The sequence below is a fragment of the Sphingobium aquiterrae genome (assembly GCF_037154135.1).
GTDB classification, from domain to species: Bacteria; Pseudomonadota; Alphaproteobacteria; order Sphingomonadales; family Sphingomonadaceae; genus Sphingobium; species Sphingobium aquiterrae.
Window position 1 is genome coordinate 1 of record NZ_JBANFL010000012.1, and the last position, 114,457, is coordinate 114,457.

General features: G+C 66.0%; 100 protein-coding genes and 4 tRNA genes (1 of these 104 cut by a window edge). 45 read left to right on the top strand and 59 right to left on the bottom strand.

Going from position 1 to position 114,457, the window contains the following annotated elements; genetic code table 11:
• Positions 1-317 precede the first annotated feature (317 nt).
• Entirely contained in the window at positions 318-1,148 is an 831-nt protein-coding gene (locus tag WFP78_RS13660) for a site-specific integrase (RefSeq protein WP_336963227.1), read from the top strand.
• Between the two features lie 11 nt (positions 1,149-1,159).
• Here the strand turns inward: WFP78_RS13660 and WFP78_RS13665 are convergent.
• From WFP78_RS13665 to WFP78_RS13690, 6 genes are all read right to left on the bottom strand, one after another.
• Positions 1,160-1,235, bottom strand: a tRNA-Lys gene (locus tag WFP78_RS13665).
• A gap of 176 nt (positions 1,236-1,411) precedes the next feature.
• Entirely contained in the window at positions 1,412-2,518 is a 1,107-nt protein-coding gene (gene rodA / locus WFP78_RS13670; protein WP_336963230.1) for a rod shape-determining protein RodA, read from the bottom strand.
• On the bottom strand, positions 2,515-4,608 hold the full coding sequence (gene mrdA / locus WFP78_RS13675; RefSeq protein ID WP_336963233.1) for a penicillin-binding protein 2: 2,094 nt from the start codon (positions 4,606-4,608) through the stop codon (positions 2,515-2,517). Before mrdA ends, rodA begins: the two co-directional genes overlap by 4 nt.
• Entirely contained in the window at positions 4,605-5,105 is a 501-nt protein-coding gene (gene mreD, locus WFP78_RS13680; protein WP_336963235.1) for a rod shape-determining protein MreD, read from the bottom strand. Before mreD ends, mrdA begins: the two co-directional genes overlap by 4 nt.
• The gene (mreC, locus tag WFP78_RS13685) at positions 5,105-6,031 is read right to left on the bottom strand and encodes a rod shape-determining protein MreC (protein WP_336963237.1); all 927 of its coding nucleotides are present in this window, start codon (positions 6,029-6,031) and stop codon (positions 5,105-5,107) included. The genes mreD and mreC overlap by 1 nt, the downstream gene beginning before the upstream one ends.
• A gap of 23 nt (positions 6,032-6,054) precedes the next feature.
• Positions 6,055-7,101, bottom strand: a complete 1,047-nt coding sequence (locus WFP78_RS13690; RefSeq protein WP_336963240.1) for a rod shape-determining protein — start codon at positions 7,099-7,101, stop codon at positions 6,055-6,057.
• A 145-nt stretch (positions 7,102-7,246) separates the two neighbouring features.
• Here WFP78_RS13690 and mutL point away from each other — a divergent pair, with 145 nt between their 5' ends.
• The 3 genes from mutL to WFP78_RS13705 all read left to right on the top strand — a co-directional run bounded on the left by mutL (position 7,247) and on the right by WFP78_RS13705 (position 10,030).
• Complete coding sequence (gene mutL, locus WFP78_RS13695) at positions 7,247-9,076, top strand: DNA mismatch repair endonuclease MutL (protein ID WP_336963243.1); 1,830 nt, start codon at positions 7,247-7,249, stop codon at positions 9,074-9,076.
• Between the two features lie 61 nt (positions 9,077-9,137).
• The gene (locus tag WFP78_RS13700; protein WP_336963245.1) at positions 9,138-9,431 is read left to right on the top strand and encodes a hypothetical protein; all 294 of its coding nucleotides are present in this window, start codon (positions 9,138-9,140) and stop codon (positions 9,429-9,431) included.
• Between the two features lie 44 nt (positions 9,432-9,475).
• Positions 9,476-10,030, top strand: coding sequence for a hypothetical protein (locus WFP78_RS13705; RefSeq protein ID WP_336963247.1), 555 nt, complete (start codon positions 9,476-9,478; stop codon positions 10,028-10,030).
• 30 nt (positions 10,031-10,060) lie between these two features.
• Here the strand turns inward: WFP78_RS13705 and WFP78_RS13710 are convergent, their stop codons facing one another.
• From WFP78_RS13710 to WFP78_RS13745, 8 genes are all read right to left on the bottom strand, one after another.
• Positions 10,061-10,546, bottom strand: a complete 486-nt coding sequence (locus tag WFP78_RS13710; protein WP_336963249.1) for a MaoC family dehydratase — start codon at positions 10,544-10,546, stop codon at positions 10,061-10,063.
• Positions 10,547-10,583: 37 nt separating this feature from the next.
• Positions 10,584-11,831 carry an alkaline phosphatase family protein gene (locus tag WFP78_RS13715; protein WP_336963252.1) on the bottom strand — a complete coding sequence of 416 codons (1,248 nt, stop codon included), beginning with the start codon at positions 11,829-11,831 and terminating at the stop codon, positions 10,584-10,586.
• A 61-nt stretch (positions 11,832-11,892) separates the two neighbouring features.
• The gene (locus WFP78_RS13720) at positions 11,893-12,384 is read right to left on the bottom strand and encodes a DNA-deoxyinosine glycosylase (protein ID WP_336963255.1); all 492 of its coding nucleotides are present in this window, start codon (positions 12,382-12,384) and stop codon (positions 11,893-11,895) included.
• Positions 12,381-13,481, bottom strand: a complete 1,101-nt coding sequence (gene ychF / locus WFP78_RS13725; RefSeq protein WP_336963257.1) for a redox-regulated ATPase YchF — start codon at positions 13,479-13,481, stop codon at positions 12,381-12,383. Before ychF ends, WFP78_RS13720 begins: the two co-directional genes overlap by 4 nt.
• 206 nt (positions 13,482-13,687) lie before the next feature.
• The gene (pth, locus tag WFP78_RS13730) at positions 13,688-14,257 is read right to left on the bottom strand and encodes an aminoacyl-tRNA hydrolase (protein ID WP_336963260.1); all 570 of its coding nucleotides are present in this window, start codon (positions 14,255-14,257) and stop codon (positions 13,688-13,690) included.
• Positions 14,258-14,343: 86 nt separating this feature from the next.
• Positions 14,344-14,958, bottom strand: coding sequence for a 50S ribosomal protein L25/general stress protein Ctc (locus WFP78_RS13735; protein ID WP_336963263.1), 615 nt, complete (start codon positions 14,956-14,958; stop codon positions 14,344-14,346).
• Positions 14,959-15,083: 125 nt separating this feature from the next.
• Positions 15,084-15,971 (bottom strand): TraB/GumN family protein, encoded by an 888-nt coding sequence (locus WFP78_RS13740; RefSeq protein ID WP_336963266.1) that lies wholly within the window; start codon positions 15,969-15,971, stop codon positions 15,084-15,086.
• A gap of 16 nt (positions 15,972-15,987) precedes the next feature.
• Positions 15,988-16,911, bottom strand: a complete 924-nt coding sequence (locus WFP78_RS13745) for a TraB/GumN family protein (RefSeq protein ID WP_336963269.1) — start codon at positions 16,909-16,911, stop codon at positions 15,988-15,990.
• A 183-nt stretch (positions 16,912-17,094) separates the two neighbouring features.
• Here WFP78_RS13745 and WFP78_RS13750 point away from each other — a divergent pair, with 183 nt between their 5' ends.
• From WFP78_RS13750 to WFP78_RS13765, 4 genes are all read left to right on the top strand, one after another.
• Positions 17,095-17,970 carry a glycine--tRNA ligase subunit alpha gene (locus WFP78_RS13750; RefSeq protein ID WP_336963272.1) on the top strand — a complete coding sequence of 292 codons (876 nt, stop codon included), beginning with the start codon at positions 17,095-17,097 and terminating at the stop codon, positions 17,968-17,970.
• Between the two features lie 79 nt (positions 17,971-18,049).
• Complete coding sequence (gene glyS / locus WFP78_RS13755; RefSeq protein WP_336963275.1) at positions 18,050-20,359, top strand: glycine--tRNA ligase subunit beta; 2,310 nt, start codon at positions 18,050-18,052, stop codon at positions 20,357-20,359.
• A 486-nt stretch (positions 20,360-20,845) separates the two neighbouring features.
• Positions 20,846-23,551, top strand: coding sequence for a pyruvate, phosphate dikinase (gene ppdK, locus WFP78_RS13760; protein WP_336963278.1), 2,706 nt, complete (start codon positions 20,846-20,848; stop codon positions 23,549-23,551).
• A 108-nt stretch (positions 23,552-23,659) separates the two neighbouring features.
• A tRNA-Arg gene (locus WFP78_RS13765) sits at positions 23,660-23,736 on the top strand.
• Between the two features lie 449 nt (positions 23,737-24,185).
• Here the strand turns inward: WFP78_RS13765 and WFP78_RS13770 are convergent.
• Positions 24,186-24,761 (bottom strand): hypothetical protein, encoded by a 576-nt coding sequence (locus WFP78_RS13770; RefSeq protein ID WP_336963281.1) that lies wholly within the window; start codon positions 24,759-24,761, stop codon positions 24,186-24,188.
• A gap of 311 nt (positions 24,762-25,072) precedes the next feature.
• On the opposite strand from WFP78_RS13770, the gene WFP78_RS13775 reads away from it, so the two are divergent.
• The gene (locus WFP78_RS13775; protein ID WP_336963283.1) at positions 25,073-26,278 is read left to right on the top strand and encodes a GGDEF domain-containing protein; all 1,206 of its coding nucleotides are present in this window, start codon (positions 25,073-25,075) and stop codon (positions 26,276-26,278) included.
• Between the two features lie 217 nt (positions 26,279-26,495).
• Complete coding sequence (locus WFP78_RS13780; protein ID WP_336963286.1) at positions 26,496-27,206, top strand: glutathione binding-like protein; 711 nt, start codon at positions 26,496-26,498, stop codon at positions 27,204-27,206.
• 106 nt (positions 27,207-27,312) lie between these two features.
• Here the strand turns inward: WFP78_RS13780 and WFP78_RS13785 are convergent, their stop codons facing one another.
• From WFP78_RS13785 to WFP78_RS13810, 6 genes are all read right to left on the bottom strand, one after another.
• Positions 27,313-27,534 carry a hypothetical protein gene (locus WFP78_RS13785; protein ID WP_336963289.1) on the bottom strand — a complete coding sequence of 74 codons (222 nt, stop codon included), beginning with the start codon at positions 27,532-27,534 and terminating at the stop codon, positions 27,313-27,315.
• Between the two features lie 100 nt (positions 27,535-27,634).
• Positions 27,635-28,894: an N-succinylarginine dihydrolase gene (locus tag WFP78_RS13790; RefSeq protein WP_336963293.1), complete on the bottom strand. Its 1,260-nt coding sequence runs from the start codon at positions 28,892-28,894 to the stop codon at positions 27,635-27,637.
• On the bottom strand, positions 28,891-29,907 hold the full coding sequence (locus WFP78_RS13795) for an arginine N-succinyltransferase (RefSeq protein ID WP_336963296.1): 1,017 nt from the start codon (positions 29,905-29,907) through the stop codon (positions 28,891-28,893). The genes WFP78_RS13790 and WFP78_RS13795 overlap by 4 nt, the downstream gene beginning before the upstream one ends.
• The gene (locus tag WFP78_RS13800) at positions 29,904-31,130 is read right to left on the bottom strand and encodes a hydrolase (RefSeq protein ID WP_336963298.1); all 1,227 of its coding nucleotides are present in this window, start codon (positions 31,128-31,130) and stop codon (positions 29,904-29,906) included. Before WFP78_RS13800 ends, WFP78_RS13795 begins: the two co-directional genes overlap by 4 nt.
• A gap of 43 nt (positions 31,131-31,173) precedes the next feature.
• The gene (locus tag WFP78_RS13805; RefSeq protein WP_336963300.1) at positions 31,174-32,145 is read right to left on the bottom strand and encodes a DUF481 domain-containing protein; all 972 of its coding nucleotides are present in this window, start codon (positions 32,143-32,145) and stop codon (positions 31,174-31,176) included.
• A gap of 55 nt (positions 32,146-32,200) precedes the next feature.
• Positions 32,201-32,677 (bottom strand): RNA pyrophosphohydrolase, encoded by a 477-nt coding sequence (locus tag WFP78_RS13810; RefSeq protein ID WP_336963305.1) that lies wholly within the window; start codon positions 32,675-32,677, stop codon positions 32,201-32,203.
• A 95-nt stretch (positions 32,678-32,772) separates the two neighbouring features.
• On the opposite strand from WFP78_RS13810, the gene WFP78_RS13815 reads away from it, so the two are divergent.
• Together WFP78_RS13815 and WFP78_RS13820 are read left to right on the top strand one after the other, a co-directional pair.
• Complete coding sequence (locus tag WFP78_RS13815; RefSeq protein WP_336963307.1) at positions 32,773-33,681, top strand: histone deacetylase family protein; 909 nt, start codon at positions 32,773-32,775, stop codon at positions 33,679-33,681.
• A 161-nt stretch (positions 33,682-33,842) separates the two neighbouring features.
• Positions 33,843-35,117 carry a cyclopropane-fatty-acyl-phospholipid synthase family protein gene (locus WFP78_RS13820; protein WP_336963310.1) on the top strand — a complete coding sequence of 425 codons (1,275 nt, stop codon included), beginning with the start codon at positions 33,843-33,845 and terminating at the stop codon, positions 35,115-35,117.
• Positions 35,118-35,194: 77 nt separating this feature from the next.
• Here WFP78_RS13820 and WFP78_RS13825 read toward each other — a convergent pair whose 3' ends face one another.
• Both WFP78_RS13825 and purF read right to left on the bottom strand, forming a co-directional pair.
• Positions 35,195-35,911: an SDR family NAD(P)-dependent oxidoreductase gene (locus tag WFP78_RS13825; RefSeq protein WP_336963313.1), complete on the bottom strand. Its 717-nt coding sequence runs from the start codon at positions 35,909-35,911 to the stop codon at positions 35,195-35,197.
• 100 nt (positions 35,912-36,011) lie between these two features.
• Positions 36,012-37,484: an amidophosphoribosyltransferase gene (purF, locus tag WFP78_RS13830; RefSeq protein WP_336963316.1), complete on the bottom strand. Its 1,473-nt coding sequence runs from the start codon at positions 37,482-37,484 to the stop codon at positions 36,012-36,014.
• A gap of 290 nt (positions 37,485-37,774) precedes the next feature.
• Between purF and ccmC the strand changes: the two genes are divergently transcribed.
• The 9 genes from ccmC (at position 37,775) to WFP78_RS13875 (ending at position 46,387) form a co-directional block, all read left to right on the top strand.
• A complete protein-coding gene (gene ccmC, locus WFP78_RS13835) occupies positions 37,775-38,512 on the top strand; it encodes a heme ABC transporter permease CcmC (RefSeq protein WP_336963319.1) in 738 nt (245 codons plus the stop codon).
• A 13-nt stretch (positions 38,513-38,525) separates the two neighbouring features.
• Positions 38,526-38,657 carry a hypothetical protein gene (locus WFP78_RS13840; RefSeq protein WP_336963322.1) on the top strand — a complete coding sequence of 44 codons (132 nt, stop codon included), beginning with the start codon at positions 38,526-38,528 and terminating at the stop codon, positions 38,655-38,657.
• Between the two features lie 10 nt (positions 38,658-38,667).
• Complete coding sequence (gene ccmE / locus WFP78_RS13845) at positions 38,668-39,114, top strand: cytochrome c maturation protein CcmE (protein WP_336963324.1); 447 nt, start codon at positions 38,668-38,670, stop codon at positions 39,112-39,114.
• Between the two features lie 127 nt (positions 39,115-39,241).
• Positions 39,242-41,185 carry a heme lyase CcmF/NrfE family subunit gene (locus WFP78_RS13850; protein WP_336963327.1) on the top strand — a complete coding sequence of 648 codons (1,944 nt, stop codon included), beginning with the start codon at positions 39,242-39,244 and terminating at the stop codon, positions 41,183-41,185.
• Positions 41,182-41,709: a DsbE family thiol:disulfide interchange protein gene (locus tag WFP78_RS13855; protein WP_336963329.1), complete on the top strand. Its 528-nt coding sequence runs from the start codon at positions 41,182-41,184 to the stop codon at positions 41,707-41,709. The genes WFP78_RS13850 and WFP78_RS13855 overlap by 4 nt, the downstream gene beginning before the upstream one ends.
• Positions 41,706-42,131 carry a cytochrome c-type biogenesis protein gene (locus WFP78_RS13860; protein WP_336963331.1) on the top strand — a complete coding sequence of 142 codons (426 nt, stop codon included), beginning with the start codon at positions 41,706-41,708 and terminating at the stop codon, positions 42,129-42,131. The genes WFP78_RS13855 and WFP78_RS13860 overlap by 4 nt, the downstream gene beginning before the upstream one ends.
• Positions 42,128-42,769, top strand: coding sequence for a tetratricopeptide repeat protein (locus WFP78_RS13865; RefSeq protein WP_336963578.1), 642 nt, complete (start codon positions 42,128-42,130; stop codon positions 42,767-42,769). Before WFP78_RS13860 ends, WFP78_RS13865 begins: the two co-directional genes overlap by 4 nt.
• 145 nt (positions 42,770-42,914) lie before the next feature.
• Positions 42,915-44,858, top strand: a complete 1,944-nt coding sequence (locus tag WFP78_RS13870) for a potassium transporter Kup (protein ID WP_336963334.1) — start codon at positions 42,915-42,917, stop codon at positions 44,856-44,858.
• 77 nt (positions 44,859-44,935) lie between these two features.
• The gene (locus WFP78_RS13875; RefSeq protein ID WP_336963337.1) at positions 44,936-46,387 is read left to right on the top strand and encodes a S41 family peptidase; all 1,452 of its coding nucleotides are present in this window, start codon (positions 44,936-44,938) and stop codon (positions 46,385-46,387) included.
• A 248-nt stretch (positions 46,388-46,635) separates the two neighbouring features.
• Here the strand turns inward: WFP78_RS13875 and WFP78_RS13880 are convergent, their stop codons facing one another.
• The 9 genes from WFP78_RS13880 to miaA all read right to left on the bottom strand — a co-directional run bounded on the left by WFP78_RS13880 (position 46,636) and on the right by miaA (position 55,684).
• Complete coding sequence (locus WFP78_RS13880) at positions 46,636-47,598, bottom strand: NAD(P)H-dependent flavin oxidoreductase (RefSeq protein WP_336963340.1); 963 nt, start codon at positions 47,596-47,598, stop codon at positions 46,636-46,638.
• A gap of 253 nt (positions 47,599-47,851) precedes the next feature.
• A complete protein-coding gene (gene leuA / locus WFP78_RS13885; RefSeq protein ID WP_336963344.1) occupies positions 47,852-49,528 on the bottom strand; it encodes a 2-isopropylmalate synthase in 1,677 nt (558 codons plus the stop codon).
• A 387-nt stretch (positions 49,529-49,915) separates the two neighbouring features.
• The gene (locus WFP78_RS13890; RefSeq protein WP_336963347.1) at positions 49,916-50,527 is read right to left on the bottom strand and encodes a YceI family protein; all 612 of its coding nucleotides are present in this window, start codon (positions 50,525-50,527) and stop codon (positions 49,916-49,918) included.
• 158 nt (positions 50,528-50,685) lie between these two features.
• Complete coding sequence (locus WFP78_RS13895) at positions 50,686-50,814, bottom strand: hypothetical protein (RefSeq protein WP_336963350.1); 129 nt, start codon at positions 50,812-50,814, stop codon at positions 50,686-50,688.
• 33 nt (positions 50,815-50,847) lie between these two features.
• The gene (ilvC, locus tag WFP78_RS13900) at positions 50,848-51,867 is read right to left on the bottom strand and encodes a ketol-acid reductoisomerase (protein ID WP_336963353.1); all 1,020 of its coding nucleotides are present in this window, start codon (positions 51,865-51,867) and stop codon (positions 50,848-50,850) included.
• A gap of 100 nt (positions 51,868-51,967) precedes the next feature.
• Positions 51,968-52,483 carry an acetolactate synthase small subunit gene (gene ilvN / locus WFP78_RS13905; RefSeq protein WP_336963356.1) on the bottom strand — a complete coding sequence of 172 codons (516 nt, stop codon included), beginning with the start codon at positions 52,481-52,483 and terminating at the stop codon, positions 51,968-51,970.
• Complete coding sequence (locus WFP78_RS13910; protein WP_336963358.1) at positions 52,483-52,833, bottom strand: hypothetical protein; 351 nt, start codon at positions 52,831-52,833, stop codon at positions 52,483-52,485. Before WFP78_RS13910 ends, ilvN begins: the two co-directional genes overlap by 1 nt.
• Before the next feature lie 54 nt (positions 52,834-52,887).
• Complete coding sequence (locus WFP78_RS13915; RefSeq protein WP_336963360.1) at positions 52,888-54,633, bottom strand: acetolactate synthase 3 large subunit; 1,746 nt, start codon at positions 54,631-54,633, stop codon at positions 52,888-52,890.
• 106 nt (positions 54,634-54,739) lie between these two features.
• Positions 54,740-55,684: a tRNA (adenosine(37)-N6)-dimethylallyltransferase MiaA gene (miaA, locus tag WFP78_RS13920; RefSeq protein ID WP_336963362.1), complete on the bottom strand. Its 945-nt coding sequence runs from the start codon at positions 55,682-55,684 to the stop codon at positions 54,740-54,742.
• On the opposite strand from miaA, the gene serB reads away from it, so the two are divergent.
• Positions 55,683-56,564 carry a phosphoserine phosphatase SerB gene (serB, locus tag WFP78_RS13925; RefSeq protein WP_336963365.1) on the top strand — a complete coding sequence of 294 codons (882 nt, stop codon included), beginning with the start codon at positions 55,683-55,685 and terminating at the stop codon, positions 56,562-56,564. The two genes, miaA and serB, sit on opposite strands and share 2 nt — an antisense overlap.
• Positions 56,565-56,840: 276 nt before the next feature.
• Here serB and WFP78_RS13930 read toward each other — a convergent pair whose 3' ends face one another.
• Positions 56,841-57,905 carry an SPOR domain-containing protein gene (locus tag WFP78_RS13930; RefSeq protein WP_336963368.1) on the bottom strand — a complete coding sequence of 355 codons (1,065 nt, stop codon included), beginning with the start codon at positions 57,903-57,905 and terminating at the stop codon, positions 56,841-56,843.
• Between the two features lie 205 nt (positions 57,906-58,110).
• Between WFP78_RS13930 and WFP78_RS13935 the strand changes: the two genes are divergently transcribed.
• The 3 genes from WFP78_RS13935 to WFP78_RS13945 are packed head-to-tail and all read left to right on the top strand — an operon-like array spanning position 58,111 to position 60,880.
• Positions 58,111-58,830, top strand: coding sequence for a ParA family protein (locus tag WFP78_RS13935; RefSeq protein ID WP_336963580.1), 720 nt, complete (start codon positions 58,111-58,113; stop codon positions 58,828-58,830).
• A 14-nt stretch (positions 58,831-58,844) separates the two neighbouring features.
• Positions 58,845-59,477 carry a hypothetical protein gene (locus WFP78_RS13940; protein ID WP_336963371.1) on the top strand — a complete coding sequence of 211 codons (633 nt, stop codon included), beginning with the start codon at positions 58,845-58,847 and terminating at the stop codon, positions 59,475-59,477.
• The gene (locus tag WFP78_RS13945) at positions 59,474-60,880 is read left to right on the top strand and encodes an SPOR domain-containing protein (RefSeq protein ID WP_336963374.1); all 1,407 of its coding nucleotides are present in this window, start codon (positions 59,474-59,476) and stop codon (positions 60,878-60,880) included. Before WFP78_RS13940 ends, WFP78_RS13945 begins: the two co-directional genes overlap by 4 nt.
• 44 nt (positions 60,881-60,924) lie before the next feature.
• Here WFP78_RS13945 and WFP78_RS13950 read toward each other — a convergent pair whose 3' ends face one another.
• From WFP78_RS13950 to WFP78_RS13960, 3 genes are all read right to left on the bottom strand, one after another.
• Positions 60,925-62,148, bottom strand: a complete 1,224-nt coding sequence (locus WFP78_RS13950; RefSeq protein ID WP_336963377.1) for a dihydroorotase — start codon at positions 62,146-62,148, stop codon at positions 60,925-60,927.
• A 160-nt stretch (positions 62,149-62,308) separates the two neighbouring features.
• A complete protein-coding gene (locus WFP78_RS13955; protein WP_336963380.1) occupies positions 62,309-63,316 on the bottom strand; it encodes an aspartate carbamoyltransferase catalytic subunit in 1,008 nt (335 codons plus the stop codon).
• 133 nt (positions 63,317-63,449) lie between these two features.
• A complete protein-coding gene (locus WFP78_RS13960; RefSeq protein WP_336963383.1) occupies positions 63,450-64,109 on the bottom strand; it encodes a nucleotidyltransferase family protein in 660 nt (219 codons plus the stop codon).
• A 79-nt stretch (positions 64,110-64,188) separates the two neighbouring features.
• Here WFP78_RS13960 and WFP78_RS13965 point away from each other — a divergent pair, with 79 nt between their 5' ends.
• The 3 genes from WFP78_RS13965 to WFP78_RS13975 are packed head-to-tail and all read left to right on the top strand — an operon-like array spanning position 64,189 to position 70,194.
• Positions 64,189-65,178, top strand: coding sequence for an ImuA family protein (locus WFP78_RS13965; protein ID WP_336963386.1), 990 nt, complete (start codon positions 64,189-64,191; stop codon positions 65,176-65,178).
• A gap of 43 nt (positions 65,179-65,221) precedes the next feature.
• The gene (locus WFP78_RS13970; RefSeq protein WP_336963582.1) at positions 65,222-66,673 is read left to right on the top strand and encodes a Y-family DNA polymerase; all 1,452 of its coding nucleotides are present in this window, start codon (positions 65,222-65,224) and stop codon (positions 66,671-66,673) included.
• Between the two features lie 20 nt (positions 66,674-66,693).
• The gene (locus WFP78_RS13975; protein WP_336963585.1) at positions 66,694-70,194 is read left to right on the top strand and encodes an error-prone DNA polymerase; all 3,501 of its coding nucleotides are present in this window, start codon (positions 66,694-66,696) and stop codon (positions 70,192-70,194) included.
• 871 nt (positions 70,195-71,065) lie between these two features.
• Here the strand turns inward: WFP78_RS13975 and WFP78_RS13980 are convergent.
• From WFP78_RS13980 to WFP78_RS13990, 3 genes are all read right to left on the bottom strand, one after another.
• Positions 71,066-71,944, bottom strand: a complete 879-nt coding sequence (locus tag WFP78_RS13980; protein ID WP_336963389.1) for an alpha/beta hydrolase — start codon at positions 71,942-71,944, stop codon at positions 71,066-71,068.
• A gap of 40 nt (positions 71,945-71,984) precedes the next feature.
• Positions 71,985-73,193 (bottom strand): NHL repeat-containing protein, encoded by a 1,209-nt coding sequence (locus WFP78_RS13985; protein WP_419722973.1) that lies wholly within the window; start codon positions 73,191-73,193, stop codon positions 71,985-71,987.
• 164 nt (positions 73,194-73,357) lie between these two features.
• Positions 73,358-75,424 (bottom strand): transglycosylase domain-containing protein, encoded by a 2,067-nt coding sequence (locus WFP78_RS13990; protein ID WP_419722967.1) that lies wholly within the window; start codon positions 75,422-75,424, stop codon positions 73,358-73,360.
• A 211-nt stretch (positions 75,425-75,635) separates the two neighbouring features.
• Here WFP78_RS13990 and WFP78_RS13995 point away from each other — a divergent pair.
• Positions 75,636-75,709, top strand: a tRNA-Gly gene (locus WFP78_RS13995).
• Positions 75,710-75,789: 80 nt separating this feature from the next.
• On the opposite strand, the gene WFP78_RS14000 is transcribed toward WFP78_RS13995, so the two are convergent.
• Entirely contained in the window at positions 75,790-77,430 is a 1,641-nt protein-coding gene (locus tag WFP78_RS14000; RefSeq protein ID WP_336963590.1) for an amidohydrolase, read from the bottom strand.
• A 23-nt stretch (positions 77,431-77,453) separates the two neighbouring features.
• Positions 77,454-78,323: an NAD(P)-dependent oxidoreductase gene (locus WFP78_RS14005; protein ID WP_336963395.1), complete on the bottom strand. Its 870-nt coding sequence runs from the start codon at positions 78,321-78,323 to the stop codon at positions 77,454-77,456.
• Positions 78,324-78,381: 58 nt separating this feature from the next.
• On the opposite strand from WFP78_RS14005, the gene WFP78_RS14010 reads away from it, so the two are divergent.
• Together WFP78_RS14010 and WFP78_RS14015 are read left to right on the top strand one after the other, a co-directional pair.
• Positions 78,382-79,629 (top strand): threonine ammonia-lyase, encoded by a 1,248-nt coding sequence (locus WFP78_RS14010; protein ID WP_336963398.1) that lies wholly within the window; start codon positions 78,382-78,384, stop codon positions 79,627-79,629.
• Between the two features lie 208 nt (positions 79,630-79,837).
• Positions 79,838-80,206, top strand: a complete 369-nt coding sequence (locus tag WFP78_RS14015) for a lysozyme inhibitor LprI family protein (protein WP_336963401.1) — start codon at positions 79,838-79,840, stop codon at positions 80,204-80,206.
• Positions 80,207-80,284: 78 nt separating this feature from the next.
• Here WFP78_RS14015 and WFP78_RS14020 read toward each other — a convergent pair whose 3' ends face one another.
• Positions 80,285-81,673 carry an exopolysaccharide biosynthesis polyprenyl glycosylphosphotransferase gene (locus WFP78_RS14020; protein WP_336963404.1) on the bottom strand — a complete coding sequence of 463 codons (1,389 nt, stop codon included), beginning with the start codon at positions 81,671-81,673 and terminating at the stop codon, positions 80,285-80,287.
• A 675-nt stretch (positions 81,674-82,348) separates the two neighbouring features.
• On the bottom strand, positions 82,349-82,828 hold the full coding sequence (locus WFP78_RS14025; RefSeq protein WP_336963407.1) for a hypothetical protein: 480 nt from the start codon (positions 82,826-82,828) through the stop codon (positions 82,349-82,351).
• Between the two features lie 110 nt (positions 82,829-82,938).
• Here WFP78_RS14025 and WFP78_RS14030 point away from each other — a divergent pair, with 110 nt between their 5' ends.
• On the top strand, positions 82,939-83,757 hold the full coding sequence (locus WFP78_RS14030) for an arginyltransferase (RefSeq protein ID WP_336963410.1): 819 nt from the start codon (positions 82,939-82,941) through the stop codon (positions 83,755-83,757).
• A gap of 103 nt (positions 83,758-83,860) precedes the next feature.
• Here WFP78_RS14030 and WFP78_RS14035 read toward each other — a convergent pair whose 3' ends face one another.
• Together WFP78_RS14035 and WFP78_RS14040 are read right to left on the bottom strand one after the other, a co-directional pair.
• On the bottom strand, positions 83,861-84,886 hold the full coding sequence (locus WFP78_RS14035) for an RcnB family protein (protein WP_336963413.1): 1,026 nt from the start codon (positions 84,884-84,886) through the stop codon (positions 83,861-83,863).
• Positions 84,887-85,045: 159 nt separating this feature from the next.
• On the bottom strand, positions 85,046-85,537 hold the full coding sequence (locus WFP78_RS14040) for a GAF domain-containing protein (protein ID WP_336963593.1): 492 nt from the start codon (positions 85,535-85,537) through the stop codon (positions 85,046-85,048).
• An 87-nt stretch (positions 85,538-85,624) separates the two neighbouring features.
• Between WFP78_RS14040 and WFP78_RS14045 the strand changes: the two genes are divergently transcribed.
• Positions 85,625-87,301 carry an ArnT family glycosyltransferase gene (locus WFP78_RS14045; protein WP_336963415.1) on the top strand — a complete coding sequence of 559 codons (1,677 nt, stop codon included), beginning with the start codon at positions 85,625-85,627 and terminating at the stop codon, positions 87,299-87,301.
• Between the two features lie 7 nt (positions 87,302-87,308).
• Here WFP78_RS14045 and astD read toward each other — a convergent pair whose 3' ends face one another.
• Positions 87,309-88,742, bottom strand: coding sequence for a succinylglutamate-semialdehyde dehydrogenase (gene astD, locus WFP78_RS14050; protein WP_336963418.1), 1,434 nt, complete (start codon positions 88,740-88,742; stop codon positions 87,309-87,311).
• A 65-nt stretch (positions 88,743-88,807) separates the two neighbouring features.
• Positions 88,808-90,208, bottom strand: a complete 1,401-nt coding sequence (locus WFP78_RS14055) for a protein adenylyltransferase SelO family protein (protein ID WP_336963421.1) — start codon at positions 90,206-90,208, stop codon at positions 88,808-88,810.
• Positions 90,209-90,245: 37 nt separating this feature from the next.
• On the opposite strand from WFP78_RS14055, the gene WFP78_RS14060 reads away from it, so the two are divergent.
• The 4 genes from WFP78_RS14060 (at position 90,246) to WFP78_RS14075 (ending at position 93,988) form a co-directional block, all read left to right on the top strand.
• Positions 90,246-91,118, top strand: coding sequence for an alpha/beta fold hydrolase (locus WFP78_RS14060; protein ID WP_336963596.1), 873 nt, complete (start codon positions 90,246-90,248; stop codon positions 91,116-91,118).
• 1 nt (position 91,119) lies between these two features.
• On the top strand, positions 91,120-92,274 hold the full coding sequence (locus tag WFP78_RS14065; protein ID WP_336963424.1) for a glycosyltransferase family 4 protein: 1,155 nt from the start codon (positions 91,120-91,122) through the stop codon (positions 92,272-92,274).
• 95 nt (positions 92,275-92,369) lie between these two features.
• Complete coding sequence (locus tag WFP78_RS14070; RefSeq protein ID WP_336963427.1) at positions 92,370-93,773, top strand: NAD(P)H-dependent flavin oxidoreductase; 1,404 nt, start codon at positions 92,370-92,372, stop codon at positions 93,771-93,773.
• Positions 93,773-93,988, top strand: coding sequence for a DUF2093 domain-containing protein (locus tag WFP78_RS14075; RefSeq protein WP_336963430.1), 216 nt, complete (start codon positions 93,773-93,775; stop codon positions 93,986-93,988). The genes WFP78_RS14070 and WFP78_RS14075 overlap by 1 nt, the downstream gene beginning before the upstream one ends.
• Here WFP78_RS14075 and WFP78_RS14080 read toward each other — a convergent pair.
• Entirely contained in the window at positions 93,974-94,819 is an 846-nt protein-coding gene (locus tag WFP78_RS14080) for a glycosyltransferase family 2 protein (RefSeq protein WP_336963432.1), read from the bottom strand. The two genes, WFP78_RS14075 and WFP78_RS14080, sit on opposite strands and share 15 nt — an antisense overlap.
• 229 nt (positions 94,820-95,048) lie before the next feature.
• Here WFP78_RS14080 and WFP78_RS14085 point away from each other — a divergent pair, with 229 nt between their 5' ends.
• Positions 95,049-95,528: an SH3 domain-containing protein gene (locus tag WFP78_RS14085; RefSeq protein WP_419722968.1), complete on the top strand. Its 480-nt coding sequence runs from the start codon at positions 95,049-95,051 to the stop codon at positions 95,526-95,528.
• Between the two features lie 213 nt (positions 95,529-95,741).
• Here the strand turns inward: WFP78_RS14085 and eda are convergent, their stop codons facing one another.
• Genes eda through zwf form a run of 4 tightly spaced genes read right to left on the bottom strand, consistent with a single transcriptional unit; the run spans position 95,742 to position 100,611 of the window.
• Positions 95,742-96,359 carry a bifunctional 4-hydroxy-2-oxoglutarate aldolase/2-dehydro-3-deoxy-phosphogluconate aldolase gene (gene eda, locus WFP78_RS14090; protein WP_336963434.1) on the bottom strand — a complete coding sequence of 206 codons (618 nt, stop codon included), beginning with the start codon at positions 96,357-96,359 and terminating at the stop codon, positions 95,742-95,744.
• Positions 96,356-97,321: a glucokinase gene (glk, locus tag WFP78_RS14095; RefSeq protein ID WP_336963602.1), complete on the bottom strand. Its 966-nt coding sequence runs from the start codon at positions 97,319-97,321 to the stop codon at positions 96,356-96,358. The genes eda and glk overlap by 4 nt, the downstream gene beginning before the upstream one ends.
• Positions 97,322-97,328: 7 nt before the next feature.
• Positions 97,329-99,158: a phosphogluconate dehydratase gene (edd, locus tag WFP78_RS14100; RefSeq protein ID WP_336963437.1), complete on the bottom strand. Its 1,830-nt coding sequence runs from the start codon at positions 99,156-99,158 to the stop codon at positions 97,329-97,331.
• Positions 99,151-100,611, bottom strand: a complete 1,461-nt coding sequence (gene zwf, locus WFP78_RS14105; protein WP_336963439.1) for a glucose-6-phosphate dehydrogenase — start codon at positions 100,609-100,611, stop codon at positions 99,151-99,153. Before zwf ends, edd begins: the two co-directional genes overlap by 8 nt.
• 143 nt (positions 100,612-100,754) lie before the next feature.
• On the opposite strand from zwf, the gene WFP78_RS14110 reads away from it, so the two are divergent.
• Positions 100,755-100,839: transfer RNA gene (locus WFP78_RS14110), tRNA-Leu, on the top strand.
• Positions 100,840-100,948: 109 nt separating this feature from the next.
• On the opposite strand, the gene WFP78_RS14115 is transcribed toward WFP78_RS14110, so the two are convergent.
• The 3 genes from WFP78_RS14115 to WFP78_RS14125 all read right to left on the bottom strand — a co-directional run bounded on the left by WFP78_RS14115 (position 100,949) and on the right by WFP78_RS14125 (position 105,467).
• Positions 100,949-101,899: a glutaminase gene (locus WFP78_RS14115; RefSeq protein ID WP_336963441.1), complete on the bottom strand. Its 951-nt coding sequence runs from the start codon at positions 101,897-101,899 to the stop codon at positions 100,949-100,951.
• 121 nt (positions 101,900-102,020) lie between these two features.
• The gene (locus tag WFP78_RS14120) at positions 102,021-104,198 is read right to left on the bottom strand and encodes a 3-hydroxyacyl-CoA dehydrogenase NAD-binding domain-containing protein (RefSeq protein WP_336963444.1); all 2,178 of its coding nucleotides are present in this window, start codon (positions 104,196-104,198) and stop codon (positions 102,021-102,023) included.
• A gap of 60 nt (positions 104,199-104,258) precedes the next feature.
• Complete coding sequence (locus tag WFP78_RS14125; protein WP_336963447.1) at positions 104,259-105,467, bottom strand: acetyl-CoA C-acetyltransferase; 1,209 nt, start codon at positions 105,465-105,467, stop codon at positions 104,259-104,261.
• A gap of 263 nt (positions 105,468-105,730) precedes the next feature.
• Here WFP78_RS14125 and WFP78_RS14130 point away from each other — a divergent pair, with 263 nt between their 5' ends.
• A complete protein-coding gene (locus WFP78_RS14130; protein WP_336963450.1) occupies positions 105,731-106,999 on the top strand; it encodes a cytochrome b/b6 domain-containing protein in 1,269 nt (422 codons plus the stop codon).
• On the opposite strand, the gene WFP78_RS14135 is transcribed toward WFP78_RS14130, so the two are convergent.
• Positions 106,952-107,587, bottom strand: coding sequence for a nucleotidyltransferase family protein (locus WFP78_RS14135; RefSeq protein WP_336963454.1), 636 nt, complete (start codon positions 107,585-107,587; stop codon positions 106,952-106,954). The two genes, WFP78_RS14130 and WFP78_RS14135, sit on opposite strands and share 48 nt — an antisense overlap.
• Before the next feature lie 210 nt (positions 107,588-107,797).
• Between WFP78_RS14135 and folE the strand changes: the two genes are divergently transcribed.
• From folE to WFP78_RS14155, 4 genes are all read left to right on the top strand, one after another.
• On the top strand, positions 107,798-108,430 hold the full coding sequence (folE, locus tag WFP78_RS14140; protein WP_336963456.1) for a GTP cyclohydrolase I FolE: 633 nt from the start codon (positions 107,798-107,800) through the stop codon (positions 108,428-108,430).
• A gap of 10 nt (positions 108,431-108,440) precedes the next feature.
• A complete protein-coding gene (locus tag WFP78_RS14145; protein ID WP_419722969.1) occupies positions 108,441-109,301 on the top strand; it encodes an SDR family oxidoreductase in 861 nt (286 codons plus the stop codon).
• A gap of 57 nt (positions 109,302-109,358) precedes the next feature.
• Complete coding sequence (locus WFP78_RS14150) at positions 109,359-110,435, top strand: acyltransferase family protein (RefSeq protein ID WP_336963458.1); 1,077 nt, start codon at positions 109,359-109,361, stop codon at positions 110,433-110,435.
• A gap of 175 nt (positions 110,436-110,610) precedes the next feature.
• The gene (locus WFP78_RS14155; protein ID WP_336963459.1) at positions 110,611-111,714 is read left to right on the top strand and encodes an NADH:flavin oxidoreductase/NADH oxidase; all 1,104 of its coding nucleotides are present in this window, start codon (positions 110,611-110,613) and stop codon (positions 111,712-111,714) included.
• Positions 111,715-111,881: 167 nt separating this feature from the next.
• Here WFP78_RS14155 and rplI read toward each other — a convergent pair whose 3' ends face one another.
• The 3 genes from rplI to rpsF are packed head-to-tail and all read right to left on the bottom strand — an operon-like array spanning position 111,882 to position 113,142.
• Positions 111,882-112,478, bottom strand: coding sequence for a 50S ribosomal protein L9 (rplI, locus tag WFP78_RS14160; RefSeq protein WP_336963462.1), 597 nt, complete (start codon positions 112,476-112,478; stop codon positions 111,882-111,884).
• Between the two features lie 13 nt (positions 112,479-112,491).
• A complete protein-coding gene (gene rpsR, locus WFP78_RS14165) occupies positions 112,492-112,716 on the bottom strand; it encodes a 30S ribosomal protein S18 (RefSeq protein ID WP_004212076.1) in 225 nt (74 codons plus the stop codon).
• A gap of 12 nt (positions 112,717-112,728) precedes the next feature.
• Positions 112,729-113,142: a 30S ribosomal protein S6 gene (gene rpsF / locus WFP78_RS14170; RefSeq protein WP_336963465.1), complete on the bottom strand. Its 414-nt coding sequence runs from the start codon at positions 113,140-113,142 to the stop codon at positions 112,729-112,731.
• A gap of 484 nt (positions 113,143-113,626) precedes the next feature.
• On the opposite strand from rpsF, the gene WFP78_RS14175 reads away from it, so the two are divergent.
• Positions 113,627-114,457, top strand: the 5' portion of a protein-coding gene (locus tag WFP78_RS14175; protein ID WP_336963609.1) for an alpha/beta hydrolase family protein. 21 nt of this gene lie beyond the right edge of the window; 831 of the gene's 852 nt are visible here — the first part of the coding sequence; its start codon is at positions 113,627-113,629; its stop codon lies beyond the right edge, outside the window.

Consider the following 114,457-nt stretch of genomic DNA (forward strand, 5'->3'; position numbering starts at 1 on the left):
CATCAACGTTCCGCCATCCTGACAGGGGGTCCCTTTTGCGCGCCGATAAGGGGTCCCGTTTGCACGCCGATTGACAGCTCACAGCACCTGACGGAACGTGCGTTAGACGATCTACTGGCACGACCGACAGGCTGAAGGCCCTAGAATATCACGACAAGCTCAAGGCCGAGCTGTGGGATCTTGCCAGGCTGAAGCGGAAGCCCCGGCATAGCTGGGACGAAGCGGCGCTTCGGTGGCTGAAGGAAAAGGCGCACAAGAAGTCCTATCGGGACGATGTGAGCCGGATCCGGTGGTTCACCAGGTACCTCAGAGGCAAGATGCTGGACCAGGTGAGCAGGGACATGATCGACGGGATTATCTCGCGCCAACTCGCCACTCGCAGCGATCGCACGAAGGATCTCTACGTGGCGCTCATCCGCGCCATCTTCCGGAAGGCGATGCGCGAATGGGAATGGCTCGAGCATATCCCGGCGTTCAAGACCTACTCGGGCGGCGGCAAGGTCAGGGTGCGCTATCTCACCCGTGAACAGGCCAAGACGCTTCTCGGATGTCTCCCGGCTCATCAGGCGGAGGTCGTACGCTTCGCACTCGCGACGGGGCTGCGCCAGGGTAACATTCTTGGTCTCACCTGGGACAGGGTCGACACGACCCGCCGCATGGCGACGATCGAGCATGGCGACACGAAGAACGGGGAGGCGCTCGGCGTGCCCTTGAACGACGTGGCTCTGGCGGTGCTATCCCGGCAACAGGGCAGGCATGCGACGCATGTGTTCACGTTCCGGGGCAAGCCGCTCAGGAATGCGAACAACCGGGCCTGGCGTGCGGCGTTGAAAGCCTGCGGGATCGAAGATTTCCGCTGGCACGATCTGCGGCACACCTGGGCAAGCTGGATGCGGCAGAATGACGTGCCCACCTGGGTGCTTCAGGAGCTGGGGGGCTGGAAGTCGGAAACGATGGTGCGGCGTTACGCCCACATGTCGGTGAAGCATCTGGCGCCTTATGCGGACCAGCTGATTATTCCGGACACAGGGCCTGAACCGCCCGACTGCCCGGAAATGCTGGAAAGCCCGGAACACAAAAATGGTCACAGGGAGAGCCGGCCTCGGCTCAAACTGATCGCCGGGACCGACTTAAGTAGTTTAATATAAAGAAGAAAATATGGTGGACGCACTTGGGCTCGAACCAAGGACCCGCTGATTAAGAGTCAGCTGCTCTACCAACTGAGCTATGCGTCCACATTGCCTGGAGAGGTCCGCATCGGGCGGGTCTCCGTTGGTCAGGGCGCGGCTATTAGCATCCCTGACGGGCCTTGCAACCATGAAATGCATCATTGGCGCGATTTTTTATGTGGCGCCTTTCCGGGTGGGGCGTGGACGTGCCGAAATGCTGGGGTTTCTGCCGATCGGAGCGCTCAGCCCCAGTTGCGCACGCCGATCTGGCCCGACCGGTCGATGGACATGATGATGCCGATGCACAGCATCACCGTCAGCATCGAGGAGCCGCCATAGGACATGAAGGGTAGGGGGATGCCGACCACGGGCGCCAGGCCCATCACCATCAGCGTGTTGATGGCGACATAGAAGAAGATGGTGGTGGTGAGCCCCGCCGCGACCAGGCGGGAGAATTTGTCCGGCGTGCGCAGGGCCACGCGGAAGCCCCAGCGGAAAATCAGGCCGAAGGCGACGATCAGCGCCATGCCGCCCAGCAATCCCCATTCTTCGGCCATGGTCGCGAAGACGAAGTCGGTATGACCCTCGGGCAGATAGTCGAGATGGCTTTGCGTGCCGTTCAGGAACCCCTTGCCGAAGATGCCGCCGGAGCCGATCGCGATCTTCGACTGGCTGATATGATAGCCCGAACCCAGCGGATCGCTTTCCGGATCGAGGAAGATCAGCACGCGCTTCTGCTGATAGTCATGCAGGAAGCTGAAGGCGATCGGCACCGCCGCGGCAAGCGTCAGCCCCGAGCCGATGAAGAGCCACAGCGGCAATCCGGCAAGAAACATGACGGTGATTCCGCCCGCTGCGATCATCGTGGCGGTGCCCAGATCGGGTTGCACCAGCACCAGCGCCCAGGGAATGCCGATCAGCACCAGCGCCGGCCAGATGGCGTTCCATCCGCGCAATTCCCCCACCGGCAGCCGCGCATAAAATTGCGCCACGGCCAGCACGATGACAGGCTTCATGAATTCCGACGGCTGCAGCTGCATGAAGCCCAGGTTGATCCAGCGCTGGCTGCCGCCCGCGACGCCACCGATCAGTTCCACCAGCACGAGCGCGACAAGAATGGCGCCATAGGCAGGGAAGGCGAGGTTCGCGATCAGTTGCAGGGGAACGCGGCGGATGGCCAGCGCCATGCCCATGAACACGACGAAGCGCACGGCCTGGTTGATCGCCCAGGGCGTGATGCTGCCCCCCGCCGCGCTGTAGAGCACGACGAAGCCGAAGCAGGCGATGGCCGTCAGCACGATCATCACGCGCCAGGGGAGGGCGGCAATGCCGGCGGGAACGATGCTCATCGCGGCCCCCCGGCGACCGGCGTGCCACCCGGACGGATATCGTCGGCCTCCGGATCGGGCGCGGTGTCGTTGGATGGCGGTGCCGCTGCGGGCGCTGCGGCTGGCGTGGCGGCATTGGCGGCCTCCGCGGCATTCTCCATCGGCGGCACGGCCTCGCCGCGCTCGACCGCCTTTTGGCGGCGGAACGCGTCTATCTGCACGGCCATGCGCTGGGCAGGCGTGCCGCCCCATGTCTTTTCCAGCGTCTCCAGCTTCTCCATCGCCTTGGCGGGATCGAACAGGTAGGACAGGGTGTCGCTGGCGATCATCGGCGAATCCTCGTTGCGGATCGTGTGGCCGCCATGTTCGAGGATGCACGATATCGCATAGCGCGGATTGTCGAACGGCGCGAAGCCCTGGAACAGGGCATGGTCGCGCAGCTTGAAGGGCAGGCCGGCATTGCCGCGCACGCCGCCGGCCCGTTCCGCCATGGTGATGCGCCGGACCTGTGCCGTGCCCGTCTTGCCCGCCAGCAGCACGCCGGGGATGTTCATGCGCGCCGCGCCGCCGGTGCCGCCGCCGTTCACCACCGTGCTCATCGCATCGCGGATGACGGTCAGATGCTCCTGCGAGGCGCCGATATAGCCCGGCTCGGGCAGATGGGCGCCATGGAGGAAATTGGGCATCAGCAGGCGGCCTGTCGCCAGCCGCGCCGCCATCACCGCCATCTGCAGCGGGTTGATGAGCATATAGCCCTGGCCGATGGTGGCGTTGACCGTGTCGTAGACTTCCCACTTCTTCCCATATTTCTTCATCTTCCATGCCGGATCGGGCACGGTGCCATAGCTCTGGCTGGGGAAGGGCAGGTCGAATTTCTGGCCCATGCCGACCCGGCGGGCCATGCTGGCGATCACGTCCATGCCGACGCGCTGCGCCATCTGGTAGAAATAGATGTCGCAGCTCTGGGCGATGCCGGTGCGCATGTTCACGGAACCATGGCCACGCCGCTTGTGGCAGTGGAACAGCGTGTTGCCGACCCGGATCGCGCCCGAGCAGTTGACCGTCTCCGTGGGGCTGATGCCCGCTTCCAGCAGCGACAGCGCCACCATGGGCTTCACCGTCGATCCGGGCGGATAGAGCCCCTGCAGCGTCTTGTTGCGCAGCGGGACATGGTCGTCCTTCGACAGCATTTCCCATTCCAGATGGCTGATGCCGTCGGAAAAGCTGTTGGGATCGAAACTGGGCATGGAGGCCATGGCGAGGACATTGCCGTTCTGGCAGTCGATCACCACGATGGAGCCGGATTGGGTGGCGAGCCGCCGCCCGGCATATTCCTGCAACCCCGCGTCGATGGTGAGGCGGATGGTGTTGCCCGGTTCATCGGGGCGGGTGGTCAGTTCCCGTACGATCTTGCCCCGCGCCGTCACTTCGACCCGCTTGGCGCCGGGCTTGCCGGTCAACTGCCGGTCGAACGTCTTTTCCAGCCCATCCTTGCCGACCTTGAACCCTGGGGTGATGAGCAGCGGGTCCTTGCGTTCCTCATAATCCTTGGCGGAGGCGATGCCGACATAGCCCAGCAGATGGCCAACGGTGGCGCCGGCGGGATAATGCCGCGAAAATCCCTGCGCCGGGGCGACGCCGGGCAGTTCGGGCAGGCGCACGCTGACGGCGGCGAACTGATCGTAGGTCAGGTTTTCCGCCACCTGCACCGGCTGGAAACCGGCGGCCTTTGCCAGGTCCTCGCGGATGCGGTCCACCTCGTCCGGCGGCAGGGCGAGCAGGCGCGCCAGCGTGGCCAGCGTCTCATCCTCATTGCGCAGGCGATCGGGGATGATGTCGACGCGGAAATCGGTCTTGTTGTTGGCCAGCGGCCGGCCGTTCCTGTCGATGATCCACCCGCGCCGCGGCGGGATGAGGGTCAGGTTGACGCGGTTGCTTTCCGACAGCAGCTTGTATTTCTCGTTCTCCGCCACGCTGATCCACATCATCCGCGCGGCCAGCAACGCGCCGATGCCGCCCTGGATGCCGCCGACCACCATGGCCCGGCGGGTGAAGGAGAATGTCTGGCTGCCCTCGGTCACGACCTGCCGGGGCTTCCGGGAAAATTTCATGACATCAGGCGCCAATGGTCGATCCGCGCGCACTGGCGGGCGACGAAGGGATGGATGAGGATGGAGCCGATCATCTGCGGCACGACAAGAACAAGCCTTCCTCCGCCGCCGGTCAGACGCGCGAACAATAATCCCCCTGCCAGGCAGAAGGTAATGGCGAGCACCGCGATTAGCCAGTCATGCCAGTAATCGCGCCACAACAGGCGGCGATCGATCACGTCGATGCCGATCATCACCATGGTCCACAGGAAGACGGCGCTGCCCAGCGGCTGGCCGCTCATCAGGTCGTCGAACAGACCGAGAGGCAGGGCGATCCACGCCGCCCACAGTTCCGGCCGCAGCAATCGCCAGGACAGCAGCAGCAGCAGGCCGAAGGGCGGCATGATCGGGGATTGCGCGATCACCGGTAGCGCGGTGGACATCGACCCCAGCATCACCGTGATGATGGGCGTACTTTCCAGCCGCCAGCGCGAGGGATAATAGCCAAGGCGCGGCATCAGGGTGTGCCCGATGCGTTTTCGGGCGGTGCGGCGACCGGGGCGCCGGTTTCATCGGTCGCCCCCGACGGCGTGCGCGCGACCATTTCCTGATAGGGGCGCTGCACCATCACGGCGTCCACGCGCGCCGGGCTGGCGAGCGGCACGGCAATCGCCGCCTCCCCGCGCAGCCGCACGACGATCGCGACCGGGACATTCGGCTTGTACAGGCCGCCGGTGCCCGACGTCACCATGATGTCGCCCGGCTTGAACGGATTGCGCCCGGCCGAAAGCGCGCGGATTTCCAGCGTGCCGTCGTCCAGCCCGGTGGAAAGCGCGGCGATATTGTCGCTGGCCCGGCGCACGGGGATGATGTTGCTGCCATCGGTCAACAGCAGCACCTGCGCGCTGTTGGGCCCGGCGGTGTAGATGCGGCCGACCAGTCCTTCGGGCGCGCGCACGCCCATGCCCGGCTGCACACCCTGCAGGCGGCCGGCATTGAGCAGCGCGAAGCGGCGCGTGCTGCTGGACGAGGAACTGATGAGGCGTGCGGTGACGACGCTGTCCCGCTCCGTCTCGACCAGCTTCAGCAGCTTCTTGAGCCGGATATTCTCCTGCTCGATGGCCGCCGCCTCGATCAGGCGGGTGCGGTTGGCGTCCACCTGCCGGCGCAGGCCGATATTCTGGGAGCCCGCCAGGAAATAGGCGGCGACATGCTCGTCCAGGGAGCCGATGCCGCTCACCAGATTGCTCAGCCCCGCCGAAGCGGGCCGGGTGATTTCCTGCGTGCCGGAACGGATCGCCGCAAAGCCGGTGGGGTCGAAGATCGCCACGACGACAAGCAGCAACCCCACACATGCACCGGTCACGGCGATCACATAGCTTGCGAACAAGCCATATTGCGCCTTCCGGTCATATCCGGGGCGCCGGCTGGGTGGCCGCGCCATCGCTCGTCCCCCTCCCTATGCCGTCAGGCTGTCTGCAATACACCCCGGAACATCGGGTCTTCCATCGCGCGGCCCGTGCCGATGGCAACGCAGGTCAGCGGATCTTCCGCGACCGTCACGGGCAGGCCCGTCTCGTCGCGCAGTTCGTCGTCCAGCCCCTTCAGCAGCGCGCCGCCGCCGGTGAGCACGATGCCCTGATCCACGATGTCCGCCGCCAGTTCCGGTGCGGTGTTCTCCAGCGCGATGCGCACGCCCTCCACGATGGTGCCGATAGGCTCGGCCAGCGCGTCGGCGATCTGGCCCTGGTTGATCGTGATTTCCTTGGGCACGCCGTTCACAAGGTCGCGGCCCTTGATGTGGATGATCGCGCCCACGCCGTCGGCGGGCGCCTGGGCCACGCCATATTCCTTCTTGATCCGCTCGGCGGTGGCTTCGCCGATCAGCAGATTGTGGTGGCGGCGGACGAAGGAGACGATCGCCTCGTCCATCTTGTCGCCGCCCACGCGGACCGACGTGGTGTAGGCAAGGCCGCGCAGCGAAAGCACGGCGACTTCGGTCGTGCCGCCGCCGATGTCGACCACCATCGATCCGATGGGCTGGGTGACGGGCATGTCGGCGCCGATCGCGGCGGCCATCGGCTCCTCGATCAGGAACACCTGGCTGGCGCCGGCATTGCTGGCCGCGTCACGAATGGCGCGGCGCTCGACCGAGGTGGAGCCCGAAGGCACGCAGATCACGATCTCGGGGAAGCGCCACGGGCGCGACTTGCCGCCATGCACCTTGGTGATGAAATGCTTGATCATCTGTTCGGCGACGTCGATGTCGGCGATCACGCCGTCGCGCAGCGGGCGGATCGCCTCGATCGTGTGGGGTGTCTTGCCCATCATCATCTTGGCGTCGTCGCCCACGGCCTTGACCCGCTTCACGCCGTTCAGCGTCTCCACCGCAACCACGGAGGGCTCGTTCAACACGATGCCGCGCCCGCGCACATAAACGACGGTGTTCGCCGTGCCGAGGTCGATGGCCATGTCTTGCGAGGAGAATTTGAAGAGGCGCGAGAAAATCGACATGCTTGTCCCTGTCCAGCCGACCAGCGGGGGCTCCGCGGGCCATGCGAAAGTCCATATAACCGCCTGTGCCGCGCCCTTTGGTAAAATGCAAAAAAATGTCGGGCAGCGGTCGCGGAATGCGCTCGCTTGGGCTAGTCACTGCCATATGTCAATACGCCGCCTGCCCGAACATCTGGTCAATCGTATCGCCGCGGGCGAAGTGGTCGAGAGACCGGCCAGCGCGCTCAAGGAACTGGTCGAAAACGCCGTGGATGCTGGGGCGGGGCGGATCGCGATTCGCCTGTCGGCGGGCGGGCTGGACGGCATAGAGGTGGTGGACGATGGCTGCGGCATGAGCGCGGCCGACATGGCGCTGGCGCTGGAGCGCCATGCGACATCGAAGCTGCCGGACGATGCCATCGAGCTGGTTTCGACCCTGGGGTTCCGGGGCGAAGCCCTGCCCTCCATCGCCAGCGTCGCCCGCCTGTCGATCGAGAGCCGCCCGCGCGACGGCGAAGGCTGGCGGCGCGTGGTCGACAATGGCGTGGTGGCGGAGGAGGGGCCGGCGGCGCTGGTGCCGGGCACCCGCATCCGGGTGGAGCAGCTGTTTGCCCGCGTGCCCGCCCGCCGCAAGTTCCTGCGGTCCGCCCGGTCCGAATATGCCGCCTGCCTGGACATCGTCCGGCGGCTGGCGATGGCGCGGCCGGACATCGCCTTCACCCTGGAGCATGATGGCCGCCGCGCGCTGGGCGTGCAGGCGGGGGAGGCGCGGGAGGATCGCGTCGCCGCGCTCACCGACCGGGCGCTGGCGGAAAATCACGTCATCGTCTCGCTGGAGCGCGACGGCGTGGCGCTGAGCGGGGTCGCGGGCCTGCCCACCTATCATCGCGGCGTGGCCGACCATCAGTTCCTGTTCGTCAACGGCCGCCCGGTGCGCGACCGGCTGTTGATCGGCGCATTGCGCGGCGCCTATGCCGACCTGCTGGCGCGGGACAGGCATCCGGTCGTCGCCCTGTTCATCGACCTGTCGCCGGGCGAGGTGGACGTGAATGTGCATCCGGCCAAGACGGAAGTGCGCTTCCGCGATCCGGCGCTGGTGCGCGGCATGATCGTGGGCGGATTGAAGCGCGCGCTGGACGAGGCCGGCTTCCGGTCGGTGCAGCGCGCCGATCCCGCCAGTTTCGCGGCATGGCGGCCCGAGCCCCTGTCGCCCATGCTGTCGCCCACGCCCATCGGCGCGATGCCGATCTTCGATGCTGTCGGGGAAGCGGTGGGCGAGCGGCCTGCGGGCTTTCCCAACAGCGCCGTAACGCCGTCACCCGCCTATCAATTTGCCGACCGGCGTCCTGGCTTCATCACGCCACCGCCCATGGCCCGCGCCGAACCCGCCGCCGAGACCCCGCCCGAGGGCGCGCGCTTCCCGCTGGGCGTGGCGCGGGGGCAGGTGGCCCGCACCTATATCGTCGCGGAGGCGGAGGACGGGCTGGTGCTGGTCGACCAGCATGCCGCGCATGAACGGCTGGTGCTGGAGCGGATGCGCCGGGCGCTGGACGGCGCCGGGGTGCCCTCGCAGGCGTTGCTGCTGCCCGAGGTGGTGGAACTGGACGAGCCCGCCTGCGACCGGCTGGAGGCGCGGATCGCCGAGTTCTCCGAATTCGGGCTGGAGCTGGAGCGCTTCGGCCCCACCGCCATGCTGGTGCGCGCCAGCCCGGCGATGCTGGGCGCGGGCGATGTCCATGGCCTCGTCACCGACCTTGCCGACGATCTGGCCGCCCATGACGAAGCCCTGACCCTGAAGGACCGCCTCAATCACATCGCCGCGACCATGGCCTGCCACGGATCGGTCCGCGCCGGCCGCACGCTCTCCGTCGCCGAGATGAACGCCCTGCTGCGCGAGATGGAAGTGACGCCGCGCAGCGGCCAGTGCAACCATGGCCGCCCGACCTGGGTGAAGCTGGGCCATGGCGATATCGAGAAGCTGTTTGGAAGGAAGTGACTGGATTGGGATAGATGTCAATGCCACAATCCAAGATGTTGTAGGTGGATGAATGAACATAATGAAAATTATTGATCGGCGGGAACCAATTAAGGCGTCGCTTATGTTTTTTCTAGCATTTGTGGCGTTGTGCGAGGGCGTGTTGTTGTTTGGCGGGCGCTGGATTCTTGTTTCTGAGCGGCGTTGGCAAGCGGATAACTCTGCAATCGTGGGGCCAGTTGTCACGCCCAGTACGAAAAGTTGGGAAGTTCTAGATTGTAAATACTGGACTGGCCGCAGCACTCAAGAGATTGAGTATAATAGTGAATTTTTTCCTATACCAAAAGAATGCCCGTTCATTGCTGTCGCGTCGTAGTTTACATGGCATGAGAGGAAAGGCCTTTGGAGGGAAGTAATTTTATGATCGTTCGTGCGCTCTTTCTTGCTCTGACTGTGCTGACGCCATTGGCCGCATGGGCGCAGACGGAAGCGAGCGCTCCGCCGCCTGCCTGTCCCGAAAAGCCGGTGATCGCCGAGCCCTGGACGAGCTGGACGCAGAGCGGCATGGCCGTTGCCGGGCATGATGGGGCGGGCGCGCCGTCGCTGATCCTGGGCAAGCCAGTCAGCGCGACCTTGCATCCGGTCGCGCATGTCCAGTTCGCCGCCGATCCTGCCCGTGCGCCCGATGCCAAAAGTTATGCCGGGCTGTTCCGCCTGTCGCTCAAGGCGCCGGCCAGGGTCGGGATCGCGCTGTCGGCGGGGGCATGGGTGGATGTGGTGACGGGCAAGGCGCTCGCCCCGTCCGTCGAGCATGGCCATGGGGCGACCTGTTCGGGCATCCGCAAGATCGTCTGGTTCGCGCTGCCCGCGGGTACCCATTTGGTGCAGATCGCCAATGCCGGCGCGGAGACGATCCGGGTGATGGCCGCTGACGAGCATGCCAATCAACCGATGGCCGGGCACCCGATGCCCTGATCCGTCAGGGCATGCACATCCCGCGCCGCGTCATTTCGGCCGGGTGCGGACCATGGTCAGGGGCTGCATGGAGAGGACCGGCTCGCCATGCTGGTTATGCACCGTGACGCGGCTCTTGATCACACCCATTTCCGGGCGGCTGCGCGAGGGGGTCTTTTCGATCACCTCGATTTCGCCGCTCAGCGTGTCGCCGGGATAGACGGGGCGCAGCCAGCGCAGTTCATCCACCCCAAGGGCGCCAAGGCTGGCTTTCTGCCGCTCGCCCTGTTCCTGCATGGTCTTGACGAACATGCTCATGAACATCGCCGTGGTATGCCAGCCGCTCGCCGCGACACGGCCGAAATGGGTCTGGGCGGCGGCTTCGTCGTCAAGGTGGAAGGGCTGGGGGTCATAGGCCGAGGCAAAGGCGATCACCTCGTCCCGGTTGACCTCATAGGGGCCGAAGGGCTCCTTCTGGCCGATCGCGATATCCTCGAAATATGCAACGGCATTGCCGTTCGCGCCATCATCCGCCATTTACATTTTGCCTTGCAACCTATCGGGACGGCAATTCCTATTTGCCGGCGATCAGGCCGTCAAGCGTGGCGGGGTTCCCATCCACGGCCGGGGTCGCGATCCCGATCAGCCTGGTGAGCAGCGGATAGACATCGACATTGGCGAAGCCTTCGGGCGGGTGGAAGGCCGTGTCGAAGGCGGGGCCGCTGGCGATGAACAGCGCCCGCATGGAGGGCTCGTCCGGGTCGTAGCCATGCTCGCCCTTCACATAGGCGCGGGGCTTTTCCACAAAGCTCCAGCCGAGATGCGCCATGCAGACGAACGGCGCGACGCGGGGATTGTGGCCATAGCCGTAGCGCGCGGGGATATCCTGCTTCCGCCAGCAGTCGATATTGTCGTGCCTGGCCAGCAGCGCCCTGGCCGTCGCGGTCTCCTGTCCGGGCTTGGGATAGATGTCGAGCCAGGGGCCCTGCGTGATCGATTCCATGATCGCGGGATCGACGATGTCGGTGATCGGGCGGACATGGTCGGCCGGCACCGGCGCCATGCCATGATCGGACACGACGACCAGGTTCACCGGCTGGTCCATGGCCGAAAGGCCGGCGCGCAGGCGGCCGATCTGGGTATCGACCTGCGATATCGCGTCGCGCTCTTCGGGGGAATCATAGCCCTGGGTATGCGACGCCTTGTCCACCACGTCGAAATAGAGGGTGATGAAGGCGGGGCGTTCGGCGGCGGCGGGGCGGCGCGCCCAGTCCAGCACCGTATCGACCCTTTGCGCGCTGGTGATGGCCGCATCATAGGGAAACCAGCTGGAGGGCCGCACGCCGTGGATCGCCGCATCCGATCCCGGCCAGAACATGACGGCGGTGCGGATGCCGGCGCGCTCGGCGCTGACCCAGATCGGTTCGGTCGTGTCCCACCAGAACGGGTCGCGGTTGACCGCCGGGTCGGAGATTTTCCAGGTAATGCCGGGCCGCTGCGGATCGCGCATCGCATTGTCGACAATCCCGTGATGATCGGGCGTCAGGCCCGTCACCAGTGCGATATGATTGGGAAAGGTGATGGATGGAAAGCTCGGCCGCATCGTGCCGGACACGCCGCTGTCGGCCAGCGCATCCAGATTGGGCGTCCTGCCATGGTGCAGCACAGCCGGGCGGAACCCGTCTATCGACACCAGCAGGGTGATCGGCGCGCGCGTTTCCGCGACTGTAGCGGCTGGCGGAGCGGGGCGTTGCCCGGTGGAGGCGCAGGCGGCGAGGGCCGCAAGCAGGGGAAGAAAAAGCGCGCGGAGGGCAGAAGGCATGGCGAATCCCGGCTGGATGTTCCCAAGCCCTACCAGAAGTCCGATGACGGTAAAGTGACGGCTACAGCCAGTCGCGCAAATGCATCCATGCGTCGCGCTTGGCCGCGCGCGGCAGGCCGGCATGGGCGGCGCTGGAGGAAGGCAGGTCGATCAGCGCATAATCATCGACACCGGCCAGCTGCCGCCGCCCGCGCCGCGCGGCCTCGCCGCCGTTGAAGGCGATGGCGCGCAATGCGGGCAGGGCGCGGGCGAAACCGGCCAGATCGCGGTCGGTCGCGTCCCGGATGGCGGTGTCCAGGCTCCCTTGCCGCCGGGCTGTCGCGATCACGTCCCAAAGGCCGATATGGAGCGCGGCGAGGCGCGCGAGCCGATCGGCATAGGGGAGGGCGGGCAGCGGCGCGCCCGTCACCTCGCCCATCAGCCACCAGAACGCATTGGTGGGATGGGCATAATATTCGCCGGCCGCCAGCGATCGCTCGCCGGGCAGGCTGCCGAGGATGAGGAGCCGGGTGTCCGGCGTGATGCTGGGCGGAAAAGCGCTTTTGAGGGTCACACGTTGAAGCGGAACAGCATGATGTCGCCGTCCTGCGTCACATAGTCCTTGCCCTCGGCGCGCCACTTGCCCGCTTCCTTCGCGCCCGCCTCGCCGCCGAACTGGACATAGTCGGCAAAGGCCATGGTTTCGGCGCGGATGAAGCCTTTTTCGAAATCGGTATGGATCGCGCCGGCGGCCTGCGGCGCCTTCGACCCCTTGTGGACGGTCCAGGCGCGGGCTTCCTTGGGGCCGACGGTGAAGAAGGTGATGAGGCCGAGCAGCTCGTAACCCGCGCGGATGATGCGGGCGAGGCCGGCTTCGGTGAGGCCCAGCGCGTCGAGATATTCGCCGCGTTCCTCGACCGGCATGGTGATGAGTTCAGCCTCGATCGCGGCAGAGACGATCACGGCCTTGGCGCCCTCTGCCGCCGCCTTTTCAAACACGCGGGCGGAATGGGCATTGCCGGCGGCGGCGCTTTCTTCCTCGACATTGCAGACGTAGAGTACAGGCTTGGCCGTCAGTAGCTGCGCCTGCAGGAAATGCTTTTCCTCCTCGACATCCCTGGGCCGGGTGAGGCGGGCGGGCTTGCCCTCGCGCAGCAGCTCCAGCGCCTGGCCGAGCACGGCGGCGGCCACCTTGGCTTCCTTGTCGCCGCCCGTGCCCTTCTTGGCGAGGGCCGGCACGCGCTTTTCCAGGCTTTCGAGGTCGGCGAGCATCAGTTCGGTCTCGACCGTCTCGGCGTCGGCAATGGGGTCCACCTTGCCCTCGACATGGGTGATGTCGTCATCCTCGAAACAGCGCAGGACATGGACGATGGCATCCACCTCGCGGATATTGGCCAGGAACTGGTTGCCCAGACCTTCGCCCTTGGACGCGCCCCGCACCAGCCCGGCGATATCGACAAAGGCCAGCTGCGTCTCGATGATCTTGGCGCTGCCGCCGATGCGGGCGATCTCGTCCAGCCGCGGATCGGGCACGGCGACCTGCCCGACATTGGGCTCGATCGTGCAGAAGGGATAGTTCGCCGCCTGCGCCGCCTGCGTCTCCGTCAGCGCATTGAACAGGGTGGATTTCCCGACATTGGGAAGCCCGACGATACCGCAACGAAAACCCATTTGCTCTTCCTGCTGTGCGCCGCGCTTCCGGTTGTCCGGGGCAGCGGCTCCATGATGGCGGGCGCGATAGGCAATTCCGGGCGCAAAAGCCAGCCCTTCCGCTGAGGGATATGGGGCCGTGCTCCTGCGAAAGCAGGAGCCCAGGATGCTTGGTCGTGCGTCTGAACCCTGGGCTCCTGCTTTCGCAGGAGCACGTTGGCATCCAATCAGTCCGCCAGCCGCATCGCCACGTCGTTCATGAAGCGCACGTCGTCGCCCGCCGCCAGCCAGGGCGCTTCGGCGGCGATGGCGCCCAGCATGTCGGACAGCGCTTCGCCCTCGCTCTTGTGGTAATTGCCCAGCACATAGCCGGTCACGCGGTCCTTGTGGCCGGGATGGCCGATGCCGATGCGGACGCGGCGGAAGTCCGGGCCGATATGCTGGTCGGTCGAGCGCAGGCCGTTATGCCCCGCCGTGCCGCCGCCGCGCTTCACCTTCACCTTCATCGGCGCAAGGTCCAGCTCGTCATGGAAGAGCGTGACGTCCTGCGGCGCCAGCTTGTAGAAGCGCATGGCTTCCCCGACCGCGCGGCCGCTTTCGTTCATGAAGGTCTGGGGCTTGATCAGCATCACCTTCTCGTTGCCGATCCGCCCTTCGCTGAACACCCCCTTGAACTGCTTTTTCCAGGGCGAAAAGCGATGCATGTCGGCGATGACGTCCAGCGCCATGAAGCCCACATTGTGGCGGTTCATCGCATATTCGCCGTCCGGATTGCCCAGGCCCACCCACAATTGCATCGCGCCGCTTCCCAAATGAAAATCCCGTCCGCTCGTTGCCAAGCGGACGGGACTGAACCTCGTGACGAGGGTAGAGAGGGAGAGGATTACGCCTCGCCTTCCGCCGCCTCGCTCTCGCCTTCCTGGCTCTTCAGGGCGGAAGGTGCCACGATCGTCGCGATGGTGAAATCGCGGTCTTCGATCGCGGGCTTCGCGCCCTTGGGCAGGGCCACGGCGCTGATGTGGATCGAATCGCCCACTTCAAAGCCCTTCAGGTCCACGACGACATCGTCGGGGATCTCGGCGGCATCGACGATCAGTTCGACTTCATGGCGAACGACGTTGAGCACGCCGCCGCGCTTCAGGCCCGGCGAACCTTCTTCATTCTCGAAGCGGACGGGGACGTTGACATGCACGGAGGCATGTTCGGACACGCGCAGGAAATCGGCATGCAGCGGGCGATCGTTGACGGGATGGAAGGCAACGTCCTTCGGCAGGGTGCGGATGGCCTTGCCGCCAACCTCGACCATGACGACCGAGTTGAAGAAGTGGCCGGTGCCCAGCAGCTTGTTCAGCGCCTTTTCTTCGACGTGGACGATGGTGGGTTCTTCGTTGTTTCCATAGATGACGGCGGGTACGCGGCCCTCACGGCGGAGGGCGCGGGAGGCTCCCTTGCCTGCCCGATCGCGTGCCTCGGCCGACAGCGTAAGCTGATCGCTCATGTGCATGTCTCCAAAAGCTGGTTGAGTATGTTTTCCCGACACGCCTCCAGGGATGACCACGGCGGGAAGCGGCGCCTTTAGCAGCTATGGGCGCAAAAGCAAGGGGTGGGGCCCCATTTTGGGGCTTATTGCGCCCGCGTCACGCGCCAGCCGCGCCTGGCGAGCAGTTCCGCGACATTGCCCGGCCCGGTGAGATGCGCGGCGCCGACGGCGATGAAGGGGCGGCCCCGCATCCCATCGATCCGCGCCGCCCAGGCGGCGTTGCGGTCATGCAGCAGCGGGCCGGCAAGGGCCGGGTCTGTCGCCATGCCGTCCATGCCCATCCTGGCAAGCGCGTCCAGATCGCCGCCCAGCCATGCCTGCATCATGGCGGCATAGCGGGTGCGGGCGTCGTTCGCCTCATGGACCGTGTCGGCCAGAAGGCGGCGCTGGGCATCCTCCGGCAGGCGGTCGAAGGCGGTGAATTGCTGCTGGACGGTTTCAAGGCCGTCAATGGGCTTTCCAGCGGCCTTGAAGTGCGCCATCAGCGTCGCCTCCACGCCGCGATCGCCATGCACCTGTATCCGGCTCTGGATGACGGTGGACAGCATGAGGGCCGCCGCCCAGCTTTCATAAGGCCGCAGCGCCGGTTCGCTGAGGCCGCCTTCGTCCAGCAGCGCGTCCAGCGCCGGGCGGTCCGCGGCGGGCAATCGCTGGGGTATGGGCGGCAGGCCGGGGCTCTGGCCAAGCGACTGGAAGGTCGTCTGGAGCATTTCGCTGTCATCGAGCCCGCGCGCTTCCACCACCAGCCGGTCGGCACCCGCCATCGCGTCCCGCAACGCCGGCGTTTCCCAGGCGACATCGTCCGGCAGCGCATGGACCGTGCCGAACAGATAGCCCCGCGTCTCTCCCTTTTCGATCCGCCACAGCGCCGGTCCCTTGCCGTCCGTGCGCAGGGCGGGCTGGCTGCCGCAGGCGGAGGTCAGCAGCAGGGCGCAAAGCAGGGCGCACAACAGGACGGGCCGGCGGATCATCGGGCCAGGCGCCGGCTCAGCGCTGCGTCTTCACGCGCTTTGCGTGGATACCGAGCGCCTTGAGCTTCTGCTGTACGCTGGGCGCGCCCGCCAGATGCCCCGCGCCCACCGCGACGAAGACCGTGCCGGGCGTTTCCAGCCGCTTGTCGATCCACTGCGCCCAGTTGGCGTTGCGATCCTCGATCAGCACCTTCGCCAGCACGGGCGTCGCTTCCAGCGATTCGTTCATCTCTTTCGCCAGCGCATCGGGGTCGCCCGCGGCCCAGTTCGCCATCAGGCTGGCGAACTGGCTTTCCGCCTCGGGCAGGCCATCGACCGTGGCGTTGAGAAAGGCAATCTGCTGGCCGTCGTCTAGGCCGTTGAAGAATCCCAGCTGCTGCGAGACGGTTTCCAGCGCCCCGATCGTCTTGCCATTGGCCTTGGCGGCGGCGCTCAACACCTTCTCCACGCCCAGCTTGGGGTCATAACCCAGATTCGTCAGCGGCGCGACGGAGAGGACCATGCCCGCCATCCACGGCTTGAACCGCTCGAACGCCTGCCAGGGGAGGCCGGTCTGCTCCATCGCGGCGATATATTTCCTGCGCGCCTCTTCGGTCAGGCGGGTGCTGAGCGCCGGGCTGTCGGCCGGGGCCACGCCGATGGCGCCCATTTCACGGCCCATCGCCGCCTGATCTTCCGGCTCGATCACTTCCAGCACCAGTTCGTCGGACGCGTCGAACGCCTTTTTCACGCCGCCGGTGAACCACTCATATCCCGGCTTGAGCACATGGACGGTGCCGAACAGATAGATGGTCGTGTCCTTGTCCTTCACCACCCACAGCGCCGGATCGGCCTTGACCGTGACGGGCGCGGCTGCGGGCTCGCGCGCGGGCGCCGGGCTGGAAACGAGCAGGGAAAAGGGGAGCAGCAGGGCGGCGAGGAACTGGGAGGGCCGTGTCACGGAGCGACGCCTTTCCGGGCGAAATGGGAATGGGGCTTCTCCATGGGGCGCGGCCGGCGCATCGGCAAGGGCAAAACAGGGTTAGCGGCCGCAGGAAGCCGGGCGTGGGCGTCTTGACCCGTATCGCCCCATGCGCCAAGGCACGGCGCAACACGCAACCGCCCAGCCAGGAACCGGGAAAACATGGCGCAACCTGAAAAAAGCCTGAGCTTTCAGGACCTGATCCTCACCCTCCACGCCTATTGGAGCCGACAGGGCTGCGTCATCCTGCAACCCTATGACATGGAAGTGGGCGCGGGCACCTTCCACCCCGCCACCACGCTGCGCAGCCTTGGCCCCAATCCCTGGAATGCCGCCTATGTGCAGCCCAGCCGCCGGCCCACCGATGGCCGCTATGGCCAGAACCCCAACCGGCTGCAGCATTATTACCAATATCAGGTCGTGCTGAAGCCCAGCCCGCCGAACCTGCAGGAGCTGTATCTGAACAGCCTGAAGGAAATCGGCATCGATCCGCTGGTCCACGACATCCGCTTTGTCGAGGATGACTGGGAAAGCCCGACGCTAGGCGCCTGGGGCCTTGGCTGGGAAGTGTGGTGCGACGGTATGGAAGTCACCCAGTTCACCTATTTCCAGCAGATGGGCGGCTTCGACTGCAAGCCGGTGACGGGCGAGCTGACCTATGGGCTTGAGCGCCTGGCCATGTATATCCAGGGTGTCGACAATGTGTACGACCTGCGCTTCAACGACGCGGGCGTGAGCTATGGCGACGTGTTCCTTGAGAATGAAAAGCAGATGTCGAAATGGAATTTCGAGATCGCCGATACCGACAAGCTGTTCCGCTGGTTCAGGGATGCGGAGGCGGAATGCCAGAGCTGCATCGCCGCCGATATCCCGCTCGCCGCCTATGAACAGGCGATCAAGGCCAGCCATTGCTTCAACCTGCTGCAGGCGCGCGGCGTCATCTCCGTGCAGGAGCGGGCCAGCTATATCGGCCGCGTGCGCGATCTGGCGAAGGGCAGCTGCGAGGCGTGGATGCAGGTGAACGGGTGGGCGGCGTGATGATGATCAGCCCGTCCGAGCCCCTTTTCGTCATTTCCGCCTCCGCAGGGATGGCCATGAAGAGCTGGGAAAATTTTGCATGACCGACTTCCTCCTCGAACTGCGCTGCGAGGAAATCCCGGCGCGCATGCAGCTGAAGGCGTCGGACGACCTGGCGCGCCTCTTCGGTGAAGAGCTGGCGAAGGCCGGCCTCAAGCCCGCGTCGCTCGAACGTTTCGTGACGCCCCGCCGCCTTGCCCTGATCGCGCGCGGCTTGCCCGACCGGACCGAGGCGGTGAGCGAGGAATATAAGGGCCCGCGCACCTCCGCCCCCGTGCAGGCGCTGGAAGGCTTCCTGCGCAAGACCGGCCTGACGCAGGACCAGTTGCAGGACCGCGACGGCATCTGGTTCGCGCTCGTCGAAAAACCCGGCCGCGCGACGGCGGACGTGCTGGCCGAGGCGATCCCCGCTATCGTCCGCGCCTTCCCCTGGCCCAAGTCGATGCGCTGGGGCAAGGCGAGCGTCACCACCGAAAGTCTGCGCTGGGTGCGCCCGCTGCAGGGCATCGTCGCGCTGCTGGGCGGGGAGGTCGTGCCGCTGGAGATCGATGGCATCGCGTCGGGCCGCGAGACCATGGGGCATCGCTTCCATTCGCAAGGCCCGGTGATGATCGCGGGCGCCGACGACTATGTCGGGACGCTGCGCGCGGCCCATGTAATCGCCAGCCATGAGGCGCGGCAGACGATCATCGCGGAGAAGGCCGCCGCCGCGGCTGCCGCCAAGGGCTATGCGCTGATCGAGGACAAGGGGCTGGTGGCGGAAAATGCCGGCCTGACCGAATGGCCGGTGCCGCTGCTGGGCGATTTCGATCCGGCCTTCCTTGAGGTGCCGCCTGAAGTCATCCAGCTGACCCTGCGGATCAACCAGAAATATTTCGTGCTGAAGGATGCTGCCGGGAAACTTGCGCCGGCCTTCATCTGCACGGCGAATATCGAGGCGAAGGATGGCGGCGAGGCCATTGTCGCGGGCAACCGCAAGGTGCTCGCCGCGCGCCTCTCCGACGCCCGCTTCTTCTGGGAGCAGGACAAGAAGACCCGGCTGGAAGACCATGCGAAGAAGCTGGAACGCATCACCTTCCACGAAAAGCTGGGCACGCTCGCCGACAAGGTGGAACGCGTCGCCAGGCTCGCCCGCTGGTTGGTGGAAGAGGACATCGTCGGTCCTCAACTGAACAATGTCACCCCCGCGCAGGCGGGGGGCCATCTCCCGACCGCGCAGTCAGCCGCAACGCCGGAGATGTCTGATCGAGCCACGCGTCTCGATCAGACCCGCCTGCGCGGGAATGACGAAGGGAAAAAGGCGCTGGCGGACATGGCCGAACAGGCCGCCCGCCTCGCAAAGGCCGACCTCGTCACCGAAATGGTCGGCGAGTTCCCCGAATTGCAGGGCGTGATGGGCGGTTACTATGCCCGCGCCGAGGGCCTGCCCGACGCCGTCGCCGACGCGATCCGCGACCACTACAAGCCGGTCGGGCAGGGCGACGATGTGCCGACGGCGCCGGTGACGGTGGCGGTTTCGCTGGCGGAGCGGATAGATACTCTAGCGCGTTTCTTCGCTGAGGACTTGAAGCCAACGGGATCGAAAGACCCCTTTGCCCTTCGTCGTGCGGCGCTTTCCTTGCTTCAGATCATTGCCGCAAACGACATTCGCATGCGAATCTTCGGCGTGTTCACGCGACAGATGGACATTTATCAAAGCCGAGTGCGTGAACTGGTTTCGGACGAGATCGTCGGATTTTTAATCGACCGCCTCAAGGTCCAGCAACGCGAAGCCGGCGTCCGACACGACCTGATCGACGCCGTGTTCGCGCTGGGCGGCGAGGATGATCTCGTCCGCCTGCTCGCCCGCGTGAAGGCGCTGCAATCCTTTATCGGCACCGATGATGGCGCGAACCTGCTCGCCGGGTACAAGCGCGCGGCCAACATCCTGAAGAAGGAGGGCGTCGGCGAGGCCGCGCCGGTGATGGCCGGTCCCGACGATCAGGGCATCCCCCAGACCGGCGAGGAAGACCCGCTCGCCGCGATCCAGGAGCCCGGCAATGCCGATGCCGTCCTGGCGCTGGAGAAGGAAGAGGGCAGGACGCTCTCCTACACGCCCGAGCCCGAGGAAGCCGCGCTGATCGCCGCGCTGGACGCTGCCGAGCCGCGCGCGGCTGCCGCTGTCGAGGCGGAGGATTTCGCCGGCGCCATGGCGGCGCTCGCCACCCTGCGCGCGCCCATCGACGCCTTTTTCGACAAGGTGACGGTGAACGATGCCGATCCCGCCAAGCGCGCGGCCCGGCTGGCGCTGCTGGCGCGGGTGCGTGCGGCGGTGCATGGCGTTGCCGACTTCTCCCGGATCGAAGGCTGAATATTCTCCCGGACCGTCAGGTGGCAATCGCCAGGCGGCCCGGGAAATGCGCCGGATCAACCCGTCCCAGGACCGGCCGGCATCGCGCCCATGCCACCCTTCGGGGCGACAGGTGCAGCACCAACGGGCCTGATCGGGCGTATCATGGGCCGGGCCGTCCGATGGTTTGCCGGACTGGATGTCTATGCTCTCCGCCCGCGAGTCGGAGAGAGGATCGCGAACAATTCGGGTCCTCCATCCGCTATTTTCCTGGTGAAGAAGCGCCGCCAACGCCTTGGTCCGCTGGCAAAACCCTTCACGATATGTCGCAGCGCAATCATATTTCATGGACCGCCGCTAATTTGACGCTATAGGCGCGTCCCATATCGGTTCAAAGGCACGGCTGGTCGCGCGCGGCCGCCCGAAAGAGTTGATTTCAATCCTGTTGCGATGCACAATAAAACCGGACTGTCCTTCCCGGATTGCCTGATTCCGCTGGAGAAACCGATGCCTACAACGCTGGAAGAGGCCACGACCATGCCCATGACTGAGACCCGCTATGTCTATCGTTTCGGCGGAGGCGTTGATGACGGTGGCAAGGGCGACAAGAATCTTCTGGGCGGCAAGGGCGCCAATCTGGACGGCATGGCGTCCATCGGCCTGCCGGTGCCTCCGGGTTTCACGATCACGACCGAGATGTGCACGCGCTATTATCAGGATGGCGGCGTCTATCCCGAATCGCTGACGGGCGAAGTCGCGAGCGGTCTCGCGCATATCGAGGGGATCACCGGCAAGACATTCGGCGATGCGGCCGATCCGCTGCTGGTGTCCGTCCGTTCGGGCGCGCGCATCTCCATGCCGGGCATGATGGACACCGTCCTCAACCTGGGCCTCAATGACGAGACGGTCGAGGGCCTTGCCACCGTATCGGGCGACGAGCGCTTCGCCTGGGACAGCTATCGCCGCTTCATCCAGATGTATTCCGACGTGGTGCTGGAACTGGACCATGGCGCGTTCGAGGAAGCGCTGGAAATCGCGAAGGAAGACCAGGGCTATCTGCTCGACACGCAGATGACGGCGGAGGACTGGAAGGGCCTGGTCGCCGAGTATAAGGCGATCGTCCAGAAGCTGTGGGGCAAATCCTTCCCGCAGGATGTGCATGACCAGTTGTGGGGCGCCATTTCCGCCGTCTTCGGTTCCTGGCAGTCGGAGCGCGCGAAGGTCTATCGCCGCCTCAACTCCATCCCCGGCGAATGGGGCACGGCCGTCAATGTGCAGGCGATGGTGTTCGGCAATATGGGCGATACCTCGGCCACCGGCGTTGCGTTCACGCGCGATCCGGCGACCGGCGAGAATGTCTATTATGGCGAATTCCTGATCAACGCGCAGGGCGAGGACGTGGTGGCGGGCATCCGCACGCCGCAATATCTGACGCTGGCGGCGCGCGAGCGGGCAGGGGCCAGGCCCGCCAGCATGGAAGAGGCGATGCCCGAAACCTATGCGGAACTGGCCCGCGTGTTCGGCATCCTCGAAACCCATTATCGCGACATGCAGGACATCGAGTTCACGGTGCAGCAGGGCAAGCTGTGGATGCTCCAGACCCGTTCGGGCAAGCGCACCGCCAAGGCCGCGCTCAAGATCGCCGTCGACATGGCGAGCGAAGGGCTGATCACGCAGGAAGAGGCCGTTGCCCGCGTCGACCCCGCCGCGCTCGACCAGCTTCTGCACCCCACACTCGACCCCAAGGCGCCGCGCGACGTGCTGACCAAGGGGCTGCCGGCGTCTCCGGGCGCGGCCTCCGGCCTCATCGTGTTCGACGCGGACACTGCCGAGCGCCGCAGCGAGCTGGGCGATGCCGTCATCCTGGTACGCGTGGAAACCTCGCCCGAGGATATCCACGGCATGCACGCGGCCAAGGGCATCCTGACCGCGCGTGGCGGCATGACCAGCCACGCGGCAGTGGTGGCACGCGGCATGGGTCGCCCCTGCGTCTCCGGTGCGGGCAGCATGTCGATCGACGCGAAGGCCAAGACGCTGCATGTCGGTGGCCGCGACCTCACCGAGGGCGATATCGTCACCATCGACGGTTCGACCGGTGAGGTGATGGCCGGCGAAGTGCCGACCGTGCAGCCTGAGCTGGCCGGCGATTTCGGCACGCTGATGGTGTGGGCCGACAAGGTCCGCCGCCTGAAGGTGCGCGCGAACGCCGAAACCCCGCAGGACTGCAAGGTCGCGCGCGAATTCGGCGCCGAGGGCGTGGGCCTGTGCCGCACCGAGCATATGTTCTTCGACGCGACCCGCATCACCGCCGTCCGTCAGATGATCCTGGCCGACACGGAAAAGGGCCGCCGCGAGGCGCTGGAGAAGCTGTTGCCCGAGCAGCGCGACGACTTCGCGCAGATCTTCATGGTGATGGCCGGCCTGCCCGTGACCATCCGCCTGCTCGATCCGCCGCTGCACGAATTCCTGCCGCATGAGGAAAACGAGTTCGCCGAAGTCGCCGAGGCGGCTGGCGTCGGCATCGAAACGCTGAAGCGCCGTGCGTCCGAACTGCATGAATTCAACCCGATGCTGGGCCACCGCGGTTGCCGCCTGGGCGTGACCTATCCCGAAATCTACGAGATGCAGGCCCGCGCGATCTTCGAGGCGGCGCTGATCGTGGAAGAGCGCACGGGCGAGGCGCCGATCCCCGAGGTGATGATCCCGCTGGTCGCCACCGCGAAGGAACTGGAGCTGATGAAGGCGATCGTCGATCGCGTTGCCCAGGAAGTGTTCGCCGAGCGGGGCAGGAGTGTCGAATATCTGGTCGGCACCATGATCGAGCTGCCGCGCGCCGCGCTGAAGGCCGGCGAGATCGCGGAGTTTGGCGAGTTCTTCTCCTTCGGCACCAACGACCTGACGCAGACGACCATCGGCATCAGCCGCGACGATGCCGGCCGGTTCCTGACGCAATATGTCGACAAGGGCATCTTCCCGCGCGACCCGTTCGTCAGCCTCGATATCGAGGGCGTGGGCCAGTTGATCGAGATCGCGGCCGAGCGTGGGCGGGCGACCCGCCCCGGCATCAAGCTGGGCATCTGCGGCGAGCATGGCGGCGATCCGGCTTCCATCGCCTTCTGCGAGAAGACCGGGCTCGATTATGTTTCGGCCTCGCCCTATCGCGTGCCGATCGCCCGTCTGGCCGCCGCGCAGGCCGCGCTTTCGAAGGGTTGAAACCTATAGGGGCGGCGCAAAAAGCCGCCCCTGCAAAAGCTTTTGCAGAAAGTGAAAATAGGGGGTTGCCAGACCCGTCACCCCCGACTATCTGCGCAACTCCCAAGGGCGCCCGTAGCTCAGCTGGATAGAGCATCAGACTACGAATCTGAGGGTCGGACGTTCGAATCGTTCCGGGCGCACCATTTTCCCATTGGGAAAACAAGGGATTAGACGGGCGGCGAAAGCCGCCCGTTTTTGTTTGGGTTTGCCGTCATGCGAGCCTCCCCCCTCCGGCATGATCCCTCGCCACAGCCTGTATGGCTGCGCCCGTGGCATGCTCTCTCCCCCGCGAAACGCAATGGACCTTGCCGGGTGTTGATGGCGGCCCTTTGCCGCCGCTGCTGCCCAGTACGGATCGCCATTAACGCATGTGCGTCTGCAAAGCGTTGAAACGAGGCGGGCGACTCGTTTCAGCTTCTGCGCTTTGCTGCCCATGCATCGAACATGCGCTGCGATCCGATGCGCGGGAACCATGCCTCCCGGCTCCTCCGAGCAGAATGGCGCGCCGCTCCATATCCTTGATCGACCGCGATTTCTTGACCGGCGGTCGATTGGCTTCGCCGAACTGGTTTCCGATCGTCTGGAAATCGCCCTAAGGCCGGCCGGCGAGCAGGTGAAAGTCCAGCACAATGATCTCGGGATCATCCTCCCATCGGTCGCCGGGCGTGCCGTGATTGATGTTCCAATATCGCCGGAAGGCGCGCCGGGCGGTCAGGTCGATGCCGCGGATCGGCCTTGGCCATCGCCAGAACCAGCATCCCAGAACCGGCCGCGCGCCTTCCGCCCGGATGTCGTCGGCGGCGATGGCCTGCAGCCGCTCCGTCCTCACCCCGTCGACGATCAATGTCATGCGCGAGGCCCAGCGCGGCATATGGACGGCGGAGACCCATTGGTGGTCCACGTCGCCGGGCACCCGGCCGGCATGGCCGCTCCCATCCGGATATTGCCGCCAGCCATCGGGGAAGATGACGAACTCGGCCTTGTTCAGGGATGTCGACAGCTCCTGACCGGCATCGATTCGCCCGGCAATGCAGGCCTCGCGTACCTGGATGCGGTCGCCCGGCCGGCATCGGGAGAGGGGGCTCATGGTGCCGAGGCGCATCTGCGTCTTTCGCCCTGACAGGAGGGCATTGGCCATGCCGGGATCAACGATGGTCGAACGGGTCATCACGGCGAACGATCAGCCCCGGCGCGGCGCTTGGCAAGGGGTATCCGTTACGCTGCCGGTGCCATTTTCCCCGCCGGTGCTGAACATCGGGGCGGGGCGCTGCCTTTCGTCAGGGGTTTCATGAACCGCAGCAGGCCGGGCGCGGCGATGACGAACAGATGGTTTCTGCCCCGGCAATGCCGTGCAAGCCTGTAGAAGCGTCGATCCACTATCGGGGTAACAAGCTGTTTTGATTATAATTCTTCTTTAACGGCTGGGGCGTATCGCGATCGTAGCCGCGCAATCTGCGCGGAAGGAGGGCGAGCGCCGGCGTGAGCGAGGTAACGAGCGAAAGATACAGCCTGCCGACATGGCGCCTGACGGCATGGCTTGCCGATTCGGGGCCTGACGTGCCGGTCGACATCCGTCATGCCCTGATCAAGAATCTCTACGGATCGCTGCCGATCTTCCTGGGCGGCGTGTTCAACACCATCGCCGTCGCGGCCATTCTCGCGGTCCGCCAGGACAAGCCGCAATTCTGGGCGTGGCTGGCGATGGAGGTGCTGGTCTGCGGCGCGCGGCTGTGGCTTATCATGGGCGCGCGGCGGCGCGCGGCGGCCGGACGTTCGACACAGACCGACATCCTCATCATCCTCGCGCTCGCCTGGGCGTTTTCCGTCGGCTTCGGCACGATCATCAGCCTGACCAGCGGCGATTGGGTCGCCGCGACGCTCGCCTGCCTTTCGGCCGCGGCCATGGTCGGCGGCATCTGCCTGCGCAACTATAGTGCGCCGCGGCTGGCGGGGGCGATGATCTTCCTGGGGCTCGGCCCCTGTGCGCTTGGCTCCCTGCTGTCCGGTCAGGCGGCACTGCTGATCGTCGGCATGCAGATTCCGGTCTATCTCTATGCGATGTCGATTGCCTCGCACCGGCTCAACCGCATGCTGATTTCGACCATGGTGGCCGAGCGTGAGAATGATCATCGCGCCCGGCATGATGCATTGACGGGCCTGCTCAATCGCAACGGGCTGGCCCGCGAGATGGACAGCCGGGGCGCCTTTGGCCGGGCGCTGTTCTATCTCGACCTCGATGGTTTCAAGGATGTGAACGACCGTTTCGGCCATGCGGCGGGCGACCGGCTGCTGATCGGCGTGGCGGAGCGGCTGCGGGCCGCCACGGCCAAGGGCGATGCGCTCGCGCGGATCGGCGGCGATGAATTCGTGGTGCTCTCGTCCGTGTCGGGGCGTTCGGCGGCGCTACTGACGGCCGAGCGCATGGTGCTGGCCATTGCCGGCGCGGCCTATGACCTTGGCATGGCCTATGACCATGGTGTCGAGCGTGTGCATGTGGGCGTGAGCGTGGGCATCGCGCTGCGGCCGCAACATGGGGTCGATCTGTCCGACCTGATGGATTCGGCCGATTCGGCCCTTTATCGCGCCAAGGCGGAGGGCAAGTGCCGCTATGCCATCGCCGATATCGAGCAGGAGGTGCAGGCGCCCAACTGGACGGGCGAGATCAGGCGCCAGGCGGCGAGCTAGGGCATCGTGCGCAAAAGTGGGAACCGCTTTTCGCTGCGCTGAACCCGGTTTCCGCAAAAAGGGATGCGGCGGCAAAAGGCTGGAGCGAACGCTGCGGGCTCCATGCATTGACGCTGCTCATGATTGTCGCTGAAATATTGTCGATCGCCCGATTGAACAGGCCCGCACGCGACATCATCTGCACAGGCTCCGCCCCTTGCGCATGGAGCCCCGCGACATGATCGATCTGTATTACTGGACGACCCCCAATGGCCACAAGGTCACGATGTTCCTGGAGGAAGCCGCGCTTCCCTACCGCATCCATGGCGTGAACATCGGCAAGGGCGAACAGTTCGCACCCGAATTCCTGGCCATTGCCCCCAATAACCGTATTCCCGCGATCGTAGATCAGGCCCCGGCGGATGGCGGCGCGCCCGTATCGCTGTTCGAATCCGGCGCCATCCTGCTGTATCTGGCGGAAAAGACGGGGCAGTTCATTCCATCGGACCTGCGTGGCCGGGCAGAGGTGCTGCAATGGCTGTTCTGGCAGATGGGCGGCCTTGGCCCGATGGCGGGGCAGAACCATCATTTCAGCGGCTATGCGCCCGAAAAAATCCCCTATGCCATCAATCGCTATGTGAACGAGACCGCGCGGCTCTATGGCGTGCTGGACAGGCGGCTGGCCGATCGCCGCTTTGTCGCGGACGAAGATTATACGATTGCGGACATGGCGATCTATCCCTGGATCGTGCCGCATGAACGGCAGGGGCAGGACCTGGTCGATTTCCCCCATCTGGCCCGCTGGTTCGGCGATGTCGCCGCGCGGCCGGCGACGGTGCGGGCCTATGCGCAGGCGGAACGGATCAATCCCCCGGACGCGCCGGTCGTGAGCGACGAGGAATCGTGGCGCATTCTTTTCGGTCAGGATGCCGCGACCGTGAAGGGGTGAAGGCCCAGCCTGTCGGATGGCCCATCGCTTGATGGCGCTTGCCGGATGCAGCCAACCCGTTCGGAGCCTGTCGCGACCTCATCCGGCGGCGGGCGCCAGCGGGCGGTCAGTAGCCCATCTGCCGGTTCATCTCCACCGCGTCCAGCACCTTGCCGCCGGCCATGAAGACCGCGCCGGTGCAGCACAGCGCCAGCAGCTTGCCGCCAAAGCCGGGATAATGCTCGATATAGACAAGGCCGCGTTCCGTCGCGCCCAGCGCGAGGGCATAGATGACGAGGAATGCCTCGAACTTGGTCTTGATCGTAAAGAGGTGCTTGATCCTGTCCATGACCATGTCCCGGCAACGCCCGTCAAAGGCGGCCGCATCATGCAACCGTCGAGGATGGGCCAGTCAATAATGTCAGACAGCGCCGTGATCGACCACGCCGTCAGAAGACAAGATCGGCCCGCAGCCCCAAATGGTCAACAAGCGTTAACCATGAATGTTGGACTTTCGTTATTAACGCTGCGTCGCCCAGTGCATCGGCGGCGATGTCTTCGGGCCAATGCTGTGCGATGACGGCGGCAATGCCGTCGATCTTCGCTTCGTCCAGCATGAAGCGCGGGTCCACATCGGCCGGATCGGCGACGACGCGCAGGCGCAGGCAGGCGGGGCCGCCGCCATTGGCCATGGACTGGCGCACATCCACCGGCACCAGCCGACGGATCGGCCCGTTGCCCGCCACCATCGCCTCCAGCCAGTCCCACACGGCCCGCACGCCCCGCGCCTCGGTGGGCAGGATCAGCGCCATGCCGCCTTCGGGCAGGGTGACGAGCTGGGCGTTGAACAAATAGCTTCTGATCGCGTCTTCCAGCGACACGAGCGCGGCGGGCACCTCGATGATCTCGATCTGCGGCAGCGCCGCGCGCATCGCCGCGAAGAAGGCCGGCTTGTCCGAAAAGGCCAGTTCATGCGCGAAGAGGACATGGCCGTTGGCGACGGCCACCACATCATTGTGGAAGGCGCCGGCGGCAATGGCCTCTTCCGACTGCTGCACATGCAGCGTGCGGCTTTCGGCCAAGCCATGGATGCGGGCGACGGCCTTGCCCGCCTCGATATGCTGGCGGGCGGGGAAGGGGCCGCCGGACCGGCCATAGACGAAGACCTCGACCCCCGGCGCATCATGATCGGCGCATAGCCGCATATGATTGGCCGCGCCCTCGTCGCCAAAGGGCGGGGGCACCGGGGCGTGGACAGCAAAGGCCGCCGGGTTGGCGAAGGCGACCCGCAACTGCGCCAGCGTCTGCGGCCATTCATGGCTGCGATGCGGCATGGTGACGAGATTGGCGACGGTCAGGTGGCAGCGCCCGTCGGTAGTATCCGGCGCGGGGGAAACGGTCGCGGCATTGGCGGCCCACATGGCGGAGGCGGACATGGCGGCGGCCCGCATATGCGGCTCGGCGTTCGCCATGTCGATGCCCAGCAAGGCCAGCCATGCCTCATCCGGGCGGCGATGCGGCAGCAGCAGCCCCTGCGCCAGCCCCAGCCGGATATTCGCCCGCATCTTCTCCAGCCCCTGCAGCGCGGCGGCGCGGGGATAGGCGACGGCCCCGGCATTGCGCGCCGACGCCAGGTTGCCGGGGCTCAGCCCCGCATAATTGTGGCTGGGGCCGACGATGCCGTCGAAATTGATCTCCCGCAGGCTCATCGCTCGGCCACCGCCAGCGGGTCGCCCGGCGAGAGATCGAGGATGCGCGCGCTGGTTTCATCCAGCGCGACCGCGCCATCGGGCTGCTCGATCACCATGCCATAGACGCAGCGATAATCGGCCAGCGTGCCGCAGGCGACGATCATGCGTTGCCCGCGTTCCTCATGCACCCCGGCAAAGCGCAGGTCGCGCGCGCCCTTCACCGTCCGCAGCGTGTCGATGTCGCCGACCATTGTCGGCCCGCCATCGAAAATGTCGACATAGCCGGCATTGGCGAAGCCTTCCGCCTCCAGCATGCGCATCGCCGCGCGGCCATTGGGGTGGGGCAGGCCGATGACGGCGCGGGCGCTGTCCGTCAGCATGGCGGTGTAGATCGGCGTCTTGGGCATCAGGTCGGCGATGAACTGGTTGCCGTTGATCGCGTTGAACTCGTCCGCTTCCTGAAAGCTCATGCCGAAGAAGCGGCCCGCAAGCCCGTCCCAGAAGGGCGATCCGCCCGCCTCGTCGATCACCCCGCGCAACTCGGCGATCACCCGGTCGCCAAAGCGGTCGCGGTGCTGGCGGATGTAGAGATAGCGGCTGCGCGCCAGCAGCAGGCCCAGCCCCTCCGCCCGCTCGCGCGGGTGCAGGAACAGCCCGCCGACCTCCGTCGATCCCTCCAGGTCGGTGGTGAGGGACAGCATCTGCGCGCGGAAGGTGCGGCCAAGCTCGCGGCTATGCTGGGTCAGCGTGCCCAGACGATAGGAATAGAAGGGCCATTTCTGCCCCACCGTGCTGAAGATCTGGCAGGTACCGCGCACCTGGCCCGTCTCGGTATTTTCCAGCACCATCAGGATCAGCTCGTCCTCGATGCCGCCCTCGGTGCGGGCCAGCGCTTCGGCGGTGCGTTCCAGCTTGTGCGTCAGGGCGGTGCGGTCGGGCGGCAGGTTGGTGAAGCCGCCGCCGGTGACTTTCGCCATCTCGTACAGCGTCTGGATGTCGTCCAGCCGGGCCGGCCGCATCACGAAGCTCATGCCATGCCCCCCTGCGCGATGCGGATCATGGTGAGGGCGGACAGGCGTGCCCGCTCGGCAAGGCTCTCGACGATCAGAAATTCCTCCGCACTGTGAATGCTGCCGCCCCGCGCGCCCATGGTGTCGACCACGGGGATGCCGCAGGCGGCGATATTGTTGCCATCGCATACCCCGCCGGTGTCGCGCCAGCCGATGGGGAGGCCAAGCGCGGCGCCGCAGTCCTTCACCAGGCCGAAGAGCCGGGTGGAGCCTGCGTCCATGGGCTTGGGCGGTCGTCCGAAGCCGCCATGGCAATGGACGGCGACATCGTGGACCTGCGCGACCTCCGCGATCACCCGGTCGACCAGCGCCTGCGCCGCCATGACGTCATCGGGCGTGCGCGGGCGGAAGTTGACCCGCAGCACGGCATGGTCGGGCACGACATTATTGGGGCCGCCGCCGTCGATCCGCGCCGGATTGCAGGTGAAGCCCGATCCATCCTCGCCGACGCCAGGGCTGCCGGCGGCCAGGCGCAGCGCGATGTCCGCCGCCGCGACCAGCGCATTGCGCCCGTCCTGCGGATTGCGCCCGGCATGGGCGCTGCGCCCGGTGACGATGATCGAGAAATTGCCGCTCCCCGCCCGCGCGCCTGCCAGCGTGCCGTCGGGCAGGGCCGGCTCATAGGTCAGCGCCGCCGCCTTGCCCTGCGCCAGCCGGGCGATGAGCGCGGCGGAAGAGGGGCTGCCCACCTCTTCATCGCTGTTGATGAGCACGTCATAGCCCAGCATCCGCCCGTCCGGATGCCGCTCGATTGCCGCCAGCGCCGCCAGCATCAGCGCGATGCCGCCCTTCATGTCGGCCGTGCCGGGGCCGTTCAACATGCCCGGCGCAATCCAGCGGCTCTCCCGAAAAGGATCGTCCACGCCGAATACCGTGTCCATATGGCCGGTCAGCAGGATGCGGGTCGCCGCCTCCGGCCGCACGCGGACGATCAGATGGTGGCCATGTTCGATGGCCCGGACGGTGCCCGATGCGTCCACGGCCTCCACCGGCGCCGGCGCTGCCAGCGTCACCTCGCCCGGCAGCGCGGCAAAAGCATCGGCAAGGGTGGATGCCATTGCGGCCAGCCCCGGCAGATTGCGCGATCCGCTGCCGATCGCCGCCCATTGCAGCACCCGGTCGGTCATCGGCGCTGCCGATGCCGCTTCCAGTACCTCATCCTCGTCGCGGGAAATTGCCCTCATCGGCGGCACGCTAACAGAGGGTGAGGCGGGGCTCCACCCCCTGCTAGAAATCGTAGATCAGCGTCACCTTGCTCAGCGTGTCGAAGCGCTCGGGCGTCAGCCGGTTTTCCGATTCATATTGCAGGTTATAGGAAAAGCGGGCGGACAGGCGCGCGATGATGCGCGCGTCGAGCGCCGTCAGCGCATTGGCCGATTCGTTGCTGCTCTCGATATAGCCCGATGCGGTTTGGCGCAGGGTCAGTTGCGGGTTCAGTTTCCACGCAAAGTCGATGGAGGAACGCAGGCCAGCCTTGGTTTCCGTGCTGTCGTCGGGATAGTCGACACGGCGCACCGAAGGGCCGGCATCGATCGACAGGTTCAGCTTCTTTGCGTCCAGCAGCTTGTAACCGATACCGGCGGAACCCGTGTAACGGGCATCGAAACCGATGATCGGATCGCGCTCGAACTGCATCAGCCCATAGGCGAAACCCCTGGGATCGAACTGGTAACGCGGTTCATAGGCCGCGACGATGCGCTCGCGCGATGTCTGCCCCGATGCCCGGCGATAGTCCGCGCTGGCGCTCAGCTTGTGCGTCCATTTCAGGCCCGTGCGGGTGATCGCCAGCCCGGCGCTGATGCCGACTTCGCTGGTCGATCCGGTCGAGCGGAATCCGCCCAGCTCGCCGCGGCCCTTCCACAGCTCGAAGATGTCGGCCGACTGGATCATTTCCTTGCGCCGTTCGGCGACGCGTTCGCTCCGCGCATTGACCAGCGCGGAAATCTCTGCCGTGGAGCGCGGATAGGTCTTCCTGGCGATCTTGGCGACGGCGGCGATATCCGCCTCGTCGCCGCTCGCAATCGCCTGCTCCAGCATGGCGCGTGCCGCCGGGGGCAGCGGCGGGGGCGGAAGATCCTGCGCCACGGCCGGGGCCGGCGCAACACACAGAAGCATCAATGCACCGACGGGAACCGAGCGGCGTGAGGGCGTAAATCTATCCAGGGCCATGGCGATCCACACTACAGGCTTCAGCGCCATTTTGAACCCGTTTTGGCGCATGCGCCGTCCATAGCCGGACCATTGGCCCCGAATGTCAGATCAGATGCGCGAATTTGTGCAGGATGTCGCGATACAGCTTCTTCTTGAACGGCACGATGATGTCGGGCAGCGCGGCGGGGTCCGCCCATTTCCAGTCGCGGAATTCGGGATGATCGGTGGCGATGTTCACATCCTCGTCGCCCCCCAGGAAACGCGCCAGGAACCATTGCTGGCGCTGGCCGCGATATTTCCCGCCCCAGATCTTGCCGATCAGATCCTCGGGCAGGTCGTAGAACAGCTCCTCGTCCGTCCGCGCGATGATTTCGACATGATGGGGGGCAATGCCGGTTTCCTCGCCCAGTTCGCGAAGCGCGGTCGCATGAGGGTCTTCGCCGGGGTCGATGCCCCCTTGCGGCATCTGCCAGGCCTCCACCTTGTTGTCGATTCGCTGGCCGACGAAGACCTTGCCATCCATGTTGACCAGCATGATGCCGACACAGGGACGATAGGGCAGCGACGAAATATCGGGCATCCAGGGGGATCTTTCAGCTAATGGGTGCAGGTTCCCGCGCACTGTTCCCCTTTTGGGCTGGTGCGCAGCGGAGTTTCGATCGGTAGATAGGCTGCATGTTTCCGCTCGTCCATCACCCCGATTATACCATTGCGGCAGACCGACGTGGAGCGGGTACGGCCTTCCCATGGAATAAATATTCGCTGTTGATGACGACATTGCGCGCATTGCCGTTACCGCCCGTCGAACATGAAGCGCCGATGGTCGAGCGGGCATGGCTGGAGGCGGTGCATGATCCCGCCTATGTCGCGCAGGTGCTGGGCACCGACGTGCCCGACCACAAGGCGCGGCGGATCGGCTTTCCGGTGACGGCGCCGCTCGCCCGCCGTGTGCAGCGCACCTGCGGAGGGACGGTCGCCGCCGCCCGGCTGGCATTGGCGCATGGCTATGCGGCCAATACGGCGGGTGGCAGCCATCATGCTCATTATGATTGCGGGGCGGGCTATTGCATCTTCAACGATCTGGCAGTCGCGGCGCGGCGATTGCTGGCGGAGGGCGCGGTGCGGCATGTCCTGATCGTGGACCTGGACGTGCATCAGGGCGACGGCACGGCGGCATTGCTGGCGGGGCGGGACGACGTCACCACCTTTTCCATGCACGCCGATCGCAACTATCCCGTGCGCAAGGCGCAATCGACGCTGGACGTGGCCTTGCCCGACGGCTGCGACGACGATGCCTATCTGGCGGCGCTGGCCGATCACCTCCCGCGCCTGATCGAAGCCTGCGCGCCGGACCTCATCCTGTACCAGGCCGGGGTCGATCCCCATGGCGAGGACCGGCTGGGCCGCCTCTCGCTGACCGACGACGGGCTGGCGGCACGCGACGGCATGGTCGCGTGGGAGGCGCGGCGGCGCGGCATTCCCGTCGCCTCCACGCTGGGCGGCGGCTATGGCGAGGACCAGGCCGTACTGGCGGCGCGCCATGCCGCCAGCATCCAGACCATGGCCCGCATCTATTATCGCTGACGATCGCCGGCATCCGCCGCACCGCTTCTTTGGGAAAATCATCGAACAATCGCGAGGGACGCGCACGGGCACTCGCCGCCTTCGCAACGATCCGCTAAAAAGGCGGGTATGAACCGCGATGGCAGATTGAAGCGTGGGCGCTGCTGGGGCAGAATGGCGCCATGAATGCATCCAACCCCAGGCGCGGCAGGCATCTGGCCGCAGCCGGTCGGGCCATCTCGTCAGGCGGCGGCCTGATCGGGCGGATGATCGCGGGCAATTTCCATCGCCTGCTGGACAGGATCGATTCGGGGCTGGCAGCCGGGCGGCTGGAAGCATGGCTACCCGATGGCAGCATGCGCATTCTTGGCGGCAGGGCGCCGGGGCCGGTGTGCGAGGTGCGGCTGTATAGTTGGCGCGCGCTGGTGCGGCTGGCGACGGCGGGGTCGGCGGGCTGGTATCGCGCATGGGAACTGGGCGAGTGGGACAGCCCCGACCCGGTGCCGCTGTTCGCGCTGTTCATGGCCAATGCGCGCAGCCTTGGCGATGCCGGGCGCGGCCATGGGCCGATGCGCTGGATCGGCGGCCTGATCCATGCCCTGCGCCGCAACAGCCGCCGGGGCGCCCGCCGGAACATCGCCTTCCATTATGATCTGGGCAATGATTTCTACGGCCTGTGGCTCGACAGGAACATGCATTATTCCAGTGCGTTGTTCGATGATATTGAGGATGAATCGGAAAGCCTTGAGGAAGCCCAGCAGCGCAAGGTCGATGCGATCCTCGACCGGCTTGCGCTCCGCGATGGGCAGAGCCTGCTGGAGATCGGCTGCGGCTGGGGCGGCCTGGCGGAAACGGCGCTGCACCACGCCGGCATCCGCTATGATGGCTTGACGCTGTCGGTCGAGCAGGGGGATTATGCCCGGCACCGGCTGGACGCCGCCGGTTTCGGCGACCGCGCCCGCATCCTGCTGACGGACTATCGCGACGCGGCCGGGCAATATGACGCCATCGCCAGCGTGGAGATGGTGGAGGCGGTCGGGCAGCGTTACTGGCCGGATTATCTGGCGGCGATCCATCGGCTGCTGAAGCCCGGCGGCCGCGCCGCGATCCAGTATATCCTGATCGATGACGTCATTTTCGACGTCTATGCCGCGCATGTGGACTTCATCCAGGCCTATATCTTCCCCGGCGGCCTGCTGTTGTCGGAACGCCGGTTCCGTGCCCTGGCCGAGCAGCAGGGCTTTGCCTGGGAAGAGCAGCATCATTTCGGGCTGCACTATGCCGAGACGCTGCGGCGCTGGCGCGTGGCCTTCGACGCGGTGGTGGAGCAGGGGCGCCTGCCGTCCAGTTTTGACGCGCGCTTCGTCACGCTGTGGCGCTATTATCTGATGTATTGCGAGGGCGGCTTCCTGGGTGGCGGCATCGATGTGGGGCAGGTGACGCTGGTCAAGCGCTGACCGGCCTGTGCCGTACAGAAATATGGCAATATTTCAGTATGATATGATTCATCTCTCTCATCGCGAGAGAGACTGGATCAAGCCTCGACGCGCAGCCGATGGCCGGTCGGCACGTCCGACGTCACCAGTTCCACGATTGCATGGGCGACCGTCTCGGGCGCCTTCACCGTTGCGGGATCTTCGCCGGGGAAGGCGCGCGCACGCATCGCGGTGCGGGTGGCGCCGGGGTCGAGGATGGCGGTGCGGATGGCGGAGATGTTCTTCACTTCCTCGCCATAGGCCAGCACCAGCACCTCCAGCGCCGCCTTCGACGCGCCATAGGCACCCCAATAGGGACGCGGCTTCTGGCCGACGCTGCTGGTCACGGCGATGAGCCGTGCGCCCTTGCTGGCCCGCAGCATCGGGTCGAAGGCGGCGATCAACGCCTGTTGCGCCGAGACGTTGAGGGTCAGCAGGCGCGCAAATTCCTTGGCGTCGATCGCCTGCACGGCCGCCAGCGAACCCAGGGTCGCGGCATTGAGGACCATGATGTCCAGCGCCTGCCAGCGCCCGGATATGGCGCTGGCCAGCCGCCCGATGCTCTCGCCGTCGGTCAGGTCCAGCGGGGCGATGGTGGCGCTGCCGCCGGCGGCGTGAATGGCCTCTTCCACTTCCTCCAGCGCGCCGGTGGTCCGGGCGGTCAGCACGACATGCGCGCCCGCCGCCGCCAGCGCCTTGGCCGTGGCCGCGCCGATGCCGCGACTGGCGCCGGTGACGAGGGCGAGTTTGCCGGAAAGGGAAAGGGTGTCGGTCATCGGCTGCGGTTCCCTGACGCCCGCCGGGTGGCGGAGCCTTGCTGTCGGGTGAAGGTGGAAGGCTGGAAGGTTAATGGGGAGAGGGCAGGCGCGTCGCGCCCTACATCACCCGTTCGGCCAGCAATTCGAACTGGTTCGTCACCACGGCTTCATCCTGGTCGGTGAGGGTCGTGGGGTAATCGCCGGTAAAGCAGGCGTCGCAATATTGTGGGCGGATGTCCGCGCGCTTCACTTCGCCCAGCGCCTTGTAGAGCCCGTCGATGGAGAGGAAGGCCAGACTGTCGGCATGGATGAAATCCTGCATCCCCGGCACGTCCAGCTTGTGGGCGAGCAGCTTGGTCCGTTCCGGCGTGTCGACGCCGTAGAAGCAGCTGTGCTTGGTCGGCGGGCTGGCGATGCGCATATGCACTTCGGCGGCGCCGGCCTCGCGCATCATCTGCACGATCTTGAGCGATGTGGTGCCGCGCACGATGCTGTCGTCGATCAGGATGATCCGCTTGCCGGCGATCAGCGCGCGGTTGGCATTATGCTTCAGCTTGACGCCAAGGTGGCGGACCTTGTCGCCCGGCTGGATGAATGTGCGGCCGACATAATGCGAGCGGATGATGCCCAGCTCGAACGGAATGCCCGATTGCTGGGCATAGCCGATAGCCGCGGGCACGCCGCTGTCGGGCACGGGAATGATATAGTCGGCATCCACCGGGTTCTCGATGGCAAGCTGCGCGCCGATGGCCTTGCGCACCGAATAGATGCTGTTGCCGTCGACGATGGAATCGGGACGGCTGAAATAGACATGCTCGAAGATGCACGGGCGGGGACTGACATCGCCGAAGGGGCGGTGGCTGCGCACTTCGCCGGCCTCTGCGCCGCTATTGGGCGCGATCACCAGCTCGCCCGGGTCGATCGACCGGATATAGTCGGCCCCGACCACGTCGAGCGCCACCGTCTCCGATGCGAAGATGATCGAATCGCCCAGCTTGCCCATCACCAGCGGGCGGATGCCCAGCGGGTCGCGGCAGGCGATCATGCCCTCGGGCGTCATCACGATCAGCGAATAGGCGCCCTCCACCTGCTTGAGCGCGTCGATGAAACGGTCGAGCAGGGTGCGGTAGCTGGAGGTGGCGACCAGATGGATGATGACTTCGGTATCGGACGTCGACTGGAAGATCGACCCGCGCCGCACCAGCTCGCGCCGCAGCTTCATGGCGTTGGAGATATTGCCGTTATGCGCGATGGCGAAGCCGCCGGTGGCCAGGTCCGCATAAAGCGGCTGCACGTTGCGCAGCGATGTTTCGCCGGTCGTCGCATAGCGGACATGGCCGCAGGCGCTTTCGCCCGGCAGCGCACGGATCACATCGTCGCGGTCGAAATTGCCCGCGACATGGCCCATGGCGCGGTGGGTGTGGAAATCATGGCCGTCCCAGCTGGTGATTCCGGCCGCTTCCTGGCCGCGATGCTGGAGTGCGTGGAGCCCGAGCGCGACCATGGCCGCTGCCGTTTCCGCGCCGGAAACGCCGAAAATCCCACATTCTTCGCGCAACTTGTCGTCGTCGAACGGATGCGTTGTGAGCATGATATAGATGTTCCGCTGCTGGAACCCCTGGCCGATCAGGGGCGACCTTATGGCTGGCCCTATAGGCGCATCCGCCCGATTTGTCGCCCCATTGTCACAAAAAAGCGTCGCGGGGCTATTATCCGCCGAACAAGTGGCGGATTTCCTGGTTTTTCCGGCGCGCGCGGCCGGCCATGAGGGCGCCATCAAAGCGGGCCGGGCATAGCATGGGGGCAAGCGGGCCGCCACCGCGCCATAAGTAAAAGGGACACTGGCCTTGCTGTCCCGGCACGGCTAAACAGCGCCTCGAAATGCATATCTTCGCCAACCCTGCGCGATTCCTGTCGATCGCCCGACCATTGACGCCATGGCTGTTCTGGCCGGGACTGGCGCTGATCGTGGCGGGCAGCCTGTGCGGTCTGTTCCTGACCCCCGCAGACTATCTGCAGGGCGAGACGGTACGGATCATGTACCTGCATGTCCCCGCCGCATGGCTGGGCATGGCCGGGTGGAGCGGGCTTGCCGGTGCGGCCATCATGCAACTGGTGTGGCGCCATCCGCTCGCCGCCATCGCGGGCCGGGCGATTGCCGTGCCGGGCGCGCTGTTCACCGCGCTATGCCTGATGACCGGCTCCATCTGGGGCCGCCCGACCTGGGGCACATGGTGGGAGTGGGACGGGCGGATGACCTCCATGCTCGTCATGTTCTTCCTGTATCTGGGCTATATCGCGCTGGCCGATGCCGGCGCGCGCGACAGCCGGGGCGGGCCGGGGCAGGGCGGGGTCAGCCGCGCGACGGCGATCTATGCGCTGGTCGGCGCGGTCAACCTGCCGATCATCAACCGTTCGGTGGTGTGGTGGAACAGCCTGCATCAGGGGCCGAGCATCACGGCGCGCGGCTCCACCATCGACGGGGCGATCCTCTGGCCGCTATGGCTGACGTTGACCGGCTTCACGCTGCTGTTCGCGGCCATCGTGCTGATGCGGATGCGCGCCATATTGGCGACCAACAAGGTGGAGGCGCGGTTGCAGCGCCTCGCGCGCGGCTGAACGGAAATATCGGATGAACCCCTGGCCGTTTGTCATTGCCGCCTATGCGTTGACCTTTGCGGGCACCATTGCGATCTGCTGGGCGAGCTGGCGGGGGATGCGCCGCGCCGAGCGTCGCGCCGACGACATGAAGCGGGGCGAGTGACCGGATGGCGATGAAGGCGAAGCATCAACGGCTGATCCTGGTGCTGGCGGCGCTGGTGGCGCTGATCGGAGCGGGCCTGCTCGCCGCCTCGGCGCTGCGGGATGAGGCGGCCTATTTCTATGCGCCCAATGATGTGAAGACCAAGGGCGTCGAGCCGGGCAAGGCCATCCGCCTGGGCGGCATGGTGCAGAAGGGCAGCCTGAAACGCGCGCCCGACGGCGTGACCATCCGCTTCAACGTCACCGATTTCAAGGCGACGGTGCCCGCGACCTTCAGCGGCATCGCACCGGACCTGTTCCGCGAGGGATCGGGTGTGGTGGCGGAGGGCGCCTTCGACAAGGGTGGCACCTTCATCGCGAGCAACCTGCTCGCCAAGCATGACGAGCGCTATATGCCGCGCGAGCTGGATGGCCTGAAATATGATGACAAGACCCACCAGATGCAGGCTGTGAAGTGACCTGCGCCTCACTTGCCTCCGTTCGCCCCGAGCCTGTCGAAGGGCGGTTCTTCTTGGAAGAGAAGGACAAGGCTTCGACAGGCTCAGCCCGAACGGACGTGGAGTCTTCAGTATTGGGGTGCCCGGCATGATCGCCGAAGCCGGCCTCGCCGCGCTGTGGCTCGCCGCCGCGCTGGCCTTCCTGCAACTCGCGCTCGCCTGGTTCGGCCTGACGACCGACAAGGAAGAACTGCTCGCCCCCATCCGCCCGGTCGCGGTGGCGCAGGGCGTGCTGACGGCCCTGTCTTTCCTGCTGCTCATCACCCTGTTCCTGCGTTCCGACATGTCGGTGGCGCTGGTCGTGACGAACAGCCATTCGGCCAAGCCATGGCTCTACAAGTTCGCCGGTACATGGGGCAATCATGAGGGCTCGATGCTGCTGTGGGTGACGGTGATGGGCATTGCCGGCGCGGCGGTCGCGCTGTTCGAGCGGGCGCTGCGGCGGGACACGCATATGGCGACGCTGGGCGCGCAGGCCGCGATCAGCCTTGGTTTCTATGCGTTCCTGCTCTTTTCCTCCAATCCCTTCGCCCGGCTCGATCCGCCGGCGCGCGACGGGCAGGGGTTGAACCCGCTGTTGCAGGACCCCGGCCTCGCCTTCCATCCGCCCACGCTTTATCTCGGTTATGTCGGGCTGTCGGTGGCCTTCTCCTTCGCGGTCGGCGCGCTGCTGACCCGCAATGTCGACGCGGTGTTCGCCCGGGCGATGCGGCCATGGGTGCTGGCGGCGTGGATATTGCTGACGCTGGGCATCACCGCCGGCAGCTACTGGGCCTATTATGAGCTGGGCTGGGGCGGCTGGTGGTTCTGGGACCCGGTGGAAAATGCCTCGCTGATGCCATGGCTGGCAGCGACGGCGCTGCTCCATTCGGTGACGGTGCTGGCGACGCGCGACGCGCTGCGGGCGTGGACGGTGATGCTGGCGGTGGTCGCCTTCTCCATGTCGATGGTCGGCACCTTCCTCGTGCGATCGGGTATCCTGACCAGCGTCCATGCCTTTGCGGTGGACCCGGAGCGCGGCACCTTCATCCTCGCATTGCTCGCCATCTATATCGGCGGGGCGCTCGCGTTGTTCGGCCTGCGGGTTGGCACCGTGCGCGAGGGCGCGCAGTTCGAGGCGGTGAGCCGCGAGACGATGCTGGTCGTCAACAACCTGCTGCTCTCCGTGATCCTGGGCATCGTGCTCATCGGCACGCTCTATCCGCTGATGACCGAAGCCTTCGGGCACAAGGTGTCGGTGGGCCCGCCCTATTTCGATCGGGTGGCGGGGCCGGTGGCGCTGGCGCTGGTGATCGCGATGGGCATGGGGCCGCTCACCCGCTGGCGGCGCGATACGCTGAGGCCCGTGCTGGGCCGGATGCTGGTGCCGGCATTGGTGTCGCTGGCCGCGCTGGCGCTGGTCGCGATCCTCGCCTGGGGGCGGATCGGGATGTTGCCCTTCCTCGGGCTGGTACTGGCGGGCGGCGTGGCCGTTGCCAGCGTGGCGCCGCTCTGGAAGCGCAACCTGCGCCGCACGCCGCTCTTCACCTGGGGCATGGTGATCGCGCATCTGGGCTGCGCCGTCAGCCTTGCCGGCATGGCTTCGGATTCCGCCTTCACGGTGGAAAAGCTGGTGGCCGCGCGGCCTGGCGACCGGGTGGAGACAGCGGGATGGACAGCCGATTTCCAAGCGATCTCGCCGCTTGCGGGCGACAACTGGACCGCGCTGCAGGCCGATATCGCGGTGTCGCGCGGCGGGGGTGAGCCCATCATATTGCATCCCCAGTCGCGCTTCTTCTCCTCGCCGCCGACGGCGACGACCGAATCGGCGATCCTCACCCGCTGGGACGGGCAGCTTTATGTCGTGCTGGGGCAGGATGCCGCGCAGGATGGCCGCTATCAGCTGCGCATCTGGTGGAAGCCCTTTGTCACCTTCATCTGGCTGGGCGGGGCGATGATCGCGCTGGGCGGCCTGCTGGCGCTGCTTGGCCGTGAACGGCGCGGCTGGCTGATGAAGCTGCGCCGTCGCCGCGCCGGGGAGATACTGGCATGAGGGCGGCGCTCATCTGGCTGCCGCTGGGGCTGTTCCTGGGCTTCTTCGCACTGTTCGCCAGCGGGCTGCTGAAGCCCGATGACCGGGTCATCACCTCCAAGCTGGTGGGCAAGCCGCTCCCGGCCTTCATCCTTCCCGCCGCCGCCAGCGACCGGCCGCCGCTGACCAATGCGGACCTCAAGACCGGCAAGCCGCATCTGCTCAACGTCTTCGCCAGCTGGTGCGTGCCCTGCGCCGCGGAAGCGCCGCAGCTGATGGCGCTGCGCCGGCAGGGCGTGGAGATCGACGCCATCGCCATCCGCGATGCGCGCGATGACGTGGATCGCTTCCTTGGCCGCTGGGGTAATCCCTACAGCCGCATCGGGCTGGATGCGCGCTCCGCCGTGCAGTTGGCGCTGGGCTCCTCGGGCGTGCCGGAAACCTTCGTGGTCGACGGGCGGGGGATCATCCGCCACCAGCATATCGGCGATATCCGCGAGGATGATATTCCCGGCATCCTGCAAAAGCTGGAGGAGGCGCGATGAAGCGGCTCCTGGCGATCCTGTGCCTTGCCCTAGGGGCGCTGTCTCTGGCCCCGGCACTGGCGCAGACGGCGCTGCCGCCGGCCCCCTATGCCGACCGCCAGCTGGATGACCCGAAGCTGGAGGCCAGGGCACGCGACCTGATGCTGACCATCCGCTGCCTCACCTGCCAGAGCCAGTCGATCGCGGACAGCAATGCCAGCATGGCCGGGGACCTGCGCTCGCAGATCCGTGAGCGGATCGCGGCGGGCGAAGACCCGGAGCATATCCGTGCCTGGCTGATCGAGCGCTATGGCGACTGGGTGAGCTATGAGCCCAGCGCCGCGCCCATCCTCTGGCCGCTCTGGGCCGCGCCGGTCATCCTGCTGCTGCTGGGCGCGCTGTTGGTGCGCGGGCGATTGAAACGCAAGAAGGGGCGCGGCTGATGGGTTGGGGCATTGCCATCGGGCTGGCGATCATCGTGCTGGGCGCGATCCTGCTGATCGCCCGCCCGCCGCGGACAAGCTGGGAGCTGATCGCCGCCGTGCTGCTGCTGGGTGTCGCCGGCTATGCGTGGCAGGGGCATCCGCGTCTCGCCGGCAGCCCGCGCAGCGCGGAATCGACCGCGGCGCCCTTTGACGAATCGCTGGCGGAACAGCGCCGGGCGATCGGCGAACGCTTCGGCGCCAGCGGCAAGTGGCTGGTGCTTTCCGATGGCCTTGGCCGGCAGGGCAATACGAAGGACGCCGCCAATGTGCTGGTGTCCGCCATCCGCAGCGATCCCAAGGACTCGACGCTGTGGGTGGGGTTGGGCAATGCGCTGGTGGCGCATGGCGACGGGATCGTCTCGCCATCGGCCGAATATGCCTATCGCCGCGCCATCGCGCTCGATCCGCAGGCACCGGCGGCGCGCTGGTTCCTGGGGCTGGCGTTGGCGCGATCGGGGCAGCTGGAATCGGCGCGCACCGTCTGGGCGGCGCTGTTGCCCATGGTGCCGCCCGAACAGCCCTTCCATGCCGAGCTGAAGGCGAATCTGGATCAGATCGACCGTGCCCTTTCGGGGCAGGCGCCGGCCATGCCCTGACAGGAGGATGCGGGGGTGGCGGTGGGTCGTTGCGCCCCACCATCGCCCGTGATAGGGCGACCCGGATTGCACGCCGCCAGGGGGAACCGCGGCGTTGCTGCACAGAGGCAGACGGCATTCATCATGACAGCACGATATATTGCCCATGGCTGAGTATACGGCTGCGTCCGGCAGGGCGGAGGCGCCCCATGCCCCGGGCGTGCCCGCCCCGCAGGATGGCGGACATGGGCATGGGAACGGTACGCTGAAGCTTGCCGTCGGGGCGATCGGCATCGTCTTCGGCGATATCGGCACCAGCCCGCTCTACGCCTTTCGCGAAACCTTCGCCGGCCATCATCACCTGACGCTCGATCCCGATCATATATTGGGCGTCATCAGCCTGATGTTCTGGTCGATGATGCTGGTGGTGACGCTGAAATATGTCTCCATCATCATGCGGGCGGACAACAAGGGCGAGGGCGGCAGCCTGGCGCTGCTGGCGCTGATCAGCGGCCAGACGCGGACCCGGCGGTGGTCGTCCGGCATCATCCTGCTCGGCGTGTTCGCGACCTCGCTCTTCTATGGCGACAGCATGATCACGCCGGCCGTGTCGGTGCTGTCCGCGGTGGAAGGCCTGGCCGTCTACAATCACGGCCTGGCGCCGTTGATCGTGCCGATCGCGGTCGTCATCCTGGTCGGGCTGTTCTGGCTTCAGAGCCAGGGTACGAACCGGGTGGCGACGCTGTTCGGGCCGATCATGCTCCTCTATTTCCTGGTGATCGCGACGCTGGGCATCATCAGCATCGTCAAGACGCCGGGCATCTTGTTCGCCTTCAATCCCTATTGGGCGGTGATGTTCTTCGTGACGGACCCGTTGCCCGCCTTTCTGGCGCTCGGCTCCGTCGTGCTGGCCGTGACCGGCGCGGAGGCGCTTTATGCCGACATGGGCCATTTCGGCCGCAATCCCATCCGCATCTCCTGGCTGTTCTTCGTGTTGCCCGCGCTGATGATGAACTATATGGGGCAGGGCGCGCTGCTCTTCCGCGAAGGGGCGGTGGCGCTGCACAGTCCGTTCTACAATCTGGCGCCCTCCTGGTTCCAGCTGCCGTTGATCGGCATCGCCACGATGGCCGCGATCATCGCATCGCAGGCGGTGATCTCCGGCGCCTTCTCCGTCACGCAGCAGGCGATCCAGCTGGGCTTCATGCCGCGCCTGCGCATCGCCCATACCAGCGCGTCGACCGCCGGGCAGATCTACATCCCCCTGATCAACTGGGGGTTGATGGTGATGGTGATCCTGCTGGTGCTCAGCTTCCGCACATCCTCCAACCTGACGGCGGCCTATGGCATCGCGGTGACAGGCGCGATGTTCATCGACAATGTGCTGCTGACGGTGCTGGTCTTCCGCCTGTGGCACTGGCCGAAGATCTGGGCGGTGCCGCTGCTCGGCATCTTCTACTTCGTGGATGGCGCCTATCTGGCCGCGAACATGACGAAGATCCCGGCGGGCGGCTGGTTCCCGCTGCTCATCGGTTTCTGCGTCTTCACCCTGCTCACCACATGGTCGCGCGGGCGCAAGCTGATGATCGACCGCATGCGCGAATCGGCGATGCCCATTCCGGTCTTCGTCGCGTCGGCCGCCAACAGCGCGGTGCGCGTGGCCGGGACGGCGGTGTTCATGACATCGACGCCGGACGGCGTGCCGCATGCGCTGCTCCACAACCTCAAGCACAACAAGGTGCTGCATGAGCGGGTGATCCTGCTCACCGTCAAGATCATGGACGTGCCGGCGGTCGAGCAGGACGGGCGATGCAAGCTGGAGGATCTGGGCCGGGGTTTCTTCCGCCTCGTCCTCTATTATGGTTTCATGCAGGAACCGGACGTGCCGGCCGCACTCAAGTCGCTCTCCGGCTGTGGACAGTCATTCAAGATGATGGACACAAGCTTCTTCCTCGCCCGGCAGACATTGTTGCCGTCTTCGCGGCCTGGTATGCCGATCTGGCGTGAAAAACTCTTCGCCTGGATGCTACGGAACGCGGAAAGTGCCATGGAATTCTTCCGTTTGCCTACCAACCGAGTGGTCGAATTGGGAAGTCAGGTGGAGATTTAGGGCTAGCGCTTTGCAATATTCTGCGCTGTTGTCTCTTTTTTACTATCATTTCTCGTTTTTTCATCCCACAAAAGGGCATGAAGAGCAAGATACGGCTGATGCCGCTGATGGCGGGCGTGATCGCCATGATGACCGCGTGCGGGGGTGGGGGATCGGGCGGCAGCAGCCCGGCTCCGACGCCCACGCCGACTCCCACACCCGTGCCAACCCCCACACCCACGCCGATGGCGGGCTGTTCCGTGCGGGAGCGGCAGGATTGGGCGGCCGCGCAGCTCAACGAATGGTATCTCTTCCCTGAAACCCTGCCGACGGCGCTCGACCCCACGCCCTATGCGAGCGTGGACGCCTATATCGACGCGCTGACCGCCACCGCGCGGTCGCAGCGGCGGGACCGTTATTTCACCTATCTCACCTCCATTGCGGATGAGGATGCCTATTATGCCTCGGGTTCGAATGTCGGCCTGGGTCTGAGGCTCGCGACCGATTCGTCGCAGACCCGCCTGTTCGTGATCGAAGCGTTCGAGAATGGGCCGGGGTTGAACGCGGGCATAGACCGGGGCGCGGAAATCCTGGCGATCGGCACCACATCGGCCAATCTGCAGACGGTGAGCGCGCTCACCGCATCGGGCGGGCTGCAGGCGGTCGTCAACGCGCTGGGGCCGGATACGACCGGCACGACGCGGGTGCTGCGCATTGCCGATGCAACCGGCGTACGCAATGTCAGCGTGACCAAGGCGGATTTCTCCCTGCTGCCGGTGTCCAACCGCTATGGCGCGAAGATCATCGACGATGGCGGGCAGCGGATCGGCTATGTCAATTTGCGCACCTTCATCACCCCGGCGGAGCAGGCCCTGCGTGACGCCTTTGCAAGTTTCCGCGCGGCGGGGGTGACGCAGATCATCGTGGACCTGCGCTATAATGGCGGCGGGCTGGTTTCGGTGGCGGAGCTGATGGGCAATCTGCTCGGCGCCAATCGCGCGACCACCGACATCTTCACGCGTCTCACTTTCCGCCCGGAAAAGAGCGCGGAGAATGAGACGAGCTATTTTGCGCCGCAGCCGCAATCGGTCGCGCCCACCCGCATCGCCTTCATCGGCGGGGGGAACACGGCATCGGCCAGCGAACTGGTGATCAATGCCTTCATCCCTTATCTGAACAATAATGCGGGGCTGATCGGCGCCAATACCTATGGCAAGCCCGTCGGCCAGATCGCCATCGACCGCCCGGCCTGTGACGACCGGCTGCGCGTGATCGCCTTTGCGACGCAGAACAGCGCGGGCAACGCGAATTATTATGACGGCCTTGCCGGCACGGTGAAGGCGAGCTGCCAGGCATCCGACGACATCGGCTATGCGCTGGGCGACCCGCGTGAGGCATCGACGCGGCAGGCGCTGGATTTCCTTGCCGGGCGCAGCTGCACGCCGATTGCGGGCACGCTCTCTTCCCGTGTATTGGGCGAGGGACGGCGGGAACTGGTGACGCCGGAACGCCCCGGCACGGCGCAGCGGGAAGTGCCCGGCCTGTTCTGACGTTGCGACAACGGGGGCGACATGTTCCTGCGAAGGCAGGAACCCAGGGTGATGTTACGCTACAATGGCTCTGGGCTCCTGCCTTCGCAGGAGCACGATGCGCCAAGTGCGACGCTTAACCGCGGGGGCCTTCGCCTTGGCATATTGGCGGCGAGGGTGGCGATGCGGTCGGTAGCGTGCCGACGCCCTGGCCAGCACCGCGATCAAAAGAGATGACAAGCTCCTGCCTTCGTAGGAGCACGATGCGCCTAACCGCAGAGCGCGGCCTTCGCCTTGGCATATTGTGCGGCGAGGGTGGCGATGCGGTCGGCGGCGCTTTCCACCTTCGTCACGGCGCCGATGCCCTGGCCCGCCCCCCAGATATCCTTCCACGCCTTTGTCGCATGATCGCCGCCCGAACCGAAATTCATCTTGTCCGGATCGCCCTCGGGCAGGTTGTCCGGGTCCAGCCCGGCCTTGAGGATCGACTGGCGCAGATAATTGCCTTTGATGCCAGTGAAATAGGCTGAATAGACGATGTCGCTCGCATGCCCCTGGGCAATGGTCTGCTTGTAATCGGGCACGGCGTTCGCTTCGGTCGTGGCGATGAAGGCGCTGCCGATATAGGCGAGGTCGGCGCCCAATGCCTGCGCCGCCAGGATGGAGCGGCCATGGGCGATCGCGCCCGACAGGGCGACCGGCCCGTCGAACCATGCACGGATTTCCTGCATCAGGGCGAAGGGCGAGAAGGGGCCGGCATGGCCGCCCGCACCGGCCGCGACGGGGATCAGCCCGTCCGCACCCTTTTCGATGGCCTTGTGGGCGAAGCGGTTGTCGATCACGTCATGGAAGGTGATGCCGCCCCAGCCATGGACGGCATGGTTCACATCCTCCCGCGCGCCCAGCGATGTGATGACGATCGGCACCTTCCACTGCGCGCAGGTCGCCATATCCTCTTCCAGCCGGCCGTTGGAGCGGTGGACGATCTGGTTGACGGCAAAGGGCGCGGCGGGGCTGTCCGGATTGTCCCGGTCCCATGCCGCCAGTTCCTGCGTGATCTGGTGCAGCCATTCGCCAAGCTGTGCCTGGGGCCGTGCGTTCAGCGCCGGAAAGCTGCCGACGATACCGGCCTTGCACTGGGCGATGACCAGTTCCGGCCCCGACACGATGAACATCGGCGATCCCATGACGGGCAGGCGCAGGCGGTCGAACAGCGGCGAGGGCAGGGACATCGGTCAGGCTCTCCTCTTGGAGCAATTTCGAGTTGGGCGGAATCTCCCAGCGGCTCGGAAATTGCGGCATCGAAAAATCGAGAGCGGTTCCGTGTAAACGGAAACCGCTCTAGCCGGCGGTCTTGCGCATATCGGCGGATCGGGGGCGTGGCTGCGGCGATTAGCCGGGCCAACGCCCCGATCCTGTCCCATCGCGTTCAGGCTGCACGGCTGAACAGCGCCGGTTTACCCGGCTCCCGGCCTTCGTCCAGCGCTATTTTATGCGCGCGGCAAAGGCGTTTGCGGCCGAAAGCACGGCTTTGACCGATGCCGTAGCGACATCCGTATCGGTGCCCACGCCAAAAATCGTCGTGCCATCGGGCGCGCGGCATTCGACATAGGCGGCGGCGTTCACATCTGTGCCCGCGCCGATTGCATGTTCGCTATAATCGGCGACCTCCAGCGCGATTCCCAGTTCGTCGCGGATGGCCGCCAGCACGCCTGAGATCAGGCCGTTGCCGCGCCCGGAAATCGAGCGTTCGCCACCCTCGAAGCCGATCTTGCCCACGAACACCCGGTCGCCCGCCGCGCCGCTCTCCTGATAGTCGACCAGCTTGTAGGGCTGATCGGCGCCCAGATGATAATGCCGCTCGAACGCGCCCCAGATGTCGGCGGCATTCAGCTCGCGGCTGCTCTCGTCGGCCAGCGCCTGCACCACGCGGCTGAAATCCGCCTGCATGCGCTTGGGCAGCTTCAGCCCCTTGTCCTGTTGCAGCACCCAGGCGACGCCGCCCTTGCCGGACTGCGAATTGACGCGGATCACCGCTTCATAGTCGCGGCCCAGATCCTTGGGGTCGATGGGCAGATAGGGCACGTCCCAGATGAGGTCGTTGCGCGCTTCCTGCGCGGCGAACCCCTTTTTGATCGCATCCTGATGGCTGCCGGAAAAGGCGGTGAACACCAGTTCGCCGGCATAGGGATGGCGCGGGTGGACGGGCAGCTGATTGCAATATTCCACCGTCTGGATCACCTCGTCAATGTCCGAGAAATCCAGCCCCGGGGCCACGCCCTGCGTGTACATGTTGAGCGCGACGGTCACGAGGTCGCAATTGCCGGTGCGCTCGCCATTGCCGAACAGGCAGCCTTCGACGCGGTCGGCGCCGGCCATCAGGCCCAGCTCCGCCGCCGCGACACCGGTGCCGCGGTCGTTATGCGGATGGAGCGAGATGACGACGCTGTCGCGCTTGCTGATATGGCGGCACATCCATTCGATCTGGTCGGCATAGATGTTGGGGCTTGCCGCCTCGACCGTCGCGGGCAGGTTCAGGATCAGCGGCTGTTCGGGCGTCGGCATCAGGATGTCCATCACCGCTTCGCAGCATTCCAGGCTGAAATCCAGCTCGGCGGTGGAGAAGGTTTCCGGGCTATATTCGAACAGCCAGTTGGTGTCGGGTTGCTTGGCCGCCTCGTCCCGCAGCCATTTGGCCGCATCGATGGCGATCTGCTTGATTTGCGGCCGCTCCATGCCGAAGACGATGCGGCGCCAGGCCGGCGACACGGCGTTATAGACGTGGACGATGGCCTGCTTCGCGCCCTTCAGGCTCTGGAAGGTCGTTTCGATGAGGTCGCGCCGGGCCTGGGTCAGCACCTGCACGGTGACATCGTCGGGAATGCGCCCGCGCTGGACGAGGCCGCTGATGAAATCGAACTCGGTCGCGCCGGCGGAGGGGAAACCGACCTCGATTTCCTTCACGCCCACGCGGATCAGCAGGTCGAAGAAGCGCTGCTTCTTTTCCGCGTCCATCGGGTCGATCAGCGACTGGTTGCCGTCGCGCATGTCGGTGGAGAGCCAGCGCGGCGGCTGCGTGATGGTGCGCGATGGCCATTGGCGGTTGGGCAGATCGACCTGCGGAAAAGGCCGATATTTCTGCGAAGGATCAGTCAGCATCATGGAAACGGGTAGTCCTGCTTGAGCGGGCGCGGCACACATGGGGTGCCTGGGCCCGATTGTCACGGCTTGTCGATGAAAGGTGCCCTCAGGCGTCGGGTGCGCCGCACAGGGCAGCACCGATCGTCACGCCCAAGGGCGTGTAAGTCGTAGCAGGGGGAAAAGCGCGCGCTGCATGATGGCCTGCCTTTAGCGGCAAACATTGCCCCGCGTCCAGTCGCTTCTTGCCGAATATGTCGTTTTTTGCGGGAATATGCGGCTTTTGGAAAGCGTGCTCAGGCCGGCGGGAAGGCGTGCGGTCGAGGCCCATCGGACGGCGCTGAAAAGAGCGGCAGCACGGCCAGCGGCGCCGAAAGGCGCATTGCCGGCCGTGCTGCCGCCTGTGTCAGGTCACTTCTGGAAGGCTGCGACGATCTTCAGCTCGATCTCGTCGCCGACCATCGGCACGCCCATGGTCATGCCGAAGTCGCTGCGCTTGACCGCGGTGGTCGCCGAGAAGCCGATATTTTCCTTCTTGTTCATCGGGCTGGCGCCGGCGCCATAGAATTGCGCGTCCAGCGTCACCGGCTTGGTGATGCCCTTGATGGTGAGGTTGCCGGTGATGTCGGCGGTGGTGCCCTCAACCTTCACGCCGGTCGAAACGAACTTGGCGGTGGGGAATTTGGCACCGTCGAAAAATTCCGGCTTCATCAGATGCTCGTCGAGCGCGGGGACGCCGGTGCGGATGTTGGCGACCGGAAACTCGACCGAAACGGTGGCGGCGGACGGGTTCTTGGGGTCCAGCGTCAGCGTGCCGGTGGGGCCGGCGATCACGCCCATATTGTTGGTAAAGCCCATATGGTCATAGGCAAAGAGTATCTGGGTATGGCCGCCATCGACCATATAGGTGCCGCCAGTGACTTTCGACGGATCGGCCGATCCGGGTTTGCCGCCCTGGGCATAAAGGGTGGCGCTGCCGGCCATGACGATCGCGACGGCCGCCGGAATCAGATATTTGCGCATAGGGGTCTCCTCTCTGGGATGAACAGTAACATCGAAACGCCGTCATGGAATAGGTGGCGCCCCGGACTTGTTCCAGATGCGAAACAGGAAACGGATCGTTCCAGTCCGGCATCGCCCGCAGATGCCGCTTCGTCCTGCGTTCGCCGACGGGCGTCGTTTCAGGGCCGGTTGATCGACAGATTGGCGGAATAGCCCACCAGGCGCGTCGTGCGCGGGCTCTGCCGAAACAAGAAGGGGGCGGCAATGGATGCCGCCCCCGCCAGAATGAACAAGACCAGAAGGTCCATCGTCATGCTGCTTGTGTGGAAAGCATAGGCCGATCAGTTCTTTTCCTGATCCACCAGCTTGTTCGCGCCGATCCATGGCATCATGGCGCGCAGCTTGGCGCCGGTCTGCTCGATCGGATGGGCGGCGGCCAGCTTGCGCGCGGCCTTGAGTTCCGGCTGGCCGGCGCGATTGTCCAGCACGAAGCGGCTGACGAAGCGGCCGGCCTGGATGTCTTCCAGAACGCGCTTCATCTCGGCCTTGGTCTCGCTGGTGATGATGCGCGGGCCGGTGTGGATGTCGCCATATTCGGCGGTGTTCGAGATCGAGTAGCGCATGTTGGCGATGCCGCCCTCATACATCAGGTCTACGATCAGCTTCACTTCGTGCAGGCACTCGAAATAGGCCATTTCGGGGGCATAGCCCGCTTCGACCAGGGTTTCGAAACCGGCGGTGATGAGGTGGGAAAGGCCACCACACAGCACGGCCTGCTCGCCGAACAGGTCGGTCTCGCACTCTTCCTTGAACGTCGTCTCGATGATGCCCGAGCGGCCGCCGCCAACGCCGCTGGCGTAGGAGAGGGCAACGTCATGGGCATTGCCGGTCGCGTCCTGATGGATGGCGATCAAGCAGGGCACGCCGCCGCCGCGCACATATTCGCTGCGCACGGTGTGGCCGGGGCCCTTGGGCGCGATCATGAACACGTCGATGTCGGCGCGCGGCTCGATCAGGCCGAAATGGACGTTGAGGCCATGGGCGAAGGCGAGCGCGGCGCCGGGGCGCATATTGGCGTGGATGTCGTCGGCATAGATCGCGGCCTGATGCTCGTCGGGCGCCAGGATCATCAGCACGTCGGCCCACTGGGCGGCGTCGGCATTGGCGAGCACCTTGAAACCGGCGCCCTCTGCCTTCTTCGCGCTGGCGGAGCCGGGGCGCAGGGCGATGGCGACTTCGGCCACGCCGCTGTCGCGCAGGTTCTGGGCATGGGCATGGCCCTGGCTGCCATAGCCGACGATTGCGACCTTCTTGCCCTTGATGAGGCCGATATCGGCATCCTGATCATAATAAACGCGCATGACAATATTCCTTTCTGGTCCCCCACAGCGACGGGGGGTGGTTAGGATGGAGGGTGGTGGAATGGAAGGCTCGATGCCCGGATCGGGCGCCGGGAACGGCTCAGATCGGTTCCTTGCCGCGAATGAGGCCGACGACGCCGGTGCGGCCAACCTCGACCAGGCCGATCTGGCGCATCAGGCTGACGAAGGTGTCGATCTTGTCGGTCGGTCCGGTGATCTCGAAGATGAAGCTCTCGATCGTGGTGTCGACCACCTTGGCGCGGAACACGTCGGCCAGGCGCAGCGCCTCGATCCGGTCCTCGCCGGTGCCGGCCACCTTCACCAGCGCCAGCTCGCGCTCGACATAGGGGCCGTTGGCGGACAGGTCCGTCACCTTGTGGACCGGCACCAGCCGGTCGAGCTGCGCGATGATCTGGTCGATCACCTTGGGCGGGCCGTTGGTGGCGATGGTGATGCGGCTGATCATATGGTCCTGGGTGATGTCGGCCACGGTCAGGCTGTCGATATTATAGCCGCGCGCGGTGAACATGCCCGCGATCCGCGCCAATATGCCCGCCTCGTTCGAAACCGTCAGCGACAGGACATGCCGCTCATTCTGTTCTTCCTTGATATGCATCAGTCCTTGCTTTCGTCCTGCGCGGGCGTGGTGTCGTCATGCCGCAGCGCCATCATGCCGGTGAAGGCGTAATGCCAGCCGCCGTCCTGCCGATGGGCGATGCGGACGGGGAAGCCGGCAATGGCGTCGAACACGCGGGCGAGCGCTTCGCCCACATAACGCGGGCTCACGAGCAGGCGGCCGATCCGCCGGTCGTGATATTCAAAGCCCTCGTCCAGTGTCACTTCCCATTCCTCATTCATGTCGTCCACATGATCGACCGTCCAGCCGATCAGGTCTTCAAAGCCGGTTTGCCGTTCGAAATCCCATGGTTCGCTGACGCGGATGCGCAATTTGAGATGCGCGGTCATTGTCCTGCCGCCATGTTCTGGCCCTCCCCCGGCGATTGGTTATCGCGCGGGATTTCAGACCAGCGCTTTCGCCTCGTCCGTCATGCTGCCCGATACATGGCTCGGGTCAAGCAGCATCTCGGTATGCGCCGCGCCCGAAGGGATCATGGGGAAGCAGTTGGAAAGCTTGGCCACGCGGCAATCGACCATCACCGGGCCCGGCGTGTCCAGCATCCGGCGGATGCCCGCTTCCAGATCCTGCGGCCCTTCGATGCGGATGCCCGTCCAGCCATAGGCTTCGGCCAGCTTCACGAAATCCGGCAGGGAATCGCTGTAGCTGTTCGAATAGCGGCTTTCATAGGTCAGTTCCTGCCACTGGCGGACCATCCCCATATATTCATTGTTGAGGATGAAGATCTTCACCGGCAGGCGGTACTGGCTGGCCGTGCCCAGTTCCTGGATGTTCATCTGCACCGATGCGTCGCCGGCGATGCAGACGACCAGCGAGTCCGGATTGCCCATCTGCGCGCCCATGGCGGCCGGCAGGCCATAGCCCATGGTGCCCAGCCCGCCCGACGTCAGCCATTTATTGGGCGCGTCGAAATGGAAATGCTGGGCCGCCCACATCTGATGCTGGCCGACTTCGGTGGAGATGATGACATCCTTGCCGCGCGTCGCCGCGAACAGGTCCGCAATGGCGCGCTGGGGCATGATGTCCTGGCTATCCTCGGGATAGTCCAGGCTCTTGCGCGCGCGCCAGCCCTCGATCCGCGCCCACCATTCGGAAAGGTCGGCGGCCTTGTGCCCGCGCTGCTTCCACAGGGCGATCATGTCTTCCATCGCGCTGCCGACATCCGCCAGGATGGGCAGGTCGACCTCGACCGTCTTGTTCATCGAGCTGCGGTCGATATCGACATGGATTTTCTTGCTGCTGGGGCTGAACGCATCCAGCCGCCCGGTCACGCGATCGTCGAAACGGGCGCCCAGGCACACGACCAGGTCCGCGCGGTTCATCGCGAAATTCGCTTCATAGGTGCCGTGCATGCCCAGCATGCCCAGCCACTCCGGCGCGGAGGCGGGGAAGGCGCCCAGACCCATGAGTGTCGAGGTGACGGGCGCGCCCGTCAGCGCCACCAGTTCGCGCAGCAACATGCTCGCTTCCGGCCCGGCATTGATGATGCCGCCGCCGGTGTAGAGGATCGGGCGTTCGGCCGCCGCGATCATCTCGACCGCTGCATCGATCGCACGGGCATCGGCCTTCACCTGCGGACGATAGCTGGGATGCTCCAGCGGCGCGGGCCGGGCATAGGGCGCGGTCGCAACCTGGACATCCTTGGGGATGTCGACAACGACGGGGCCGGGGCGGCCGGACGTGGCGATATGGAACGCCTCATGCAGCACCGGCGCGAGGCGCGCGGGCGACTTCACCAGATAATTATGCTTGGTGCAGTGGCGCGTCAGGCCGACGGTGTCGGCTTCCTGGAACGCGTCCGTGCCGATCAGATGCGTCGCGACCTGCCCGGTGATGACGACCAGCGGGATCGAATCCATCAGCGCGTCGGTGATGCCGGTGATCGCATTGGTCGCGCCGGGGCCGGAGGTGACGAGCACGACGCCGGGTTTGCCGGTCGAGCGGGCATAGCCCTCCGCCATGTGCGTCGCGCCCTGTTCGTGGCGCACGAGCACATGCTTGATCTTGGGATGATTGTAGAGCGCATCGTAGATGGGCAGCACCGCGCCGCCCGGATATCCGAACACGACTTCGACACCCAGATCGACCAGGCATTCGCACAAGATGTTCGCGCCGCTCAATTCGGCCACGGGCCATTCCTTCATCATAAAAACAGGTTTGCCGCGACCCTTGGGACAAGCCATGGGCGAAGGCAAGGCGGACGCCACTACGCGTCACAAAATGACGTGTCAACCATTATTTGTGAAATATTCTTGCTAATTTTACCGCCGTCTTGTTATCAATCATTCCATATTCCCGCCGCCAGTCCGGCGGTGGCTGATTGGTAAACCAGGTATATTGCCGTTTCGCATATTGCCGGGTGGCGATGCGGCCGCGTTCCACCATGGTGTCGCGATCGATGTCGCCGGCAATCCATGCCGCGATCTCCCGCACGCCGATGGCGCGCATGACCGGCAGGTCGGGGGCCAGCCGGCGCGCGATCAAGGCGCGCACTTCGTCCACCGCGCCGCCATCGACCATGGCTTCGAAACGCATGTCGCAGCGCGCCACCAGCCAGTCGCGCGGCGGCAGCAGCAGCAGCGGGGTGAGCGTGATGCCGTCGCCGATCCCGCCCATCTTGCGCTGCTGCCATTGGCCCAGCGTGGTGCCGGTCGACCGCACCACTTCCAGCGCGCGGGCGACCCGGGTGCTGTCCGCTGGGTTGAGCCGGGCGGCGGCCTGCGAGTCTTCACGGGCCAGGGCGGCATGCGCCTGCGCCACCGGCAGCGCGCGGACGTCGGCGCGTATCTCCGGGTCGATCTCCGGCACCGGCGCGATGCCGTCCAGCAGCGTGCGGATATAAAGGCCGGTGCCGCCGGCAAGGATCGGCAGGCGCCCCTGAGCATGGGCATCGGCGATTTCTGCCCGTGCATCGGCGGCCCAGCGCGCGGCCGAGCAGGCCAGCGACCCGTCGATATGGCCGAAGAGCCGGTGCGGCGCGCGCGCCATCTCCTCCGGGGTAGGGGCGGCGGAGAGGATCGGCAGGTCGGCATAGACCTGGCTAGCGTCGGCATTGATGACCGTGCCGCCGGTCGCCTCTGCCACCGCGAGGGCAAGCGCGCTCTTGCCGCTGGCGGTCGGCCCGGCAATAAGCGCGACCGGCGGACGGGATTCGCCTGATATCGGTTCGGGAGTGTTCATGTTCGTCGCGACCTTAGTGGCAAGCTCGATGCTGGGGCAGGGGGAAATCGCAGCGGCGCATGATGCGCTGGCGGCGGCCGGCTGCGCGCCCGGCGCGATGCGCTGGATTGACGAGGGCATTGCCGCCGACATCCCCTTCGCCACCGATCCGGTCGCGGCCCGCGCGGCCATTCCGCCGGCGCGGATGGGCTATGATGTCGTCATCCAGGCCGAAGCGACGCGCGCCAAGCGGCTGCTGGTCGCGGACATGGATTCGACCATGATCACCGTCGAATGCATCGACGAACTGGCCGACTATGCCGGCATCAAGGCGCAGATCGCCGAAGTGACCGAGCGGGCGATGCGCGGCGAACTGGACTTTGCCGAAGCGCTGCGCAGCCGCGTGGCGCTGCTCGCCGGGCTGGATGAAGCGATGATCGACCGCTGCCGCGAGGAACGCGTGCGGCTGATGCCCGGCGCCAAGGCGCTGATCCGGACGATGCGGGCGCGGGGCGCGCGCACGGTGCTGGTGTCGGGCGGCTTCACCCGCTTTGCCGAGCCCGTGGCGGCCGAGATCGGTTTCGACCGGGCTGTCGCCAATGTGCTGGAGATCGCCGACGCGCGGCTGACCGGATTGGTCGGCACGCCTATTGTCGACGCTGCGCGCAAGCAGCATGAGCTGGAGCAGGCGATTGCCGACCTCGGCATCGATCCGGCGCTCAGCCTCGCCGTGGGCGATGGCGCGAACGACATTCCCATGATCCGCGCCGCCGGCCTTGGCGTCGCCTATCATGCAAAGGAAAAGACCCGCGCCGCCGCCCATGCGGAGGTGGTGCATGGCGATCTTTCGGTGCTGCTCTACGCGCAGGGCATCGCACGGGCGGCGTGGGTGGCGGAGTAGGGTTGGTTATTCCGCGTTGCGTTCATGCCATGATATTCTGATCGTCTTTGATCGGGCACCGTCTTTTCTCGCGCCTTTTCATGCGCGGATTTGCCAAAATGAAGACGGGCCGAAATGAAGATGGGCCGAAATGAAGATGGATCGTGTGAGGCGAGCCACAATTGTCATTCCCGCGAAGGCGGGAATCCATCTCCCGCACCTGACCTTATCGTGCAATGTTAGGAGATGGATTCCCGCCTTCGCGGGAATGACAAAAGATTATGGTTCCGTTCGCCCCTAAATCTTCTTGGGAATGCAGTCCGCGCCTGAAGCCTTGATCGCCCGGCACAGCTTTTCCGCATCCGCCTGGCTGGCGATCGGGCCGGCTTGCAGGCGGGTGACGTTCCCGGCTTTCTCAAGATAGGATTGATAGCCCGACAGGCCCGAAACCTTGCCCTTGAGGCTGGACCACAGCGTCTTCGCGCGGGCGTCGTCGCTGAACGCGCCGAGCTGAACACGCCAGTTGCCGGTGCGGGCTGGAGCCGGGGCGGGTGCGCGGGCCGGGGTGGTGGCTGTAGCGGGCTTTGCCGGCACGGGCGTGGCGGCGGGCCTGGGGGCCGGCTTGGCTGGTGGCGTCGGCGCCGCCGTTGCGGTCTTCACCGGCGGCCTTGCGACCTCGGATGGCGGGGGCGGCGCAGCCTTTACCGGGCGCGGCGTTTCCCGGACCACCGGCGCACCGGCGGCCGGATTGGGCACAGGCTGCGTGGCGGCCAGCAGGGCCGTCTTTTCGCTGCGTTCCATGTCGGCGGCGAGGGTCAGGCCCTTTTGCCGCTGGTCGGCGGGGATGAAATTGTCCATCTGCTTCAGGCTGTCGGCGGCCTGGGACAGGCCGGAGGCCGACGCGCGTGTCATCAGCGCATAGGCGCGCGGCCAATCCTTGGCGATGATGTCGCCGTTGAACAGCGCGGTGCCGAGCAGATATTGCGCCCGCGGCTCGCCCCGTGCGGCGGATTTCTGGATATAGGGCAGCGCTTCGGCGCGCTTGCTCTGCTGGAACAGCAGCAGGCCGTAATTGTCCTGCGCGCGCAGATGCCCCTGCGCCGCCGCCTTGCGATACCAGTCGAGCGCGACATTGACGTCGATGGCGGGCACGCCCCGGCCCAGCTTATAGGCCTGCCCCATGTTGAACTGCGCATCGGGATCGCCGGCCGTGGCCAGCGGGCGCCATTCGGTGACGGCCTTCACATAGTCGCCCTGTGCCCATGCATCGACGCCCGCCTTCACATCGGCAAGTGCCGGCACGCTCATCGCGGCGACGGCAACGCCCAGCGCCAATGTCCAGCCTGAACAGATATGCTTCATGGATCGCGCTCCAATACAACGCCTCAATATCAGTCTTGCAGAAACACCAATATACTTAACATTGCGTTATCCGTGATGCTTTCTCCTGCAGGATCTTTCCGCCCCCGGACATGCCGTGCCGATGTGCTTCGGGCCGATTAACCAAATCTTAGGCGGCGGCATGGCACCCATGGCGATATTACCGGATTTCCTTTGGGGGGATGGCGTGCGCGTACTGGCTCTTGCATCGCAGAAGGGTGGCTCTGGAAAGACCACCCTGTCAGGCCATCTGGCCGTTCAGGCCCAGAGGGCAGGGGCTGGCCCCGTCGTCCTGATCGACATTGATCCGCAAGGGTCGCTGGCCGATTGGTGGAACGAGCGCGAGGCGGATTATCCCGCCTTTGCCCAGACCACCGTCGCGCGGCTGGCCGCCGATCTGGAGGTGCTGCGGCAACAGGGGTTCAAGCTGGCCGTTATCGATACGCCGCCGGCGATCACCGTCGCCATCCAGAGTGTTATTAGCGTCGCCGAACTGATCGTGGTGCCGACCCGCCCCAGCCCGCACGACCTGCGCGCCGTGGGCGCCACCGTCGACCTGTGCGAGCGCGCGGGCAAGCCGCTGATCTTCGTGGTCAACGCCGCCACGCCCAAGGCCAAGATCACCTCCGAAGCCGCCGTCGCCCTTTCCCAGCATGGCACGGTCGCGCCGATCACGCTGCACCACCGCACCGATTTCGCCGCGTCGATGATCGACGGGCGCACGGTGATGGAAGTCGATCCCAACGGCCGGTCGGCCAATGAGGTCGTGCAGTTGTGGAACTATGTCTCGGACCGGCTGGAAAAGAATTTCCGCCGCACCGTCTTCGCCGTGCCGCAGCATGGCGCGGTAGCGGCCGGCGCAGCGCGCCCGCTCGGCGGCTTTGGCCGTCGCATCGTTGGCCAGTGAAGGGGGTTGAACCAATGGCAGAGCCCAAACCCTTCTCTTCGCTCACCTCCGGACTGCTGGCCCGCAAGGGCGGGGCAAAGCCGGCCATGCGCCGTCAGGTGTTCGGCGGCCTTGCGGGCGACCTTTCCGCCATGCACGGCCAGGACGATCTTGGCTGGAACGACATGGGGGAAGAGGATACGCATTACAGCGATCCCATGGCGGTTGTCGGCCTGACGCCGATGCCGCATGCCGCCCAGCCCATTCCGCAGGTGGTGGAACAACGCCGCGCACTGGAACAGCGCGTTTCGGCGCCAGTTATCGCACCCGTGATTGCATCGTCTGTTGCTGCCCCGCCCGTCGCGGTGGAGCCTGTCGCAGCAGAGCCCGCCCCGCATGTCGCGGTGGAAGTGATCTTGCCGGTTGAGGCCGCTCCTGCGCCTGTCGCGCGCGTCAGGGCGCCGGTCGCCAAAGGCATTCTGCGCAAGGCGAAGGCGGCCTTCACGCTGCGGCTGGACCCGGCACGGCATCTGCGCCTGCGGCTGGCCTGTGCGGTCGGCAACCGGTCCGCGCAGCAGATCGTGACGCAGGCCCTGGACGAATATCTGGAGCGCCAACCCGATATCGAGGCGCTGGCGAGCCATGTGCCGGGCGAAGGTGCCCAATGACGAATGCAAGCAATCACAAGGTGGACCGGACCGTGACAAGCCATGCCTTTCTGAGAATGGCGGCATCTTCGCTGATCGTCGCCACGACCCTTGCCGGATGCAGCGGCAATGCCACGCAGTCGCGCATCGCCAGCACGGCCAATCCCGACCGCAAGGCGGGCGAGCTTGCGGCATCGGCCGAACGCGCGCTGGCGAAACAGGATGCGGTCGCCGCGGTGCAGGCGGCGGAGGCCGTTGTGGCCATGACGCCGCGTGAAGCCGGCTATCGCGTGCTGCTGGGCCGCGCCTATCTTGCCGCCGGGCGTTTCGCTTCGGCGAAGACGGCGCTGTCCGACGCGATGACGCTGGGCGCGGTCGACGCCAAGACGATCGTCAGCCTGGCGCTGGCGAAGGTCGCGAGCGGAGAGCCCGCGGGCGCCCGCGACCTGCTGGCCGAACATATGGATGTCATCCCTGCCTCCGACTATGGCCTTGCCATGGCGATGGCCGGCGATCCGCTGGAAGGCGTGCGCATCCTCTCGCATGCGATCCAGGAGCCGGGCGCGGGCGCCAAGGCGCGCCAGAACCTGGCCTATGCCTATGCGCTGGCGGGCCGCTGGCGCGACGCGCGGATGATGGCGGAAGCGGACCTGGCCCCGGTTGCTGCCGCCCAGCGTGTCGCCATGTGGGCGCAGACGGCCGAGGCCGGTGCGGAACCCTATCGGGTCGCCGCGCTGATCGGCGCAAAGGCCGGCATCGCCGATCCCGGCCTGCCGCAGCAGCTGGCGCTGGTCGATCAGTCCCTGGTCCAGATCGCGGTCGCGCAAACGCAAGCGCCGGCGACGGCCCCCGAAATCGCGCAGGAGACTGCATCTGAAGCGGCGCCGGACGCTGAACCCGAGGCTGCGCCAAGGGCCGTTGCCATGGCCCGCGCGGAACCGGCCGCGGCCGCTGTGGAAGCGCCGCTGATCGCCGCCGATCCCACGCCCGCCCGCGAAGCCGCGCCGATTGGCCGCGCCCAGATTGGCCGGGCCTATGCCAGGGCGATGCGGCTCACCGCGCATATCCAGACAGTCGCCTATATCCGGCCGATCACGAACAGCGCCAGCAACTGGGTGGTTCAGGTCGGCGCTTATGACAGTGCGGCCATCGCCCGGGAAAAGTGGCAGATGATGGCGCGTTCCAGCTTCTCCGGCTTCCAGCCCGTGAACAGCACCGTGACGGTGGACGGCAGGCTCTACCATCGCCTGGCCCTGTCCGGCTTTGCCGGCCGCGCCGATGCGGACCAGATGTGCGCGAAGATTCGCAGCCGTGGCGGCAACTGCTTCGTGCGGCAGACCGGCCCGGAGGCCAAGGTTCAGAACTGGGCCGCCGCAAAATTCAAGAGCACAAAGTTCATGGGCAGGCAGATCGCCATGCGCTGATCGCGCGCCTTCTCCATTCTCACCCCGGAAGGGCGGCGGCTCCTTTACAGGAACTGGCCGCCCTTCATGATTTTGCGGACCCGGCCCTGTACCGGCAGCCGGTCGAACGGGGTATTGCCCGCCGCCGCCGCCATCTTGCCCGAATCGACGATCCATGGCGTTTCGGGGTCGATGAAGATGAGGTCGGCGGCATGCCCGGGGATGAGGTCGCCGGCATTCACGCCCAATATCCGCGCCGGATTGGCGCAGAGCATGGCCATCAGCCGGTTCATCGTCACCCGCCCGTCACGCACCAGATTGAGCGACAGGGCAAGCAGCGTCTCCGCGCCCGCCATGCCGGGGCTGGCGTCCGCGAAGGGCAGGCGCTTGTCCTCCGGTCCGCGCGGATCATGGCTGGAGGTGATGACGTCGACGGTGCCGTCGGCCACCGCCGTCAGCGCCGCCTGCCGGTCCTCCTCGCTGCGCAGCGGCGGCGAGAGGCGGGCGAAGGTACGGAAATCGGTGACGGCCGCGTCGGAGAGGAACAGATAGGCCGGGCTGATGCCGCAGGTGACGCGCAGCCCTTCCTGCTTCGCCGCGCGGATCAGGTCGAAGCCCGCCGCCGTCGAGACGATGCGGAAATGGATCGCCGCGCCGGTCTCCCGCGCCAGCATGATGTCGCGCGCGATCGCCATCGCCTCGGCGCAGGCCGGGGCGGAGGCAAGGCCAAGGCGGGTCGCCGTCTCGCCGCGCGTCGCCACCGCCTTGCTGGAAAGGCCGCCATCCTCTGCATGGGCGATGACGGTCAGGCCAAGCCCGCTGGCATAGGCCAGCACCCGCAGCATGACGCCCGAATCCGCGATCCATTGCCGCCCGGTGCCCACGGCCTTCGCGCCCGCCGCCTGCATCATGCCGATTTCGGCCAGTTCCGTGCCGGCCAGCCCGCGCGTGGCGGCGGCGATGGGATGCACCCAGAAATCGGGCTTCCCCGCGCGCGTCGCCTGGCGGATGAGGCCGGCGTCATCGAGCAGCGAGGACTGGTCGGGCATCAGCGCCGCACGGGTGATCCCGCCGAAATGAAAGGCCGGCTTGTCCGTGCTGAACACGCCCAGATCGACAATGCCCGGCGCAACGATCAGGCCGGCGGCGTCGATCGTCCCGGCATCCGCGGGCACATCGACGGTGCCGGAGGCAAGGATGCGGTCGCCCTCGATCAGGATCGTGCCGGGCGTGATCTGACTGGCTGCCGGATCGGCGATGCGCGCATTGATGATGGCGAGGCGGGTCATCGGTTGGCCTCCGCTTTAGGGAAACCGTTCGGGCTGAGCCTGTCGGAGCCCCGTTCTTTCTTTTGAAGCGGAGTACAGTCCTTCGACAGGCTCAGAGCCTGCCCCGGACTTGATCCGGGGGCGAACGGGAAGAGGGCTCGGCTATCGGGGAACGAGAAGCTCATGCCCAGCCCTCCACGCCACGCGCGCTGCGGGTCAGCACGTCCAGGCAGGCCATGCGCACGGCAACGCCCATCTCCACCTGCTCGGTGATCGCGGACCGCTCCGGATTGTCGGCGACGATGCTGGAAATCTCCACCCCCCGGTTCATCGGGCCAGGGTGCATCACCAGCGCATCGGGCTTGGCTTTGGCCAGCCGCTCGGGGGTGAGCCCATACAGCATATGATATTCGCGCGGGGAGGGGATGAAGGCCCCGTCCATCCGCTCATTCTGCAGGCGCAGCATCATCACCACATCGGCGCCCTCCAGCCCTTCGTCCATGCGGGTGAAGGGGGTGGCGCCCAGCATCTCGACAGCGTCGGGCATCAAGGTGCGTGGCGCGATCACGCGCACCTGCGCGCCCAGCGCGGCAAGGCACAGCATGTTGGATCGCGCCACGCGGCTGTGCAGCACATCGCCGCAGATGGCGACGATCAGCCCCTCGAACCCGCCCTTGCGCCGACGGATGGTCAGCGCGTCGAGCAGCGCCTGCGTCGGATGCTCATGCCAGCCGTCGCCGGCATTCAGCACCGGGCAGTCGACCTTGTCCGCGATCAACCGCACCGCGCCCGAACTGCCATGGCGGATGACGATCACGTCGGCGCGCATGGCGTTCAGGGTCATCGCCGTGTCGATCAGCGTCTCGCCCTTCTTCACGCTCGATGTGGCGGCATGCATGTTGACGACGTCGGCACCCAGCCGCTTGCCCGCGATCTCGAAGGACAGGAGCGTGCGGGTGCTGTTCTCGAAAAAGGCGTTGATTTGCGTCAGGCCATCCAGCCGCGCCTCATGCTTGCGCGCGCCGCCCCGGTTCACCGCCACCCAATGCTCGGCTTCGTCCAGCAGGAAACGGATTTCCCAGGGTTTGAGCGGGGCGATGGCGAGGAGGTGGCGGTGCGGAAACAGCGCCCTCCCGGTCAGGTCGCCGGTCTGGCCGGCAAGGGCGGGTATCGAATGGGGATCGGGCATGAGCGCAGGCTTTAGGGCAGGGCCGCGGGAAGCTCAAGCCGGCCTGTTAGAGCATTCTGAAGTCGGCCGGAACAGCCGGCGGCTCGCAGAATGCGGAAAACAAAAGACAATCAGGGCGGTGAACGATTCAATCTCATCGTTCACCGCCGTGGCAGGCATCATAACTTGCCGCTTCATCCCATGGCAGAATGCGCAAGTCGGGCCAGAACATCTGCCATCGCGCCGCCTTCGCCGCATATGTGGCAGGCGTGATCTGGGTGGCATTTGCCCGGACGAGGGGAAGCAGAAGGTCGGCCAGGCCAAAGGGGGCGGCGATCTCGAACCGTGATTCGCAGCGGATGCCAACTGCGGCGGCCGTCGTCGGGAATGTCGTGAGCGCCTCGGTGGAGGAGCGATAGGGGGCGATGTCATATCCGAATTTGCGTGCATACCATTGATGGACGCGCGCCTGGTTCTTGGTGTCGATGCGGATGGGCGTATCGGCAAGGATCGCCGCTATCCTCGCGGCTGTCCGTTCCTCCTCTTCCGCAGAGGTGTCGGTCGGGTCGAAATAGATGATGTCCGCATCGGCAATGCCGTGCAGCGGGTTGAGGCCGAACGCCTCGTTCCAGCGCGCCTGCGCCATGATGCTGCCGGAAAGCCAGGCATCGGGAAGGCCGAGTCGCGGCCATTTGGCGAGGATCGGCGCGATGATGGGATGGCCAAGGGCGAGTGTCTGCAGCGCCCTGGCTTCCTCGCTTGAAAATGGCCCGATCGGCATGAGGGAAGCATAGCCCTGCTGCTTCATGTTCATGGCGGCACCCCTCTCTTTCTTCTCGCCTTGACATCCCTCCAATGGAAGAGAAAATAGAACAAAACAGGAACATGTCAAGGTGCGCGAGTCGGTCGATCCTCTTACCACGCTTCGCCGGCGGATTGCCGCGCTGGAAACACCTCGCTCCATTGCGATGCGCGGGCGCGTGCCCAGCGGCCATGCGGGGCTGGACATGGCGCTGGGCGGCGGTTTCGCGCGTGGATGCGTGCATGAACTGTTCGGGGCCGGCGTGGAGGATGCAGGGGCCAGCAGCGCGCTTGGGCTGATGCTGGCGCGGCTGGCGGCGGAAGCCGGCGAGGATGAGGGCGGGCAGGCCCCCAATAGACAGGAGGCATGTGCGCAGAGAACGAATGCGCAGAGGGCGATCGTGCCGGTCGTCCGCCCCATGCTCTGGCTGCGCACGGCGGGCGCCGCGCGCATGGGCGGGGTGCCCTATGGCCCCGGCCTTGTCGAGCTGGGGATCGATCCCGCCGACATGCTGCTGGGCACGATGGCGGACGATGCGATGCTGCTGCGCGCCGCCGTGGATGCGTTGCGCTGCCCGGAACTGGGCGCGCTGGTGGTGGAATGCTGGGGCATGCCCCGGCTGCTCGACCTGACGGCGAGCCGGCGGCTGGCGCTGGCGGCGGAGGGATCGGGCGTCATGGCGCTGCTGCTGCTGAACGGGGCGGAACCCGTCCCCAGTGCGGCCGAGACGCGATGGCGGGTGCGCGCCGCACCATCGCAGCCGCTACCGGGCAATGCGCCGGGGATGAGCGCCTTCGACATCACCCTGCTGCGCCGCCGCGCCGGGCCGGACGGCATGGCATGGCGGATCATGTGGGACGGGGCGCTGGGGCGCTTTGCGGAATGGGACGAATATTGTGGGGAGGCAGGCGAAAACGGACGGGACGGAAGAGATGGACATGGCATGGACCCTGCCGGAGAAGACGCAAGCGCAGCCACAGGAAGCGGATCTGGAGGCGTATCAGGAAGCGGGGGAGCGCCGTTATCTGGCGCTGTGGTTCCCCTTTCTGCCGTTCGATCGCCTGCGGATCGCGCGGCCTGACCTTTGGAACGGCGCGTCGGGCGGCGATCATGCGCCCGCGATCATGGTGGAGAAGATACGCGGCGCCCTGCGCCTTGCCGCTGTGGACGCCGATGCGCTGGCGCTGGGCCTTGCCCCCGGCCTGACCCTGGCCGACGCGCGGGCGCGGGTGCCGGACCTGCGCGTGTTCGATGACGATCCCCATGCCGATCAGGACTGGCTGGAGCGGCTGTGCGACGGCTGCGGCCGCTATACGCCGATCACCGCGCTCGATTGCCCCCATGGGCTGATGCTGGACATTGGCGGCTGCGCGCATCTGTGGGGCGGCGAGGCGGCGATGGCGGAGGCGATCGTGGCGCGTTTCGGCCAGCGCGGCATCATTGTCCGCCACGCCCGCGCCGGCACGCCGGAGGCTGCCCATGCGCTCGCCCGTCATGCCGGTGCCTCCGCGCCCGACGAGACGGCGGCGGTGCTGCGCCTGCCGGTGGCGGCGCTGCGGCTGGAGGATGAGGCGGAAGTGGCGCTGCGCCGCGCCGGCCTGCGCACCGTGGGCGATCTCGCCAGTCGCCCCGCGTCCATGCTCGCCGCCCGCTTCGGGGCAGGGGCGGTGACGGCGCTGGAACGCTTGCTCGGCACCGCCGCCCGCCCGCTCGATCCGCGTCGCGCCATCCCCTCCATCCTGGTCGAGCGCCGCTTTGCCGAGCCGGTGGGCAGCACCGCCTATGCACTCAAAGCCATGGAGGGGCTGGTGGAGGATGCCTGCATGCAGCTGGCCGAGCGCGGGCAGGGCGGGCGCCGCTTTGCCGCCTTGTTCTTCCGCAGCGATGGCCTCGCCTTTCCGCTGCGTGCCGAAAGCAGCCTGCCGCTGCGCGATCCGCCCGCGATCATGCGGCTGCTGCATGAGCGGATCGAGAGCCTTGGCGATCCGCTCGATCCCGGTTTCGGTTTCGATATGCTGCGGCTCTCCATCCCCGCCGCCGAAGCCCTGGCGCCGAGCCAGCTGGCGCTGGAGGGCGGCGCGGCGAAGCGCGAGGAAAGCGTCGCCGCGCTGGTCGACCGCCTCAGCATCCGCGCCGGCCGCCGTCGCATCCAGCGCCTGGTGCCGCAGGGCAGCCATATCCCCGAACAGGCGCAACTGGCGCTCCCCGCCGTCGAAACCCGCGCGCCTGTGCCATGGCCGGAGCGGGAGGCGCCGGGCGATCCGCCGCTTCGCCCGATCCAGCTGTTCGATCCACCCCAGCCGATCGACGTGCTGGCGCAGGTGCCGGACGGCCCGCCGCACCGCTTCCGCTGGCGCCGCACCCTGCATGACGTGACCCGCTTCGAGGGGCCGGAACGGATCGCGCCCGAATGGTGGACCGCCCCGAACGGCGCGCTGGCGGGCGGGGCCGGGCACACGCGCGACTATTTCCGCGTCGAGGATGCGCGCGGCCGCCGCTTCTGGATCTATCGCGACGGGCTCTATGGCAGCGAGGCGACGAACCCGCACTGGTATGTCCACGGCCTGTTCGCATGAACGGGGGGAAGCGCCCCTTCATGCCGACCGACCGGCATAAACGCGTCCATGGGGACGGCCCGAAGGCCGATGCCGCCGCCTTCGCCGAACTGGTCGCGGCCACCAGCTACAGCTTCCTGCGCGGGGCCAGCAGCCCCGCCGACATGATCGGCCAGGCCATCGCGCTCGGCCTTGCGGGCATCGGCATTGCCGACCGGAACACGGTGGCGGGCGTCGTGCGCGCGCATGTGGCGCTGCGCGAAGCCCCGGAGAAGGCGCGCGTGGCGCTGCTGGAAGCCAAAAAGGCAGTGGAGGGCGAGACGGCGGCGCTCACCCCGGAAGAGGCCGCTGCCTGCGAGACGGGCCTGCGCCTGCGGGTCGGCGCACGGCTGGTCTTCGCCGACGGCACGCCGGACATCGTCGCCTATCCCGCGACCCGCCGGGGCTGGGGCAACCTCACCCGGCTGCTGACGCGCGGCAATCTGCGCAGCGTCAAGGGTGGCTGCATCCTTACCTATGACGATCTGACCCCGCATCTGGAGGAGCTGCTGCTGATCGTCCTGCCGCGATCGAGCGCGGTCGAGGCCGTGGCCCATGCCAATCCCGTCCCCTTCGATTTCGACGGCGAAGAGGTGGCGGCGGGCGCCTCGTCCCATCTCCAGCTGGTGCCGCCCGCGCCGCCCCGGGGGATGGAAGAGGTGGCGGTGCGGCTGGCGCAGGCGTCGCCCGGCCATGTCTGGCTGGGCGCCACCATGCCGCGCGCCGGGCGCGATACCCGGCATCTGGCCGGGTTGCAGGCGATGGCCCGGCGTACCGGCCTGCCGATCATCGCCACCAATGATGCGCGCTATGCCGATCCCGCCGACCGTCCGCTGCACGATGTGCTGAGCGCCATCCGGCTCGGCAGGACGGTGGCCGAGGCCGCGCCGCTGCTGGAGGCCAATGGCGAGCGGCATCTGAAGCCCCCGCGGGAAATGGCGCGCCTGTTCGCGGCCTGCCCGCAGGCCGTGGCGGAAACGATGCGCTTTATGGCCCGCATCGCCTTCACGCTGGATGACCTTGCCTATGAATATCCGCATGAGCCGGTGCCGGAGGGGTGGACGCCCCAGGGCTGGCTCGCGCATCTCACCTGGCAAGCGGCCCATGCCCTCCATGGCCCGACCCTGCCGGAAAAGCTGGTGAAGACGGTGGAACATGAGCTTGCCTTCATCGGCGGCAACAGCTTCGCCTATTATTTCCTGACCGTGCATGACATCGTCCGCTTCGCCCGCACGCGGGAGCCGCCGATCCTGTGCCAGGGGCGGGGCTCCGCCGCCAATTCCGCCGTCTGCTTCCTGCTCGGCATCACCTCCATCGACCCGATGCAGCATGACCTGCTCTTTTCCCGCTTCGTGTCGGAAGAGCGCAGGGAGCCGCCCGATATCGACGTGGATTTCGAGCATGAGCGGCGCGAGGAGGTGATGCAATATATCTACGAACGCTATGGCCGCCACCGTGCCGGCATCGCCGCCACCGTCATCCATTACCGCGCGCGCAGCGCTGTGCGTGAAGTGGCCAAGGCGCTGGGCCTGAGCGAGGATATCCCCGCCCGCATGGCCGGCACCGTCTGGGGCAGCTATGCGGGCGATCTGGGCGACCGGCGGATCGCTGAGGCCGGCTTCGACCTGGCCAATCCGGAGATCGCCCGGCTGCGCGCGCTGGTGGACCGGTTGCTGCGCACGCCCTTTCCCCGCCACCTGTCCCAACATGTCGGCGGCTTCGTCCTCACCCAGAACCGCCTGGATGAGACGGTGCCGATCCATCATGGCGGCATGGAGGGGCGCAGCTTCATCGAGTGGGACAAGGACGATATCGACGCGCTGGGCCTGATGAAGGTCGATGTGCTGGCGCTGGGCATGCTCACCTGCATCCGCAAGGCGTTCGACCTGATGCGCGGCCATGGGCTGGGCGATCACCAGCTGACCATCGATCTCGATTCCGATGACGCGGCGGTCTACGACATGCTGTGCAGGGGCGACAGCATCGGTGTGTTCCAGGTGGAAAGCCGGGCGCAGATCAACATGCTCCCGCGCCTCAGGCCCCGCAATCTCTACGACCTCACCATCCAGGTCGCCATCGTCCGCCCCGGCCCGATCGAGGGGGACATGGTGCATCCCTATCTGCGGCGGCGTAGCGGCGTGGAGACCGTGACCTATCCCGCCCCTGCGCCGGACCATGGCCCAGCCAACGAACTGGTCGAGATATTGGACAAGACCAGGGGCGTGCCGCTGTTTCAGGAACAGGCGATGAAGCTCGCCATCGTCGCGGCGGGGTTTTCGGATGCGGAGGCGAACCAGCTGCGCCGGGCGATGGCGACCTTTCGCAACCTCGGCACGATCGATCGCCTGCATGACAAGCTGATCGGTGGCATGGTCCGCCGCGGTTACGAGCGCGACTTTGCCGAGCGCTGCTACAAGCAGATCGAAGGGTTCGGCAGCTATGGCTTCCCGGAAAGCCATGCCCTGTCCTTCGCGCGGCTCGTCTATGTCTCCGCTGCGATCAAATGCCATCATCCGGCGATCTTCGCCTGCGCATTGCTGAATGCGCAGCCCATGGGCTTCTATGCCCCGGCCCAGATCGTGCGCGACGCGCGCGAACATGGCGTGCCGGTGCATGCCGTGGATGTGAACGGCAGCGGCTGGGACAATGGCGTGGCGCCGGCCCCCGGCGGCATGGCGCTGTGCCTGGGGTTCCGCCAGATCGAGGGCTTTCGGGAGGCATGGGCGGATGCGATCGTGCTGGCGCGCGCCGATGGCCCCTTTGCCGATATCGAGGATCTGGCCCGCCGCGCGCAACTGCCCGCCCGCGCGCTGCGGCTGCTGGCCGATGCCGATGCCTGCCGGTCGCTGGGGCGGGACAGGCGGGCCGCGCTGTGGGAAGCCCGCCGCACGCCATCGGATGAACTGCCGCTCTTCGCCGCCGCCCGCCGGCGCGACGGTGCGGCGCGGGAGCTGGGGGAGGAGCCTGACGCCGCGCTCCCCATCATGCCGCTCGCCGAGCATGTCGCCGCCGATTATCAGGTGACGCGCTTGTCGCTCAAGGGGCATCCCATGCAGTTCCTGCGCCCCGTCTTCCGCGCCGAGGGCGTGCTGAGTTGTGCGGAGACGGCGGCGGCGAAAAATGGCGCGCGGGTTCGCACGGCGGGCGTCGTGCTGGTGCGCCAGCGGCCGGGCAAGGGCAACGCCATCTTCATCACCATCGAGGATGAGACGGGGATCGCCAACATCCTGCTGTGGGCGCGGCTGTTCGAAATGCAGCGCCGCCCGGTCATGGCCTCCCGCCTGATGCTGGTGGAGGGGGAGGTGCAGCGGAGCAAGGAGGGCGTCGTCCACCTGATGGCCAGCCGCGTGCATGACCGCACTGCGGAACTCGATCATCTTGCCGACGGGCCACCGATGGCGAGCGATCCGGCCCCGGCCGACGAAGCCCGCCACCCCCCATATCTCCGCAGCCGCCATCCGCGCGACGTGCGGATCATGCCGAAATCACGGGATTTCCATTGAAGGCGCACCCATGAACTCGCAGCAGCCACGGACGCCCTGAGCGGACAATCATCCGCAAACCATCATCCTCTGTCGGCATGTCTCTTTTACTGAGACATCTCCTCTGCTGCGCCGCCCCCTCTGCCGTCATGCCGGACCTGATCCGGCATCCATTGGCTCTACGGCACAGGTCAGGGGGCAGGACGGATATTCATGGATACCGGATCGGTCCCACTGAAAGTGGCGGGTCGCCAGCCATCCATTTCGCCGTTTTGAAACAGCCGCCATGCGATCGAATTGATCTTCCTTCACGCCATATTCCGGCACTGGTCGTGGCTTTTGGGCAACAGGCTGTTGCATTTGTTGCAATCGGAAAGTCATTCTTTGCGATTGTTACAAATAAAAGTCAGGCCCATAGGCGCGCTCCGCTCATGAAGGGCGGCAATCGAACCAAGATATGGAGTTCAATATGCGTAACGTCATTTACGGCGCTGCGCTGGTAGGTGCAGTCGGCATGCAGATGCTGACCTTCTATTCGGTGCTGTTCGTCTAAGCGCTTCCATGCGCTTTCTCTTCGCCGGCTCAACCCGGCGAACAAAAAGGCCGCCCAGGGTTCATGCCGGGGCGGCCCTTTTATTATCATCCAACTTCGCCGATGCTCTGACTCAGCCGAAACGGTCATGGTCGCAGCCATGTGTTCCGGCGTTACAGGGCGGCATGATCGCCCATGCAGAACCGGGCCGATATCCCGAGATGATGCGCGGCGCGCCTTGTCGACCGGGCGCATATCCATGGCAGGAATGTGCCACTCATGCCCCGGAACCTGTGATCCCGAAATGCCGGCATGTGCCGGCATGGCGAAGATGCGTGTGCCCGCTCTTCGGCCATCCTCTCACCGCGCCGTCACTCCATGGGCAAAGTCCACCACATCGGCCAACACCGGCGCGCGCGTCCGGAAGGGGCGGGCAAAGGCCGTCACCATGCCGACATGGCCCATGCCCGCATAGCGCCGCAGCGTCACCGGCACGCCGGCTGCCTTCAGCTTCGCCGTGAGGGATTGGCTGTTATGCGCGCGCACCGTTTCGTCATCGCCGCCGATCAGCAGCAGCGTGGGCGGGGCGCCCGCACCGGCCCAGGTGATGGGCTGGGTCTCCTCCGGGCGGGGCCATGCGCCGAAGGCTGCCTTGCTGGAGCCGACATCGAAGGGATAGAAATCATAAGGCCCCGAGATTCCGGCAAAGCCCTTCACCGCCGCACGGTCCCTGCCCAGCCAGCGCGCGTCCAGCGCCAGCATCGCGGCGATATAGGCGCCGGCCGAATGGCCCGCGAGCACGATCCTGTCCGGGTCGCCGCCGCGGGTGCCGATATGGGCGCGGACCCAGCGCAGCGCCGCCACGCCATCCTCGACAAAGCCGGGATAGACCGTTTCCGGCCCGATCCGGTAATCCGGGATGACCGTGATGAAGCCGCGCGCCGCCAGCGCCCGCCCGACAAAGCCATAGCCGCCACGATCGCCGCTCGCCCAGGAGCCGCCATAGAAAAAGATAACCACCGGCAGCGGCCCGGTGGCAGGGCGAGCAGGCGCATAGATATCCAGCGTGCGCCGGGCCCCGGCGCCATAGGGCACGCCGTCCGCCGCCAGCTTGCCGCCGGCATCCTTGGGCATCAGCGTGTTGAATGTCGCGAGCGGGGCGAGCGCAAGGGCGGTCGTCAGCATGCTCGCGGCAAGCCCCAGGCCGGCGCCGGTCGCAATCCATGTGCGCGGCCTCATCGGCGGGTGGCGATCCATTGCGTCATGGCGGTGGCGGCGCTCATTCGATGCCGGTCATCACGAATTTCTGCACCCGCCGGCCGGTATTCACTTCCGTCGTATAGAGATTGCCCTGCGAGTCCGTGGCGATGCTGTGCAGCCAGGTGAACTCGCCCGCATAGCGCCCGTTGCGGCCGATCGCGCCCAGCACCTGATGCGTCTCGCGCAGCAAGATCCAGATGCGGCCGTTCATCATGTCCGCGACATAGAGATATTTTTCGTCGGGAGAGAGGGCGATGTCCGTCACCGTCCGCGTGCCGCCGGTTTCGGGCGCGATCACGACATCGCGCACGAAGCGCATCTGGCCCTTTGCGTCCTTGCGGTACAGCTGGGCGCGATTGTTGCGCCGGTCGCAGACATAATAGTCGCCGCCCCTGGTCTTCACGATGCAGTGGACGATATCGCCGAAGCTGCGGGAGGCTGGATCGGCCGCATCGCCGGTGGATGCCTGGCTCTGGTCGAAATGGCCCTCGCGGCTGGGGCCGCTGGGTGCGCTGCCATAGGCGCCCCAATAGCGCGCGAAGGTGCCCGACCTGGCGTCGAAGCCGATGACGCGCTTGTTCACATAACCGTCCGAAATCAGCAACTCGCCATCTTCATGGAAGATGTCGGAGGGGTTGCCGAGCAGCGCCTTGTCCAGATTGCCGCCGGTCGCCTCGCGCTTGCCGAAGGCGCGGATGAACCTGCCGTCCGCCGTGAAGTTCAGCACCGCATGGTCGCCATCGCCATTGCCGCCGAACCACACGGTCTTGGCGGCATCGACATAGAGGCCATGGCCGCTTTTGGGCCACTGGTTGACGCCGTTCACCACCGGACCGGTCTCCGGCGATCCCCATCCGGCGAGATAGGCGCCATCACGGCTGAAGCGCACCACCGTGGGCGCAGGGCGGCAGCATGTGGCGATCGGCGGGGTCTGGGCGAGGCCGTTTTCCGTCGGCCCCAATGAATGCGGGCGATGGATGATCCACACATCGTCGTCGCGATCCACGGCCACGCCGCTCACCTGGCCCAGCATCATGTCGTCGGGCAGGGTCGGCCAGGCGGCATCGACCTTGAAGCGGGGCATGGGCGTGCCCGCCGGAGCCAGCGTTTCGGTATAGACGGCGGCCAGTGCGGGCGCACGATGGGGCTGTGGCGATGGCGGCGATCGGGTGTCCCCCGCCTCCGCGGCGGAAGCGCCCAGCAGCGCCAGTGCGGGCAGGGTGGACATAAGGGCATGGGCGGCGAAACGGGTGATCGGCATGGTCGTCACTCCCAGGCTGGGCATGCGCATGGTGCAGGCACGAAGGCTATGCCGCCGTCGCTTCCGGCTCAAGCATGAAGTTGTTGCTGGCCTGTAACCAGAGCTGTAACCAGAGCGCCCGGATCGTGCCGCTATGGCCGCTCTTCCGGCGTTGCCGGCTGCGGGCCGGGCGCGCGTGCGTGCGCCGGTGGCGCGGCGGGCGTGGTCGGCGCTGGCAATTGCACCGTCGGCACATCGCGCAGGTTGAGGTTCACGTCACCCTCCGGCCCGACACCGATGCTGAGGTTGCCGATGCCGGTTTCCACCGTCACATTGGCGATGGCGTTCACCAGGTCTGGGTCCGCCGCATTGCTTTCGACCACTTCGTCCTGCTCGCCGATGGCCCGGCCCATGAAATCGCGCCAGATGCGCGCGGGCACGCCGCCGCCGGCGATGCCGGGCAGGGGGGTGTTGTCGTCATTGCCCATCCATACCGCCGTCACCAGCCCGCCGGCATAGCCCACGAAAATGGCGTCGCGATTGTCCTGCGTCGTGCCGGTCTTGCCGAACGTGCTGGTGCGCAGCGCCGCCGCGCTACCGGTGCCGCGATTGGCGGCGGAGGAGAGCAGATCGCGCATCATGCCCAGCTCATCCTGGCTGAAATGGCGCTGCCGGTCCATCAACTGCTCGAACCAGCCGCGCTCCTCGGGCGGCAGGCCATGGGCGGCGACCGGATAGGCGCCCGCCGCAATCGCCGCATAGGCCTGCGTTAGCTCCAGCAGCGTCACTTCCGACGTGCCGAGCGCGCTGCTCAGATTCTCCGCGATCGGGCTGACGACGCCCAGGTCGCGCGCCGCCTTGATGACGTTGCGGATGCCGACCTTCTGCGCCAGCCGGACAGCCGCGACATTGCTGGAGACCGCGAAGGCTTGCCGCAGGGTGATCGTGCCGCGATACCGCCCGTCATGGTTGGAGGGGCGATATTCGCCTTCCTTGATCGGCGTGTCCTCGATCCTGTCGTCCGGCGTCATGCCTTCGCGGAAGGCGGCGAGATAGACGAACAGCTTGAAGGTGGAACCGGGCTGCCGCCGCGCCTGCACCGCACGGTTGAAGGCGCTTTTGTCGTAGCTCTTGCCGCCGATCATGGCGACGATGGTGCCATCCGGCTTCATGGCGACGATGGCGACCTGCGCCTTGCCCAGCGGGGCGCGGCGCACCGCGCCTTCGGCATAGCCCTGCAGCTTGCTGTCCAGAGTCGTCGCGATCTGCTGCGCGCCATAGACGGCGCCCGCCCGGTCGCGCGCCTGCGGCAGCACCCAGTCGGCGAAATAGGTGCCGCTGGTCGATTCCGGCGCCTCGCGCACGTCCAGCGATGCGGGGCGCAACGCGTCTCGGCGCGCCTGCGTGATGTAGCCGGCCTCGACCATCGCCTCCATCACCAGATTGGCGCGGGCGCGGGCGGCCGCCAGATCATTGGTGGGGGCAAGGCGGGATGGCGCCTTGAGCAACCCCGCCAGCATCGCCGCCTGCGGGATCGTCAGCCGGTCCGGCCGGCGGTTGAAATAGTGGAGCGCTGCGGCGCGCAGGCCATAGACATTGTCGCCGAAATAGACGTTCGACAGATAGCGCTCCAGGATCTGGTCCTTGGTGAGCCAAGCCTCCAGCCAGAAGGCGATCAGCGCCTCGCGCAGTTTGCGCCCTGCTGTCCGGTCGCTGTTGAGGAACACGCCCTTGGCGAGCTGCTGGGTGATGGTGCTGCCGCCCTCGCGCGTGCCGCCCGCCCACATATTGCGCCAAAGCGCGCGGGCGATGCCGCGCGGATCGACGCCCCAATGGCTGTAGAAGCGCCGGTCCTCGATCGCCATGAACGCCTGTGGCACATGCGCGGGCAGTTCGGCGATGGTGACGGGCGTGTCGATGATGGAGCCCTTGCGGGCGATCACCTGCCCGTCCGCCGACATCAAGGTGATGCTGGGCGGGGCAATGGGCTTGAGCGACCGGGAGAGCGGCGCGGTGATCGCCAGCCAGGCGACCAGCGCCATGAACAGTGCCAACAGGGCCGCGACGATCCAGGACGCGATGCGCAGCCGCTTGCGCCAGGGCGTCCGGGTGAAGGCACTGGGCGGCCCTTCCCCGAACGGGCGCTCGGGCGGGAGCGCGCCGGTCTCCGGTGGGCTGAGCGGGGTTGGCGGGGTGGATGTCATGCGCGGGTCGAACATGGGCGACTGCGATGCTGTATTATGTTCGTGATACAGTCAAGCCCCATGAAATCCATGCGCCTATCATAGCGTCCCGTGCGGAGGGTGCCAGCGAAAGCCGCCGCCATTGACGAAAAACCGGCAGCCAGCTAATGCCCGGCCGCCGGTTGCTCGATCCGATGTCGGGACAAGCGGCGGCAGGATTGAAATAACCTGGTTGTTTCAATGTCTTGCGGGTGTAGCTCAATGGCAGAGCAGAAGCTTCCCAAGCTTACGACGAGGGTTCGATTCCCTTCACCCGCTCCATCTTCGCACCCCTCCGTCATTGCAGGCGCGCGAAGCTGGTCGCTGTCGGTCGACAGGGCCCCACGCAGCCCTGTCCCGGCTCAGTTCTTCACATAGACCCGCTTGCCGCCGACCCATGTTTCCAGCACCCGCGTCGCGCGGATGTCGGTGGGGGAGGAGAGGCTGATGTCGCGGTCGATGATGAGGAAGTCGGCCTGCTCGCCCGGCGCGAGGGTGCCGAAGCGGTCCTCCGCAAAGCCGGCATAGGCAGCGCCCCGGGTGAAGGCGGCGAAGGCTTCCTCGAAGCGTAGGCGCTGTTGCGGCATCCAGCCGCCAAAGGGCTCGCCCTTCGCATCCTCGCGGGTCATGGCGACGGCGATGCCGACGAAGGGATTGGGCGATTCCACCGGCACGTCGGAGCCGAAGGCGAGCGGCACCTTGTTGTCCAGCATGGTGCGCCAGGCATAGGCGCCCTGCAGCCGCGTCTCGCCCATGCGCGCGGTCGCCATGCGCCAGTCCGAGGATTCATGGACGGGCTGCATCGAGGCGATGGTGCCATATCTGGCGAAGCGGGGCAGGTCGGCCGGATCGACGATCTGGGCATGTTCCACGCGCCAGCGGCGGTCGCCCTTGTAGGTGTCCGCCATCTCGTCGATCGCGTCGAGGATTTCGGCATTGGCCGCGTCGCCAATGGCGTGGACGGCGACCTGGAAGCCGTCCATGGCCGCGCGGCTCATCTGGTTGCGCAGCTGGGTGGGGCCGATCATGGAGAGGCCGCGCTGGCCGGGCGCATCGCTATAGTCGGCCTTCAGCCATGCCCCGCGCGATCCGAGCGCGCCGTCCAGCAGCAGCTTCAGCCCGCCCATGCGGAGCCTGTCGTCATAGAGCCATGGCGTCGGTTCCGGCCCGGCGATGGCGACCATATTGTCGATGCCGATCGCATAGGACATGATCCGCACGCGTAGCGCGCCGCGATCACCGGCGCGGCGGAACGCTTGCCAGTCGGGCAGGCTGGTGCCCATGTCTGCAATGGCGGTGATGCCGGTGGCGAGCAGCGCCTCCTGCGCCTTGGACAAGGCAAGGTCGAGATCCTTGGGTGCGGGCGCCGGGACCACGCGGGTCATCAGCGCTTGCGCAGCGTCGATGAACACGCCCGAAGGCTTGCCGCCCGTCATCTCGATGCGGCCGCCGGGCGGGGCCTTGCTGGTCGCATCGATACCCGCGACGCGCAGCGCGGCGGTATTCGCCCAGCCGGCATGGCCATCCACCCGCTCCAGCCAGACCGGCGTGTCGGCAACAGCGGTGTCCAGCTCGGCGGCGGTCGGAAAGCGACCCAGGCCCCAGAGTTCCTGGTTCCAGCCCTTGCCGATGATCCATTTGCGGCCCGGATTGGCCTGCGCGTAATCGCGGATTTTCGCCTGCGCCTCGGCCAGCGAATGGGTGTCCGACAGGTCGAGGGTGATGAGCGCCAGGCCCAGCCCCATTACATGACCATGGCCGTCGATCAGGCCGGGGATGAGTGTGCGCCCCTTGCCGTCAAGGCGGAAGCTCAGCTTTTCGGGGCGCTTCTCCTTGCCCTTCAGCAGCTTTTCGACCTTGCCATTGTCGTCGATCAGCAGCGCGTCGAAATTAACGATCCTGCCCTGCGTATCCAGCGCGACGCCGTTCACATTGTCGATCAGGCCGGATGCGAGCGCCGCCTGGGCCTGGGCAAGCGCCAGTAGCGCCGCGCCGGCGCGCATCATGCATGTCATCATCGGTCGGCTCACGGTTTGGGGATGCGGCGGATGAGCGCGCTGGTATCCTGCCGGCCGCCGCCCATGGCCTGCACATCGGCATAGAATTGGTCGAGCATCGCGGTGACGGGCAAGGTGGAGCCATTGGCCCGCGCCTCTTCCAGCGCCAGCCCCAGGTCCTTGCGCATCCAGTCGATGGCGAGGCCGAAATCGAAACTGTCCTCCGCCATCGTCTTCCAGCGATTGTCCATCTGCCAGCTTTGCGCCGCGCCGCCGGAAATCGCCTCGAACACCTTGTCCAGGTCCAGCCGGGCATGCTGGGCAAAGCGCATGGCCTCCGACAGGCTCTGGATGATGCCGGCGAAGGTGATCTGGTTCACCATCTTCGTGGTCTGCCCGGCGCCGGCGCGGCCGACATGGACGATGCGGATGGAATAGGGCTGCATTACGATGCGGGCCGCTTCCACGGCGGGCTTGGCGCCGCCGCACATGATCGCGAGCCGGCCGTTCTGCGCGCCGGCCTGTCCGCCGGTGACGGGGGCGTCGACACAGTGGATGCCGCGTCCTTCGCCCTCGACCGCCAGTTGCCGGGCGATGCGCGCGGAGACCGTGGTGTGATCGATGAACAGGCTGCCGGGGCGCATCGTGCGGAAGGCGCCGTCGCGGCCAAGGGTGATGGAGGCAAGATCATCGTCCGTGCCGACGCAGCTGATGACGACATCGGCCCCCTCCGCCGCCTGCGCCGGGCTGACCGCAAGGATGCCGCCATAGCTTTCGCACCACGCCTTGGCCTTGCCGATGGAGCGGTTGAACACCGAAAGCTCGTGGCCCGCCTTTGCCAGATGCCCGGCAATCGAGCCCCCCATGACGCCAAGGCCAATAAACGCGATTTTTGCCATGTCATGCGCATAGAGGCTGTTTCATCCGAAGGCCAGATAGGTTAGGGGCCAGACCGCAATGAATATCGCCAGTCAGATAGAGAATGCGCCGGCATTGCCGGTGAGTGTGGATGACATCCTGGCCGCGCACGCGCGCATTTCAGGATCGATCGTGCGGACGCCGACGCTGATCAGCAGGACGCTGTCCCATATGGTCGGCGCCACCGTCTATCTGAAATTCGAAAATCTGCAGTTTACTGCGGCCTACAAGGAGCGCGGCGCGCTCAACTGCCTGCTGCTGCTGGACGAGGTGGCGCGGGCCAAGGGCGTGATCGCGGCATCGGCTGGCAACCATGCGCAGGGCCTTGCCTATCATGGTGCCCGGCTGGGCGTGCCCGTGACCATCGTGATGCCGGTGACGACGCCGATGGTGAAGGTGATGCAGACCGAGGGGCATGGCGCCACCGTGGTGCTGCATGGCGAGACGTTCGACGATGCCTATGCCCATGCGCGGCTGCTGGAGGTGGAGCGGGGGCTGACCTTCGTCCATCCCTTCGACCAGCCGAACATCATCGCCGGGCAGGGCACGGTGGCGCTGGAGATGCTGCAGGACGCGCCGGATATCGACACGCTGGTCGTGCCGATCGGCGGCGGCGGGCTGTTCTCCGGCGTGGCGACCGCTGCGCGCGCGATAAAGCCGGACATGCGGCTGATCGGCGTGCAGGCGGAGTTGTATCCGTCGATGTATGATTATGTGAAGGGCGCGGACCTGCCCTGCGATGGCGATACGCTGGCGGAGGGCATTGCCGTCAAGGAACCGGGGCTGCTGACCCGCCAGTTTGTCGAGCGGCTGGCCGACGATATCGTGCTGGTGAGCGAGCGGGCACTGGAGCAGGCCGTCAGCCTGCTGCTGCAGATCGAGAAGACGGTGGTCGAGGGCGCGGGCGCCGCCGGCCTTGCCGCGATGATGAGCCATCGCGAGATGTTTGCGGGCCGGACGGTCGGCCTCATCCTGTGCGGCGGCAATATCGACACGCGCCTGCTGGCGAATGTGCTGCTGCGCGATCTTGCCCGATCCGGCCGGCTGGCGCGCCTGCGTATCCGGCTGCAGGATCGGCCCGGCGCGCTCTATCATGTCGCCCGCATCTTCGACGAGCAGCGGGTCAACATCCTGGAACTCGCCCATCAGCGCATCTTCACGAACCTGCCGGTCAAGGGCCTGAGCCTGGACGTCGAATGCGAGACGCGGGACGAGATGCATCTGGAGCGGCTGATTACGGCCTTGCGCGAGGCAGGTTATGAGGTTTCGCCGATCGAGGTGGCCTGAGGCCGGTTGAGGGCGTTCTGGTTTCGAGCCTGCGTGAGGGGGCCGCCGGACAGGGTTTCGTAGATGCTGTAACGCGGGCCGATGATCCTGCCTGACATTGCAGTGTCGTGTTAGCTCGCAAGCCTGCGATCCCAAGCCTACGATTCATAGTCACACATGCTCATTCCCGACCTTTACCGATGTCATTCGGAACCATGGGAGGAATGTCATGATGTTGCTTTTGGCGATGGCGGTAGCCGCTCAGGCAATGGTTTTGCCGAGCGATTTTCCGCCGGATATCGCTTGTGAAAATTACCAAAACGGTAGCACCGTAGCGATGTCGGAATGCCTCTATGGCCAATCTCAGATTTGGGACCAGTGGCTCAATGTCGAATATCGCGCAGCACTTGCACGTGCAGAAGTTGAACCGCGCAAGCTGCGCGAGGCGCAGCGAGCATGGCTCAAATATCGAGATGCGAATTGCGGGGTGTATCGAACCGTGAAAGGTTCGATCGCCATTATTCTCGCAGATAGATGCTGGCGGGATATGACCCGTGATCGGACGCTTGAGTTACGGGAGATGGACTGGTCAGGCTGATGTCCTTCTGACTGGTGTCCCGTTGATCCCAAAGCATTGCTTCAAACACGAGGTGTCGTCGAGGCGAACATCCGCCGCTCAATAGGCGTTCTTGTGGACCAGCACCTGCACCGTGCCGACCAGGATCGCCATGTCGCGCCACAGGGTCCAGCCGTTCAGATATTCCAGATCGGCTTCCAGCCGGTTGCGCAGGTCGATGTCGCGGACGGTGGCGCCGCGGAAGCCGCGGACCTGGGCCAGGCCGGTGATGCCGGGTTTGAGCGCGTGGCGGTGCCAATATTGCCGGTCGATTTCCCAGAACAGGCGATTGCCGGCGAGGGAGCCGAGCGCATGGGGGCGCGGGCCGACCAGGCTCATGTCCCCCAGCAGCACGTTCAGGAGCTGCGGCAGTTCGTCGATGCTGGTGCGGCGGATGATTCGGCCGACCTTCGTGATGCGGTCGTCGTCCATGCTGGCGGAGCGGGCGCCGGCACTGTCGCTGCGCTCGGTCCGCATCGAGCGGAACTTCAGAATCTTGAAGATGCGGTTGCCGCGCCCGACGCGATCCTGCCGGAAGAAGACAGGGCCGGGCGAATCGAGCTTGATGGCGATGGCAACCAGGATCAGCAGCGGAGACAGCGCCAGCAGCACCGGCACGGTGAAGGCGATGTCCAGCGCGCGCTTCTTGGCGCGGCTGGCAAGGTTGAGCGGCCCGCGCGCCACCACCAGCGTATCGTTGCCGTTGAACGATCCGATGCCGACGACGCCGACATCGCCAAAGCCCGGCACGACGATTTCACCGGTGACGTTCGATCCCTTGAGCAGCAGCGCCCAGTCCGCGTGGCGATCCTCCGCGCAGTGGACGATCACGCGATCATGCGAGCGCAGGACGATGCCGAGTCGGTTGAGCATGCGCGGATCGTTGAGGTCGGGCTCGATTCCCGCCTGTCGTGCGTAGACGACCTCCGCGCCGGACCGGAGCACGGGATCGGCATTGTCTACGATCACTAGCTCGGAGATCAGGGCGCAGTCATGCACCTGGCGGACATGGCGGATGATGAACAGCCGCTGGAGCACGATCAGCGCGGCCGACGCGATGACGCCGAAACCGAAGGCGAGCCGCGAAATGGCCAGCGGCGCTTTCAGCAGGAACGCAACGGTGAAGATGGCAAGCACCGTCGCGCCAAGCGCGAGCAGCGCCTTTTCAAGGCTGTAGGACGTACTCTTCAGAGCCGGCAGCCCATAAGCCTGATTGTTGAAGGCCAGCAGCCCATAGAGGGGGATGACGATGAGGGCGAGGTTGAAGCCGCCCGTCGATGTCCAGTTCGCATGCTGGGGCAGGCCGGCGAGCAGGAAGCCGATCACGATCGCAACCGCATCCGCCACCAGCAAGGTTGCATAGAGCCGCAGGCGCAAGAATTGCTTGCTCGAGGAGGACTGGCTGGCGATCGCGGCCGTTGCACTGGTGGAAAGGTCGATCTTCGTCACGATCTCACTCGGGAATAGTGTTGAACCGAATCTGCCGACCGCTGCACCGCGGCATTTTTGATACCGCGGACATTGTTAACTTTTGCTATAGTCTAAATGGCAGGGGTTAGGCAAGAAGTTGGTGTTGCACATGCGAATTGGGTCCGCAATCGCCTGAAAGGGCCTGTTCATCCCAATCCTGCCCCCATTGGGCGTATCGCAATCATGTTCATTTATGGTTAACATCGCGCCGACTGTTGCACCGCTGCATCAATAATGTTGAGTTCGGATTGATCCGGTTTGCTCAACGTTTGTTCCATCATTACTTTGATGTGACTGGGGCGGCTATGGGGATTTGCCCGGCAGCGCATCATGTTGCCTTCGACTTTCTTTCTGTTTTTCGCAAATGCGGTATGCTGCGGCGGCCTGCATTCCGTGTGGAAGAACCCTGGAATAAGACCAGCGTCATGGGCGGAGGAGATGATCAGGCGAGTAGGAACGCGGATCGCCCCACTATGGTTCCATCGGTGAACGGGAAATCTCTGCAGGCGGAGGTGGCTGTAGCGCCGCAGCCATGAGGACGTCGTCGCGCTATGCACAGGGCCGTGCCACGCAAGGGCGGCCACACAAAGATGCCCACGCAAAGACAGGCGCAGTGCCCCAGCGCTGCGCCCGTCAGGCTATTCTAACGGTTTTTCAGATCAGCCCGACAGCCCAGGCCGCAGCGGCCATGGTCGCGACCATGGCGACAGGGCCGGCGATGCGAGACATGGTTTCGATCGAACCATCGATAAAAGAGCGATCCGGATATTCCAGCGGCGTGCCACCGCTAAGCTCGAATGCAAGCGCGGCTTGCATCGACGCTACCGGATTCTTGGCCAAAAAGCCTTCTGGGCGGATTTCGACCCTATCGTCGATCGCTTCAACCGATCGTCGATTATTATAAGACAAGCCCAAGCGGGCATCTCCAGCATTTTCCATTTCGGCGTCCTCATTTCCTAAGGCGCCTTCGCTCTTTTTCAGTGTCTTCACTGCGCCCTCACCAGATATGACATATTGGTGTCTCCATGTATAGCGGCATGGTAAATAATCGGTATGGTTCGGCGCAGTTTCGCCAGCCTTTGCATCGGGATGCGGCATGTCGTGCAGGCGCGCATCCGGTGCTGTTTCCGACATAGGCGGCAAGGGTTAACCGGACGGTCGTAATCCGTGGTAAACGCGCTTTTAATTTCCGGGGTGCCGGGTCATAATGTTTCCCGGTCGCATCCTAAACAACGGGACATCAAGTGAGCGCTCCTTTCCGCTTCCCTCGCTTCTTCGTCACCAACCCGAGCCCTTGCCCCTATCTGCCGGGCCGGAGCGAGCGGAAGGTTTTTACAGAGCTTTCGGGCGAACACGCGTCCGAGCTGAACGACGCGCTGGGCCGCATCGGCTTTCGCCGCAGCCAGAATGTCGCCTATCGGCCGAGCTGCGCGGATTGTTCCGCCTGTGTTTCGGTGCGGGTCGTGGCCGGCGAGTTCCGGCCCAATGCCACGCAGCGCAAGCTGCTGCGGCGCAATGCCGACCTGGTGGTGACGGCCTGCCGCCCATGGTCGACCGATGAGCAATATACGCTGCTGCAGCGCTATCTGCGTGCACGCCACCCCGGCGGCGGCATGACCGAGATGGACGAGATGGATTATGCCGACATGGTCGAGCAGACCCCCGTCGACAGCCAGATCGTGGAATATCGGGAGCGCAGCGAGGATGGCCGGCCCGGCCGCCTGGTCGGCGCCTGCCTGACCGATCGCCAGGGCGACGGGCTGTCCATGATCTACAGTTTTTTCGATCCGGATCGGGCCGATCGCCCCGGTATGGGCAATTTCATCATCATGGATCATATCCTGCGCGCCCACCGTGCCGGGCTGCCCTATGTCTATCTGGGATATTGGGTCGAAGGATCGCAGCGGATGCAGTACAAGATCCGTTATCGTCCGCTGGAACGGCTGGGGCGTTCGGGTTGGGTGCGGTTCGATCCCGACGAGCAGGTGGAGGCCATTCGCGAGGTCGCCGGTCAGGGCCGGGCGCCGATGCCGCCGGAGATTTCGACCCTGTTCCGGAAATAGGCTGGCGCCCCTGCCGGCGGCCTACCGCCGGCACTTCCGGCCTGACAATAGAAATGGCTTCGATCCTTTTGAATCGAAGCCATTTCTATGTCCGACAGATATCCTATTTGCAGTCGCAACGGGCCTTGGGCACTACGCGCCTGGGCTTCCAGCTGCGCCGAGGAGCGGTATAGACCACCTCTTCCGTCACATAAGAGGTCGTGGTCGCCGGCTGGATGACGATCGTGGTGACGGTGGGCGCAGGGTAATAATAGCCATTGGCGTAATATCCGCCGGGATGCCCATAGGCCGGGGATTCGCCATCGACCCAATGCGCGGCGCGCGGCGGCGGCACCGTCCCCTCATAGCGGCCGCGATATTCGCCGCTATAGGTCGAGCCGTCGTCGCCATGCCAGGTGCCGACCCAGCGCCCGTCATATTCATTATTATAGGTGACGCGATCGTCATCGTCATAGGCACGCGGCGGCGGGCTGTCATGGCGGCGTGGATGCCGATCCTCGGCCCTGTCGCGCCGGTCTTCGGCCTTGTCGATGGCGGCGCCCGCTATGGCGCCGACGCCCGCGCCGATGATGGTGCCTTCCGTGCGGTTGCCACGGCCGGCGATGCGATTGCCGGCCACGCCGCCGACGACACCGCCGATCACCGCGCCGCCAAGGCCATCGTCCCGGCGCCGTGGCTCATCGCCATAGGGGGCGTCGTCATAGCCGCCATCATAGCGGTCCCAGGCGATGTCATGACGGCTGTCGATCACCCGGCCATAGCGGTCGGTCAGCACGGCATCGTCATAATAGCGCGACCAGCCATAGCCTTCGCGCGGGGCGGGCAGGCCATAGGTCGCATAATTGCCGATATAATAGCTGGGCTGAATCCAGTAGCGCGGCAGGATGATGCCCGCGACCGGCCGGCGATAGGCGGCCCAGCCGCCCGGCGCGTGCATGCCCGCATACCAGCGGCCATCGACGCGCGGCCCCCAGCGGTGCATGGCCGGGGACATGGCAGGGCGGGGCGTTGCGGACGCGCGGCCGGCCATGGTCTGCGGGGCAGGCGCGGGCGAGTCGGGAGCGGCCATGGCAGGCTCGGTCAGGCACGCGCCGCCCAGCATCAGACCAGTAATGATAAACGTCCGCATGGTTAACAATCCCCTTCTGCCGCCGCCGCGCGCAGCCCAGGGGCCGGCGCGGCCTTAACCCGCTGTTTAGCATCGACAGGCGCGGCCTTCCACGGATTGTAGGGGATGCCGCTGTCCTGAATCGGGGCAGGTTGGCCCGGCGGGGCAGGCGGGAAAAGGTTAACGCTGTCGCAGCAGGGGCGCGATCCGGGCGGCGAGCGCCTCCAGCCCGGCGGCATCCTCCGCATCGAAGCGGGAAGGGCGCGGGCTGTCGAGGTCGATGACCGCGATCAGGCCCCGGTCGTCCACCACCGGCACCACGATTTCGGAGGCGGAGGCCGCATCGCATGCGATATGGCCGGGAAAGGCATGGACGTCGGCGACGCACTGCGTTTCCAGCGTTGCAGCCGCCGTGCCGCAGACCCCCTTGCCCAGCGGGATGCGGATGCAGGCCGCCTTGCCCTGAAAGGGGCCAAGCACCAGTTCGCCGTCCACGAGCCGATAGAAACCGGCCCAGTTGAGATCGGGCAGATATTGCCACAGCAGCGCGGAGAGATTGGCCATATTGGCGACGACATCCGCCTCGCCTGCGGTCAGCGCTTCGGCGGCGCTCAGCAGATCGGCGTAAAGGGCGGGCTTGTCGGCCGCATCGGGCGCAGAGAGATCGAACATGGCGGCAATGTAGGGTGGCGAGGGGCGCTGGTCCATGCCCACCGCGCGGCGCTACGTGGGTTATCTTAACGGGACGGCAACCATGACATGGCATGGCGGCAGGCGAAGGAGACAGGCGTGACGGGCATGGGGCTGGCATTGGGAACGGAGCGTGACGGTATGGTGCAGGGCAAGGATGCCTCCGGCGCCCGTGCGCCCATCGCCAATGCTGTCGATGCCGTGATCCGTTACTGGCCCTTCTGGGCGCTGCTCGTCTTCGCCATCCTCTGGCGCAGTCCGGTCTATGGCAATCCGGACGTGTTCCTGGACGAGCAATTCTACCTGCTGGTCGGCGACCGGATGCTGCACGGTGCCTTGCCCTATGTCGACATCTGGGACCGCAAACCGATTGGCCTGTTCCTGATCTATGCCTTTTCCCGCCTGCTGGGTGGCGAAGGGTTCATGCAATATCAGCTGCTTGCATCAGTCTTTGCAGGCGTGACGGCAGGCATGATCTGGCTGGTCGCGCGCCGGGCCTGCGGCAATTTTGGGGCGACCGCTTCGGGTCTGCTCTATCTGCTCTGGCTCAATGTCTATTCGGGCGGGGCGGGGCAGTCGCCGGTCTTCTACAATCTGCTGACGATGGGCGCGGTGTGGCTGTGCCTGTGCGCCAATGACGCGGGCCGGGCCGGGGATGCCGGCAAGATCGCGCGGCTGGGCGGCTGGGCGATGCTGCTGTGCGGGTGCATCCTGCAGATCAAATATACCGCCGTGATGGAAGGCATGTTCTTTGGCGCGTGGTTCCTGTGGCGGCTGTGGCGTGCCGGCATGGCGCCGATGCGCATCATGGCCATCGCCATCGGCTATGGCGTCATCGCGCTCCTGCCGACGCTGATCGCCACGGGTTGGTATGCGGCGACCGGGCATCTGCACGCATTCATCTACGCGAATTTCCTGTCCATTTTCGACCGTGGCCGGCTGAGCGACAGCTTCCTGCGCATGGCGGGGGGCTTTTTCCTCGCGACGACGCCGCCGCTCGCCATCGTCGGCAGCTTCGGCCTGATGCGGCACTGGCAGATTACGGGCCGGCAGATCGCTGGCAAGGATCGTCGGGACGATTTCGCCTTTCTCGTCGGCTGGCTGGCATCGGCGATCCTGGGCTTCGTGATGATCGGCAATTTCTACGATCATTATTTCCTGCCGGTCCTGCTGCCGGCCTTCATCGTCATCGCGCCGATGCTGGTCGCCACGCCCATCGGCGTCACGGCGGCGGCGGTGCTGGCCTTCTGGGCGCTGTTCTGGTCCGGCACGCCCGATGCCGCCTATCAACGCGCCAAGCGCGCGGGGCTGATGCGCCTGACGGAGGCGACCCGGCCCTATGTGCGCGACGGGCAGTGCCTGTTCATCTTCGATGGCCCGGCAATACTCTATATGACCAGCAATGCCTGCATTCCCACGCGCTATGCCTATCCCGATCATCTGAGCAACGATGTGGAGAAGCGCGCCATCGGCGTCGATGCCGTCGCGGAAATGCGCCGCGTGCTTGCCAGCCGCCCCGGCGCCATCGTCACGGCGAACAGCCCGGTCATCCCGCGCCTCAACGCGCAGACCGTGCCGCTGCTCAAGGCGGCGCTCGGCCGCGACTATCTGTGCGTGGCGGCGGTGCGGGCGACGAAGCAGGGCCGGGCCTTCTATGTCCATGCCCGGCGCGATCTGGTAAGCGCGCAGGCGATGCGGCATCGCCCGGCATCCTGCCCGGACGATTATGCCGACATGATGCGCTGAGGCGGGCTCAGTCGCCCATGGCCTTGACGTCGATCTCCGCCATGCCGACGCCCATGGAGGCGCGGGGCTGGTCCGCTTCGGACGAGACGACCGGATAGGCGCAATAATCCGCCGCATAATAGGCGCTGGGGCGATGATTGCCCGAAATGCCGACCCCGCCAAAGGGCGCGGAGGACGAGGCGCCGTTGGTCGGCCGGTTCCAGTTGACGATGCCGGCATGGGCATTGGCCCAGAACTGGTCATATTGTTCGGGCGATCCGCCGATCAGTGCGGCGGACAGGCCGTAGCGGGTGTTGTTCGCTTCCGCGATGGCGGCCTCGAAATCCGGCACGCGGATCACCTGGAGCAGCGGGCCGAACAGTTCGATGTCGGGGCGCTCGCTCATCGTCGTCACGTCGATGATTGCGGGCGAGACGAAGGGCAGACCGTCCTTGGGGCGGCTCATATGCTTGATCGGCCGCCCGCCGCCGCTCATCAGGATGAGGAAGCTTTCGGTCAGGCTGTCGGCCGCCTGCATGTCGATCACCGGTCCCATATAGGGCACGGGATCGGCATGGGGGTGATCGATGATCATGCGGTCGGCGATCCGCTTCACTTCCTGCAGCAGCGGCTCGGCCATGCTGTCCTTCACCACCAGCCGCTTGGCCGCCGTGCAGCGCTGGCCGGAGGAGAGGAAGGCGGACTGGGCGACCAGCGCCGCTGCGCTCGGCAGGTCGGGCGTGTCCCACACGACGATGGGGTTGTTGCCGCCCATCTCCAGCGCCAGGATCTTGTTGGGCTGCGTGGCGAAGGCGCGGTTGATGGCGATGCCGGTGGAGGCCGAGCCGGTGAAGAGGATGCCGTTGACGGCGGGATGGGCGGTGAGCGCGCGCCCTTCATCCGGCCCGCCGATGACGAGGCGCACGACGTCCTGCGGCACGCCGGCCTCATGATAGAGGTCGACCAGCATCGCACCCACGGCTGGCGTCTTTTCCGAAGGCTTGAACAGCACGGCGTTGCCCGCGATCAGCGCCGGCACGATATGGCCGTTGGGCAGGTGCGCGGGGAAATTATAGGGGCCAAGCACGGCCATGACGCCATGGGGCTTGTGCCGCACCGCCTGCCGTGCGCCCATCGCCCCTTCCAGCCGCTTCTGCCCGGTGCGTTCGGAATAGGCGGCGATGGAGATATCCACCTTGTTGATGACGGCGGACACCTCGGTCAACGCGTCCCAGAGCGGCTTGCCGGTTTCGCGGGCGATGAGGTCCGCGAGCGCGGCTTCGGAACGGCGGACGGCATTGGCGAAGCGGCGCATGGTTTCGATGCGGAAGGACAGCGGCTGCGCGGCCCAGCTGCTCCAGGCGGCATGGGCGCGCTCCGCTTCGGCAGCGACGTCGCTGATCGCCCCTTCCCATAAATGCGCGCCGGTGGCGGGTTCCGTCGAAATCAGGGTGCGCGACATGGGCGACATATGGACCAAATTTTCAGGGCTTGCAAAGGGGTGGTGGAACGAGGCGCTCGTAGGCTTCAGGGCGGCGGCGGGGCGGCGCCATGCGCATCGCCCATGGCGCGGATGGCGGCGACCTTGGCGTGGAGCGACCCCCAATCGTCCTGCGTGTCGATGGCGGACCAGATCGCCTCGACCTCCTCGATATACAGGGAACAGGGTGCCTCGGTCGACCAATAGGGATGATCGCGCGTGCCCGTTGGCGTGAAGCCCTGCACCGCCGCCCGCGCATCGTTCCAGGCATCGCCGGCATAGTGGATGGCATTGGCGATGACGCCATGACGCCAGTCGAAGAAGAAGCGGTCTATCGGCGTGTCGGTCGCCATCATGCCACGCACGGCGGCCTGGGCGAAGGCGGCGGCGGCCCGGTGATCGCCCGGCTCCAGCCCCAGCCGCCAGAAGAAGCGGCGGATCATCGCATCGGCATAAAGATCGGGAAAGCGCTCCAGTTGCGCGATCAGGGGCTGGGCTTCGGACAGCAGGCGCAGGGAGACGGCGAGCTGGGCGACGTCCCAGTGGATCGCTTCCGCCTGCGCGCCGAAGCGATAGAGGCCCTGACGGTCGAAATAGGCGGCGGTGAAGTTCTGGTCCCACAATGGCGTGAAGCGCCAGGGGCCATAGTCGAAGCTCTCGCCCGTGACGTTGATATTGTCGCTGTTCAGCACGCCATGCACGAAGCCGGCGGCCATGTAGCTCGCGGCAAGATCGGCGGTGCGTTCCACGACCCGGCCGAGCAACTGGGCCGCGGGCTCTTCGCCCGGCGTTTCGCCGTAAAGTTGTTCCAGCGCATAATGGACGAGCCGCTCCATCAACGGCGCATTCTGTTCATAGGCCGCGCGCTGGAAGGTGCCGATGCGGATATGCGAATGGCTGAGGCGTACCAGCACGGCGGAGCGCGTGGGGGAGGGCTCGTCGCCGCGCATCAGCGCCTCGCCGGTCTCGATCAGCGAGAAGGTCTTGCTGGTGTTAACGCCCAGCGCCTCCAGCATTTCGGTCGCCAGGATTTCGCGCACCCCGCCCTTCAGCGTCAGCCGGCCATCGCCCGACCGGCTCCATGGCGTCGTCCCCGACCCCTTGGTGCCAAGGTCGAGCAGGCGGCCCCGCTCGTCGCGCAGCTGCGCGAACAGGAAGCCGCGCCCGTCGCCGATGTCGGGATTGTAGACCTGGAACTGATGCCCGTGATAGCGCAGCGCCAGCGGCCGGGGCAGGCTGCCTTCCAGCGGCGCGAAGCGGCCGAAATGGGCGATCCACTGCGCGTCGGTCAGCCCGTCCAGCCCCACGGCGCGGGCATGGCGATCGTTGCGGAAGCGCAGGATCGTCTTGGGGAAATCGGCAGGGGAAACCGGATCGGCGATGCCTTCCCCCAGCAGGGCGATGGATCGTTCCGGTGTGAAAATGGCAGCTTGCGAGGTGGGGCGCATAGCGCAATATGGGGCCGGCGTGGCGAAGGGATCAAGCGTGGCCGAATATAAAGATGGATATTGGTGGTCCCCTGACGGGCTGAGGCTGCATTATCGCGATTATCCGGGCGGCGAAGATGGGCGCCCGCCGCTGCTCTGCCTGCCGGGGCTGACGCGCAACGCGCGCGATTTCGAGCCGCTGGCGTCGAAGCTGGCCGGGCAATGGCGGATGATCTGCCCGGACATGCGGGGACGGTCCGAAAGCGCCTATGCCAAGGACCCGATGACCTATGTGCCGCTCACCTATCTGCACGATCTGGAACGGCTGTTCGCCGATCTGTCGCTGACTCGCTTCGTCGCGGTCGGCACCTCGCTGGGCGGGATCATCACCATGCTGATGGCCGCGACCGGGGCGGGGCGCATGGCCGGCGCGATACTGAACGACATCGGCCCGCAGATCGAGGAAGCCGGGCTGGACCGGATTCGCGGCTATGTCGGGTCGGGCAGCACGCACCAGACCTGGGTGCATGCCGCCCGCGCGCTGGCGGAGAACAATGCGGACGTCTATCCCGACTATGGGCTGGAAGACTGGCTGGCGATGGCCAAGCGGCTCTATCGGCTGAACAGCAGCGGCCGTGTCGTGCTGGATTACGACATGCGCATCGCCGAGCCGCTGAAGATACCGGGCGGCGAAGCGGGGGTGGACCTGTGGCCCGCCATCGCGCCGTTTTCAGGGATGCCGACGCTGATCCTGCGCGGCGCATTGTCCGATCTGCTGAGCGATCAGACCGCGCTGCAGATGGTGGAGCGGATCGGGCCGTCTGCCGAATATGTCACGGTGCCCGGCGTCGGCCACACGCCGATATTGGTGGAGCCCGAGGCGATCGGCGCCATCGAGGCATTGCTCGATCGCGTGCTGAAGGCGGGCTGACATGGGATCGACGCCGGGCGATCAACGCCCGCCGCGCATCCTGCACCTGCACAGCAGTTTCAACCTGGGCGGCAAGGAAGCGCGCGCCGTTCGCCTGATGAACCTGTGGGGCGGGCGGCTGAGGCACAGCATCCTCAACGGCTTCCCCGCGCAATCGGGCGCGCGCGCCGCCATCGATCCGGCGGTGGCGGTGGATTTTCCGCAAGCGCCGGCGCTGGCCGGGCGGATGGGGCCGCGCCACTTCCATGCGCTGGCGCGCTGCATGGCGGGTTACGATCTGGTCCTCAGCTATAATTGGGGGGCGATGGATGGCGTGATGGCGCATCGGCTGTTCTCGCCCTTCATGCGCCTGCCGCCGATCATCCATCATGAGGATGGCTTCAACGAGGACGAAACCGCCGGCCTGAAGCCCCGGCGCAACCGCTACCGCCGGATCGCGCTGGGCAGCGCCCATGCGCTGGTGGTGCCGTCGACCGTACTGCGCGACATCGCCCGTACCGCCTGGCATCAGCCCGAGCGGCGGCTGAGCTTCATCCCCAACGGCATCCCGCTGGACGCCTATGCGCAGCCACCCGCGCCGGGCGCCATCCCCGGCCTTGTCCGCGCGCCGGGCAAGCTGCTGGTCGGCACATTGGCGGGGTTGCGGCCGGTCAAGAACATCCGCCGGCTGGTGCGCGCGGTGGCGCCGCTGCACGACCGGTTGCAACTGGTGATCGTGGGGGACGGCGCGGACCGCGCGGCGATTGTTGCGGAAGCGGCGGGACTCGGGATGGATGACCTGCACATGGCCGGCTTCCTGCCCGATCCGCATCGTTTCGTGGGGTTGTTCGACATCTTCGCGCTCTCGTCCGACAGCGAGCAGTTCCCGATTTCGCTGGTGGAGGCGATGGCGGCGGGGTTGCCTGTGGTCTCCACCGATGTCGGCGACGTCATGGCCATGGTCGCGCCGGAAAACCGGCCGCTGGTCGTCCCGGCCATGGACGAAACGGCATTTTCAACCGCGTTGAAACGGCTGGTCGAGGATGCGGCGCTTCGGCGGGCGCTGGGCATGGCCAATCGTGAAAAAGCCTTCGCCCATTATGGCGAACCGGCGATGGTGGAAGCCTATGCGCGCCTTTATGGGGAAGCGCTGGCCAGACCCGCGCTTTTGCGTTAGACGCGCGCCAGATTTTCCGTAGCCCAGGTAAAAATCTGCTATAGGCAGACTTTGCCCTCTGGGGCGGAGGGCGCAGTTGCGTTGGGGAGACCAGATTGTTCAAGGGTTTGAAGCCGATCGTCTATGGCGGCCGCGAAGTGTGGCCGATTGTGGAAGGCGGCAAGGGTGTCGCCGTGTCCAACCATATGAGTTCGGGCGCGTGGGCGGCTGCGGGCGGCATCGGCACGGTTTCAGCGGTGAATGCCGACAGCTATGATGCCGCCGGCAATCTGATCCCCCAGATCTATCACGGCCGCACGCGGCGCGACCGGCATGAAGAACTGGTCGCCTACGCCATCGAGGGGGCCGTGGAGCAGGTGAAGCGCGCCTTCGACATCGCCGGCGGCAAGGGCGCGATCAACATCAACGTGCTGTGGGAAATGGGCGGTGCGCAGCGCGTGCTGCACGGCGTGCTGGAGCGGACGCGCGGCATGGTGGCGGGCGTCACCTGCGGCGCGGGCATGCCCTACAAGCTCAGCGAGATAGCGGCATCCTACAATGTCTCCTATCTGCCGATCGTCAGCTCCGGCCGCGCCTTCCGCGCGCTGTGGAAGCGGGCCTATTCCAAGGCGGCGGAATGGCTGGCGGCGGTGGTCTATGAAGACCCCTGGCTGGCGGGAGGCCATAACGGCCTGTCCAACGCGGAAGACCCGTTGAAGCCGGAAGATCCCTATCCCCGCGTGAAGGCGCTGCGCGACACCATGCGCGAGGGCGGCATTTCGGACGAAGTGCCGATCGTGATGGCCGGCGGCGTGTGGTATCTGCGCGACTGGAACGACTGGATCGACAATCCCGAGCTGGGCGCGATCGCCTTCCAGTTCGGCACGCGGCCGCTGCTGACGCAGGAAAGCCCCATTCCGCAGGAGTGGAAGGATCGCCTGACCCAGCTGGAGGAAGGCGACATCCTGCTCCACCGCTTCTCGCCGACGGGTTTCTACAGCTCGGCGGTGCGCAATCCTTTCCTGCGCAATCTGGAGCACCGCTCCGAGCGGCAGATCGCGTTCAGCATGGAGCAGGCGGGCGACCATACCCATCAGCTGGATGTCGGCGTGAAGGGCAAGAATTTCTGGGTGACGCGCAACGACCTGTTGCGCGCGCGCGCCTGGGTGGGCGAGGGCTATACCTCCGGCCTCAAGACGCCTGACAATACGCTGGTCTTCGTGGGCGAGGCCGAGAAGGCCGATATCCGCAAGGACCAGACCGATTGCATGGGCTGCCTGTCGCAATGCGCCTTTTCGTCCTGGATGGACAGCGAGACCAACTCGACCGGCCGCCTTGCCGATCCGCGCAGCTTCTGCATCCAGAAGACCCTGCAGGACATCGCCCATGGCGGCCCGGTGGACCAGAACCTGATGTTCGCCGGCCATGGCGCCTACAAGTTCAAGCAGGACCCCTTCTACTCCAACGGCTTCGTCCCCACGGTGAAGCAGTTGGTGGACCGCATCCTGACGGGCGACTGATGGCGGATGTTCCAGGATTGGCGGTGCTGCATTATGGCACGCCGCATTATGACGTCGTACGGCCAGGGCATTTCGTGCTCTGCGCCGTCAGCGGTGAGCGCATTCCGCTCGATGACCTGATGTACTGGAGCGAGGAGTTCCAGGAAGCCTATCGGAGCGCGGAAGAGGCGACGCTATCCTTCCTGCGGCATCGCGAGCTTTCAGGCCGAGGCTGACCGCATCCGGGCAAGTGCCTTGCGATCGAACCAGCCGGTGATGCCGGGGCGCGGCTTCAGCCGGGGCAGCGAATCGGCGTAAAGATCGGAAAGCCGGGCGGGCAGGCCCGCCGGGCCCTGCCGTGCCATGATGGCCGAGACGATGCGGTTCTGGAAATAACGCACCGAATAGTTGATCATCCGCCGATACTGGACCCGCCAGGTGACGGGATTGGCAAGGCCCACGGGCTCGCACAGGAAACCGGCATCCTCGCAGGGGATCACACGATCCTTGTCCCAATCCGCGTCGGTGCCAAGGTTCGTCATCGCCCAGGCACAGACAAGGCCATCGTCCCCGATCAGATCCTCCGGCAGGGACAGGCCGCGCGCCCGGATTTGCGCGACGAAGGCGCCGGACAGGGCATAGAGATCGCCGAACAGCCCGCCTTCGGCCTTCATCGTCTCGCGATAGAGCCGATGATGCCGGCCGTTGAGCGGCATGCCCGCCGCGCCATTGGCGGCGGGGTTCTTCGCAAGGGCGGAGACGAGCGCATCGATGGACCCCGGCGCGATCTCCGCGTCGCCATCCATGAAGACATAGGCATCGTGCGGGCCTGCGATTTCATGCACGAAGCGGTTCCAGGTGCGCGATTTGCCGCCGGGGTGCAGATCATGCACCTGCGCGTTCGGCATGCCTTCCAGGAACCGGCGCGCGATGATTGCCGTGCGGTCGGTCGATCCGTTGACCAGCAGGTGAAAGCGCAGGTCCGGCCGGTGTAGCGGCAGGCTGCCCAGGCAGTGGGCGATGCGGCGTTCCTCGTCATGTGCGAAGATGGCGATGGCGACGGTCATGATGTCAGCCTTCGCCACCGGCGGCAGGCAGCGGCAATGGGGCGCGGATCGGGGCCATGTTCGTTCCAGCATGAGGCGACGGAATATGGATGCTGCATAGACCCGGCGCGTAAAGGCTTCGCTAAGGCATCGCCATCAAGGTGCAGCGCAATGGTTGAACAGCATGGCGCGGACTTGCTATCAGCAGGTCTGCGTGCCATCGCGCGCAACCGAACAAGAGCAATAGCCGATGAATACTCTCTTCCGATTGCCGCTTGCGGCGCTGTTCCTTGCCCTCATGCTCATGGTCGTTGGCGACCGCGCCTTGGCGGAGGGCCGCCCGGTGCCTTATTGGGCCTCGATCGCCGCCGACGAAGCGCGCATGCGGGTGGGGCCGAGCCTCGATTATCCGTCGAACTGGGTCTATCGCCGCCGCGATTTGCCGGTGAAAGTGGTGCAGGTGCATGGCAACTGGCGCAAGGTCGAGGATTCGGCGGGCGCGCAGGGGTGGATGCATGTCCGCCTGTTGAGCGACCGGACGACGGCGATCGTCGTGGGCGACATCGCGATGATGCGTGAATCGGCCGATGATCGCGCGCCCGTTGCCTTCCGTGTCGAACCCGGCGTCGTGGGCCGGATCAGTGGCTGTTCGGCGGGGTGGTGCAGCTTCGACATCGGCGGCCGCAAGGGCAAGGTGCGCGCGGAAAGCCTGTGGGGCGCAACCCGCTAGGGCGATTTCCAAGCGATCGGTTCCGATCGCTGGTTAAGAAATCGCGGTCGATCAGGGATAGAGAGCGATTTCCAGTCCGGTGGGAACGCCGTTCGATGCAGCCAATCGCCTGACGGCTCGGGAAATGCGTTTAATCAGCCGTTCCAGGACGGATATTCGTCCATGGCTTCCCCGCCGGGCGCGACACCGGCGGGGGTGAAGACAGGCAGCCGATCAGGCGATCAGCGCGTGCGCGGCCTTTGCCAGTTCCTCGATGCGGGCGGGGTTGACCGGCCCCTTGGGGATCAGCCAGCTGCCGCCGACGCATTTCACGGCGGGCTCGGCCAGCCAGTTGCCCGCCGTTTCGAACTTGATGCCGCCGGTCGGGCAGAAGCGCGCCTGATGGAAGGGCGCGGCCAGGGCCTTGAGCGCGGCAATGCCGCCCGAGGTTTCCGCCGGGAAGAATTTGAAGCGCGAAAGGCCCATGTCCATGCCGCGCATGATGTCGCCCGCGGTCGCGGTGCCGGGGAGAAAGGCGGTGCCGCTGGCGATCGCGGCCTTGCCCAGCGGTTCGGTGAGGCCGGGGCTGACGATGAACCGGGCGCCGGCCTTCAGCGCGTCGTCCAGCTGGGCGGGGTTGAGCACCGTGCCGGCGCCGACGACCGCGCCCGGCACCTTTGCCATCTCCGCAATGGCCTCAAGCGCGGCGGGGGTGCGCAGCGTGACTTCCAGCGCGCAAAGGCCGCCGGCGACGAGCGCCTGCGCGATCGGCACGGCATCCGCCACATTTTCGATCACCAGCACCGGGATGACCGGTGCCAATTCCATGATGTCGTCGACGCTCAAATTCATTGTCCATTCTCCCGATAGGCCGCGGCAGCGCCGAAAAGGCCGATTTCCTCATGCGTCGCCAGATGGATGGGGATGGAGCGCATCAGCCCCTCGAACCGTCCCTTGGCGACGAAGCGATCGTGAAAGCCGCTGGTGGGCAGCATGTGGCGCATCCGCTGGGTGAGTCCCCCGGCCAGCACCACATGATGCGGACCCTGCGCCAGTGCCAGATCGCCGGCCACCGCGCCATAGCAGAGGCAGAAGCGCTCCAGCGTCGTCATGGCGAACGCATCGGTTCCCTCCAGCGCGGCCTGCCACAATTCGGCGTCTTCCATCAGGGTGACGCGCTCATGGCCGATGGTGGCCATGGCCTTGTACAGATTGTTGAGGCCGGGCCCCGAGACGATCCGTTCGGTGGACACGCGCAGGAACTTGTCGCGCAGATAATCGACGATCCGCCCTTCGATGGCGTCCAGCGGCGCAAAGTCCAGATGGCCGCCCTCCGTCGCGATGACATGGGGCTTGCCCTTGTCGAACGCGATCATCGCAACGCCCAGCCCCGTGCCGGGGCCAAGGATCGTCACCGTGCCCCGTTGCGGCATGGGCTGCTCGGGGCCGAAGAGCAGCTCCAGATTATCGGCCGGCAGGCGCGATATGGCATGGGCCACGGCCTCGAAATCATTGACGAGATGCAGGGAGCAGAGCCCCAGATCCTCGTCCAGCGTATCGGGATGGATCACCCAGTTGCTGTTGGTCAGCTTGATGACATCCCGGCCGATGGCCGTGGCAAAGGCAATGGACGCCCTGTCGGGCAAAGGCTCCGCCTCGTCCCGCGCAAAGGCGTTCCAGCAGGATTGCAGGCTGGGATATTCCGCAACCTTATATTTGCGGACGGTGCCAAGGGTGGGATTGCCGGCATCGTCGATGGACGCGCGGGCAAAGCGGGCGTTGGTCCCGCCGATGTCGGCTGCAACAATGTCGATCGCCATGTCAGATTTCCGTTTCCATGGCAGCCAGCATTGCCGATGCGCCGGCTTCCGCCAGGTCGCTGTGATTGCGGAACAGGGCGAAAAGCTCGCGCCCGGTGTCATAGGGCGGGGGCGGGGCAGGGGGCGCTTCGCGCGCGGCCCATGCCGCCGCATCCACCAGCGCCTCGACCTGGCCGGTAACGGCGCAGACCCGCACCATGTCGCCATCGCGCAGCTTGCCGATGGGGCCGCCGCCCAGCGCCTCGGGCGAGAGGTGGATGGCGGCGGGCACCTTGCCGCTGGCGCCGGACATGCGTCCGTCGGTGAGCAGCGCAACCTTGAACCCGCGATCCTGCAGCACGCCGAGCGAGGGGGTCAGCTTGTGCAGTTCGGGCATGCCATTGGCGCGCGGCCCCTGGAAGCGCACGACCACGATCACGTCCCGCTCCAGTTCGCCGGCCTTGAAGGCGCGGATCACGTCGTCCTGATCGTGGAACACTCGCGCTGGTGCCTCGATCGTCCAGCGGGACGGATCGACGGCGCTCACCTTGATGATGCAGCGGCCCAGATTGCCGGAGAGCAGCTTCATGCCGCCGTCGGCGCTGAACGGGCTGGAGACCGGGCGCAAGATCGTGTCGTCGCGCGATGTGACGGGGGCGTCGGCCCACATCAGCGCTTCGTCCTCCAGCACTGGCTCGCGGCCATAGTCGGTCAGGTCCTGCCGCGCGACCGTCATGATGTCCCGATGCAGGAGCCCTGCGTCCAGCAACTCGCGGATGACCCAGGCCATGCCGCCCGCCGCGTGGAAATTGTTCACGTCGCCCGATCCATTGGGATAGACGCGGGCGAGCAGCGGCACGACGTCCGACAGCTCGGCAAAATCGGTCCAGTCGATGCTGATGCCCGCCGCCCGCGCGATGGCGGGGATGTGGATCGCATGGTTGGTCGATCCGCCCGTGGCGAGCAGGCCGATCACCGCGTTCACGATCGCCTTTTCGTCGATGCAGTGGCCGAGCGGGCGATAATCGCCGCCATCCCAGCCGATGGACGCCATGCGGTGGACGGCCGATCGGGTCAGTTCGCCGCGCAGCTTCGTGCCCGGATTGACGAAGGCGGCGCCGGGCATGTGCAGGCCCATCACTTCCATCATCATCTGGTTGCTGTTGGCCGTGCCATAGAAGGTGCAGGTGCCCGCGCCATGATAGCTCGCGCTTTCCGCCTCCAGCAGCTCGGCGGTGCCGACCTTGCCCTCCGCATAAAGCTGGCGGACGCGGACCTTTTCCTTGTTGGCAAGGCCGGAGGGCATCGGGCCGGCGGGGATCAGGATGGTCGGCAGATGGCCGAAGCGCAGCGCGCCGATCAGCAGCCCTGGCACGATCTTGTCGCAGATGCCAAGCAACAGCGCGCCCTCGAACATCGCATGGCTGAGCGCGATGGCGGTCGAAAGCGCGATGGTGTCGCGGCTGAAGAGGGAGAGGTCCATGCCCGCCTGACCCTGCGTCACGCCGTCGCACATGGCGGGCACGCCGCCCGCCACCTGCGCCGTGATGCCCGCCTCGCGCGCGGCGATCTTGATCGCCTCGGGATAGCGGCCATAGGGCTGATGGGCGGACAGCATGTCGTTATAGGCGGTGACGATGCCGATGTTCATGGCATCGCCCGCGCGGATCGCCGGCTTGTCGCCTTCCGATGCGGCAAAGCCATGGGCGAGGTTGCCGCAGGACAGGCGCTGGCGATTGGTGCCCGCGTCGCGCCCGCGCTCGATCAGGTCGAGATATTTGCGCCGCCGGTCGGCGCTGCGCTTCACGACCCGTTCGGTGACGGCCGCGATGGTCGAATGAAGATCAGTCATGCCAGCTTGCTCCGTCGCGCTCGATAAGGGCAATGGCCGAGGACGGCCCCCAGTTCCCGGATGCATAGGGGGCGGGTTTCATGCCGGCCTCCTGCCAGCCTTCGATGATCGAATCGATCCAGACCCATTGCGCCTCCACCTCGTCGCGGCGGACGAACAGGGTGGCGTCGCCATCCAGCAGGTCGAGCAGCAGCCGCTCATAGGCGATGCGCCGCCGCTGGCCGCCGAATTCATGGTCCAGCGACACGTCGAGGCTGACCTCGCGCAGCTTCACGCCATTCAATCCCGGCTCCTTCGCCATGATGAGCAGGCGGATATTCTCCTCCGGCTGCAGGCGGATGATCAGGGTATTGGGCTCCAGCCCCGAAGCCCCGCCGCGCTTGCCGAAGATGCTGTGCGCGACCGGCTTGAACTGGATCATGATTTCGGACTGGCGGCTGGGCATCCGCTTGCCGGTGCGCAGGTAGAAGGGCACGCCGGTCCAGCGCCAGTTGTCGATATGGGCTTTCAGCGCCACGAAGGTTTCGGTGGTGGAGGGCTTGCCCAGCTCGTCGGCATAGCCGGTGACGATCTGCCCCTGCACGGCGCCCGGCGTATATTGCCCGCGCACGCTGAGCGTCTTCACGCTTTCCGCATCCATCGGGCGCAGCGAGCGAAGCACCTTCACCTTCTCGTCGCGCACGGCGGTCGAATCGAGGCGGGCGGGGGGCTCCATCGCGAGGATCGACAGGATCTGCAGCATGTGGTTCTGCACCATGTCGCGCAGCGCGCCGACGCCGTCATAATAGGAGACCCGGCCTTCCAGCCCGACGACTTCGCCGACCGTGATCTGCACATGGTCGATGGCATTGGCGTTCCACAGCGGCTCGAACAGCATGTTGCCAAAGCGCAGGGCCAGCAGGTTCTGCACCGTTTCCTTGCCCAGATAATGGTCGACGCGGAAGATGGACTGCTCGTCGAACAGCGCGCCGATGGCATCGTTCACGACCTTGGACGAGGCGAGGTCCTTGCCGATCGGCTTTTCCATCGCGATCCGGGTGTTCGACCCGGAGATGCCGGCGCGGGCCAGCCCTTCGGCGGTCGGCGCGAAGAGCGACGGCGGTGTGGACAGGTAGATGGAGACGCCTTTCTCCAACCGATCGCCCAGTCGTTTCGCAAGCGCGGCGAACTGCTCGTCATTGCCGGCCTCGACCGGGCAGTAGATGATTCGGCCCAGCAGGTCGGCGGCACAGGCTTCATCGAAGCGATCGGGTCCGATGAACTTGCGCAGGGCGGCATCGACATCGGCACGAAAGCCCTCGTCGTCCATCTCCGAACGGCCCGAGGCGATGACCATGAAATCCGCCGGCAGCAGCGCATCGCACAGCAGGTTGTAGAGGGAGGGAAACAGCATGCGGTGGGCAAGATCGCCGGTCGCACCAAAGAGAATGAGCGTGGAGGATTGTTCGGTCAAAGGCTGTCCCTTACCGTTATGTGATTATCGAATGTCCTGCACGAATACGCCCCTGTATAGCGAATGATCCCGCCACCGCAACCACCGTGCTGAACGACATTTGCCGTTGCGTGCCGCGCACAAGCGGCTATGACGAGCGCGTTGCGGGCGTGGTGAAACTGGTAGACGCGCCGGACTCAAAATCCGGTTCCGAAAGGAGTGTCGGTTCGATTCCGACCGCCCGCACCATTTTTATTGGCCTCAAGCGCCGGTGGCGACATCCGTCGCCCTGGCTTTCCTCGCATAAGCTCGGGCGGCCGTTCGGCCTTGCGAACCCTGTCGGGCCATGTTCCGTACCTCAACCCACGTCGCCCGGCACGCGATTCGCGGCGCTGAAGATCGACCAGCCGGTTTCGTCCGACAGGCGTTCCAGGGCGATGGTGCCCAGTTTCGAATTGCCGTTTTCATTGAGCCCCGGCGACCAGACGGTGATGGATGCCCTACCCGGGACGACCGCCAGGATGCCGCCACCCACGCCCGATTTGCCCGGCATGCCGACGCGAAAGGCGAAGTCGCCCGAGGCGTCATAATGGCCGCAGGTGAGCATCAGCGCATTGATGCGCCGCGCCCTTTTGCGGGAGATGACGCGCCCGCCATTGGGGTGCAGGCCGTCCAGCATCAGGTAACGGCCCGCATCGGCCAGCTGCCGGCAGCTCATCTCGATCGCGCACTGGTGGAAATAGGTGCCCAGCACCAGTCCCGCATCATGATGCAGATTGCCGAAGGCGCGCATGTAATTGGCGAGCGCGATATTGCGGAAGCCGGTGTCCTGTTCGGATTTCGCCACATTCTCGTCGATGGCGATGCTGTCGTCCTCCGCCAGATAGCGGATGAAGCGCAGCACCTCGCCGATGGCCTCGCGCGGCTGGTGCCAGGCGAGGTTGACGTCCGACACCACGATGGCGCCGGCATTGATGAAGGGATTGCGCGGGATGCCCGCTTCCTGCTCCAGCTGGACGATGGAGTTGAAGGCGTTGCCCGAGGGTTCGCGGCCCACCCGCGACCAGAGCTGGTCGCCGACCTTGCCGAGCGCCAGGGTGAGCGCAAAGACCTTCGAGATCGACTGGATGGAAAAGCCGGTGTCGCAATCGCCGCCGGCAAAGCGGGTGCCGTCCGCCAATGTCACGGCGATGCCGAACTGGCCGGGATCGACGCTGGCAAGGCTGGGGATATAGGTGGCGACCGTGCCGGGATCCTCCGCCTCCGCCATGTCGGCGACGATCTGCGCGATGATTGCCTGAAGATCCATGCCGCTCCGCCATGTCTTGCCGTCCCGTCCTTCGTCGGGGCGTAACAGCGCGTCGGCGGGGCTGCACCTGATTTTTGGGATTGGCGGCCCGCAACAGGGATGCGGGCCGCCGAATGCGTGTTCAGGCGGCCTTGCGGGCGCCGGCACCGGCATAGAAGGTCCGGCCCTCCGCCGCCATGGCGCGCAACTGCGCCGTGGGCGTGAAGCGTCCGCCATGGGTGGCGGCCAGCCGGTCGAGTATCTCCACGACCTTTGCCGCGCCCAGCATGTCCATATGGCTGAAGGGGCCGCCGGTATAGGGCGCAAAGCCCCAGCCGAAGATCGCGCCGATATCGCCATCCTCCGGCGTTTCCAGCACGCCTTCCTCGAAACAGCGGGCGCATTCCACCAACTGGCGATAGAGCAGCCGTTCGCGTACCGATCCGGCATCGGGCTGCACCGCCGCGCGCGGGAACAGGGCCGACAGGCCCGGCCACAGCGCCTTCTTGCCGCCTTCGGGATAGTCATAATAGCCCTTGGCGTTCTTGCGCCCCAGCCGGCCGATCTCGACCATTTTGGCGGCCACATCGTCGGACTTCTGCGGCTTGTAGGCGTCGCCCAGCACCTTTTTCGCGGCGGTCACGATCTTGTGGCCAAGCTCGATGGAGACTTCGTCCGACACGGCCAGCGGCCCCACCGGCATGCCCAGCTGCTTGCCGACATTCTCGATCAGCGCCGGGTTCACACCCTCGGCCAGCATCTCCGTGCCTTCCTGCACATAGGTGCCGAAGCAGCGGGAGGTATAGAAACCGCGGGAATCGTTGACGACGATCGGCGTCTTCTTGATCTGCGCGACATAATCCAGCGCCTTGGCGATCGCCGTCGGGCCGGTCTTTTCGCCGACGATGATCTCGACCAGCGGCATCTTCTCGACCGGCGAGAAGAAATGGACGCCAATGAAATTTTCCGGCTTCGTCCATGCCTTGGCCAGCATGGTGATCGGCAGGGTGGAGGTGTTGGAGCCGAAGATCGTGTCGGCGCCCAGCACCGCCTCGACCTTTTTCGTCACCTCCGCCTTGATGCCGACGTCCTCGAACACCGCCTCGATCACGAAATCGCAATCCTTGAGCAGCGCGAAATCGGATGTCGGCGTGATGCGCGCCAGGATGGCTTCGGCCTGTTCGGGCGTCACGCCCTTGCCGATGCGTTTCTTCACCACCGTTTCGGCATGGGCCTTGCCGGTGTCGGCGGCGGCCTGATCGCGGTCCAGCAGGATCACGTCGATGCCGGCCTGGGCGGAGACGGTGGCGATGCCAGCGCCCATCATGCCGGCGCCCAGCATGGCGAGCTTTGTCGTCGGCGCCTTCGGTTCACCCTTGGGGCGCCGCGCGCCGCGCTCGGCCGCCTGCTTGTTGACGAACAGGGTGCGGACCATGTTGCCGGCCTGCGGATCGGCCACGACCTTGGCGAAATATTTGCTTTCGATGCGGATCGCCCGGTCGAAGGGCAGCATCGCCCCTTCATAGACGGCGGAGAGCAGCGCGATGGGCGCGTGCATGTTCCGCTGCGTTTCCTTCGCGGTCATTGCGGTCGCGCCGACGAAGGTCTGGACGAAATTGGGGTTGAAGCCGCCAGCGCCCCCGGGAAATTTGAAGCCTTTCTGATCCCATGGTTTAACGCTGGCGGCAGGATTGGCCACGAGCCACTGCTTCGCGGTTGCCACCGTAGTACCGGCCGGAACGGATGCGTCAACCACCTTGAGCATCGCGGCTTCCGCCGGGCGGAACATCTTGCCCTGCAGCATGTAGAGGAGCGCGGTCTGCACGCCGACCATGCGGGGCAGCCGCTGCGACCCGCCGCCGCCGGGGAACAGGCCGACCATGATTTCGGGCAGGCCGAGCTGGATCTTCGGATTATCGGCGACCACCCGGTAATGGCAGGCGAGCGCCAGTTCGAAGCCACCGCCCACGCATGTGCCCTCTATCGCGCAGGCAATGGGCTTGCCGCAGGTTTCCAGGCGGCGGAACAGCGCGTTCAGCACGAACACGCTGTCGAACACCGCGCCCATGTCCGCCTTGCCCAGCCGGGCGGCGGTGAGCATGCCGACCATCTGCTTGAGGTCCATGCCGGCCATGAAGCCGCTGTCCTTGCCCGAGCAGATGACGGCGCCCTTGATCTCCGGCTCGCCGGCGATGCGGTCGATGGCGGCGCCAAGATCGGCGATGAAGTCCGGGCCGATGACGTTCATCGACTGGTCGGGCACGTCGATGGTCAGGGTGGCGATGCCGTCTGCATCAATGTCGAAGCGAATGGTTTTCATGATGTGATCCTTCGCGAAAGGGGATGGGGAGAGCGGCGCGGTGTGCGCGCTACACCCGATCTACAGTCTCTCGATGATGGTGCCGGTGCCCATGCCCGCGCCGACGCACAGGTTGATAAGCGCGGTGCCCTTGCCCGAGCGTTCCAGCTCGTCGAGCGCGGTGCCCAGGATCATCGCGCCGGTGGCGCCCAGCGGGTGGCCCATGGCGATCGCGCCGCCATTCACGTTGATGTTGCCGGTATCCAGGCCCATGGCGTCGATATAGCGCAGCACCACGCTGGCGAAGGCTTCGTTGAGTTCCCACAGGTCGATGTCGCCCTTGCCCATGCCGGATCGGCGGAGCAGCTTTTCCGCCACGCTTTCCGGGCCGGTCAGCATGATCATCGGTTCGGAGCCGATGGATGCCATGGCGCGGATGCGGGCGCGGGGCTTCAGGCCGAATTTCTCGCCCATCGCCTTGCTGCCCACCAGCACGGCGGCGGCGCCGTCGACAATGCCGGAGCTGTTGCCGGCATGGTGGACATGGTTGATCTTCTCGACCTCGGGATATTTGAGCAGCGCGATGGCATCGAAGCCGGGCATTTCTTCACCCAGCGCCTGGAAGGCGGGCTTGAGCGCGCCCAGCGACTGCATGTCGGCATCCGGACGCATATGCTCGTCATGATCGAGCAGCACCTGGCCGATCACGTCGTGGATAGGCAGGACGGAGCGGGCGAAGCGGCCCTCGTCCCACGCCATCTTCGCGCGCTTCTGGCTTTCGACGGCATAGGCGTCGACATCGTTGCGGGAATAGCCGAATTTCGTGGCGATCAGGTCCGCGCTGATCCCCTGCGGCGCGAAATAGGTCTTGAACGCGACGGCGGGGTCCATCGCCCAGGCGCCGCCATCCGAGGCCATGGGCACGCGGCTCATCGCCTCCACGCCGCCGCCGATGGCGAATTCCGCCTCGCCGGTCATCACCTTGGCGGCGGCCATGTTCACGGCCTCAAGGCCGGAGGCGCAGAAACGGTTGATCTGCACGCCGGCGGTCGTCTCCGCATAATCGGCGTTGAGCACGGCGGCGCGGGCGATGTCGGCGCCCTGTTCCCCTACCGGGGTCACGCAGCCCAGGATCACGTCGTCCACATGGGCGGTGTCGATGCCGTTGCGGTCGCGCAAGGCCTGCAGCACCTGCGTCGCCAGCTGGATCGGCGTCACCTCGTGCAGCGCGCCGTCGGCCTTGCCCTTGCCGCGCGGTGTGCGGGCGGCATCATAGATATATGCGTCCATTGTCTTCCCTCTCCCTGCGGTGACTCGCCGCTCTGGAGCTTATGTGCCGCAGCAATGTGCGCCGTAGCGGGGATTGTGCAAGGGGGGTGATCCGGGCGGGAGGGGCGCTTTACGTTAACGTCAAGCAATGCCGTAGCGGCAAGAGGCTGGAAATTTTTTTGCCGGGATCGGGCAACCCTGCGTTTCCCGGCGCGACTCTGGCCAGCATAGGGCGTCTGCGTTAGCGTTCTGCCCGCGCAACGACAGCCGGAAGGACCCTTTGCATGACCCCACAGCGCTACAGCCTGACGGCGATCATCCTGCATTGGCTGCTCGCCGCGCTGCTCTTTTTCCAGATATCCCTGGGCTGGGGGATGGCGGATGCCAAGGGGCAGGCCGGGTTCGCCGCCTTTCAGCTGCACAAGTCGATCGGCATCACCATCCTTGCCCTGACCCTGTTGCGGATCGCCGTGCGCTGGTGGCGGCCGCGGCCCGCGCCGCTGGAGGGCGGCCCTATGGGGCTGCTCGCAAAGCTGGTGCATGCCGGGCTCTATCTCTTCATGCTGGGCGCGCCGCTGACCGGCTGGGCGCTGGTGTCGACGGCCAGAATCAAGGTGCCGACGCTGCTCTATGGCACCGTGCCGCTGCCACATCTGCCCGTGCCGCAGGCCGCGCATGAACTGTTCGAGGGCGGTCACAGCGTGATCGTCTGGATCGGGCTGGCGCTGTTCGTGCTGCATGTCGCGGGCGCGCTGCGCCATCACCTGCTGATACGTGACGGGCTGATCTGGCGCATGGTGCCGGGGCGATCGCTGGTGGTGATGCTTGGCCTGATCGCGCTGATCCCCATCGGGATGGCGCTGGGCAAGATGGCGATCGGCAGGAGCGCGCCCGCTGCGGCCAGCGTGCAGGCGGCCATCGCCAATAGCATGGCGCGGGATGAGGCCGATGCCGATGGGGCCGACAATGCGGCGTCATCGCCGGGCAATGCGGCTGTCGATGGTGACAATGCCGCTCTTGCCAATGCGGCTGCGGCGGTCGTTGTCGCGCCGGAAAAGGCCGGTCCGCCGCCGGTGTGGACGGTGCAACCCGGCGGGCGCATCGGCTTTGGCGTGGGCAATGGCGCGGAGATGATCAACGGCAGCTTCTCGCGCTGGACCGCGAAGATCGCGATGGACCCTGACGCGCCCGAAACCGCCGACATCCATGTGGAGATCGACTTGGCGAGCGCCAGCATGGGCGATGCCACGCAGGACGGCATGTTGGCGGGGGACGAATTCTTCGGCGTCGCGGCCCACCCCAGGGCGATCTTCACGGCGAAGGGGGCCGAACGGTCGGGGGCCGGCTATATCGCGCGCGGCACATTGTCGCTGAAGGGCGTCAGCGCGCCGCAGACCATCCGCTTCACGCTTTCGGGCAGCGGGAACAGGCGCAACGTGTCGGGAACCGCGACGGTGGCCCGTGCCCGCTTCGGCGTGGGGACGGGGGAAAGCGCGGCGGGCCTGTCACCCGGGGTTGCCGTCGACTTCCGCTTTACCGCCGATCGCAAATAGCGTCCGGCTAAGGTCTTCGGGCGTATCGACATCGCGCAGCACGGCGTCGCTGGTTTCGATGAGCTTGCCATGGCTCATCAGTACGCGCGGCCCCTGATCGCCGCGCAGGCTCATTAGTTCGCGGAAATGTTTGCGGCCGATGAAGGCGGGCAATAGCGGCCCGAAACCGTCGGTGCTCGCCACGACCGAGCGGATGTCCTCGGCCGCCAGGCACAGGTGGTTGAGGTGCGTCGGGTTGCAATCGGGCATGTCGGCAAGGCACAGGAGCACGCCCTGCACCTTGCGGATGGCCGCGATCTCTTCCACCCTGGCAAGGCCGAGCGCGATGCTGGCGGACAGGTCGGCGGCGGCGTCCTCCTTCACCACGATCTCATAACCGCGCCGGTCGAGCTTGCGGTGGATGACGGGGGCCTCTTCCATCGGCCGTGCCACGGCGACCATATGGGCGAAGGGCAGCGAGGCGACATGTGCCAGGGCATGGTTTATCAACGGCTTGCCGCGATAATCGACCATCAGCTTGTCGTCCTCGCCAAAGCGCGTCGAGGGGCCGGCGGCGAGCAGGATGGCAGCGATTCGTTCAGGCCGCATGGCGATGATGGATGTCCGCTGGCAATGGGGTGACGCTATGATGACGCACCGGGCGCGCGCCAACGCATGGGCGATAAGCACTTGTTCTGCGCGTCTTTTTTATTCGGTTCTGCATGGCCGGAAGCTGCCATTGTGGAAAGCGCCTGTCCAGATGGCTGGGCCGAGGGGCTGGCAATCTGTGTTGAGCCGCCATATGGCTCCACCAGGAAAATGCGAAAGGAATACGCGTTGACGACAAGTCCGGAGGATGGAGACCTGGTGGCGCCGCAGCAGGACAAGCTGCCTGTGCCCAGGGAGGTGGCCGATGCTGTCCGCACGCTGATCCGCTGGGCCGGCGACGACCCGGAGCGGGAGGGGCTGCGCGACACGCCCAAGCGGGTCGCGCGGGCGTGGCGGGAATATTGCCAGGGCTATGGCGAAGACCCCGCCTACCATCTGTCCCGCATCTTTCATGAAGTGGGCGGCTATGATGAGATCGTGCTGCTGAAGGACATTCCGTTCCAGTCGCATTGCGAACATCATATGGCGCCGATCATCGGCAGGGCGCATATCGCCTATCTGCCGGGCGACTATGTCGTGGGCATCTCCAAGCTGGCGCGTGTCCTCCACGCCTATGCGCGGCGCCTGCAGGTGCAGGAACGGCTGACGGCGGAGGTCGCGGACTGCATCTGGGAACATCTGAAGCCTTTGGGGGTCGCCGTGGTCATAGAGGCGACGCATGGCTGCATGACCGGACGGGGCGTGCGCACGCCGGGCGTCAGCATGAAGACCAGCCGGATGATGGGCGTGTTCCGCGACGACGACAAAAGCCGTAAGGAAGTCCTCGGTCTGATGGGCGTCTGAGGAGCACAGGGTGAGCGATGATCCAACCGGGGGCGAGGGCGCTTTCCGGCCATTGTCCCGACCAGCGGAGGATGCAGCGGCAGTGGCCGGGGCAGCGGCCGGCCCGCGTCCGATCGCGCGCTCGCGCCTGGCGCTGGTGACGGGCGGGCATCGGCGCCTGGGGGCGGCGATCGCCACGGCGCTGGCCGATGCGGGTTTTGCGCTGGCGATCCATGGCAGCCATGATGTCGGCCTCTCATCTTCGCTTGCCCTGGCGCTGGAACGGAACGGCACCGAGTGGGAAGGGCTGATCGCCGATTTTTCCGATCCGGAAGCAGCCGAGGAACTGGTCGTGCGGACAGCCGCCGCCTTTGGCCGTCCGCCCGACGTGCTGGTGAACAGCGCGGCGATCTTCGGTCAGGATATGCTCGGCAATGTGACCGCCGGCGCGCTGATCCAGCATTATGTCGTGAATTGCGCGGCGCCGACCCTGCTGACCAAGGCCTTCGCCACCGTGCCGGCCGGCCATGGCGACCGCTGCATCATCAATATCCTCGACCAGCGGATCGACCATCCCCATGGCGATCAGCTGTCCTATACCCTGTCCAAGATGGCGCTGGCGGGGCTGACGCGGATAACGGCCAGCACGCTGGCGCCCAATGTGCGGGTGAACGCCGTGGCGCCGGGGCTGACCATCCGCACCGGCGATTATTCGGATGCGCAGATGGAAGCGCTGGCCGATGTGATGCCGCTCGACCGCCTGCCGGAGCCCGAACAGATCGCCGAGGCGGTGCTGTATCTGGCCGGCGCCACCGCCGTCACCGGGCAGACCATCTATGTCGATGGTGGCGCGCATATGGTGCGCTACGGCCGCGACTTCATGCACCTTTAGAGAGGTTCCCGCACGGCAGCAGCAATTGCTTAGGGATCGCCATGCTATCGCGCGGGCATGGACGCGGGACGGCAGCGGAAACTTGTGGGGATCGAGGCGCTGCGCGGCGTCGCGGCGGTGGCGGTCGTCCTCTACCATGTCGCGCGGCATCTGGATCTGGCCTATGGCGCGCCGCGGCTGATGCGGTTGTTCCAGCCGGGGCATGCGGGCGTCGATCTGTTCTTCGTGCTCAGCGGGTTCATCATCCTGCATGTCCACAGCGCCGATATCGGCCGGCCCGAACGCCTTGGCCATTATGCCCGGCAACGCTTTTTGCGGCTGATGCCGATCTATTGGATAGCGCTCTTGCTGACGGCGCTGGCGCTGGCGGCGGGCGGCAATGGGGCGCCTTCGGCCGGCTGGCTGCTCTGGTCGGCGACACTGCTGCCGACATGGGGGGAACCGCTGCTGGGTATTGCCTGGACGCTGCAGCATGAATTGCTGTTCTATCTGCTCTTCGCCGTGCTGATCCTCAGCCGGCGCTGGGGGATGGCGCTGCTGGCGCTGTGGATCGGCTGGGTGGGGTTCGGCCTTGCCGGCATCGCTGTCGGCGCCATCCCGCCGCGCCTTTCCAGCATCTACAATCTGGAGTTCCTGTTCGGCATGGGTGCGGCCGCGCTGCTGGCCAGCGGCAGGATCGCCGCGCCGCGCCTGATGGCGGGGGTGGGGGCCGTGCTGCTGCTCGCGTCCGGCACAGGCGAAAGCCTTGGCCTGCTTGACGGCTATGGCGATGCGGCCCGCCTGACCAACGGCATTCCGGCGGCGCTGCTGATCGGCGGCCTTGCGGCATGGGAGCGGCAGCGGGGGCTATGGGTGCCGGCCGTATTGCGCGTGCTGGGGGCGGCGTCCTACAGCATCTACCTGTTCCAGTTCCTCGGCCTCGCCGTGGCATGGCAGATATGGGGCTGGCTGGCACCGCCATCGGGTCTGGACGGGGCGGGGGTGGTGTTGCCCTGTTTCCTCATGCTGGGCGCGGTCGGCGTGCTGGGCGGGGTAGTGATGCATCGGCTGGTCGAGCGGCCGCTGCTGCAATGGCTGCGGCAGCGCGTGGCGCCGCGGAACCGGCCCGCCATGGGCATCGCCGCGTCCCGATAGCGCCGGCCCGACAGGCGGGCGCCCGCAGGCGTCTGTCATTCGGGCTGTCATACGGGTTGGCGGGAGAGCCTATACCTTCGTTTATGTCGGGTTGAAGGCCGGGGATGGGCTGACCATCTTCAGCGGGCCACATCGGCAATCCCGCTTCCCAAGATATTTTTATCGGAGATCATGCGTGCCCGGACCCAAGCTGTTCGAACCCTATGCCCTTGGCAATACAGCCCTTGCCAATCGCATCATCATTGCACCCATGTGCCAATATTCGGCCGTCGACGGCTGCATGAACGATTGGCACCAGATGCATCTGGGCAATCTTGCCATGTCCGGCGCGGCATTGCTGACGATCGAGGCGACCGCCGTGGTGCCGGAAGGGCGTATCACCCATGCCGATGTCGGCCTGTATGACGATGCGACGGAAGCCGCGATGGCGCGGACGCTGGCGAGCGTGCGGCGCTGGTCGGACATGCCGATTGCGATCCAGCTCGGCCATGCCGGGCGCAAGGCGTCGACGGCGGAGCCCTGGAAGGGTGGTGCGCAGATCTCGCCCAACGATCCGCTGGGGTGGCAGACGGTCGCGCCGTCGGCCCTGCCCTTTTCCTCCGGGCAGAACGCGCCGGCGGCCCTGGACGATGCCGGGCTGGCGCGGGTGCGCGACGGTTTCGTGCAGGCGGCAGAGCGTGCAGCGCGGCTGGGGATCGACGCGATCCAGATCCATGGCGCACATGGTTATCTGCTGCATCAGTTCCTCTCGCCGCTCTCCAACCGGCGCGACGACGATTATGGCGGCAGCCTGGAGAACCGGATGCGCTTTCCGCTGGAAATCTTCGAAGCCGTGCGGGCAGTCTTCCCGGCGGAGCGGGCAGTGACGATGCGGGTTTCGGGCACCGACTGGGTGGAAGGCGGCTGGGATATCGAGCAGACCATCGCCTTTGCGCAGGCGCTGGAGGCGCGCGGCTGCACCGCCATCCATGTGTCGAGCGGCGGGTTGCATCCCGATCAGCAGATTCCGGTGGGGCCAAGCTATCAGGTGCCGCTGGCGCGGGCGGTGAAGCAGGCGATCGGGCTGCCGGTGATCGCCGTCGGCCTCATCACCGATTATGAGCAGGCCGAAGCGATTGTCGGCACGGGCGACGCCGATTTCGTCGCGCTGGCCCGCACCATATTGTACGATCCGCGCTGGCCCTGGCACGCCGCCGCGCATCTGGGCGCGCAGGTGAAGGCGCCGGACCAGTATCTGCGCTGCCAGCCCCGCCAGTATCGCGACCTGTTCAAAAGCTGATCGCCGGGGCGCGTTTTCCGGCCGGATGGAATCACCTGTCCCCGTTCGCCCCCGGACCTGATCCGGGGGCGAACGGATCAGATTAAACGCCCGATGCTCCAACAAAAAGGGCCGCCCGACATCTGCCGGGCGGCCCTTTTGCTGTCTTCTCTTCGATCCGGTTGGGATCAGGCCTCTTCGGCCTCGTCCGCAACAGCGTCGACGGCGATCTCGCCGGGTTCGGCATTGGGATCATAGTCTTCGGTGAAGCCGGCCTCGTCCTTTTCGAACAGCTCGGCCATCACGTCCACGCCGTCCTTCTGAAGCTCTGCTTCTTCGGGCGAGCGGGCGACGTTCACCTGAACGTTCACGGCAACCTCAGGGTGCAGCGAAACCTTCACGTCGAACAGGCCCAGTGTCTTGATCGGCTTTTCGAGCACGATCATCGCCTTGCTGACGGCGGTGACGCCATCGGCATGCAGTGCTTCCACGATGTCGCGGACCGACACCGAACCATAAAGCTGGCCGGCATTGGACGACTGGCGGATGAGGACGACCTGATGGCCTTCCACGCCCTTCGACGCGGCTTCGGCATCGCCGCGGCGGGCCGCGTTGTCAGCCTCGATCTTCGCGCGGTTGGCGTCGAAGACCTTCTTGTTGGCGGCGTTCGAACGGAGCGCCTTCTTGTTCGGCAGCAGGAAGTTGCGGGCGTAACCGTCCTTGACGGTCACGATGTCGCCAATGGCGCCCAGCTTCTCGATGCGTTCGAGGAGGATGATTTCCATGAGAGCTATCTCCTCACTTCACGATGTAGGGCAGCAGGCCGAGGTGGCGAGCGCGCTTGATGGCCTGGGCCAGCTCACGCTGCTTCTTGGCGCTGACGGCGGTGATACGGCTGGGAACGATCTTGCCACGTTCGGACACGAAGCCCTGCAGCAGACGAACGTCCTTATAGTCGATCTTCGGCGCATCCTTGGCGGCGAAGGGGCAGCTCTTGCGGCGGCGGAAAAATGGGCGTGCCATGATGGTGTCTCCTTACTCGCCAGCGGTTTCTTCGCGGTCGCGGCGGGGGCCACGCTCGCCACGCTCGGGGCGGTCGCCATCACGGCCACCACGGCGATCACGCTCTTGCTTGCGCATCATGGCCGACGGGCCGGCTTCCAGCTCGTCCACGCGCACGGTCATGTAGCGGATGATGTCTTCGTTGATCTGGGTCTGGCGCTCCAGCTCGGCAACGACGCCGGCGGGGGCATCGATGTTCAGCATCACATAATGCGCCTTGCGGTTCTTGGCGATCTTGTATGCCAGGCTGCGCAGGCCCCAGGTCTCGGTCTTCATGACCTTGCCATTGTTGTCTTCGATGATCTTGGTGGCGGTTTCCGCCAGCGTGTCCACCTGCGCCTGTGCCAGATCCTGGCGCGCAAGGAACACATGCTCGTAAAGAGCCATGGTCTTACCTCTGTCTTGGCCGATCGCTGACGTACGCCCCATGCGCAACGCCCCTCCGGCTGTCGTCTTGCAGTCTCATCGCCTGGCTTTCGAGTCACCCCGGGGCCAAGCGAAGCGGCGCCTATGACGGAAAAGCCACAGGAAAGCAAGCGCGGCGGGGATGTGGTGAAACCGGGGCAGAACGGCTGTCGCCGGGCGGGTGGGAGCAACGGGATAAGCGTGCGGCCGGCGTCTGTCCAATGGGCAGGCCGGCGAGGTCGGGATCGGGGAGAACGGGGTTTTTATGGGGATGGCGCGGGAAAGCAGGACCATGGCGGCAAAAGCGCTGGTACGCGGCGGATCATGCCGCTACCGTTTCATCATGCCTGATACACAAGATATGCGTGGGGCGGGGATGCCTGCGGCCCGCCGGATGGCCCTGGGCCGCCGCCTGAGCCGCCACCTGATCCTGCCATTCATGCTGGCGTCGGCCTGTAGCGTCGCGATGCCGCTTCATGCCAAGGACATACCGGTCGCCCGCACGGTGATCGCGGACCCGGCGCCCGATGCCGCCTATCCCGCCGGGGTCAGCGCCTTCGTGATCCCCAGCGGGGACGGCGCGATGAATGCGGTCATGTATACGGCGGCGGGGGCGGGGCGGCATCCTACCTTGTTGCTGCTCCACGGCTTTCCGGGCAATGAGCAGAATCTGGACCTGGCGCAGGCGGCCCGGCGCGCGGGATGGAATGTGCTGACGCTGCATTATCGCGGGTCATGGGGCAGCCCCGGCACCTTCTCCTTCACCAATGCCGCGCATGATGCGGTGGAGGCGATGGCCTGGCTGAACCAGACCGCCAATGTCACCAGATACCGGATCGATACGGCATCGATCGCCGTCGCCGGGCACAGCATGGGCGGCTTCATGGCGGCCTATGCGGCGGCGAACGACCGGGCGGTGGCGGGCCTGTTCCTCATCGACCCGTGGGACCCGGCGCAGACCGTCGCGTCGCTCGCGACCGAGCAGGGCAAGGCCGCGTGGCAGGCGGAAGTGGCGGGCGATCTGCCGCCGCTGCAGGGCGCGACCTATGACTCGCTGACCGCCGAGATCACGAAGGACACACAGGGCTTCGACCTTGGCGCGCGGCTGATCGCCTATGGGCACCGTCCGCTGACGATCGTGGGCGCCGAGCGCGGGCTCGCCGGCATGGCGCGCAAGGTCGCCGCCGATGCGCAATCCTCCGCGCCGGAGACCCGCCTGATCGTCTGGCCCACCGACCACAGCTTTTCCGACAAGCGGATCGCGCTTGCCGACCTGCTGGTGCGCTGGCTGGCGCAG

Coding starts and splice junctions, on each gene's coding strand:
- WFP78_RS14125 (WP_336963447.1), bottom strand. CDS start 105,467: ATGGACGCATATATCTATGATGCCGCCCGCACACCGCGCGGCAAGGGC.
- mreC (WP_336963237.1), bottom strand. CDS start 6,031: ATGGCGCGGCCACCCAGCCGGCGCCCCGGATATGACCGGAAGGCGCAA.
- WFP78_RS13880 (WP_336963340.1), bottom strand. CDS start 47,598: ATGTCCCTGCCCTCGCCGCTGTTCGACCGCCTGCGCCTGCCCGTCATG.
- WFP78_RS14005 (WP_336963395.1), bottom strand. CDS start 78,323: ATGGCAAAAATCGCGTTTATTGGCCTTGGCGTCATGGGGGGCTCGATT.
- WFP78_RS13990 (WP_419722967.1), bottom strand. CDS start 75,424: ATGTTCGACCCGCGCATGACATCCACCCCGCCAACCCCGCTCAGCCCA.
- WFP78_RS13875 (WP_336963337.1), top strand. CDS start 44,936: ATGAAGAGCAAGATACGGCTGATGCCGCTGATGGCGGGCGTGATCGCC.
- ychF (WP_336963257.1), bottom strand. CDS start 13,481: ATGGGTTTTCGTTGCGGTATCGTCGGGCTTCCCAATGTCGGGAAATCC.
- rpsF (WP_336963465.1), bottom strand. CDS start 113,142: ATGGCTCTTTACGAGCATGTGTTCCTTGCGCGCCAGGATCTGGCACAG.
- WFP78_RS14015 (WP_336963401.1), top strand. CDS start 79,838: ATGATGTTGCTTTTGGCGATGGCGGTAGCCGCTCAGGCAATGGTTTTG.
- mutL (WP_336963243.1), top strand. CDS start 7,247: ATGTCAATACGCCGCCTGCCCGAACATCTGGTCAATCGTATCGCCGCG.
- WFP78_RS14115 (WP_336963441.1), bottom strand. CDS start 101,899: ATGGATCTTCAGGCAATCATCGCGCAGATCGTCGCCGACATGGCGGAG.
- WFP78_RS13950 (WP_336963377.1), bottom strand. CDS start 62,148: ATGACCCGCCTCGCCATCATCAATGCGCGCATCGCCGATCCGGCAGCC.
- eda (WP_336963434.1), bottom strand. CDS start 96,359: ATGAATTTGAGCGTCGACGACATCATGGAATTGGCACCGGTCATCCCG.
- pth (WP_336963260.1), bottom strand. CDS start 14,257: ATGCAATTGTGGGTGGGCCTGGGCAATCCGGACGGCGAATATGCGATG.
- WFP78_RS13690 (WP_336963240.1), bottom strand. CDS start 7,101: ATGTCGATTTTCTCGCGCCTCTTCAAATTCTCCTCGCAAGACATGGCC.
- WFP78_RS14135 (WP_336963454.1), bottom strand. CDS start 107,587: ATGCGGCCTGAACGAATCGCTGCCATCCTGCTCGCCGCCGGCCCCTCG.
- astD (WP_336963418.1), bottom strand. CDS start 88,742: ATGTCGCGCACCCTGATTTCGACGGAACCCGCCACCGGCGCGCATTTA.
- ilvC (WP_336963353.1), bottom strand. CDS start 51,867: ATGCGCGTTTATTATGATCAGGATGCCGATATCGGCCTCATCAAGGGC.
- miaA (WP_336963362.1), bottom strand. CDS start 55,684: ATGAACACTCCCGAACCGATATCAGGCGAATCCCGTCCGCCGGTCGCG.
- serB (WP_336963365.1), top strand. CDS start 55,683: ATGTTCGTCGCGACCTTAGTGGCAAGCTCGATGCTGGGGCAGGGGGAA.
- purF (WP_336963316.1), bottom strand. CDS start 37,484: ATGCTCACAACGCATCCGTTCGACGACGACAAGTTGCGCGAAGAATGT.
- WFP78_RS13910 (WP_336963358.1), bottom strand. CDS start 52,833: ATGACCGCGCATCTCAAATTGCGCATCCGCGTCAGCGAACCATGGGAT.
- WFP78_RS13850 (WP_336963327.1), top strand. CDS start 39,242: ATGATCGCCGAAGCCGGCCTCGCCGCGCTGTGGCTCGCCGCCGCGCTG.
- WFP78_RS14055 (WP_336963421.1), bottom strand. CDS start 90,208: ATGCGCCCCACCTCGCAAGCTGCCATTTTCACACCGGAACGATCCATC.
- rodA (WP_336963230.1), bottom strand. CDS start 2,518: ATGAGCATCGTTCCCGCCGGCATTGCCGCCCTCCCCTGGCGCGTGATG.
- WFP78_RS13890 (WP_336963347.1), bottom strand. CDS start 50,527: ATGCGCAAATATCTGATTCCGGCGGCCGTCGCGATCGTCATGGCCGGC.
- WFP78_RS13770 (WP_336963281.1), bottom strand. CDS start 24,761: ATGACCCGTTCGACCATCGTTGATCCCGGCATGGCCAATGCCCTCCTG.
- WFP78_RS13735 (WP_336963263.1), bottom strand. CDS start 14,958: ATGAGCGATCAGCTTACGCTGTCGGCCGAGGCACGCGATCGGGCAGGC.
- WFP78_RS13960 (WP_336963383.1), bottom strand. CDS start 64,109: ATGAACATGAAGCAGCAGGGCTATGCTTCCCTCATGCCGATCGGGCCA.
- WFP78_RS13870 (WP_336963334.1), top strand. CDS start 42,915: ATGGCTGAGTATACGGCTGCGTCCGGCAGGGCGGAGGCGCCCCATGCC.
- WFP78_RS13840 (WP_336963322.1), top strand. CDS start 38,526: ATGAACCCCTGGCCGTTTGTCATTGCCGCCTATGCGTTGACCTTTGCG.
- WFP78_RS14035 (WP_336963413.1), bottom strand. CDS start 84,886: ATGCGGACGTTTATCATTACTGGTCTGATGCTGGGCGGCGCGTGCCTG.
- rpsR (WP_004212076.1), bottom strand. CDS start 112,716: ATGGCACGCCCATTTTTCCGCCGCCGCAAGAGCTGCCCCTTCGCCGCC.
- WFP78_RS14045 (WP_336963415.1), top strand. CDS start 85,625: ATGGCATGGCGGCAGGCGAAGGAGACAGGCGTGACGGGCATGGGGCTG.
- WFP78_RS14120 (WP_336963444.1), bottom strand. CDS start 104,198: ATGAAAACCATTCGCTTCGACATTGATGCAGACGGCATCGCCACCCTG.
- edd (WP_336963437.1), bottom strand. CDS start 99,158: ATGACTGATCTTCATTCGACCATCGCGGCCGTCACCGAACGGGTCGTG.
- WFP78_RS13750 (WP_336963272.1), top strand. CDS start 17,095: ATGGCGCAACCTGAAAAAAGCCTGAGCTTTCAGGACCTGATCCTCACC.
- ilvN (WP_336963356.1), bottom strand. CDS start 52,483: ATGCATATCAAGGAAGAACAGAATGAGCGGCATGTCCTGTCGCTGACG.
- WFP78_RS13940 (WP_336963371.1), top strand. CDS start 58,845: ATGGCAGAGCCCAAACCCTTCTCTTCGCTCACCTCCGGACTGCTGGCC.
- WFP78_RS13710 (WP_336963249.1), bottom strand. CDS start 10,546: ATGGCGGATGATGGCGCGAACGGCAATGCCGTTGCATATTTCGAGGAT.
- rplI (WP_336963462.1), bottom strand. CDS start 112,478: ATGGAAATCATCCTCCTCGAACGCATCGAGAAGCTGGGCGCCATTGGC.
- WFP78_RS13800 (WP_336963298.1), bottom strand. CDS start 31,130: ATGAGGGCAATTTCCCGCGACGAGGATGAGGTACTGGAAGCGGCATCG.
- WFP78_RS13815 (WP_336963307.1), top strand. CDS start 32,773: ATGTTTCCGCTCGTCCATCACCCCGATTATACCATTGCGGCAGACCGA.
- WFP78_RS13895 (WP_336963350.1), bottom strand. CDS start 50,814: ATGGACCTTCTGGTCTTGTTCATTCTGGCGGGGGCGGCATCCATTGCC.
- WFP78_RS13985 (WP_419722973.1), bottom strand. CDS start 73,193: ATGTCCACCCTGCCCGCACTGGCGCTGCTGGGCGCTTCCGCCGCGGAG.
- WFP78_RS13705 (WP_336963247.1), top strand. CDS start 9,476: ATGATCGTTCGTGCGCTCTTTCTTGCTCTGACTGTGCTGACGCCATTG.
- WFP78_RS13930 (WP_336963368.1), bottom strand. CDS start 57,905: ATGAAGCATATCTGTTCAGGCTGGACATTGGCGCTGGGCGTTGCCGTC.
- WFP78_RS14065 (WP_336963424.1), top strand. CDS start 91,120: ATGGGATCGACGCCGGGCGATCAACGCCCGCCGCGCATCCTGCACCTG.
- WFP78_RS13820 (WP_336963310.1), top strand. CDS start 33,843: ATGAATGCATCCAACCCCAGGCGCGGCAGGCATCTGGCCGCAGCCGGT.
- ccmC (WP_336963319.1), top strand. CDS start 37,775: ATGCATATCTTCGCCAACCCTGCGCGATTCCTGTCGATCGCCCGACCA.
- WFP78_RS13855 (WP_336963329.1), top strand. CDS start 41,182: ATGAGGGCGGCGCTCATCTGGCTGCCGCTGGGGCTGTTCCTGGGCTTC.
- WFP78_RS13825 (WP_336963313.1), bottom strand. CDS start 35,911: ATGACCGACACCCTTTCCCTTTCCGGCAAACTCGCCCTCGTCACCGGC.
- WFP78_RS13785 (WP_336963289.1), bottom strand. CDS start 27,534: ATGGACAGGATCAAGCACCTCTTTACGATCAAGACCAAGTTCGAGGCA.
- WFP78_RS13715 (WP_336963252.1), bottom strand. CDS start 11,831: ATGCCTTCTGCCCTCCGCGCGCTTTTTCTTCCCCTGCTTGCGGCCCTC.
- WFP78_RS13660 (WP_336963227.1), top strand. CDS start 318: ATGCTGGACCAGGTGAGCAGGGACATGATCGACGGGATTATCTCGCGC.
- WFP78_RS14080 (WP_336963432.1), bottom strand. CDS start 94,819: ATGACCGTCGCCATCGCCATCTTCGCACATGACGAGGAACGCCGCATC.
- WFP78_RS14040 (WP_336963593.1), bottom strand. CDS start 85,537: ATGTTCGATCTCTCTGCGCCCGATGCGGCCGACAAGCCCGCCCTTTAC.
- WFP78_RS13795 (WP_336963296.1), bottom strand. CDS start 29,907: ATGAGCTTCGTGATGCGGCCGGCCCGGCTGGACGACATCCAGACGCTG.
- WFP78_RS14000 (WP_336963590.1), bottom strand. CDS start 77,430: ATGCGCGCCGGCGCGGCGCTACTGGCGCTTGCCCAGGCCCAGGCGGCG.
- leuA (WP_336963344.1), bottom strand. CDS start 49,528: ATGATGCTGACTGATCCTTCGCAGAAATATCGGCCTTTTCCGCAGGTC.
- WFP78_RS13860 (WP_336963331.1), top strand. CDS start 41,706: ATGAAGCGGCTCCTGGCGATCCTGTGCCTTGCCCTAGGGGCGCTGTCT.
- WFP78_RS13945 (WP_336963374.1), top strand. CDS start 59,474: ATGACGAATGCAAGCAATCACAAGGTGGACCGGACCGTGACAAGCCAT.
- WFP78_RS14010 (WP_336963398.1), top strand. CDS start 78,382: ATGAATATCGCCAGTCAGATAGAGAATGCGCCGGCATTGCCGGTGAGT.
- WFP78_RS13970 (WP_336963582.1), top strand. CDS start 65,222: ATGGTGGAGAAGATACGCGGCGCCCTGCGCCTTGCCGCTGTGGACGCC.
- folE (WP_336963456.1), top strand. CDS start 107,798: ATGCGAAAGGAATACGCGTTGACGACAAGTCCGGAGGATGGAGACCTG.
- WFP78_RS13980 (WP_336963389.1), bottom strand. CDS start 71,944: ATGAGGCCGCGCACATGGATTGCGACCGGCGCCGGCCTGGGGCTTGCC.
- WFP78_RS13955 (WP_336963380.1), bottom strand. CDS start 63,316: ATGCCCGATCCCCATTCGATACCCGCCCTTGCCGGCCAGACCGGCGAC.
- WFP78_RS13790 (WP_336963293.1), bottom strand. CDS start 28,894: ATGAGCCTGCGGGAGATCAATTTCGACGGCATCGTCGGCCCCAGCCAC.
- WFP78_RS13805 (WP_336963300.1), bottom strand. CDS start 32,145: ATGGCGCTGAAGCCTGTAGTGTGGATCGCCATGGCCCTGGATAGATTT.
- WFP78_RS13700 (WP_336963245.1), top strand. CDS start 9,138: ATGAAAATTATTGATCGGCGGGAACCAATTAAGGCGTCGCTTATGTTT.
- WFP78_RS14130 (WP_336963450.1), top strand. CDS start 105,731: ATGACCCCACAGCGCTACAGCCTGACGGCGATCATCCTGCATTGGCTG.
- ppdK (WP_336963278.1), top strand. CDS start 20,846: ATGCCTACAACGCTGGAAGAGGCCACGACCATGCCCATGACTGAGACC.
- mreD (WP_336963235.1), bottom strand. CDS start 5,105: ATGCCGCGCCTTGGCTATTATCCCTCGCGCTGGCGGCTGGAAAGTACG.
- WFP78_RS13975 (WP_336963585.1), top strand. CDS start 66,694: ATGCCGACCGACCGGCATAAACGCGTCCATGGGGACGGCCCGAAGGCC.
- mrdA (WP_336963233.1), bottom strand. CDS start 4,608: ATGAAATTTTCCCGGAAGCCCCGGCAGGTCGTGACCGAGGGCAGCCAG.
- glyS (WP_336963275.1), top strand. CDS start 18,050: ATGACCGACTTCCTCCTCGAACTGCGCTGCGAGGAAATCCCGGCGCGC.
- WFP78_RS13780 (WP_336963286.1), top strand. CDS start 26,496: ATGATCGATCTGTATTACTGGACGACCCCCAATGGCCACAAGGTCACG.
- WFP78_RS13740 (WP_336963266.1), bottom strand. CDS start 15,971: ATGATCCGCCGGCCCGTCCTGTTGTGCGCCCTGCTTTGCGCCCTGCTG.
- WFP78_RS14025 (WP_336963407.1), bottom strand. CDS start 82,828: ATGTCGGAAACAGCACCGGATGCGCGCCTGCACGACATGCCGCATCCC.
- ccmE (WP_336963324.1), top strand. CDS start 38,668: ATGAAGGCGAAGCATCAACGGCTGATCCTGGTGCTGGCGGCGCTGGTG.
- WFP78_RS14150 (WP_336963458.1), top strand. CDS start 109,359: ATGGACGCGGGACGGCAGCGGAAACTTGTGGGGATCGAGGCGCTGCGC.
- WFP78_RS14075 (WP_336963430.1), top strand. CDS start 93,773: ATGGCGGATGTTCCAGGATTGGCGGTGCTGCATTATGGCACGCCGCAT.
- WFP78_RS14085 (WP_419722968.1), top strand. CDS start 95,049: ATGAATACTCTCTTCCGATTGCCGCTTGCGGCGCTGTTCCTTGCCCTC.
- WFP78_RS13810 (WP_336963305.1), bottom strand. CDS start 32,677: ATGCCCGATATTTCGTCGCTGCCCTATCGTCCCTGTGTCGGCATCATG.